At 43.3% G+C, this 95,915-nt stretch carries 85 protein-coding genes; 32 read left to right on the top strand and 53 right to left on the bottom strand.

Going from position 1 to position 95,915, the window contains the following annotated elements:
* The 5 genes from JMY00_RS08640 to JMY00_RS08620 all read right to left on the bottom strand — a co-directional run.
* Positions 1–200: GTP-binding protein (locus JMY00_RS08640; protein WP_240990707.1), on the bottom strand; the 200-nt coding region annotated here is incomplete at its 3' end.
* A gap of 223 nt (positions 201–423) precedes the next feature.
* Positions 424–2,550, bottom strand: coding sequence for an elongation factor G (fusA, locus tag JMY00_RS08635; protein ID WP_101205359.1), 2,127 nt, complete (start codon positions 2,548–2,550; stop codon positions 424–426).
* Positions 2,551–2,893: 343 nt separating this feature from the next.
* Positions 2,894–3,367 carry a 30S ribosomal protein S7 gene (gene rpsG, locus JMY00_RS08630; protein ID WP_057761735.1) on the bottom strand — a complete coding sequence of 158 codons (474 nt, stop codon included), beginning with the start codon at positions 3,365–3,367 and terminating at the stop codon, positions 2,894–2,896.
* A 218-nt stretch (positions 3,368–3,585) separates the two neighbouring features.
* Positions 3,586–3,960: a 30S ribosomal protein S12 gene (rpsL, locus tag JMY00_RS08625; protein WP_011281154.1), complete on the bottom strand. Its 375-nt coding sequence runs from the start codon at positions 3,958–3,960 to the stop codon at positions 3,586–3,588.
* Positions 3,961–4,371: 411 nt separating this feature from the next.
* Complete coding sequence (locus JMY00_RS08620) at positions 4,372–5,508, bottom strand: EcsC family protein (RefSeq protein WP_201579864.1); 1,137 nt, start codon at positions 5,506–5,508, stop codon at positions 4,372–4,374.
* A gap of 499 nt (positions 5,509–6,007) precedes the next feature.
* Here JMY00_RS08620 and JMY00_RS08615 point away from each other — a divergent pair, with 499 nt between their 5' ends.
* The gene (locus tag JMY00_RS08615) at positions 6,008–7,243 is read left to right on the top strand and encodes a beta-ketoacyl-ACP synthase II (RefSeq protein ID WP_201579863.1); all 1,236 of its coding nucleotides are present in this window, start codon (positions 6,008–6,010) and stop codon (positions 7,241–7,243) included.
* Positions 7,244–7,246: 3 nt separating this feature from the next.
* Positions 7,247–8,977 carry an anthranilate synthase component I family protein gene (locus JMY00_RS08610; RefSeq protein ID WP_201579862.1) on the top strand — a complete coding sequence of 577 codons (1,731 nt, stop codon included), beginning with the start codon at positions 7,247–7,249 and terminating at the stop codon, positions 8,975–8,977.
* 153 nt (positions 8,978–9,130) lie between these two features.
* Here JMY00_RS08610 and hisC read toward each other — a convergent pair whose 3' ends face one another.
* The 10 genes from hisC to JMY00_RS08560 all read right to left on the bottom strand — a co-directional run bounded on the left by hisC (position 9,131) and on the right by JMY00_RS08560 (position 18,611).
* Positions 9,131–10,264, bottom strand: coding sequence for a histidinol-phosphate transaminase (gene hisC, locus JMY00_RS08605; RefSeq protein ID WP_201579861.1), 1,134 nt, complete (start codon positions 10,262–10,264; stop codon positions 9,131–9,133).
* 74 nt (positions 10,265–10,338) lie between these two features.
* A complete protein-coding gene (hisD, locus tag JMY00_RS08600) occupies positions 10,339–11,634 on the bottom strand; it encodes a histidinol dehydrogenase (RefSeq protein WP_201579860.1) in 1,296 nt (431 codons plus the stop codon).
* 251 nt (positions 11,635–11,885) lie between these two features.
* Positions 11,886–12,578 (bottom strand): ATP phosphoribosyltransferase, encoded by a 693-nt coding sequence (hisG, locus tag JMY00_RS08595; RefSeq protein WP_101205353.1) that lies wholly within the window; start codon positions 12,576–12,578, stop codon positions 11,886–11,888.
* Between the two features lie 94 nt (positions 12,579–12,672).
* Positions 12,673–13,941 (bottom strand): UDP-N-acetylglucosamine 1-carboxyvinyltransferase, encoded by a 1,269-nt coding sequence (gene murA / locus JMY00_RS08590; RefSeq protein ID WP_201579859.1) that lies wholly within the window; start codon positions 13,939–13,941, stop codon positions 12,673–12,675.
* A gap of 111 nt (positions 13,942–14,052) precedes the next feature.
* The gene (locus tag JMY00_RS08585) at positions 14,053–14,304 is read right to left on the bottom strand and encodes a BolA/IbaG family iron-sulfur metabolism protein (protein WP_102091608.1); all 252 of its coding nucleotides are present in this window, start codon (positions 14,302–14,304) and stop codon (positions 14,053–14,055) included.
* Between the two features lie 268 nt (positions 14,305–14,572).
* On the bottom strand, positions 14,573–15,040 hold the full coding sequence (locus JMY00_RS08580) for a hypothetical protein (protein WP_201579858.1): 468 nt from the start codon (positions 15,038–15,040) through the stop codon (positions 14,573–14,575).
* 88 nt (positions 15,041–15,128) lie between these two features.
* Positions 15,129–15,596 (bottom strand): hypothetical protein, encoded by a 468-nt coding sequence (locus JMY00_RS08575; RefSeq protein WP_201579857.1) that lies wholly within the window; start codon positions 15,594–15,596, stop codon positions 15,129–15,131.
* Positions 15,597–15,878: 282 nt separating this feature from the next.
* Entirely contained in the window at positions 15,879–16,874 is a 996-nt protein-coding gene (locus JMY00_RS08570) for an alpha/beta hydrolase (protein ID WP_201579856.1), read from the bottom strand.
* 237 nt (positions 16,875–17,111) lie between these two features.
* Complete coding sequence (locus JMY00_RS08565; protein ID WP_201579855.1) at positions 17,112–17,912, bottom strand: BON domain-containing protein; 801 nt, start codon at positions 17,910–17,912, stop codon at positions 17,112–17,114.
* A 213-nt stretch (positions 17,913–18,125) separates the two neighbouring features.
* On the bottom strand, positions 18,126–18,611 hold the full coding sequence (locus tag JMY00_RS08560; protein ID WP_201579854.1) for a YraN family protein: 486 nt from the start codon (positions 18,609–18,611) through the stop codon (positions 18,126–18,128).
* A gap of 143 nt (positions 18,612–18,754) precedes the next feature.
* Here JMY00_RS08560 and rsmI point away from each other — a divergent pair, with 143 nt between their 5' ends.
* Both rsmI and JMY00_RS08550 read left to right on the top strand, forming a co-directional pair.
* Positions 18,755–19,711: a 16S rRNA (cytidine(1402)-2'-O)-methyltransferase gene (gene rsmI, locus JMY00_RS08555; protein WP_201579853.1), complete on the top strand. Its 957-nt coding sequence runs from the start codon at positions 18,755–18,757 to the stop codon at positions 19,709–19,711.
* A 53-nt stretch (positions 19,712–19,764) separates the two neighbouring features.
* Positions 19,765–20,784, top strand: a complete 1,020-nt coding sequence (locus JMY00_RS08550; RefSeq protein ID WP_201579852.1) for an adenosine kinase — start codon at positions 19,765–19,767, stop codon at positions 20,782–20,784.
* Positions 20,785–20,899: 115 nt separating this feature from the next.
* On the opposite strand, the gene JMY00_RS08545 is transcribed toward JMY00_RS08550, so the two are convergent.
* Complete coding sequence (locus JMY00_RS08545; RefSeq protein WP_201579851.1) at positions 20,900–22,222, bottom strand: aminotransferase class I/II-fold pyridoxal phosphate-dependent enzyme; 1,323 nt, start codon at positions 22,220–22,222, stop codon at positions 20,900–20,902.
* A 253-nt stretch (positions 22,223–22,475) separates the two neighbouring features.
* A complete protein-coding gene (gene nfuA, locus JMY00_RS08540; protein ID WP_057761762.1) occupies positions 22,476–23,159 on the bottom strand; it encodes a Fe-S biogenesis protein NfuA in 684 nt (227 codons plus the stop codon).
* Positions 23,160–23,742: 583 nt separating this feature from the next.
* Between nfuA and JMY00_RS08535 the strand changes: the two genes are divergently transcribed.
* From JMY00_RS08535 to JMY00_RS08520, 4 genes are all read left to right on the top strand, one after another.
* Entirely contained in the window at positions 23,743–24,744 is a 1,002-nt protein-coding gene (locus JMY00_RS08535) for an alpha/beta fold hydrolase (RefSeq protein ID WP_201579850.1), read from the top strand.
* Positions 24,745–25,154: 410 nt separating this feature from the next.
* Positions 25,155–26,222, top strand: coding sequence for a bifunctional nicotinamide-nucleotide adenylyltransferase/Nudix hydroxylase (locus JMY00_RS08530; RefSeq protein ID WP_201579849.1), 1,068 nt, complete (start codon positions 25,155–25,157; stop codon positions 26,220–26,222).
* Between the two features lie 210 nt (positions 26,223–26,432).
* Positions 26,433–27,830, top strand: coding sequence for a nicotinate phosphoribosyltransferase (locus JMY00_RS08525; RefSeq protein WP_201579848.1), 1,398 nt, complete (start codon positions 26,433–26,435; stop codon positions 27,828–27,830).
* Positions 27,824–28,684, top strand: a complete 861-nt coding sequence (locus JMY00_RS08520; protein ID WP_201579847.1) for an SGNH/GDSL hydrolase family protein — start codon at positions 27,824–27,826, stop codon at positions 28,682–28,684. Before JMY00_RS08525 ends, JMY00_RS08520 begins: the two co-directional genes overlap by 7 nt.
* Positions 28,685–28,796: 112 nt before the next feature.
* Here the strand turns inward: JMY00_RS08520 and JMY00_RS08515 are convergent, their stop codons facing one another.
* Entirely contained in the window at positions 28,797–29,075 is a 279-nt protein-coding gene (locus JMY00_RS08515; protein WP_057761772.1) for a type B 50S ribosomal protein L31, read from the bottom strand.
* A gap of 516 nt (positions 29,076–29,591) precedes the next feature.
* On the opposite strand from JMY00_RS08515, the gene JMY00_RS08510 reads away from it, so the two are divergent.
* Together JMY00_RS08510 and JMY00_RS08505 are read left to right on the top strand one after the other, a co-directional pair.
* Positions 29,592–30,191: a YceI family protein gene (locus JMY00_RS08510; protein ID WP_165597900.1), complete on the top strand. Its 600-nt coding sequence runs from the start codon at positions 29,592–29,594 to the stop codon at positions 30,189–30,191.
* 232 nt (positions 30,192–30,423) lie between these two features.
* Entirely contained in the window at positions 30,424–31,515 is a 1,092-nt protein-coding gene (locus JMY00_RS08505) for a GNAT family N-acetyltransferase (RefSeq protein WP_201579846.1), read from the top strand.
* A 118-nt stretch (positions 31,516–31,633) separates the two neighbouring features.
* Here the strand turns inward: JMY00_RS08505 and JMY00_RS08500 are convergent, their stop codons facing one another.
* Positions 31,634–32,071 carry a hypothetical protein gene (locus JMY00_RS08500; RefSeq protein WP_240990706.1) on the bottom strand — a complete coding sequence of 146 codons (438 nt, stop codon included), beginning with the start codon at positions 32,069–32,071 and terminating at the stop codon, positions 31,634–31,636.
* A 557-nt stretch (positions 32,072–32,628) separates the two neighbouring features.
* On the opposite strand from JMY00_RS08500, the gene JMY00_RS08495 reads away from it, so the two are divergent.
* The gene (locus tag JMY00_RS08495) at positions 32,629–34,248 is read left to right on the top strand and encodes an FAD-dependent oxidoreductase (RefSeq protein WP_201579845.1); all 1,620 of its coding nucleotides are present in this window, start codon (positions 32,629–32,631) and stop codon (positions 34,246–34,248) included.
* Between the two features lie 131 nt (positions 34,249–34,379).
* On the opposite strand, the gene JMY00_RS08490 is transcribed toward JMY00_RS08495, so the two are convergent.
* Positions 34,380–35,063 (bottom strand): TIGR00730 family Rossman fold protein, encoded by a 684-nt coding sequence (locus tag JMY00_RS08490; RefSeq protein WP_057761780.1) that lies wholly within the window; start codon positions 35,061–35,063, stop codon positions 34,380–34,382.
* 303 nt (positions 35,064–35,366) lie between these two features.
* Between JMY00_RS08490 and JMY00_RS08485 the strand changes: the two genes are divergently transcribed.
* Positions 35,367–36,332, top strand: coding sequence for an alpha/beta fold hydrolase (locus JMY00_RS08485; RefSeq protein ID WP_201579844.1), 966 nt, complete (start codon positions 35,367–35,369; stop codon positions 36,330–36,332).
* 48 nt (positions 36,333–36,380) lie between these two features.
* Here JMY00_RS08485 and JMY00_RS08480 read toward each other — a convergent pair whose 3' ends face one another.
* Positions 36,381–37,103 carry a DUF3820 family protein gene (locus JMY00_RS08480; protein WP_201579843.1) on the bottom strand — a complete coding sequence of 241 codons (723 nt, stop codon included), beginning with the start codon at positions 37,101–37,103 and terminating at the stop codon, positions 36,381–36,383.
* 197 nt (positions 37,104–37,300) lie between these two features.
* Here JMY00_RS08480 and JMY00_RS08475 point away from each other — a divergent pair, with 197 nt between their 5' ends.
* Complete coding sequence (locus JMY00_RS08475) at positions 37,301–37,891, top strand: M23 family metallopeptidase (protein WP_201579842.1); 591 nt, start codon at positions 37,301–37,303, stop codon at positions 37,889–37,891.
* Between the two features lie 107 nt (positions 37,892–37,998).
* Here the strand turns inward: JMY00_RS08475 and phoR are convergent, their stop codons facing one another.
* The 3 genes from phoR to dtd all read right to left on the bottom strand — a co-directional run bounded on the left by phoR (position 37,999) and on the right by dtd (position 40,418).
* On the bottom strand, positions 37,999–39,090 hold the full coding sequence (gene phoR, locus JMY00_RS08470; protein WP_102093949.1) for a phosphate regulon sensor histidine kinase PhoR: 1,092 nt from the start codon (positions 39,088–39,090) through the stop codon (positions 37,999–38,001).
* Positions 39,091–39,148: 58 nt separating this feature from the next.
* The gene (gene phoB, locus JMY00_RS08465; protein ID WP_057761786.1) at positions 39,149–39,853 is read right to left on the bottom strand and encodes a phosphate regulon transcriptional regulator PhoB; all 705 of its coding nucleotides are present in this window, start codon (positions 39,851–39,853) and stop codon (positions 39,149–39,151) included.
* 112 nt (positions 39,854–39,965) lie between these two features.
* Positions 39,966–40,418: a D-aminoacyl-tRNA deacylase gene (dtd, locus tag JMY00_RS08460; protein WP_201579841.1), complete on the bottom strand. Its 453-nt coding sequence runs from the start codon at positions 40,416–40,418 to the stop codon at positions 39,966–39,968.
* 274 nt (positions 40,419–40,692) lie between these two features.
* Between dtd and asd the strand changes: the two genes are divergently transcribed.
* Entirely contained in the window at positions 40,693–41,529 is an 837-nt protein-coding gene (gene asd / locus JMY00_RS08455; RefSeq protein WP_102093946.1) for an archaetidylserine decarboxylase, read from the top strand.
* A 94-nt stretch (positions 41,530–41,623) separates the two neighbouring features.
* On the opposite strand, the gene JMY00_RS08450 is transcribed toward asd, so the two are convergent.
* The 4 genes from JMY00_RS08450 to fadB form a co-directional block, all read right to left on the bottom strand.
* Positions 41,624–42,235 carry an HD domain-containing protein gene (locus JMY00_RS08450; protein ID WP_240990705.1) on the bottom strand — a complete coding sequence of 204 codons (612 nt, stop codon included), beginning with the start codon at positions 42,233–42,235 and terminating at the stop codon, positions 41,624–41,626.
* 255 nt (positions 42,236–42,490) lie between these two features.
* Positions 42,491–43,066, bottom strand: a complete 576-nt coding sequence (locus JMY00_RS08445; RefSeq protein ID WP_101205330.1) for an isochorismatase family protein — start codon at positions 43,064–43,066, stop codon at positions 42,491–42,493.
* A 285-nt stretch (positions 43,067–43,351) separates the two neighbouring features.
* Positions 43,352–44,524 carry an acetyl-CoA C-acyltransferase FadA gene (gene fadA / locus JMY00_RS08440; RefSeq protein WP_057761795.1) on the bottom strand — a complete coding sequence of 391 codons (1,173 nt, stop codon included), beginning with the start codon at positions 44,522–44,524 and terminating at the stop codon, positions 43,352–43,354.
* 230 nt (positions 44,525–44,754) lie between these two features.
* Positions 44,755–46,914, bottom strand: coding sequence for a fatty acid oxidation complex subunit alpha FadB (gene fadB / locus JMY00_RS08435; protein WP_201579839.1), 2,160 nt, complete (start codon positions 46,912–46,914; stop codon positions 44,755–44,757).
* A gap of 866 nt (positions 46,915–47,780) precedes the next feature.
* On the opposite strand from fadB, the gene JMY00_RS08430 reads away from it, so the two are divergent.
* The 4 genes from JMY00_RS08430 (at position 47,781) to JMY00_RS08415 (ending at position 51,567) form a co-directional block, all read left to right on the top strand.
* Positions 47,781–48,866 carry a polyprenyl synthetase family protein gene (locus tag JMY00_RS08430; protein ID WP_201579838.1) on the top strand — a complete coding sequence of 362 codons (1,086 nt, stop codon included), beginning with the start codon at positions 47,781–47,783 and terminating at the stop codon, positions 48,864–48,866.
* Between the two features lie 71 nt (positions 48,867–48,937).
* A complete protein-coding gene (locus JMY00_RS08425) occupies positions 48,938–49,756 on the top strand; it encodes a DUF72 domain-containing protein (RefSeq protein ID WP_201579837.1) in 819 nt (272 codons plus the stop codon).
* A gap of 18 nt (positions 49,757–49,774) precedes the next feature.
* Positions 49,775–50,803, top strand: a complete 1,029-nt coding sequence (locus tag JMY00_RS08420; RefSeq protein ID WP_201579836.1) for a hypothetical protein — start codon at positions 49,775–49,777, stop codon at positions 50,801–50,803.
* Positions 50,804–50,826: 23 nt separating this feature from the next.
* The gene (locus JMY00_RS08415; protein WP_201579835.1) at positions 50,827–51,567 is read left to right on the top strand and encodes an SDR family oxidoreductase; all 741 of its coding nucleotides are present in this window, start codon (positions 50,827–50,829) and stop codon (positions 51,565–51,567) included.
* A 153-nt stretch (positions 51,568–51,720) separates the two neighbouring features.
* Here JMY00_RS08415 and JMY00_RS08410 read toward each other — a convergent pair whose 3' ends face one another.
* Complete coding sequence (locus JMY00_RS08410; RefSeq protein ID WP_101205324.1) at positions 51,721–52,350, bottom strand: superoxide dismutase; 630 nt, start codon at positions 52,348–52,350, stop codon at positions 51,721–51,723.
* Positions 52,351–52,902: 552 nt separating this feature from the next.
* On the opposite strand from JMY00_RS08410, the gene rdgB reads away from it, so the two are divergent.
* A complete protein-coding gene (gene rdgB / locus JMY00_RS08405; RefSeq protein WP_201579834.1) occupies positions 52,903–53,556 on the top strand; it encodes an RdgB/HAM1 family non-canonical purine NTP pyrophosphatase in 654 nt (217 codons plus the stop codon).
* Between the two features lie 534 nt (positions 53,557–54,090).
* Positions 54,091–55,434, top strand: a complete 1,344-nt coding sequence (tig, locus tag JMY00_RS08400) for a trigger factor (RefSeq protein ID WP_201579833.1) — start codon at positions 54,091–54,093, stop codon at positions 55,432–55,434.
* A 183-nt stretch (positions 55,435–55,617) separates the two neighbouring features.
* On the opposite strand, the gene JMY00_RS08395 is transcribed toward tig, so the two are convergent.
* The 7 genes from JMY00_RS08395 to JMY00_RS08365 all read right to left on the bottom strand — a co-directional run bounded on the left by JMY00_RS08395 (position 55,618) and on the right by JMY00_RS08365 (position 62,448).
* Positions 55,618–56,370: a HupE/UreJ family protein gene (locus tag JMY00_RS08395; RefSeq protein WP_201579832.1), complete on the bottom strand. Its 753-nt coding sequence runs from the start codon at positions 56,368–56,370 to the stop codon at positions 55,618–55,620.
* A gap of 50 nt (positions 56,371–56,420) precedes the next feature.
* Entirely contained in the window at positions 56,421–57,110 is a 690-nt protein-coding gene (gene ureG, locus JMY00_RS08390; RefSeq protein ID WP_201579831.1) for an urease accessory protein UreG, read from the bottom strand.
* A gap of 57 nt (positions 57,111–57,167) precedes the next feature.
* The gene (locus JMY00_RS08385) at positions 57,168–57,962 is read right to left on the bottom strand and encodes an urease accessory UreF family protein (RefSeq protein ID WP_201579830.1); all 795 of its coding nucleotides are present in this window, start codon (positions 57,960–57,962) and stop codon (positions 57,168–57,170) included.
* Complete coding sequence (gene ureE / locus JMY00_RS08380) at positions 57,952–58,590, bottom strand: urease accessory protein UreE (RefSeq protein ID WP_201579829.1); 639 nt, start codon at positions 58,588–58,590, stop codon at positions 57,952–57,954. Before ureE ends, JMY00_RS08385 begins: the two co-directional genes overlap by 11 nt.
* Positions 58,591–58,752: 162 nt before the next feature.
* Entirely contained in the window at positions 58,753–60,942 is a 2,190-nt protein-coding gene (gene ureC / locus JMY00_RS08375) for an urease subunit alpha (protein ID WP_201579828.1), read from the bottom strand.
* 56 nt (positions 60,943–60,998) lie between these two features.
* Positions 60,999–61,301, bottom strand: coding sequence for an urease subunit gamma (gene ureA / locus JMY00_RS08370; protein ID WP_057761815.1), 303 nt, complete (start codon positions 61,299–61,301; stop codon positions 60,999–61,001).
* Between the two features lie 118 nt (positions 61,302–61,419).
* Positions 61,420–62,448, bottom strand: coding sequence for an urease accessory protein UreD (locus tag JMY00_RS08365; protein WP_201579827.1), 1,029 nt, complete (start codon positions 62,446–62,448; stop codon positions 61,420–61,422).
* A gap of 925 nt (positions 62,449–63,373) precedes the next feature.
* Here JMY00_RS08365 and clpP point away from each other — a divergent pair.
* The 3 genes from clpP (at position 63,374) to JMY00_RS08350 (ending at position 66,790) form a co-directional block, all read left to right on the top strand.
* Complete coding sequence (gene clpP, locus JMY00_RS08360; RefSeq protein ID WP_197411852.1) at positions 63,374–64,000, top strand: ATP-dependent Clp endopeptidase proteolytic subunit ClpP; 627 nt, start codon at positions 63,374–63,376, stop codon at positions 63,998–64,000.
* 186 nt (positions 64,001–64,186) lie between these two features.
* On the top strand, positions 64,187–65,461 hold the full coding sequence (clpX, locus tag JMY00_RS08355; RefSeq protein ID WP_201579826.1) for an ATP-dependent protease ATP-binding subunit ClpX: 1,275 nt from the start codon (positions 64,187–64,189) through the stop codon (positions 65,459–65,461).
* Positions 65,462–65,803: 342 nt separating this feature from the next.
* Complete coding sequence (locus JMY00_RS08350) at positions 65,804–66,790, top strand: SDR family NAD(P)-dependent oxidoreductase (RefSeq protein ID WP_277350416.1); 987 nt, start codon at positions 65,804–65,806, stop codon at positions 66,788–66,790.
* A 161-nt stretch (positions 66,791–66,951) separates the two neighbouring features.
* Here JMY00_RS08350 and JMY00_RS08345 read toward each other — a convergent pair whose 3' ends face one another.
* The 3 genes from JMY00_RS08345 to argS all read right to left on the bottom strand — a co-directional run bounded on the left by JMY00_RS08345 (position 66,952) and on the right by argS (position 70,889).
* Entirely contained in the window at positions 66,952–68,046 is a 1,095-nt protein-coding gene (locus tag JMY00_RS08345) for a PTS sugar transporter subunit IIC (RefSeq protein WP_240990704.1), read from the bottom strand.
* A gap of 125 nt (positions 68,047–68,171) precedes the next feature.
* A complete protein-coding gene (locus JMY00_RS08340; protein ID WP_201579824.1) occupies positions 68,172–68,972 on the bottom strand; it encodes an SPOR domain-containing protein in 801 nt (266 codons plus the stop codon).
* 87 nt (positions 68,973–69,059) lie between these two features.
* Positions 69,060–70,889 carry an arginine--tRNA ligase gene (gene argS / locus JMY00_RS08335; RefSeq protein ID WP_201579823.1) on the bottom strand — a complete coding sequence of 610 codons (1,830 nt, stop codon included), beginning with the start codon at positions 70,887–70,889 and terminating at the stop codon, positions 69,060–69,062.
* A gap of 378 nt (positions 70,890–71,267) precedes the next feature.
* Between argS and JMY00_RS08330 the strand changes: the two genes are divergently transcribed.
* Positions 71,268–71,486: a DUF2788 domain-containing protein gene (locus JMY00_RS08330; protein ID WP_101205310.1), complete on the top strand. Its 219-nt coding sequence runs from the start codon at positions 71,268–71,270 to the stop codon at positions 71,484–71,486.
* Between the two features lie 165 nt (positions 71,487–71,651).
* Here JMY00_RS08330 and JMY00_RS08325 read toward each other — a convergent pair whose 3' ends face one another.
* From JMY00_RS08325 to cmoA, 3 genes are read right to left on the bottom strand one after another with little or no spacing between them, the layout of a single operon-like run.
* A complete protein-coding gene (locus JMY00_RS08325) occupies positions 71,652–72,779 on the bottom strand; it encodes a DUF1176 domain-containing protein (RefSeq protein ID WP_201579822.1) in 1,128 nt (375 codons plus the stop codon).
* A gap of 34 nt (positions 72,780–72,813) precedes the next feature.
* Positions 72,814–73,860: a tRNA 5-methoxyuridine(34)/uridine 5-oxyacetic acid(34) synthase CmoB gene (gene cmoB / locus JMY00_RS08320; RefSeq protein WP_201579821.1), complete on the bottom strand. Its 1,047-nt coding sequence runs from the start codon at positions 73,858–73,860 to the stop codon at positions 72,814–72,816.
* A 50-nt stretch (positions 73,861–73,910) separates the two neighbouring features.
* Positions 73,911–74,696, bottom strand: coding sequence for a carboxy-S-adenosyl-L-methionine synthase CmoA (gene cmoA, locus JMY00_RS08315; protein ID WP_201579820.1), 786 nt, complete (start codon positions 74,694–74,696; stop codon positions 73,911–73,913).
* A 269-nt stretch (positions 74,697–74,965) separates the two neighbouring features.
* On the opposite strand from cmoA, the gene msrA reads away from it, so the two are divergent.
* From msrA to JMY00_RS08295, 4 genes are all read left to right on the top strand, one after another.
* Entirely contained in the window at positions 74,966–75,487 is a 522-nt protein-coding gene (gene msrA, locus JMY00_RS08310) for a peptide-methionine (S)-S-oxide reductase MsrA (RefSeq protein WP_201579819.1), read from the top strand.
* A gap of 185 nt (positions 75,488–75,672) precedes the next feature.
* Positions 75,673–76,365, top strand: coding sequence for a thiopurine S-methyltransferase (tmpT, locus tag JMY00_RS08305; RefSeq protein WP_201579818.1), 693 nt, complete (start codon positions 75,673–75,675; stop codon positions 76,363–76,365).
* 52 nt (positions 76,366–76,417) lie between these two features.
* Positions 76,418–77,131 carry a DUF1499 domain-containing protein gene (locus tag JMY00_RS08300; protein ID WP_201579817.1) on the top strand — a complete coding sequence of 238 codons (714 nt, stop codon included), beginning with the start codon at positions 76,418–76,420 and terminating at the stop codon, positions 77,129–77,131.
* A gap of 227 nt (positions 77,132–77,358) precedes the next feature.
* The gene (locus JMY00_RS08295; protein WP_201579816.1) at positions 77,359–78,819 is read left to right on the top strand and encodes a lytic murein transglycosylase; all 1,461 of its coding nucleotides are present in this window, start codon (positions 77,359–77,361) and stop codon (positions 78,817–78,819) included.
* A gap of 117 nt (positions 78,820–78,936) precedes the next feature.
* Here JMY00_RS08295 and JMY00_RS08290 read toward each other — a convergent pair whose 3' ends face one another.
* From JMY00_RS08290 to JMY00_RS08275, 4 genes are all read right to left on the bottom strand, one after another.
* Complete coding sequence (locus JMY00_RS08290) at positions 78,937–79,236, bottom strand: hypothetical protein (RefSeq protein ID WP_057761845.1); 300 nt, start codon at positions 79,234–79,236, stop codon at positions 78,937–78,939.
* Positions 79,237–79,440: 204 nt separating this feature from the next.
* Entirely contained in the window at positions 79,441–80,448 is a 1,008-nt protein-coding gene (locus JMY00_RS08285; RefSeq protein WP_201579815.1) for a DUF4062 domain-containing protein, read from the bottom strand.
* 171 nt (positions 80,449–80,619) lie between these two features.
* Positions 80,620–81,609, bottom strand: a complete 990-nt coding sequence (gene murI / locus JMY00_RS08280) for a glutamate racemase (protein WP_201579814.1) — start codon at positions 81,607–81,609, stop codon at positions 80,620–80,622.
* A gap of 209 nt (positions 81,610–81,818) precedes the next feature.
* Positions 81,819–82,616 carry a DUF1285 domain-containing protein gene (locus tag JMY00_RS08275; RefSeq protein WP_201579813.1) on the bottom strand — a complete coding sequence of 266 codons (798 nt, stop codon included), beginning with the start codon at positions 82,614–82,616 and terminating at the stop codon, positions 81,819–81,821.
* Positions 82,617–83,167: 551 nt separating this feature from the next.
* Here JMY00_RS08275 and JMY00_RS08270 point away from each other — a divergent pair.
* Positions 83,168–84,805 (top strand): electron transfer flavoprotein-ubiquinone oxidoreductase, encoded by a 1,638-nt coding sequence (locus JMY00_RS08270; protein WP_201579865.1) that lies wholly within the window; start codon positions 83,168–83,170, stop codon positions 84,803–84,805.
* Positions 84,806–84,941: 136 nt separating this feature from the next.
* Here JMY00_RS08270 and JMY00_RS08265 read toward each other — a convergent pair whose 3' ends face one another.
* Complete coding sequence (locus JMY00_RS08265) at positions 84,942–86,438, bottom strand: alanine/glycine:cation symporter family protein (protein ID WP_102093499.1); 1,497 nt, start codon at positions 86,436–86,438, stop codon at positions 84,942–84,944.
* 762 nt (positions 86,439–87,200) lie between these two features.
* On the opposite strand from JMY00_RS08265, the gene JMY00_RS08260 reads away from it, so the two are divergent.
* The 3 genes from JMY00_RS08260 to JMY00_RS08250 all read left to right on the top strand — a co-directional run bounded on the left by JMY00_RS08260 (position 87,201) and on the right by JMY00_RS08250 (position 90,051).
* Positions 87,201–87,461 carry a DUF4212 domain-containing protein gene (locus tag JMY00_RS08260; protein ID WP_057761855.1) on the top strand — a complete coding sequence of 87 codons (261 nt, stop codon included), beginning with the start codon at positions 87,201–87,203 and terminating at the stop codon, positions 87,459–87,461.
* A 3-nt stretch (positions 87,462–87,464) separates the two neighbouring features.
* Positions 87,465–89,333, top strand: coding sequence for a sodium:solute symporter family protein (locus tag JMY00_RS08255; RefSeq protein ID WP_057761858.1), 1,869 nt, complete (start codon positions 87,465–87,467; stop codon positions 89,331–89,333).
* A 169-nt stretch (positions 89,334–89,502) separates the two neighbouring features.
* Positions 89,503–90,051, top strand: a complete 549-nt coding sequence (locus JMY00_RS08250) for a hypothetical protein (RefSeq protein WP_201579812.1) — start codon at positions 89,503–89,505, stop codon at positions 90,049–90,051.
* 57 nt (positions 90,052–90,108) lie between these two features.
* On the opposite strand, the gene JMY00_RS08245 is transcribed toward JMY00_RS08250, so the two are convergent.
* The 6 genes from JMY00_RS08245 to JMY00_RS08220 all read right to left on the bottom strand — a co-directional run bounded on the left by JMY00_RS08245 (position 90,109) and on the right by JMY00_RS08220 (position 95,660).
* The gene (locus JMY00_RS08245) at positions 90,109–90,714 is read right to left on the bottom strand and encodes a rhomboid family intramembrane serine protease (protein ID WP_114701886.1); all 606 of its coding nucleotides are present in this window, start codon (positions 90,712–90,714) and stop codon (positions 90,109–90,111) included.
* Between the two features lie 40 nt (positions 90,715–90,754).
* Positions 90,755–91,807 carry a 5'-nucleotidase gene (locus tag JMY00_RS08240; RefSeq protein WP_201579811.1) on the bottom strand — a complete coding sequence of 351 codons (1,053 nt, stop codon included), beginning with the start codon at positions 91,805–91,807 and terminating at the stop codon, positions 90,755–90,757.
* Between the two features lie 234 nt (positions 91,808–92,041).
* A complete protein-coding gene (locus JMY00_RS08235; RefSeq protein ID WP_201579810.1) occupies positions 92,042–93,331 on the bottom strand; it encodes a TRAP transporter large permease in 1,290 nt (429 codons plus the stop codon).
* Positions 93,328–93,855 carry a TRAP transporter small permease subunit gene (locus JMY00_RS08230; RefSeq protein ID WP_102093491.1) on the bottom strand — a complete coding sequence of 176 codons (528 nt, stop codon included), beginning with the start codon at positions 93,853–93,855 and terminating at the stop codon, positions 93,328–93,330. Before JMY00_RS08230 ends, JMY00_RS08235 begins: the two co-directional genes overlap by 4 nt.
* Before the next feature lie 18 nt (positions 93,856–93,873).
* Positions 93,874–94,932 (bottom strand): TRAP transporter substrate-binding protein, encoded by a 1,059-nt coding sequence (locus JMY00_RS08225; protein WP_201579809.1) that lies wholly within the window; start codon positions 94,930–94,932, stop codon positions 93,874–93,876.
* Between the two features lie 380 nt (positions 94,933–95,312).
* Positions 95,313–95,660 carry a hypothetical protein gene (locus JMY00_RS08220; RefSeq protein WP_201579808.1) on the bottom strand — a complete coding sequence of 116 codons (348 nt, stop codon included), beginning with the start codon at positions 95,658–95,660 and terminating at the stop codon, positions 95,313–95,315.
* Between the last annotated feature and the right edge of the window lie 255 nt (positions 95,661–95,915).

Below are 95,915 nucleotides of genomic sequence, written 5' to 3'. Positions count from 1 at the left end.
TGTGAGGTGTTGATGGTGATACCACGTGCTTTTTCTTCTGGTGCTGAGTCAATAGACGCGTAGTCTTTGGCTTCGCCGCCAGAGGTGATTGCAGCTACGGTTGCGATTGCAGCGGTAAGGGTTGTTTTACCATGGTCAACGTGTCCGATTGTACCGACGTTGACGTGTGGCTTGTTACGTTCAAACTTGGCCTTTGCCATGGGTATTTCCTCTTTTTTTGGGGTTCAAGACTTAACTCATATAAATATGATTATTAAGACGATTTTGACCACATTAAGATAATTGTTAAAAGGTTGCACATACTAATGTGCAGATATTATAAGAAAATCGCGGCCAATAACAAGTCTTTTAACAAGTTATTGGCGTATTCTTCGGTGACAATACACAGACATACTCTATATTGTCACTTTCAGTAAGTTTTATTTACTCGTCATCATCTTTAGAGTTGAACTTAGAGATGATTTCAGCAGCAACTGATTTTGGAATTTCAGCGTACTTTTGGAATTCCATTGAGTAAGTTGCACGGCCTTGTGACATAGAGCGCATTTGAGTGGCATAACCAAACATTTCCGCTAATGGTACTTCAGCACGAATCTGTTTAGTACCGCCAGGTAGATCTTCCATACCCTGTACCAAACCACGACGACGGTTAAGATCGCCCATGATGTCGCCCATGTAGTCTTCAGGTGTTTCAACTTCTACTTTCATTACTGGCTCAAGTAGCGCTGGATCAGCTGCTAAGAAACCTTTTCTGAAGGCCATAGAACCAGCCATCTTAAATGACAATTCATCAGAGTCAACGTCATGATAAGAACCATCATACAAGGTCGCTTTTACGCCAACTACTGGGTAGCCTGCAAGTACGCCGTTTTTCATGCGCTCTTGGATACCTTTGTCAACAGCACCGTGGAATTCTTTTGGTACAGTACCACCAACAACTTCTTCAGCGAATTCATATTCAGTGTCGCCAGCTGGATCAAGTGGCTCAAGACGTAACCAAACGTGACCAAACTTACCACGACCACCTGTTTGACGTACGAATTTGCCTTCTTGTTCAACAGTGTTACGAATCGTCTCACGATAAGCAACCTGAGGTGCACCGATGTTTGCTTCAACGTTGAATTCACGCTTCATACGGTCAACAAGAATCTCTAGATGTAGCTCACCCATACCACTGATGATCGTCTGACCAGACTCTTCGTCAGTGTGTACACGGAACGATGGATCTTCTTTTGCCAAACGGCCAAGAGCGATTGACATTTTTTCTTGGTCAGCTTTAGTCTTTGGCTCAACAGCTAGAGAGATAACTGGATCTGGGAATTCCATACGCTCAAGAGTGATCACGTTGTCTTCATCACATAGCGTATCACCAGTAGTCACATCTTTCATGCCGACTAGAGCTGCGATATCACCAGTACGAATCTCTGCAAGCTCTTCTTGAGAGTTTGCCATCATCTGTACGATACGGCCAACACGCTCACGCTTCATCTTAACTGGGTTATAAACACTGCTACCCTGTTTCATTACACCAGAATAAACACGTACGAAGGTCAAGTTACCCACGAATTTGTCATTCATGATTTTGAACGCTAGTGCTGAGAAAGGTGCTTCATCTGATGCTTCACGGCTGCCTTCGCTTTCGTCTTTGTCATCAAGAATACCTTTAATAGCAGGTACGTCGATTGGTGCAGGTAGATACTGAATAACGGCATCTAGCATCTTCTGTACACCTTTGTTCTTAAAGGCAGTACCACAAAGAAGCGGGATGATTTCGTTATCGATAGTTAACTGACGAATAGCACCGTGAATTTGTTCTACAGTCAATTCACCGTTTTCTAGGTATTCGTTCATCAACTCTTCGTTTGCTTCAGCAGCGTTTTCTACAAGATGCTCGCGGTATTCTGCTGCTTTTTCTTGTAGTTCAGTTGGGATTTCGCGCTCATCATACTGCATACCTTGAGACGCTTCGTCCCAATAGATAGCTTTCATGGTCACTAGATCAACAACGCCTTCGAAGTCATCTTCTTTACCGATTGGGATAACCAATGGTACAGGGTTACCACCCAAACGAGTTTTGATCTGTTCGATAACACGATAGAAATCAGCACCAACACGGTCCATTTTGTTTACAAATGCAAGACGTGGTACTTTATATTTGTTCGCCTGACGCCATACGGTCTCAGACTGTGGCTGAACGCCGCCTACTGCACAGTAAACCATGCAAGCGCCATCAAGTACACGCATAGAACGTTCAACTTCGATCGTGAAGTCAACGTGACCTGGGGTATCGATGATGTTGATACGGTGTTCGTCAAACTGTTTAGCCATACCTGACCAAAAACAAGTTGTTGCCGCTGAGGTAATAGTAATACCACGCTCTTGTTCTTGCTCCATCCAGTCCATAGTGGCTGCGCCATCATGTACTTCGCCAATTTTGTGGCTAACACCGGTATAGAATAAAACACGCTCTGTAGTGGTTGTCTTACCAGCATCGATGTGCGCTGAGATACCAATATTGCGATAGCGTTTTAGGGGAGTTTTACGAGCCATAGTGTTTTCCTAGGAAAAGTCGTGTATATAATAATGTATTGTGTCTCTACCTCATACTCTATGACAAAGCGTTCAGCTTCGTAATATTACTTACTGATTATTGAGCCTAATACGGACAAAAAAAGAGCAAATACTAAGAATAGTGCGGCATCAAATTTGGGATGCTCTCCAGCAAAAACTGTATTTGTTAAGAGAGACATCTGGATAGATGTCCGCCACCTCAGTCATCAATAAATAACATTTATATATGACCGAATGATGATGGCGGCATTCAATAGAATAAACAACAATGTAAGATTAAATGGCATGAGCCTCTAATCTCAAGCTACTATTAAAAAGTAGCTTAGAAACGGTAATGAGAGAATGCTTTGTTAGCATCTGCCATGCGGTGAACTTCGTCACGCTTTTTCATAGCAGCGCCTTTGCCATCAGCAGCATCATTCAATTCGCCAGCCAAACGCAAAGCCATTGATTTTTCAGAACGCTTAGCAGCAGCTTCAGCTAACCAACGCATAGCCAATGCAGTACGACGGGAGGGGCGTACTTCCATTGGTACTTGATAGGTTGCACCGCCAACGCGGCGAGCTTTTACTTCTACCATTGGGCGTACATTTTCTAGCACTTCTTCGAAGAAAGATACTGGATCTTCAACTTTACGCTTCTCACTTACTGTCTCAAGTGCACCGTAAACGATACGCTCAGCAGTAGATTTTTTACCATCACTCATTACATGGTTGATGAATTTTGCAACAGTTTGGCTACCAAACTTAGGATCCGGTAGGATCTCACGGGCAGCAACGACGCGACGTCTTGGCATAATAAATTTCCTTATCTTCAGGAGTGTCTAACATTCACAACATCGACTACTTACCATTAGGATACAGCAGTGAGTTATCAGTTAGCCTTACTGCATGGTGGTATGTTTTAAGAGCAAATCCCAGATATATGTTTATATAAAAGCGATATTACTACTGACACCAAACCCATGCACAGTTATTGGGTAGTGCAAGAAGCTTATCTAATAACGTTTAGTTATTAAACTTTAGGCTTCTTAGCACCGTACTTAGAGCGACCTTGCTTACGGTCTTTAACGCCTGCGCAATCTAATGCACCGCGAACAGTGTGATAACGTACACCTGGTAGATCTTTTACACGACCACCACGGATTAGAACAACACTGTGCTCTTGTAGGTTATGACCTTCGCCACCGATGTAGCTTGATACTTCATAGCCTGAAGTCAAACGTACACGACATACTTTACGCATGGCAGAGTTTGGTTTTTTTGGCGTGGTAGTATATACACGAGTACATACACCGCGACGCTGTGGGCACGCTTCCAACGCAGGAACTTTTGACTTTTCCTTGATGGTTTTGCGACCTTTACGAATCAATTGGTTAGTTGTTGCCATAAGGCATCCTTCTCCCGTTTGGTATAAAACAAAAAAATGGGCCAATGCACCATCTATCTGACAATAATTGCAGATTTCGGGGCACCCATTTTTAGGACAGTGTATTATAAAGAGTTGTTGCTGCTATTTCAACCACTTATGAATGGTTTCGCTTTACAACATTTGATAGATATGCATTCAGCCTCTCATTGTATCACTTTATAGATTTTTCGCCGAAAAATAGCGTAATAAATAAAGCAAACAAAGTGAGCTCAAGCATCATTAAGAAAAGATGTTTAACATTGAAATGGTACTTGATAGTAACTAAGTGGTGGTATTTATCCTAATTTTCAAGTCGTGTTGCTCAATCAAACTAAGATAAATACCATCGTGCTTATAAATATATAACCCAACTAGCAAATAATATGTTTATTACTTGGCTTTTTTATCAGACGTTTGCTTGTCTGCGTCTTTTTTACTGCTAGTTTCTTCTTTACTAGCTTCTTCTTTACTAGCTTCTTCTTTATCAGTGACTTTTTCTGAATCACTGCTTTTTTCTTGGCGCTCTGTGTCTTTTTTCGCCTCATCAGTATCAGCCTTTTCTACTTTAGCCTCACTGCTGCTGTCATCAGTAATAGCACGATTGGCCAATTTTGCTTCTGGTGCAAAGGTCGCTTGAGCAACGCCAATAACTTCGTCAATCAACTGACTGTTGTAGTGCATACCGATCGCTACTGCGGTGACAGGAATAAAACGACGAACCCATGATAAATTAATCTGATCTAAATCTATACCTACTTGGCTTGCGACTTTGTCTATTTGCTCAGCATAGAAATTTACATTTTTATTTTTCAGACCGAGATTTTTAAGTTCACTATGCAGTCCATTGCTCTGAGCATTATCGAGCAAACCTTTACCAATACCTAGACCAGCTAGTAGCGCTTGTTTTTCTTGCATCTTGCTCAAATCAGCGTTTGATAGTAGTTCGTACGCCATCTTGACGCCTTGCTTACCTGTCAGCGGCTTATTATATACAGCAGCAATCTGATAAACCGTACGTAATGAAACCAGTAATAGCCATAGTGTATCAGCGAGCAAACCTGGTAGACCTACCAAACCCGTCAAACCACCCATCATTGCAAGCGCGCGGTTTTGATTAGCAATATCAGTAGCTAGCGCATAACGCTCTTCGTCATCTAAAGTAGCAATATTGGCAAAGCGATGCTCATTAGGTAAGTCGAGTTGACTCCAGTTGGCAGCGAGGTTGGCCACTTGGGCAAATGCACCATCAACTGTCGATTGAAAAAAGCTATTCGGCACGACTTTCTTGGCATATTTACCATAAGTAGCAAAACGTGGTCCTAAAAGTTGCTGCGTCGCCTTCAACGTTTGCTCACGAAACAAGTCTTGTTGGTAGTCTTCGTCGCCTAGGTCGACGGCTTTATATTGACGCGGTTTGCCGGTTTTAGCGTTTACGCTGTCAATCATAGCCCCTACACGCTCTAGGTTGTTTCGAGTAAAAGAGCCAATGGTATTGATGCTTTTAGAAAGAGTACTACGCTTTGCCATCGTGATGTCCTTAATATGATGAGTTGGTTTTTTAATATAGTTGTATTTTAATATGATAGTTAATTATTAATAATAACGAATCTATTATTTTAGCCAGTTATCGTAACTAGTGTCAGTGCGAACAATGTTATTAGAATCACAAATTTTGTATCTAAAGTATAATTCCGTCCATAATCAGTAGTTAGTCTTACTTCTCATCTCTTTGCTCAAAACTTAGTCATAAGTGTTATTTTGTCATTATTTTACACTTGTCCAAAGATTTCCAGTGCTTGATACGTTATCATGTGCCATAACTGAGAGCATAATTGTACACTGAATTTATATTGCCTCTGATAGACCGTTAACAGAATTTCGTTACCTAAATTCATGCTATCGTTATCTACATAGACTATTTTTTCATTATAATGCTCGAATTAACTCATAGTTAAACATCATATATAGATTTACCACGATTATTGCAACCAACTGCTAGCAAGTCGTTACTTATAAGGAATAGCATATGCGCCGCGTCGTTATTACTGGAGCAGGGATTGTCTCTTGTATTGGACATGATTTAGATACTGTCACCACTGCCCTCAAAGAAGGTCAGTCTGGCATCACATTTAACGATTCTTATGCTGAGCACGAGTTTAAATCACACGTGAGCGGTAGTATCAATCAATCAGAACTGGATACCAGTGGTATCGATCGTAAGCTGAAACGGTTCTTTAGTGACGCTAGCCTATACGCTTATGTTAGTGCGCTAAATGCGATTGAGCACTCTGGCCTGTCACTTGATACCATCAATAACAACCCACGAGTGGGTGTAGTGGCAAGTTCGGGCGGCGCATCAACAGAAAACATTGTTAATGCTATCGATGCTATGCGCGAAAAAGGTCTACGCGGTGTCGGCGCAATGGCAGTACCAAAGACAATGGGCAGCTCGGTATCAGCCGCTTTAGCAACCGGTCTAAAAATACAAGGCGTCTCCTACTCGCTCGCCTCTGCTTGCGCGACTTCAACACACTGTATCGGTCATGCTGCTGAGCTTATCCAATTGGGTAAAGCCGATGTGATATTGGCTGGTGGTAGTGAAGCTGAGCATTGGACTCAATCTTGTATGTTTGATGCCATGGGCGCAGTTAGTACTCAGTATAACGACACACCAAAACTTGCTTCAAGAGCCTATGACAAAGACCGTGACGGTTTTGTGATTGCTGCTGGTGGCGCGATGGTGGTTGTAGAGAGTCTAGAGCATGCTCAAGCACGAGGTGCCAATATTTTGGCTGAAATCGTTGGCTATGGTGCCAGCTCTGATGGTGCGGAAATGGTTGCGCCAAGCGGTGAAGGTGCAGTTCGCTGTATGCAACAAGCCTTGGCCGAAGCGGGTCTAGAAAGTGTTGATTATATTAACAGCCATGGTACTAGTACACCACTGGGCGATATTACTGAGCTTAAAGCGATTGCTAAAGTATTTAATAATGACGTCAGTAAAGTACCTGCTATCAGCTCAACCAAATCAATGACAGGCCATAGCTTGGGTGCTGTTGGTGCACAAGAGCTGATTTATTGTCTGCTAATGCTACAGGACGGCTTCATCGCTCCAAGTATCAATGTTGACAACCTAGATCCTGCTGCTGAAGGTTTCGATATCGTCACCGAAATGCGTGAAGCAAATCTTGAAACCTTGATGAGTAATAGCTTTGGCTTTGGTGGTACTAACGCTACGCTAATTATCAAAAAGTTTGACGCTTAACCCATGCTTGTATCAAATCACAATACAACTGAACAGACAGGTTCTGCGCCATCGCCAGCTAGCAAACCTAGCTGGCGTTTTGGTGATTTGTCTACTGCAGAGCTGATGCCGCAGCTACAGCGTCACTTGCTCGCTCAAGATATTAAAGCAAACTGGCAGCTTGTTTGGCTTAATAATGATGGTCGACCAGTAATCGGCTTACTCCCAAAAGTCAGCTGGTCTGTTTATCCCAATGAGAAGCAAGCTTCTAGTGATTTACACAATATTTACAAGGTGATTAAGAGTTGTCGCAGTACTGGCGTGCGTCGCGATACTGATGTAAATAGCGATAACAATAGTTATGCTAGTACGACAGCTTATATAAGCTATCTAGAGTGGCAAGAGGAGCTGATCGCTTATAGCAATGCCCAAGAAGTTAATCACGACACCTCATATATCAATAACGAAGAAATCTCGAAACCCAGTTATTATCATGGGCTCATCGGTTTTATTGGTTATGATATTGCGGCTCATGAGCTAAGCCCTGCCGATAGAATTGAATTGGCATTGCAGCCGTGTGCTTCGTTGGGACATTATGATATTTATCTAACGCCTACAGCACATGTTGATACAGGTTGGGCATTAAAGACTCATCTGACTAACGATGACTCTTCTGAGAATATTGGTCATAAGACAAACGATAATCTTATAAATACTCTTACCTCTTACCTCGACGAACTGGATCAAAAACTGTCTGATAACTATCTCAATCAACCACAGTTTAAAGATGCATCAAACATTACTCCCCTAGTTTTAAGTCCGCGATGGAGCAAGTTTGATTATCAACAAGCATTTAATCGCACACAAGATTATCTACAGCAAGGTGACTGCTATCAGATAAACCTGACACAGAAATGGTCTGGCAGTCTAGCGCGTGAAAATAATGATGTTCAATCAGCCTTTTCGCTTATTGACTATTTGCCTGCGCTATATCGCAATACAAAAGCGCCTTTTGCAGGATATATGAGCGTTGATAGAAATGATGGTGATTACCTAAATAGAAGCAGCTTTGTCGCAGACAGCAATCCTTTTGAATTGTTAAGCTGCTCACCTGAGTTGTTTTTTACATTCACTAGAGAAGACGATACTGGTAAACACTCTATTCGCACGAAGCCTATCAAGGGAACCATGCCGCGAGGCAGTACTAACGAGCAAGATGATCTGTATAAGCAGCAACTGGTCGATAGCGAAAAAGACCGTGCCGAAAATGTCATGATTGTCGATTTACTGCGTAATGATTTGGGTAAATACGCCAAAACTGGCAGTGTGAAAGTACCACAATTATTTGCGATTGAGAGCTTTAGCAACGTGCATCATATGGTCAGCACTATTACCGCTGAGCTAAAAGTTGATACTCATCCGTTGGCTGTATTATTTGGTAGTCTGCCTGCTGGTTCTATCACTGGCACACCAAAAAAACGCGCTGTCGAGATTATCGCTGAACTGGAATCTACGCCACGCGGTGCTTATTGTGGCACTATGGGTTATATGAACTTTGACGGTAGTGGTCAATGGAACGTTTTGATTCGCACTTTGCAAGCCAATACTTCGTCAAATGACAGCCTTAATAAAGAAAGGCACATCAACCTGTGGGCAGGTGGCGGTATTACGGTCGCGTCTGATTGTGATGCTGAATACCAAGAATGCTTAGATAAAGTAGGTAATTTATTATCAGTACTGGCTCAAAATATGTAGCCTTACAAAGTTAAATGTCATCACTAATTTGAAATTAAAAAAGCCTGCCAACGTTACGTTAGCAGGCTTTTTTTAAGACTTAGCGATAGTGTTTTACGTGATGAGTAAAAAGACTTACCTACCAATATCCTATATTAAGCTATCAATCTAGTATTATTCAGCAGCAACGCTAGCATCGACCTGCAAGGCTTTTAGCGCATCAATCAAACGGTTGTTCTGCTCTGCCGTACCGATCGTAATACGCAAGTACTCTGCAATACGCGGTTTGTCAAAATGACGAACAATAATGCCCTGCTCACGTAACGCACTCGCGACAACGCTAGCATTGCCATCTTTTGGACGAGCAAATACGAAGTTAGCATGTGACGGTAGAACGTTATAGCCCAATGTAGTCAACTCTGCTGTTAGCGACGTACGTAAATCAATGACTTGCTGACGGGTCTGCTCAAAATACTCAGTGTCTAATACACTCGCAGTCGCCCCAGCCTGAGCCAACTTATCCAATGGATAGCTGTTAAAGCTATTTTTCATACGTGTTAGTGCTTCAATCAATGATGCATTGCCAAAGGCCATACCAACGCGTAATCCAGCAAGCGAGCGTGATTTTGAAAAGGTTTGGGTCACGATAACGTTATCACACTCATTGATTAGGCTAACTGCTGAGACTGGAGCATCTGCATTGCTTTCATCTATCTGAGCAAAATCGATATACGCTTCATCAATCACAATGACCGCATTAGAATGCTCACTCGCAAGTTTGCGAATATCAGCAAGTGACAGCAGTAAGCCCGTTGGTGCATTAGGGTTGGCGATGATAATACCGCTACAAGGCTGACGATAAGCATCAGGGTCAATGCTAAAGTCTTCCTCTAGAGGAATCTGTACGAGCTCTACACCAAACGTCTGTGCATATACAGGATAAAAACTGTAACCAATATCAGGTGATAGTAGCGGACGCTCTTTTAGAAAGAAGCTCGCAAAGACTAATGCCAAGACTTCATCTGAACCATTACCGACAAATACTTGATTGATATCAAGATTGTATGACTGTGCCAATGCAGCACGTAGGTCATTAGATTCAGGAGCAGGATACAAACGTAACTCATCAGCTTGCTGCTCCAAAACCTTGGCAATAGCCTCCCCTACTTTTGGCGAGGGTGGAAACGGGTTTTCATTGGTATTTAGTTTGCATAGATTGTCGTGTTGCGGCTGCTCACCTGGAACATAAGGTGACAAGTTGCGCGCTTTAGACGACCATAGTCTGGTGTCTATCTTTGACTCACTCATAAATTATCCTACTATTAGCCACAAAGACTATCAAAAATAAATATCAAAAGTAAAAGCTAAAAATTCAAAATCAATTACTGATAACGATAACGAGCTGAACGCGCATGGGCTTCTAAGTCCTCACGCTGCGCTAAAATATCTGCCGTCTCAGCCAAAGGCTTACTGCCGGATTCACTGCAATAGATAATAGAGGATTTCTTTTGAAAATCGTAAACACCTAACGGCGAAGAAAAGCGCGCCGTACCTGATGTTGGCAGTACATGGTTCGGTCCTGCACAGTAATCTCCAATAGCTTCAGGTGTATGACGACCCATAAAGATAGCGCCCGCATGACGAATATCGTTTAACAGTGCGTCAGGATTATCAACAGATAACTCTAAATGCTCAGGAGCGATACGATTGATAAGTGTCATACCTTCGCTACGATCTTTTACCAAAATCAGTGCACCGCGGTTCTGTAATGAGTCACGCGCGATATCTGCTTTTGGCAGTTCAGCCAGTGCTTTTTCTATTTCTAGCGCTACTTCGTTGAGTTGCTCTTCGCTAGTCGTCACAAAGATAGCTTGTGCAATACGATCATGCTCAGCTTGAGACAATAGATCCATCGCTAGCCAGTCCGCTCTATCTTGTGCTTCGCCTTCTGCATACACCAATACTTCTGAAGGTCCAGCAATCATATCGATACCAACTTGACCAAATACTGCGCGTTTGGCGGCGGCGACATATTTGTTGCCTGGTCCTGTGATTTTGTCCACGGCTGGAATCGTTTCAGTGCCGTAAGCTAAAGCTGCTACTGCTTGAGCGCCACCAATAGTGAAGACACGATCGACTTGGGCCAAATGAGCCGCTGCCAATACTAAAGGATTGAGCACGCCTTTAGGCGCTGGTACGACCATGATAACTTCATTGACGCCAGCCACCTTAGCAGGAATAGCATTCATCAATACTGAAGAAGGATAAGAGGCCAGACCGCCCGGTACATAAATCCCAACGCGATCAAGTGGTGTAACTTTTTGACCCAATCGGTTGCCTAGCTCGTCTTCATACTGCCATGTTTCTTGTACTTGGCGCTCATGGAATGTCTGTACCCGAGTCGCTGCTGTGGTCAACGCTGTCTTTACTTTTTCATCAAGATTGGCAAATGCTTCAGCAAGTGCTTCTTTAGACAACTCTAACTCTTGCATCGACGTTGCTGGATGTTGGTCAAACTGCTGAGTCAATGCCAATACGACGCTATCACCATCAGCACGTACTTGGGCGATGATATCGTCGACGGTATGTAATAGTTCAGCATCATTGACTGTTTCAAAGGCAAGCAACTGTGTCAATTGACTATCGAAATCGGCATTTTGGGTACTTAACTGGCGCATGACCTAATCCTATATCTGAGCATAAAGTAGTGCTAAAAATGAACGGTTTGGAACTGAGTAAAGTAGATTTGTACGGTAAGAGTATTGCGACTTATTCGCTGTCTTCTTGTCTGAATTTTATGGTGATTTTATATTTTCGCAAGCTAAGACAACAAAACCAGTTTAGCACGCTACGTCACTCATAGCCTGCTAAACTGGTTTAAAAATTTGTATAACCGTGCTTTATTTTACCAATGACTTGCACTGGATCATTAGCTGTTGGCGATACTATTTTTAAAGCTATCTAAAATTGGTTCTAGTAGTGCAAATTTGCGCTTATAGCTGACCTGATTGACGATCAGACGTGATGAAACATCACAAATATGATCGCGGGCTTCAAGTCCATTGGCGCGTAGTGTGTTACCGGTGTCGACCACATCGACAATCAGATCGCCCAAGCCGACCAATGGCGCAAGCTCCATCGAACCGTAAAGCTTGATGACATCAACCTGCTGACCTTGACTTGCAAAATAAGCACGAGCGACATTGACATATTTGGTCGCGATACGCAGACGACGATTTGGCAGCGGTGCATCTTTCACACCCGCAGTCATCAGTTTGCACTGGGCAATCTGCAAATCGAGCAATTCATAAACATGATTGGCACCATGCTCAAGCAGCACATCTTTACCTGCCACCCCAAAATCAGCAGCGCCATGTTCGACATAGGTCGGCACGTCGCTGGCACGCAAAATCAATACACGCACATTTGGATTTGAGGTTGGAAAAATAAGTTTACGTGACGCTTCAGGATCTTCTAAAAGATCAACGCCAGCTGCACGTAGCAGTGGCATGGTCTCTTCTAGAATGCGGCCTTTTGATAAAGCCAAGGTTAGACCTGAAAACTCATCGTTTACTTCGTTTAATAAACCGCTGGCTGGTAAAGATTTGCTTGTCTCAGTCATAATGACATCGTGTCCATGTGCAGTCCCCTATTGAAAGGAGAGTTTTTAATTTATAACGTAATATGGGTAACAGCCGATATTGAATCAATCAATATTAAGCGTTGGTATTAATACGCTCGATGTTCACGCCTAAGCTACGCAGCTTATCTTCAACATGCTCATAACCACGATCGATGTGGTAAATACGGTCAATCAGGCTCTCGCCTTCAGCAGTCGCCGCTGCCATTACCAATGACATAGACGCACGCAAATCCGTCGCCATTACTGGTGCTGCAGTAAAGTTTTCGACACCTCGTACTACGGCAGTATGACCGTCAACCTGAATAGACGCGCCCAAACGATTGAGCTCTGGTACATGCATATAGCGGTTTTCGAAGATGTTTTCAATAAAGGTACTTGTACCGTCTGCTAAGCAAGCAATCGCCATGAGCTGAGCTTGCATATCCGTTGGGAAACCAGGATGTGGCTGAGTACGGATATCAACCGCCTTTGGACGGCCTTTCATTTGCGCGCGAATCCAGTCATCACCGCTCGTGATAGTTGCACCCATGTCTTCGAACTTCTCTAGCACTGGTGTCAGCAATAGAGAAGATGTTTTTTTGGTCAATACATCACCACGTGTCATCAAGGCACCAGCAAGGTATGAACCTGTCTCAATACGGTCAGGGACAACTGAGTACTCACAGCCGTGTAAACGCTCTACCCCTTCGATGGTCATCGTTGACGTACCGATACCGCTTATTTTGGCACCCATCGCAACCAACATATTGGCCAAATCAACCACTTCTGGCTCTAACGCACAATTGCCTAAGACAGTGGTGCCTTTAGCCAATGCTGCTGCCATGATGACGTTTTCAGTACCGCCGACGGTAATCATATCAAATGAGAAATTACAGCCTAATAGCTTGCCACCTTTTGGCGCTTGGGCCTTTACATAGCCATTTTCCACACTTATTTCGGCACCCATCGCTTCAAAAGCTTTTAGATGCTGATCAACAGGGCGTGAACCAATCGCACAACCACCTGGCAATGAGACTTCAGCTTCGCCAAAACGTGCCAGTAACGGCCCTAGCACCAATATTGACGCGCGCATGGTTTTTACCAAATCATACGGAGCATAGAAGTTATCGATACTCTTGGTATCGCACGTGACCGTATCGTCTTGCTTTTGGATTTTGATACCCATGCCACCGATCAATTCAATCAACGTTCGCACGTCTTGTAGTGACGGCACGTTATGCAGTGTCGTTGGAGTCTCAGCCAATATCATAGCTGCGAGTAACGGCAAAGCGGCATTTTTGGCGCCTGAGATGGTGACTTCCCCTGCGATACGACTACTACCAGTGATTAAAAATTGATCCATAAAGGTGACAACCTAGCGATGAGTATAAAAAATTATGAAAACTAGAACTATAACTCTCAACCATGCATATGGCCGATTCAGTAATATCTAGTCATATAGACAGCTATTTAATTAGCCTTTTGATTGAACGTCCCACTCAGCAGGCGTCAGCGCTTGGATATTGAGTGCGTGAATATCGCCACTCGCAATCTTATCATTGACTAACGCATATACTGCTTGCTGACGTTGAACCGCGCGTTTGCCTTCAAAGCTGGCATCGACCACGCGTACGTCAAACTTATTACCTTGGTTGGCAGCTTGAATAAAAGCGTCTGGGAAGTGAGTCTGTAAAAATGCGATCAAATCGTCAGCGTTCATGCTCATAGAATGGTCTGCCTTAAAGTTTAGAATAGGGTATAGATTTAAAGTGATGACATTATAACAAGAGTTTGCATATCTTACAGCACTGTCTGTGTATAAGCGCACATGACATATACATATCATCAATTTTACATAAACGGGATACAATATCAGGCGCTTTTAAACTGCTATAGCGCATCGACTATAAGCACTGACTATAAATAGCACCGACCAAACAGTCACTGTAATGGTTGCTTGGACGATGAAAGACTCTAAATAACATGCCAAAATTTTAACGTCTTTCCATTTGAACAACTCGTCTTATGGTACGTCTTTCAATCACGGCATCTGATTGACTGGCTAAAGTAAACTTTACCTCAGACTCCCGTAAGCTCTCTGGAATCTCAAGCTGCATCACCACCGTGGTTTTGGCATCGCAAGGTACAGTGATACACCATTGCTGCTCGATGCCTTTTTCGATGATTGGATTCCACTTAATATCATAATTGTACTTTTTAGTTACGCGCTCAAGCTTCGGGACGATGACTTTATTGAGATAAGCAGGCCGATCATTCTCTCTTAGCTCGTTATATTGATTTATCTCTGAATCAGTGAAGGGTATATTGGCGATAGGCTGTGAGCTAGGATCTTTGAGTATGATAATATCAATCCCTAATATAGGATCATTACCTCCTGCTGCCAATGCTAATGACGGCAAGGCTAAAGTTAGGCTTAATAGGGATAGCTTAAGTAGTTTCACGAGGATAGTCCTTTTATTATAATGAGAGGCTAAATTCCGTTTTCTTGTATGACCTTAAGTGTTGATAAATCAGCTTTTCGTTGCCCTTTTAACGCATTCTCATCTGAGCAACACGCTTTATAGTGCGTCTTTCAATCACGGCGTCTGGCTTACTGGCTAAGCTAAATTTAACATCAGACTGACGCATACTCTCAGGAATGGTGAGCTGAATGATCATGTTGCTCTTGGCATCACAGGGCACAGTGATACACCATTGCTGCTCGATGCCTTTTTCGATGATTGGATTCCATTTAATATCATAATTGTACTTTTGATTGACGCGCTCAAGTTTCGGGACGATGACTTTGTTGAGATAAGCAAGGCGATCATTTTCCCTTAGCTCATTATATTGGCTTATCTCTGAGTCAGTAAAAAGTATATTAGCGATAGGCTGCGAGCCAGGGTCTTTTTTGATAATAATATCAATCCCTGTAATAGGATCACTGCCTCCCGCGGCAAATGTCAACGAAGGTATGGTTAAAGTTAGGCTTAATAGTGACAGTTTGAGTAGGTTCATGGTGGTAGTCCTTTTATTTGAGTTGGCTTTCCTTAACTTATGGTCTTATATATTTTAATAGCGACCTTTCTATAATAGAGATAGACGGCATTGAATGAACAGTCTTTTTTTGTATTTATACTTCTAAATATACAGATATAGCGAAACATAAAAAGCCCCAGCAGGCGCTAGGCCAAACTGGGGATTTAGTATGAGAGATTACTTAACAGTGCTGAAGACCTATCAAAAATCTATTTTAGGGCTGTCTGAGGCGCTATCAAAAAACACCCTAAACTATTTTAGTTATTGCAGCTGTTTATTGAGATAAGTCAGCACTTGCGCCCGTACATCATTGACCCAGCGCAAGGGTTTTGCCATCGCACCAATACTAGTGGCGTGGCTTGCGCCTTTGATCTCACCCGTCTCAACCGTTGCGCCAAAATCCTTTAGTGCTTGGGTCATCTTGATGGTATTAGTATCATAAACGATCTTGTCATTCTCTGCGGTTAATAGTAGATACGGCGGCTGAGCGCCCTTTAGCTGACGATCGGGCATCACCTCATCAGGCGTTGCATCGCTAGGAAAAGCACTCGCACTATCGAACTTACGAAAATCATAGCTATAAGGCCCTGCGATACCGACGACCGCACTAATATCACTAGGCTTAACCCCATAAGGTGCCAAAAAGTCCGCATTGGATACGGCTGCTACTGCATTAAACGCGCCAGCAGAATGCCCCATCACTGCTAGGCGTGACGGATCTGCATGGAGACTGGTCGCATTTTCAATACTCCAAGCAATTGCTTGAGCCGCATCTTTGACATAATCAGGATAGACGTGTTCAGGCGCTTTACGGTAATTAATCACTGCGGTGACATACCCTGCTTTGGCTAAGCTCTGACCGACAAAGGCATATTGTTCTTTATTACCGCTCTCCCATGAACCACCATGGACAAATACCACCATAGGATATCTAGTGTTGATAGTACTTTGAGATTTCATAGCTTGTGCTAGCGGTTTTGGATAATAGATATCTAGGTCTTGTGAAGGCTGATCACCATATAGGATATCCTTACTCACCCCAACGCCACCACTAGAAGTAATCCCATTGACGATAGCTAACGGTGATAGTGCCTGTGCGTTTTGCGTGGCTAGCGCGATACAGCCCAATGCCAATATTGCCGCACCACCAAATCTCAATGTGCGTGTTTTCTTATGAGCAGGTTTATTGTTTATGCCTATATTACCAATGACGCTTGTCTCTTCATTTGGTTGTATATTTGCCTGTGAATCCTTCATGACCAGTATCCTATTATATTTATTTATCAATCAGTAGTAACAGGCTAACAGCGATAATGTGTTATCCACTTGCCAATGATATTTTTGATATTATCATCGTTGGCTAATGCGCTGACTCTGCTACCTTTTACTATTGATATAGTACTCACTGGCTGAAGATTTCTCGTGCCTTTACTGTTATCACTATTTAGGCTTATTGTGATTAACGTCCTTTATTGCATGGCGAACTAAGGATGCTTACTGATTCTGATAAAGGTCGATATAAGGGCTTGAAGACGGCTGAGCAGTATTAGCGTCTTCCTCTGTTATGACAATAGGCGTTGCCGTGCTGATAGTAGTATCTTGAGCAGCTGGCGCTACTGCAGGATTGGCCAAATTACTCTCGTACATGATGTCATCATTATTTATTTTGACCCCTCTATCGTCGACGACAGTTGTCAACAATACCAACTCGGTGACTCCAACAGTACCATTGGCGATATCAATCAGATGACTCTGCTGAGTAGGTGTCATACGACCCATAATGTAGACCACACCATTATTGGTAACGGCTTTAATCTGTGACGCACTCACACCATCGCTGGCGGCTATTTTCGCCAGTAGCTTTGAAGTGATATAACCATCATGAACCGTTGAGCTATACCCTTTTGACGCACTCACTTCCATCTCATTGTAGACACGGCGTACATCTGGCATAGAGCTAACGACTTTTTCTACTTCTGCTTTGAGCGTTTCAGTTGGCACTTCACCTGTGAGCAGTACTTCGCTGTTGAAGCTATCGATACCCATACGGCTGGTTTGCTGCAGGTCTTCTTTTAACCCGTATATATTGATTTTGGCAGTATGTTCAATACTACGATCGAGCAGACGCTGCGGAATCGTGCGCTCAGTCATTGGCACACCATAAGTCCCTTCTGTACTGTTGGTCAGATAGTTGGTGGCACAACCTGTACTGACAACGCAGGCAGCAATCATAATGCCAGTCGTAATACGGCGTGATGAACCAAAAATAGCAGTGCGCAAATGCATCCGTGTCATTATTTACCTCTTAGAACATGGTTGTGACAATTTTATAAGTAGTGACGAGCTAAACGTAGCGGTAAGATAATACTGTATCTGATTTATAGAGAGTTGACTATAACCGCTACTTTACTTAATTTTGGCCATCAGCGGTTAGCTTTTTAGTAACGAACCTTACTTGTCAGATATGGTTAGATGCTTCATTTGGCAGCATCTATCTTACTTATTCTATTACCAAGCACTGGCTATAAAAGCATTTTGAATCCATTCTGGTTGATTGTCTAACGGCTCATTTTTCAGACTCAACTCATTCATCGTGTTGTAAGCAATGACATCAAACCGGCAATCATAATGAGCATACTCAGGATGCTGCTGCAAAAAGGACTGCGCTGTCTTAATCACTTTGCGCTGTTTGCTTGCTGTCACGCTGAGTGCCGCATCGCCATAATTCGAGGACTTGCGCTGGCGAACTTCGATAAATACCAATGTTGACCATGCTGAACCTGTCTCAATCATGACCAGATCCAGCTCACCTATCTTTGGCTGTTGCCAATTTTGTACGACCAACCTCAACCCTTGCGCTTGTAAATACTCACATGCCTGCTGCTCAAACCGACTACCTTGGCGTTGTTTTGGTGAGGTTAAGATTAAGGGATTATGATTAGGCATAAGGTTAATTGGTCTGATTAACATTTGAGAATTATCATAGCACAACATGCTAAACTAGCCACTTCTGCGCATTCTACTCTCAAAATCTATCGATTGCCTCATTCGTTATTTGACTGAAAAACCATAGATAACGACTGTACATACTAGCGCACTATTATTTTCTAACGTCTTTTTAACGACCCGAGGTTTTCATGTCTACCCCTACTGCGATGCCAGCTTGTCTCTATATCGTTGCCACGCCGATTGGCAATATGTCCGACATGACTTCGCACGCAATTGATGTCTTAAAGCAGGTCGCCATCATTGCCTGCGAAGACACCCGCACCTCCGGTAAACTACTGTCACATTTTGGTATCGATACCAAAGGCAGTAAGGCTGACGAGACAAAAGACTCAGAGACTCGTCCTGCCAAAAGTAGTATCGAAAATGATGATACGGCTACCAAGCAAAAAGGTCACAATAAACTATGGGCCTACCATGAACATAATAGCGCCATTCAAACGCCCAAAATTATCGAAATGATTGAGCAAGGTCATTCGGTTGCCTTGATTAGTGATGCGGGTACACCTCTGGTCAGCGATCCAGGTTATCAATTGGTACAAGCCGCGCATGAAGCTGGCGTGACCGTATCACCTATCGTTGGGGCTTCTGCTGCAATTGGCGCATTGTCAGTAGCAGGGTTACCCTCTGATCGATTTAGCTTTATTGGGTTTTTGCCCGCCAAAACGCATGGTCGTCAAAAACAGCTGAGCGATCTAATCGCACGTACCGAAACTTTAATCTTTTATGAAGCGCCGCATCGCATCGTAGCTAGTCTAGAAGACATGGCAGCGATATTTGGTGCAGACCGTGCGGTGACTTTTTGCCGGGAATTGACCAAGACGTTTGAAACGGTACATAAGAGCACCCTTGGCGAGTTGGTTGAATTTGTCAAAGCAGATGACAATCAGCAACGCGGCGAGATAGTCGTGGTCGTCGCTGGTATCGGTGTGGCAAAAGATACTGACGACATCAGCACTCATGATAAATTGCTACAGCGTTTGCTAGAGGATTTGTCAGTCAAAAAAGCAGCCGCACTGGCCTCTGATATCACTGGTGTAAAGAAAAATGCGCTTTATCAGCGTCTACTAGAGTTGCAAGCTGACTAGTTTTTAATAATAAAAAGATAACCATTTATAAATGAATTGAGGAGAGACAAGCAATGTACGATGTAATGGCAATAGGTAATGCGTTGGTTGATCACGAGTATGTGCTGTCAGATGCGGCACTAGAAGAGACCGAGCTGACCAAAGGTAATATGACGCTGGCTGGTATTGAAGAGCAGCAGCAACTACTGGCTTATTTTAAACTGGCTGAGATTGAGCCATCAAAACAAGCAGGCGGTGGATCTGCAGCCAATACTATGTTTACCTTTGCAAGCTTAGGCGGTAAGCCTTTTTATGCTTGCCGCGTCGGTGATGATGATCAAGGGGCGTTTTATCTCAGAGACTTGCATGAAGCAGGTGTCGCGACCTCAGACAAATCTATTCATGAAGGCGGTGTGACCGGCTCATGTGTGGTTGCCGTCACCGAAGATGGCGAACGCACCATGCAGACCTATCTTGGTACTTCAAGTGAGATTGTCGCTGACAATGTTGATTTTGACGCATTGACGCAAGCAGATTGGCTATATATCGAAGGCTATTTGGCGATGTCTGAGAGCATCCAACCAGCGATGACTCAATTACGTCAACAAGCCGGCATTCATAATGCAAAAATCGCGGTGAGCTTTGCTGACCCTGCGGTAGTAAAATTTGCCAAAGATGGTTTGCTTAATATGCTCGGCAACAAAGTCGCAGTGATATTCTGTAATAGCGAAGAAGCCAAGCTATTCACTGATAAAAAACAAGTCAAAGCAGCGGCGCGTGCCCTGCTTGAATATTGCCAAATTGCCGTCGTCACTGATGGTGCCAATGGTGCGGTAATCGCCCACCAGCCTAATGACGAGGCAGAAGTTGAAGTCTATGACGTTGCAACGCCAGCAGTGGCCAACGTCATCGATACCAACGGTGCAGGCGATAACTACGCTGGTGCTTTCTTATATGCACTATCGCAGCAGTATAGTCTGCCAGAATGTGGTCGTCTTGCTAGCGAAATATCAGCACAAGTTATTCAGCAGTTTGGACCGCGTCTTGCCTCGCAGGATTATCGAGATATCGCGCAGCGTGTACTGTCTTCTTAATTGTTAAACACATCTGTTGGACGCAAAACAAAAAGCCCATATCAAATCGATATGGGCTTTTTTTATATCATTCAGACTTGTTCAAACAGTTTGCTCAATTAATAAGCGCTTGTTATTAAGCAGAAGCTAATGCTTGGGCAAGATCGGCTTTGATGTCTTCGATATGTTCGATACCAATCGACAGTCGTACCATGTCCGTACTGACGCCTGCATTTTCTAGCTCTTGCTCATTTAACTGACGATGGGTCGTCGTCGCTGGATGACAGGCCAATGATTTCGCATCACCGATGTTTACCAAACGAGTTATCAGTTGCAGCGCATCGATAAAGCGCGCACCAGCTTCTAGTCCACCTTTAACACCAAAGGTCAAAATGGCAGAAGGCGTGCCTTTCATGTATTTTTTGGCAAGCTCGTGCTCAGGATGGTCAGACAGACCTGCGTATTTAACCCAAGCAACTTTATCATGGTCACGCAGATATTCTGCAACGGCTTGTGCATTTTGCACGTGACGCTCCATACGTAGACTTAGCGTCTCCATACCTTGCAAGATACCGAAAGCATTGAGCGGGCTGAGGGCTGCGCCAGTATTACGTAATGGCGCAACGCGGGCACGAGCAATAAAGGCTGGCGCGCCTACATCTTTGACGAAGTTCACACCGTGATAGCTGTGATCTGGCGTGTTCAACAGTGGGAAACGCTCAGGATAATCACCCCAAGCAAACTTGCCACTATCGACAATTGCACCACCGATTGACGTCCCCGTACCACTCATGTACTTGGTCAATGAGTGAATCACAATATCTGCACCAAACTCAAACGGACGACATATCGCTGGCGTCGCCACGGTATTATCAATCACGACAGGTACACCGTATTCATGGGCGACATCACTGAGCGCTTGAATATCCACGATATTACCGAGTGGGTTACCGATACTCTCTGCAAACACCATTTTGGTCTTGTCATCGATTAGATCACGAATGGCTTCAGGGTCTTTATGATCGAAGAAGCGCACTTCGATACCTTGACGCGGCAAAGCATGGGCAAATAAATTATAAGTACCGCCATATAGCGTTGATACAGCGACGATATTGTCGCCTGCTTCACAAATGGTCTGAATTGCATAGGTGATGGCAGCCATACCAGAGGCTACGGCAAGCGCACCAATACCGCCTTCTAACGCAGCCACACGCTCCTCTAGCACTGCGTTGGTTGGATTCATGATACGAGTATAGATATTGCCTGCGACTTTTAAATCAAACAGATCTGCACCATGCTGAGTATTATCAAACGCATATGAACTGGTATGATAAATAGGCACGGCGACTGCTTTGGTCGTTGGCTCTACACTATAGCCGGCATGAATCGCTAAGGTCTCAAGACGTTGAGGAGTTTCTGATTGTTGGGCTGTCTGCTGGTCTGCTGATCCATCACTCATAGTACATTCCTTTATTTTGATAAAAGATGATTTATTGACGACATATCGCCTAAAGTCACCTTAAAAAACTGTCTGCTAAATCATAGCAATAAAAAAAGCTGAGTTCATCATAACTCAGCTTCTTTATTAAAAGAATAGCAAAATACTCATCTCTTCATGACAAATATTCATAAGCAGCAAACCAAACAGGCATATCTATACTAGAGATATGGCCACCTTTATAGCAGCCAATTGCTTTTAACTATTTTTCATTTTATTTATAGTAAGCATTCTCTGTACGAGTATGATCAGTCTCGTCAACCACTTGGGTCAATTCTGGAATTTGCTGTTTCAGCTGTACTTCAACGCCTTGACGTAAAGTCATATCAACCGCTGAACACCCTTGGCAACCACCGCCAAATTTCAATACAGCGGTTAGACCAATGCCTTCTTCATCAATCAGTTCAAGCAACTGTACGTCACCGCCATGTGCTGCCAAGCCAGGGTTAATCTCTGACTGCAATACATAGTTGATGCGCTCTTCGACACTGGCATCAGCGCCTACTTTAGGTACTTTAGAGTTTGGCGCGCGGAAAGTCAGCTGACCACCAAAACGGTCTTTATTATAGTCGATGACCGCGTCTTCTAGATAAGGTACTGACGCCGCCTCAATAAATGCAGAGAAGTTTTCATACGTAAAACGCAAGTCAGCGCTGTCCTCTTCGCCCGGCTGGTTATAAGCCATGCAACACTCTGCGCGCGGTGTACCAGGATGCTCAACGAAAATACGCACACCGATACCATCGGTATCTTGCTTAGATAACAAATCTGCCAAGTAGCCTTGAGCTGACTCAGTGATAGTGATGTTGCTTTTCGCTTCGACTTGCTCGGTATCTAGGGCTGATTCATAGCCAGCAGTTTGGTCTAGTTGGTTATCAGCTTGGTTTTGCTCACTCATAATGTTTCCTATGCGTTATGACACAAACGCTATATCTATTATGGCTACTGTGTCGTGAATTTGGATTTTTAAAATATTTACGATTTATATAAGGCTTGCAGACTGGCAATATTTTCGATTTATTATTGTATGACATTGGCCGACATGAGTATAAAGTTTAATCCGTCTATAGCAGTCATTATACCTGAATCACACATCAATTCCGACCACGCTACTGTGAATTGAAGTGAGGCTATGGCAAATGGTCGTCATTGGTTTTTTTAATGATGCTAACAGGTCGCAAAGTAATTCAATATTTAAACCATGACAAATAAACACGCTGAATGATTGTGTAGGCTGCCAAGTTATTCTCTATATAAAGACAGCGATACCATTTATCAAGCGCACTCAGCGTTTTCGATATGCCATACCGTTCACATCTAGTCCGAGCAAGTCATCTGGTTTTGACGTAGTATTGTTAATTTGAATGATTGTGCGCAGTAGCGTTATGAGCATGGTGGCTTTTAATTGTCTTGTATAAATATCAGCTTGTATAAATATCGACTTGTATAAAGATTACGTATTTTTTGGATAGGATCATTTTATGATGACACGGACGTTGCACCTAGTAACTACCAAGGACGATGAGAAAATTGCCGTTTGGAAAGTAGTTGATAATTCAGAAGAAGATACGATAGCTAACACATCAGAAAACAGCCTACCTAACATCACACCGCAAAACATATTTTTGACGCATGGTACGTTTTCTGACAAGCAAACTTGCCTCAAAATCGCCGAATATTTTACAGGGCTTGGTCATCACTGCTACATCATGGAATGGCGTGGACATGGTGATAGCTCACTACCGAAAGAAAAGTTCAACTTTGAGACTGTCGCCACTTACGACTATGAGGCGACTTTTCGCTATTTCTTTGAAGAATTAAAGCTCAATAACCTGCACTGCGTTACTCATAGTGGTGGCGGTGTTGGTTTGACCATGTTTCTTGTCCAAAACCCAAGCTATATCGATAAGGTCAATAGCATCTGTATGTTTGCCTGCCAAGCTTTTGGTGCGGCGCAAGACTCGACCAGCTACACGAAAATCCTTATAGCCAAGGTACTTACGCGGTTAGTCGGCTTCATACCCGCTAAGCAGTTCAAAGTCGGCCCGTTTAACGAAAGCTACTATACGATGACCCAGTGGTACGATTGGAATTTGCGTAAAAACTTTAAAAGTAGTTTTTTGAAAAAGGCTCATTTTGATAAAGGCAGGACGAATACAGAAGAAATGAACGAAAGCATTAATCAGCAGAAAAGTACTGGCGATGACTTTGTCGACTATCGACATCATATGGCTCAAATCACGATCCCCGTTTATTCTATTAGCGCAAAAGGCGATACCTTCATCTCCCCTACTCGCGGCTGTCGTTTGTTTTTTGAAGGCTTTAATAATTTAACTAATGTCTTTCGAGAGTATTCGCTCAGTAATGGCGATTTAGATGACTATACGCACAGTCGCATCATGATCAGTCGTAACGCAGCCACAGAGATTTGGCCAACGGTAACGGCATGGATAGAGAAGCATGCCAGAACTCAGGGTAAATAATGACCACTTTAATACTGATTACCTTTGCTGTTTTAACTATTGCTATGGCAATTGTTTATCAGTACTACTTTACTATAACCAAGCAAATAATGAATCGTTATGACAAAGCGCCCTATGTGCTCGTCCTGTTTTATAATCCCTCATATCACATAATCTTTTATGCGGATCACAAAAGTGACCTAACCCCCAAAGAAGCAAATGCTTTTAAGTGCTACTTCTCAATATATACTGTCATGATTATTTTATTTATTACCCTGTTCCTTATAGGAAATACACTCATCTATCTACATACAACCTAACTAACAGGTTCAACAAAACATCTTTATACTTGTCAGAAAGTCATAGGCTGTGTCAGTATTAGCGTCATCAATTTTTAATCAATAAAAATAAGTCGTAGGAAGTTGGCGTCTATGAGTGAATTATCAGAGCAACAGTCAGATAAGCAAAACCTAGATCAGAAAAGCAGTAAACACTATCGTTATCTGGTCTTTATCGGTCGCTTTCAGCCGTTTCATGCTGGCCACAAAGCCGTCATTGATGAGGCGCTAAAACGCTCAGACGAAGTGATTATGCTGATCGGCTCAGCCAACTTGCCACGTAGCTTACGCAATCCATTTAGCGTCGCTGAGCGTGCCGCAATGATTAAAGGTGCCTACTCTGAAGAAGCCGCCGCACGCATTCACTGTGTTGGCTTAGATGACGCACTTTATAATGACACCCGCTGGCTACAGTATGTGCAAGCAGGCGTAAAATCTGTCACTGGCGACTTGCAGACGGATATTGGCCTGATTGGTCATTCAAAAGACAGCTCATCGTACTATCTGTCACTGTTCCCCAACTGGGACTCTGTGTCAGTGCCCAATTATCATAACTTATCAGCCACGCCTATTCGTGATAGCTATCTAATGGGTGCCACGCCGACGCCCGAGCGTACGCCTGAGTCGACGCGTAACGTCCTCGATGCATTCAAACAAACTGAAGACTATCACCAACTGCATGAAGAAGCAGACTTTATCGATAAATATAAAAGACAGTGGGAATCAGCACCATACCCGCCTACATTTATGACTGCCGATGCATTGATTGTACAGTCGGGGCACATCCTACTGGTTGAGCGCCGCAGTATGCCAGGACGTGGACTGTGGGCGCTACCTGGTGGATTTTTGAATCCAAAAGAGACATTGTTTGATGCTTGTATCCGTGAGCTGCGTGAAGAAACTCGCCTCAAAGTGCCTGAGCCAGTACTGCGCGGCTCTTGCCATAGCCAACATACCTTTGACGACCCATATCGCTCAGCGCGTGGTCGCACCATTACTCAAGCGTTTTATTTTCAACTCAAAAACGATCCGAAAGGGTTGCCAAAAGTAAAAGGCGGCGATGATGCGACCAAGGCATTTTGGCTACCCTTGGCAGAGCTTGATGCAAAAATGATGTTTGAAGATCACTATGCAATTATTACTAAGATGGTGGGCTTGTAGTTCGCTGCTAATCGTTTTTTCTAGTAGCTTTCTTTAGTAGCATTTTCTAGCAGCTTTTTATAATAGCTACTTGAGCAAATTATCATCAAAACAGCTATCCCTAAATATCGTATTAATAATTTGATACCAATGCCGATAGACGGCAATCAACCGCCGCCACTGTTCTTTTATTAAGACAGCTGCGGCATTTCAAAGCAGAGGAGTTCTGTGATGTATACCAGTAACCTAAACAATTTAATCTTAAATAGCGACAGCTATAAGACCTCACATTGGGTGCAATACCCGAGCGGTAGTGAGTATCTGTCAAGCTACATTGAGGCCCGCAAAGGTGACTACGATGTGGTGTTCTTTGGTCTACAAGCCTTTATCAAAGAGTACTTAAGTACGCCTATTACTCATCAAGATATCGATGAAGCCGAAAAGGTCATTCAGGCGCATGGCCTAACCTTCAATCGTGCTGGTTGGGAGCATTTGATTGAAAAACACGACGGCTACTTGCCACTACGTATCCAAGCCGTACCAGAAGGCAGTATCGTGCCTGTGTCCAATGTAGTCTGCCAAGTGATCAATACCGATCCTGAGTTTTACTGGCTACCCAGCTATATCGAAACGGCTCTATTGCGTGCGATTTGGTATCCATCTACGGTCGCTAGTGTTTCTCACTATTGCAAAGACATTATCCGTCAAGCGTTAGAAAAATCAGCGGACAATACAGAGTCCCTGCCTTTTCGCTTGCATGATTTTGGCTCGCGCGGTGCTTCTAGCCAAGAATCCGTCGCGCTCGGTAGCTTAGCGCACTTGGTGAATTTTGCAGGTACTGATTCGATGACGGCATTGGTCGCTGCCAGTCGTTGGTATCAAATGGATAAAGACATGCCTGCATTTTCTATCCCTGCAGCTGAGCACAGCACCATGACCGCCTGGGGCCGCGATGGTGAGACAGAGGCCTTTGCCAATATGATTGAGCAGTTCGGTGGCACAGGCAAAAGCTTTTCAGTGGTGTCTGACAGCTATGATTTGTGGAATGCCATTGATAATATTTGGGGTGGCAGCCTAAAAGACGATGTCAAAAATATGGGTGGCACCTTGGTCATCAGACCTGACAGCGGCGACCCTGCTAAAGTGGTTCGTGAGGCATTAGAGCGCTTAGCAGTGAAGTTTGGCACAACCACTAATAGTAAAGGCTATAAGGTCTTGCCAGATTATGTGCGTGTCATTCAAGGCGATGGCATCAGTCCGCAGAGCTTGAGTAAGATTATTGATGTGATACTAAAAGCAGGATTTAGCGCAGACAATGTCACCTTCGGTATGGGTGGCGGGCTATTACAGCAAGTCAATCGTGACACCATGAGTTGGGCAATGAAAGCCAGTGCTATCTCTATAAATGGGACATGGAAAGATATCTACAAAGACCCTGTGACCAGCCGCTCTAAGCGCTCGAAAAAAGGACGATTGGCACTGGTAAAAGACAACAGCGGCCAGCTAACAACTGTCAAAGAAAATGAGATGAGCGATCCAGCTGACAATCTATTACGTGATGTCTACGTCGATGGTAAATTGTTAATTGAAGACAGTCTCACGACTATCAGGGAACGTGCAGGATGGTAGATACTAGTAAACTAACATCGGTCGCAAGAGACGTCTTACTTGCCCCTGTCTACCTCTATCAAGGTCGCAAAATCAAGCGTGATACAGTCCGCTTGCCTGAACCACATGGCGAAAGGCACGGCGTGATTGACCTGCCTCAAGCAAATAATAAGGTATTAGCGCAAGATGCTAAGACATTTAACCTTATGGTCGTCGGTGATTCAGCAGCAGCAGGTGTGGGTAGTCAAACGCAGCAAGAAGCATTGGTCGGTAAGCTCATTCCAATACTGGAACAAAACAAAGCTATCCAATCGAACTTTGCTCGACTTAATTGGTCATTGCAAGCGACAACAGGTCATACTAGCTTTGATATTCTACGCAGGTTATATGTCTTACCTGCTCCTGAACAGCCTATTGATGTGATGTTGCTGAGCGTAGGGGTCAACGATACGACGTCCAACGTGTCTGTGCATAAATGGCAACAGCAAATTGAAGATATTATCAATATCGCACAGCGCAAATTTGGCGTACGAGAATTGGTTTTTTTAAGTTTGCCGCCGATGGCACAAATGCCTGCAATCCCTGCTCCGCTCAATAACTTTGTGGGTGCAAAAGCATCGGTACTTGATGGGATATTACAGCAGGTCTGTGCGGCTCATGCTGGTGTTACGTATATGGCAACCGACTTTACACGGATGCTAGAAGAGCATGCAAATGGCTCGGCTATCGATATCAATGTGATGTTTGCCAGTGATGGATTTCATCCTAGCAGTCTGATGTACGGCTATTGGGCGCAGCAGATCGTAGAAACTATTATTCAGTTACTAGATTCTGTTCAGTTATTGGACTCATCTACTACTGAGTTTGAGCGCTAAACAGCCTGTTAGCTTTATTTTTAGATAGTAGAAAATTAAACCGAAAAAAAACCGCTGAATAATCAGCGGTTTTTTATTGCTTAGCGGAATATATTTACACCATGAGTGTAAATTATTCAGCAGCGTCTGCAGCTTTCTTGCTACGGCCACCAAATGCGCCAAAGCGTTTGTTGAAGCTTGCAACACGACCTTCAGTAGAAGTTTTACGTTGCTCACCAGTATAGAATGGATGCGACGCACTTGAGATATCAAGTGGGTAGTATGGGTATTCTTTACCTTCGTATTCACGAGTCGCTTTAGTCTTAGCAGTTGAGCGAGTCAAAAAGAACACGTCAGCGTTAGTGTCGTGGAACAAAACTTCTTGGTAATTAGGATGGATATCTTTACGCATAATATACTCTCTAGGTCCGATGTATGTACGACGTCTAAATACAGCATCATCGATGATGTATCAAACAAATAATGACATACGTAACTGAGGCACTAAGGACATTACAAGTATGGCAACTGCGTCACTGGCTTATTCCAGCACCCAACACCACCCTTCTGTTCGCTTAGCCTTTCCCCAGCGGGAAAATTAAACCGCGATTTTAACGGTTTTTGACGTAAGACGCAAGGAGCAGTTGTGATAGAGATATGTGATAAGTTGTCAATGATAAAGTAATGGTATTGAGATAAGCGATGTAATTCAGTACAATAATTTGGTTAGTAAAATTAATCTATGGTATAAATTACTGTAGTTAACCTAAATAAATATACTGCGTATGAATCATTTATATTTAGTATATTAAACGGTACAGCTACGCGATATTGATCAGTTTTACAGGAAGTATCGCTTTACTTATTTATAGACAAACATAGATTTATAATCAAGCATGGAAAACCAATACTCAATAAGGACTATTCAATGATAAACATGACAATGAAGACCACTGCTAAAGCGCTATTCATCAGCTCAGCACTTGCTATCACTACTATGGCAAGTGCGGCACTACCAACTCAGTGGGAGTTAGATGATTCACATACTCGCGTCGGATTTTCTGTGAGCCATATGGGATTCTCAACCACAATGGGTCATTTTAGTGATGTTGAGGGCGTGGTGAATTATGATATGAAAGCACCAAACCAAACCAGCATGGAATTTACTATAGCCACCGACAGCATCGATACCAATTGGGATGCTCGTGATAAACATCTAAAAACTGATGAATTTTTCAATGTCGAAAAGTACCCAACCATGACTTTTAAATCGACCCAAGTTAAATTTATCAACCCACAGCAAGCTAAAGTAACCGGTGACTTTACCTTACTCGGTCAGACCAAGCCACTGACATTGGATGTTACATTAAATAAAATCGATAACAGCCCACTGACTAAAGAGCCCGTTGCTGGTTTCCGTGCTACTGGTACGATCGATCGTGCCGCTTATGGTATGACCGCTTATGCTAGCGGTATTACGACCAACGTCCCTATCCAAATCGACGGTGAGCTAGTAGAAAAGAAATAACAGTAAGTTTATAGCTCTCTAATAGCTTTCGACAAAAACGAGAAAAGCAGCCTACCCTCATTTATAGAGGCAGGCTGCTTTTTTATTTCCTATAGATTCTTCTACGCTCTAATCATATATATTCAATATTTTACATAAAAGGTTTTTATATACTTGAAGGCTTCATATTTTGTTGTTATATTCGTATATACGGATTTACGAATATCTAACGCAACACTGAGGGAGCAGCAACGTGGATACAGTACAAGTTGATTACATAGCGATAGATGCTGAGTGGGATAAGAAGGTATCAAATCATCATTTTGATATATACCACTTATCTGGTTGGATTGCGGCCTCAGCTGTCATCGATAAGGGCAAACCTCAAGGCATCATCGCTCACTATAAAAACAAGGAAGTATTGTTACCTATTATAGTTAGAGACATTGACTCAGAGCACTGGGATGCTACTTCCACTTATGGTTACGGTGGTCCGTTGATGGACAAAACCCTCACCGATGCTGAGTTAGACATCATACTGGATGAGATAAGAGCTTTTCTTTGCGAAAGAGGCTGCGTGTCTTTGTTTATGCGGTTGCACCCGATTATTAATAAAGAATGGATACCCACAGTTGGCAAAGCACTGACTCACGGACTGACCTTGATGTCTGATTTAAGTAAGTCTGAAGAAGAGCATTGGAGCGAAACACAAAATCGACATCGCCGCGGTATCAAAAAAGCCATGAAAATGGATGTCGTGACAAAAACAGAATTATTAACTCGGCAAAACGCGATGGTGTTCTCAGACATTTATAAAGAGACAATGCGAAACGTCAATGCCAGTGATTACTACTTCTTTGATGATGATTATTTTTTTAATTTGCTTGAGAACCTTCAAGAAAAAATACTGTTAATAACCGCCTATCAAGACGATAAACCAATCGGGTCCTCTATATATACGCTCTGCCAAGAGTCTGGCATTATGCAGTTCCACCTTGGCGGCACGCTGAACGCCTATACGCATCTGCAACCTTCTAAACTTATCACTCATGTCGCTCGCAATTGGGGACGAGAGAACCGTTATGAAGTGCTACATCTTGGTGGCGGCGTTGGCTCCAATTTAGATTCTTTATATGAGTATAAGAAAGGCTTTAGCTCGCAAGAGTTACTATTTAAGACTTATAGACTCGTTGTTAATGCAGTGAAATATACAGAATTAGTAGCTGATATCTGGTTTACGGAAAGTGATCTGCTCTCAGACTTTTTTCCTTTATATAGAAAAGAGCCTAGCAAAGAAGAAGTGTTAGAGAACATTCAGGTTGAGCCTTTAGCAAATGTGACATAGTACAGATTGCATCTAATACTAGAGAATAACACCAAACAAAAAGCAGCCTGCCTCTATAATTTAGGACAGGCTGCTTTTTTATCTTAATATTTTCGATTCAGTTTATATCTAATGCATACTATTTACTTGGAATAACATGCCAAACGCCAAGTTTATCATCACCGTCTTTGTCACCAACTTTTGTATCGTTAGCATAGAAGTATAAAGGCTTACCGTTCATTGCCCACTGATATTTGCCATCTTCACGCTTAAATGCAGCGAACTGACCTGAGGCTTTAGCATCACTAGGCGCTTTGAAAATTGGCCACACAACTTGGCAGGCTGCACCGCAATCTGACTGGTTCATAGAGTCTTTATCAAACGTATATAACGTCATATGGTTGGTAGCATCTACCAGCACCCCATTCTTGCTAGTGACTGGTGCTGTATTATTGCTTGTTGCCTGTACTTCATGCGTACCTGACATATCGTTACCGACTACGTTTTTTAAAGTAGTACAGCCAGTTAGTGTTAATACACCTGTTAGTACCGATAACATCATTATATTTTTCATCATAACTTCCTTGTAATTTTAGTCGTATTTTTTATAGCGATAAGCCTGTGGTTGTTTACTTTGTCGACTGTCCCTATTGTTCATTTTGATATTTGTAGTTTTGAACAGTCCTCAAAACAGAACCTACGCTTCTTGTTAAGCAAAATAAATATAGCATACGGCTTTAGATTATCTCGTTAATCAATATACACGCTTACAAAAGTGGTCGAATTTTACAAAATAATAAAACGAGCTTATTTTCGATTTCACAAGTTTGCCACTTCTCTCGTTTACTCTATTTTTAGACAGGCTCGTTTGTCTGAAAAAATTCACACATATAGCGACTCGTTGACAAAACTCATGCATCTTCTTACGTATTTCCCATCATATTGTCTGTAGTTCTTCGTAAAATAAACCTATAGAGATGAAGAATGGCTAAACAATAGAAAAGATGATTATTGAAGTTCAGATTTGTGTGTTGAACTTAATTACCTTCGCACTCATATCAAGAAATATAGAACATTTGATACATATACCGAGCACGGCCTAATACAGATGCTATTAAGGATACAACGACGACAATGACTCAGTCTTTTGATAAAAAATACGCTCAATCCTTTAATCGTGACGCTCATTCTGGGGTGTTATCTTATGGGGCACAAAACACTCAACCTAAAAAGCGTGTTGGCATTTTGGGCGGCGGTACTGCGGGATCGACGATTGCGATTCGACTTGCTGCGTTAGGATTAGAGACCTATTTGTTTGAAAAGAAAAAATCTCTCATTGATGGACCACCTATGTGTCATTTGCATGCAGGTGGTAACTTGTACCGTGAAATACCGGACGAGGATTGCGTAGCACTGCTCAAGCAATGTATCGATATTTTGCGTTTATATCCGCACACTATTGACGTTCGTCCTACTGTGTTTGCCGTACCGACACGTGACGAAGGCCTGCCTGAAGACTTACTACCGCGTTTAGATATTTTGACCGATGCTTATCAAGAACTGATCGAGCAAGATGCTAATAATAAAGTATTGGGCGAGCCTGAAGATTACTACCAATTATACAGCCATGAGCAATTGATTGAGCTGGCTGAACGTGAGCAAGTCGCTGTACCAAGTACGGTTGATGAATGGATGATTCCAGTCGCTAGATACTTGGATTTGAACAAAGTTAAATTTCCGTTAATTGTTGTTCAAGAATATGGCTGGAATATTTTTCGTTTAGCCGCTTCTGCCAAGCTTGCGCTCGAAGAGTACGACAATGCGCATGTATTTACCGAAACTGCTGTGCAAAAAGTCGTACCGGTAGATTGTGAGAACTGTACCAATGCTGACCATCATGTCACCAAATGGCGTATCGACTATCAACAAATCCATAGTCAAGAACATGACTCTCAGCCTGAGTCTATCGAAGTTGATTATCTAGTCAATGCTTGCGGATTCCGTACAGGTGTTATTGACGATATGGTCGGTGTCGAAGTTACGCGTATGGTCGAGTTCAAATCGTCTTATGTGACCCATTGGGGCGATGCTGGTGGACAGATACCAGAGATCATCGTTTATGGTCAACGAGGTACACCAGAAGGCATGGCGCAGCTTACTCCCTACCCTGGCGGATATTTTCAGATTCACGGTATGAGTAAAGCCATTACTCTGTTTGATGATGGTCTTGTCGCATCAAGTGAAGACAGTGCGCAGCCCAAACTGCCACAGCAATACGTGCATTATATTGAAGATGGTTGGGATAAAGCACCCTTACAGGCACGTAGTCAGCAAGCGATTGAGTATGTGGCGGAGTTTGTACCGACATTTAACAGCGCGCGTACTGTTGGTAACGCGCTATACGGTGGGCAGCAGATTCCCGGACAGGATGATACTCTGCGAGTCGCTGATGTGAGTTTATATTCTAATATACGCTATGCCCGTGCAGAAAACGTCAAAGCATCTTCGACCTTGATTGCCGCTGACCAAATAGTTAATGAGCTGACAGATCTAGGCTTGATAGAGAACGATACACCTCTGAATCGTAGTCGCTATGCTCATGAATGGTCGTACCTTGTCCATAACGATAGTGTGGCCGTGGATGAGGTTGCACGTGAGCTCGCTGAACAGCGTGGATTCCCAATCGCTATGGCTCATGTTAATCATAGTATTCGTGAAGTAGCATTGGACGATCTCACGCCTGCTGATGCCTAATAGACATGATTCGCTGATAGGTTGTTAATACATATAACAAAGGAGCAGATAACCGAGATTTGGTTATCTGCTCCTTTTTTGCAATAGCTTTTCATATTTAAGCATTTGCTGTGTATGAATAGCTATACGGCTTAACTATTACTACCAGCCATCTTCTCCGTATCCACAGCATCATCTATGGTCACTACTGTCTGTAGCATATCAATCGCTTCGCTGATGGTATTACACACTACTAGACGATCTAAATCTTCCTGCTTCATAAAGCCTTGCTCAGTGGTATATTTCAAATGCTCAATCATACGGTCATAAAAACCATTGATGTTCAAAATAATCATTGGTTTTTCGTGCTGGTACAATTGACGCCACGTGGCGATTTCCATAATCTCTTCTAATGTTCCTAGCCCGCCCGGTAGCGTGATAAAGGCATCGGCATACTCTGCCATGACGGTCTTACGCGTGTGCATAGTGTCAGTCAAATGCAAGCGAGTCAGCTGCTCATGAGCGATTTCGTGCTTGAGCATAAAGGTTGGAATCACGCCCACTGCTTGCGCGCCGCCATTGATTACTTCATCCGCAACTGCGCCCATCAGACCGATACTAGCGCCACCATATACTAGCCCCATGCCATTATTTGCTAATGCACTGCCAAGCTCGCGTGCCGCCTGTTCATAAACGTCACCATTGCCCAAGCGTGAACCGCAATACACAGCCACGAGCGGCATTGATAAGGCAGACTTGTCGACTGCTTTTTCGATATTAGTAATGTCTTTGCTTGTGATTACGTCATAAGTATCATCGTTGATTTTCATTTGCATATAGCTTCCTTAATTACCTGTCAGTTTTTATTGAGTGCTTGTTATTAGTGAGGGCTGCATACCGACACCTATCATTTATATTGTCATGCACATGATTCATAAGACAAACTCAACCAAGCTATATAAAACTTGGAAGTCATATTTGAGCAACTGTCTTGCCAGCATTTATCTTAACATAAGCAATGCTACCACATAGTCACAACGATTTATCACTACGCAACGACTACACTTTCAAGATGCGCATTTATTGTTCATCATAGTTCAATATTCATTATCTACTAATAAAAATACTAAGGTATACCCATGGATAATCACAACGCCTCTCCTACTACCGAGCCATCAAGCTCTGTGGTTAATAGCAATCTCACTATTAAAAGTAATGTGCAGGATGCGAGCAATATTGATATTTACTCATTAAGCATCATGACCGATCGCAACCAAGCATTGGCAGCCACTGTCTATCGCCCTAAAGATGCGACAAAAAAAGCTATCATGATGGCACCAGCCACAGGTATTAAGCGTCACTTTTATCATAATTTTGCGACCTACCTAGCAGAAAGCGGCTTTGGGGTACTGACCTTTGATAATGAAGGAATCGGTGAGTCACTATCGACCGATTTGGCAAAATGTAGCGCTACCTTGATCAGTTGGGGTCGCCACGATATGCCAGCTGTACTTGATGCCTTACAAGATGAGTTTCCTGATGCGACTTATCATCTCATCGGTCATAGCGCAGGTGGTCAGCTCATCGGCTTGATGCCCAACTATCAGGCGATTGGCTCAGTGTTCAACGTCGCTTGCTCGTCAGGACGTATCAAAAATATGGGCATGCCATATAAGCTCAAAGCCATGGGTTTTATGGATGCGTTTATTCCATTCACTAATTTAACACTAGGCTATACGCCGTCAGATAAAATCGGTATGGGTGAGCCACTGCCACGCGGCGTGGCTCGTCAATGGCGTGAATGGTGCAATGGGGCGGGCTATATCAAAACCGCATTTGGCAAAAGCATACATACGCATTTCTATGATGAGCTCAGCATGCCAGCACTATGGCTTGGCTTTAGCGATGATGATATCGCCAACAGTGAAAACATGGACGATATGATAAGGGTATTTACAAAGATGCCCGTAGAAAAGCGATTCTTAGATCCTGAGGATTTTGGACTAAATCATATCGGTCATATGCGCTATTTTAGCAGTAAGACCAATATAAAAGCGCCGCAGCTATGGCAGATGGCGGTGACATGGTTGCACGACCAACCATAATTTTATCGTCACGTAGCCCCTTATATATTGGCTACGTAATAACTCAGGTTACTTTTTTGCGTTTTCTGCCTCTTCCATTTGTAAGCGTTTAGTCAGTGCTGAATACAGCGACGGCTGCATATTATGAATATTGCCTATCATCCATTTAACATAGCTGATAGGCACATCTTTGATAGGTTTGCCTTTATGCTTACCAAACGGCATTTTGCTCACAGGAGTCGCTTTGTTGGAAATAGCATGTGCTGCTGCAAAATCTGTCGGCGCAATTTCTAGACGCTCGCAGCATGCTTGATACAGCAAATAGCACATTCGAGCATCGCCAAGCGCATCATGAGCGGCAATCGTCATTGCACTCGCCTCACCCTTGCCCAACAGTTGCTCGATACACTTAGACTGACCGTAAGCACACCATTCTGGAAAGGCTGCCCGCGCAAGCCTCACCGTACAAATCAGCTTAGCAGAAGGACTGCCAATCACTCGCCAATCAAAACGTACGTTATGACCAATCAAGTACTCTGGTAATTCAAACTGTTCTAGCTCAAAACGCTCAAGTCCAGCCACATCATCATCGGTAATACCATGCACCTTTATGACAATGGGTGAAATAGATCGACCACTGTTAAAGTATTTCATCCATTCAAAGCCAGTTGCTACATTGATAGTAGCAACTTGGATGGGTCTGGGATCACTGCCCTGATCTGTTTCGGTATCGATAACCAACGCTGTTTCGCGCGTGGCAGAAATATCAGCAGGCTTAAAAGCATCATTCATAAAGTATTAACCATCAGTAGCAACTGTCTATGCTCAGCAGAAATGTTAAGTAGATAAAACTGTATTTGCTGTCTATATCCTTAACCATAAGAATAACTATGGGGGTAAAAACGATAGATAACAATGCGATACATACGTTGTTAGACGAAGCTTTTATAATAAAATCTCAAATGACATCGAATATATATGAGACATCAATGCTAGCAGATGAAAATAACCAGCCTCCCAGACCTTCTTTTTTCAGTCGTTTACTAAGCCTATTGATTAAGGCTACCGTATTGCTGGCACTATTATTTATCTTCGATAAGCTACTACCCAGTATCAGTCAACAAACGCAATCATTTGTGGTTGCCAAATGGCAGCAATTGAGTCTATTGCAACAAGAGCTACCGACAGAAAACAGCTTGCCCAGTCCACTACCAGAACGAAACCTGACAGACACTTGGGGCGCAGCACGTAGTCAAAGCCGCTCCCACGAGGGTATCGATATCTTTGCGCCGCGCAATACTCCCGTGCAGTCGACCACACAAGGCGTAGTAAGCAAAGTTGGTGAGAACACCTTGGGTGGGCGCGTAGTCGTGGTAGTAGGACCTGGTGGCGCAGGACATTACTACGCTCATCTAGAGGACTATGCTGATATCTCCCCCAATGACTGGGTCAATCAGGGCGACGTTATAGGTTATGTGGGTGATAGCGGTAATGCAAAAGGAACACCGACACATGTACACTATGGTATCTATATTAATGGCAGTGCGGTCAACCCTTATCCACTTTTGCAAAAGGATTAACGAATACAGAAAAGTATATCGTTGTCCCGAGCTGAAGTAGTCCTAAGTTTGCATTAATCACAAAACTGAAGCCGAAAAACCAACGCTAATACAGACTAGAAATCGTATTAATTGGCAGTAACGGATCTGACGTAATTTGAGGGAAATACCACACTAAATGTCGATCCTTCCCCTTCTACTGAATCGATTTGCAATTGCGCTTCGTGCTGGTGCAATACGTGCTTTACAATTGCTAATCCCAATCCTGTACCACCTGTTGCACGGCTGCGACCTTTGTCAATACGATAGAAACGCTCTGTCAAACGGGCGATATGCTCTGACGCAATACCGATCCCATCATCTTCGACCGCGAAACGGCAGCCATCAGACGTCCTTGTCCAACTGATAGTGATATTCCCACCCTTTGGCGTATATTTGATTGCATTGATTACCAAATTTGATAGCGCACTATTCAAGTACATCTCTGACCCGTACAGCCCATCGTACGTATCTATATGCAAATGAATGATGTGTTTATATGCTTGGTTGTAGGCCTGTGCATCATCGTAGATATTGGTCAGTAGCTTAGTCATATCTATATAATGCAGCTCGTGTGACTCTTCGATTTCAATCTTAGACAGTAGCAGTAAGTCGTTCACAATTCTGTTCATACGGGCAGTTTGCTGCGTCATCAGCTCAAAACCGCGACGCCATTGCGGCGGCATATCTGGCTGATCGGAGAAATTTTCCAGATAGCCCATCATCACAGTTAATGGTGTTCTAAGCTCATGCGAGACATTCGCCACAAAATCCTGACGCATTTGCTCTAAGTGCCGCAGGCGGGTCACATCATATACAAACAGCAATTTTTCATCACCGAAAGGCGTTAGTTCGCACTTTAAGTAGCGACTAGGATCTCGCCATGATTCTATATGGACGCCGTCGTTAGGTATCGTTGTACCTTCATAATACTGGCGGAACTCAGGTACAGTGATAAAGTCAAAGATGTTCTGACCTTTATCTTCTGGCTGTAGCAGCAATAAATCTTGTGCCGCCTGATTCCACCATTCTAGTCCATCATGATTGTTGAGCAAAATCACTGCATCGCGCAAGGCTCGTAGTGCACTGCCGATTTTTTTGAGTTGCTCCGCTGTGCTTTGAGTAGATATTTGCTCTAGTAGAGCTGATTGCTCACTTTGTGCTGGCGCTATCTTGTCCATTTTTTATCCTTACCACTATGCGCGGCCTTTATATCGCTGCGGCATTATTTGTACAAGATTAACTTGGCTCAATCAGGCTAGAAAATCGGTAGCCTGTTCCACGTACCGTCTGTATCAATGTATCACAGTCATAAGGTCGCAGTAATTTACGTAGACGTTTGATATGCACATCGATGGTTCGGTCTTCGATATATACATTGCCGCCCCATACCTGATCGAGTAGCTGCGTTCGTGTATAGGCGCGCTCAGGATGACTCATGAAAAATGCCAATAGGCGATACTCTGTAGGCCCAACATCAACGATTTTACCTGCAGCTGTCACGCGCTGACTCTTGGTATCTAAACTTAACTGTCCAATTTCGATAGGTTTATCGCTACTCATAGCACTACTGCGGCGTAGTACGGCTTTGATTCTAGAAATCAGCTCACGCGTCGAAAAAGGCTTAGTCATATAATCATCTGCGCCTGCATCTAAACCATGCACCTTACTGTCTTCTTCACTTTTTGCTGTTAGCATAATGACTGGTATTTCAGAGAGTAGCTCATCGTTTTTTAGCATACGACAAAAATCCACACCACTCTTGTCACCCGGCAACATCCAATCTAACAGTATCAGTGACGGTCTATGATCGACCACTTGCTGATGCGCCTCTGACACGTCAGCCGCTTGCAAGCTATCAAACCCAGCCATCTCTAGCGTCATGACAACCATTTCACGAATCGCAGGCTCATCTTCAACAATCAAAATTTGCTCATTATACATAGGACATTCTCGGTGTTAGAGGACAAAATCTAGCATGTAAAAAGGCGATATATACTCACCAGTCTCTACCTATTAAACGGATTAATTATGACAGCTTGATGACACTCTAAAATCAGATTTCTAGTAAAAAATTGAGCGGCCCATCATTGACGCTCGACACTTGCATATCAGCACCAAACTGACCAGTTGCCACGTTCGGGTGCTTAGTTTTGGCATAGTCGACCAGTTGTTCAAATAACGCTTGCGCCACAGCAGGTGCCATCGCACCACCAAAGTCTGGTCGGCGACCTTTGTCTGTTTTTGCCATCAAGGTAAATTGCGAGACCAATAATAGCCCACCACCAATCTGTTGGACGTTTTTATCCAGTTTACCAAATTTGGCCGGATCATCGTCATTTTCAAAAATGCGATAAGTCAGTATTTTGTCAATCATACGCTGGGCAGCGGCGAAATCGTCTTCATGCCCTAAGCCAATATATGCCAATACCCCATGCTCAATCTCGCCAATACACTGCTGATCGACGACCACACTAGCGTGTTTCACCCGTTGTATGAGTGCTTTCATTTACTAATTCCTTAACAGATTATGGCCATACAATAATATGCTGTCCATGATAAAATACCGTCATTAACTTAACTATTATTAGGGCGTGTTTGATATTCACAAATAGGTACTGCGGATCGCTAAAACTGTTCCAGACAAGGCGTAAAACGACGATAATGCTCATGCCTTATCTAGATTTACAACGTAGTATGGCGCAATTTTAGCCACTGTCAGTGCCATGGTCGAATTTCCAACACGCCCCTATTACATTACACCTTATTTTGGTAGCCTTATTATGAATGTATTTACCACCTTACAACAGCTTGTGCCGCAGCAAAAGCTCAGTAAAGTCGCTGGACGTTTGGCCGCCAGTCGTCATCCTTATGTCAAACGCACCTTTATCCGTAGCTTCGCCAAAGCTTATAATATCAGCTTAGACGAGTACGAACGCCAAAGCCTCAACGCTTATGAAAGTTTTAATGACTTTTTTACCCGCGAGTTAAAAGAAGATGCTCGTACTATCGACGCCACTGCAAATGGTATCGTGAGCCCTGCAGACGGTATTATCTCTCAGCTAGGACAAATCGAAGACCATAAACTACTACAAGCCAAAGGGCGTCACTATGATGTCGGCCAATTGCTTGCTGACAGTGAAGACGGCAGTTATTTCGCTGATGGTAGTTTTGCAACTATCTACTTAGCACCTAGCAATTATCACCGTGTGCATATGCCGTTTACTGGCACATTGACCAAGACTCGCTATGTGCCTGGTACACTGTTCTCGGTAAATAATACTACGGCGGCTAACGTGCCAGACTTGTTTGCGCGTAATGAGCGTCTAGTCTGTATGTTTGATACCAAGTATGGCAAAGCAGCTGTCGTAATGGTTGGTGCTATGATCGTCGCTGGTATTGAAACCGTCGCCACTGGCAAAATCACCCGCACGGATGATATACAGGAAGCGGATCACGATATGCAGTTTGCTGCAGGCGAAGAGCTTGGACGCTTCTATCTAGGCTCAACGGCTATTGTAGTATTACCAAAAGCAGCGAAGGCTGACTGGCTAGATAGTATGCAAGCCAACAGCGTCGTGCAAATGGGTCAATTGCTAGGAATGGCAAACGCTCAATAGCATACCTGTATAAAAACACTTAAAATATCAGCCCAGTTAAGCGTAGATCATAGTGCTTAATTGGGCTTTTTTTATGCCTGTTACTTATACAGACTTACGCGTCAATTAACCAGCCTTGCTGAGTTGCGTATGCAATATTACGTGAGAGCCAATCATGGATAGGAGGAAAGCTATCTTTGATAAATGCATGCGCACCCGCCACTTGCGAGCGCGTAACGCCAAGCTCAACCCACGTTTTACCGTTGGTATTTAGATTGAGTAAAAACGGCAATAAGCGGTCGACCACTCTGAGCAGCTGACTCTCTTTGCTACTTCCTGTTTCCTGCGCTTCCCAAACCTCGCTTAAATCACTAATGCCATTGCCTCGCTCACGTTGCAATCTGGCAATGCCTGCGCGCTCTTCGACGTGTGCATCAATACGCGTATCGGCATACAAGAAAGTATCGCCGGCATCAATCTCACCTAAATCATGGACCAGTGCCATCTTCAGTAATTTTTCATGATTGACATCTAGCGCAAATAATTCAGCAATCGACCAACAGGCCATCGCTAAATGCCAAGAGTGTTCGGCAGAGTTTTCTTTGCGAGTAGTCTGTGTCACATAGCTGCGGCGATTCACGCGTTTGAGCGCATCTAACTCTAATAAGAAATGAGTGACATCATCGATATCGATATGTGAAGTAGATTCGGAATGAGTGAGTGACATAGAGCTGGCTTGCGACATTGATTTTCTCTGGCTTTCTCTAGTTATTGGTTTAATGCTTATAAGTTCTGGCAATTTTAAGTTTCATTGCTCAAGATATTATAGTTAGTTTGATATCAAACAATGGTTAAAAGACTATTACCGTTATCAAAAAAATAGCGCTTATTTTACCAAGCGCTATCTATTATAAATCAGAAGATAAATAGTTGAATTGATTCCCTATTTATCCAAGTCTTTAAGCAACTAAAGCTTAACCACCTATTTAATCAAATTAATAATGGTTTTGAACGCAGGATCTTCACTGCTACGGCATAGCTCAAACAAGATTGATTCGACAGTACTAATCACCCCACCTGCACGGCGAATACGGCGTATGGCTTGCTTTTTGTCATAAGGAAAACGGGAACCCACCGCATCCCCAATGATGACAGGCTGCATACCATTATCCAATAAATCTAGTGCCGTTTGCATGATACAGACATGAGCTTCAGCACCAAAAAGCAATACGGTACTACGGTTCTGCTGCGCTAAATGGTGCCATGAATCATTGTTGTCGCAAGCACTAAAGGTAACCTTTTCAAAGCTCTTGGCATTATCTCCTTCGAGTACGTCGCGCAGCTCTGGCAAGGTATCGCCCAAGCCTTTTTTATATTGTTCATTGAGCATGATTGGAATATTGAGCGCTTGCAGCCCTTTAATCAAGGTAACGGTTTTTTTGACAATGTTTTCGTGGTCATAGATATGCGGCGTTAAGCGCTCTTGCACATCGACAATCATTGCTTGGGTATTCTCACGAGCGATTCGATAGGTGCGATCATTAATCATAGTAGACATAGTACACTCCTTGTACGGCTGACAGTTGCAACTAAAAACTATTTTAGAATTATCATAAACAGTGCCATGGTTCATCTTTCTCTTATTTAGTCATAGTTTCATGAATGCGTCAATGGAGATAATTTTTAATCGCCGTAATACTGTGTTTTTCGACTCTGTGATCTATTAATTGGCTAACTATTAATTTTACCCATAAAAAAACCTCTAGCCGTTATGACTAGAGGTTTTTCGTTAGCGAGTAGCTACTTATTAAGTGTTCAAATAATCTTGTTTATATAAATAAGATTAAACACGCTCAATAATAGTAGCGATACCTTGGCCAAGACCGATACACATTGTCGCTAGACCGATTTCAGTATCTGACTGCTCCATTGCGTTTAGCAATGTTACCGTGATACGAGCACCTGAACATCCTAATGGATGACCTAGAGCAATGGCACCACCGTTGATGTTAACGATGTCTTGCTTGTCAGATAGGTTCAGACCTTTTAATACCGATAGACCTTGAGCAGCAAATGCTTCGTTTAGCTCGATGGTTTGCATGTCATCGATGCTCATGCCAGCACGCTTCAATGCTTTTTGGGTAGCAGGTACAGGACCATAACCCATGATAGCAGCATCACAACCAGCAACAGCCATACTACGGATACGGGCACGTGGCTTCAGACCTAGATCTTTGGCTTTTTGTGCGCTCATTACTAGCATCGCTGACGCACCGTCAGATAATGCAGATGAGGTTGCCGCTGTTACTGTACCGCCTTTTGGATCAAACGCTGGACGTAGCTTTTGCATTTGCTCCATGGTCGCATCTGGACGAATTACTTCATCAACCGTACATAGTTGCAGACGACCAGCAGCATCATGACCTTCGATACCGATGATTTCATTGTCAAAACGACCTTCAGTAGTTGCAGCCCATGCACGACGATGTGACTCAAGACCAAACGCGTCTTGCTCTTCGCGCGTGATGTTGTTCATACGACCTAGCATTTCAGCAGTCAAGCCCATCATGTTTGACGCTTTTGCATAATGCTTAGAAGCAGCAGGGTTCAAATCAACACCGTGCATCATGCCTACGTGACCCATGTGCTCAACACCACCGATGATGAATACATCACCTTGGTTGGTCATGATTTGTGCAGCAGCAGTATGTAGCGCCTGCATAGAAGAACCACATAGACGGTTAACCGTTTGGCCACCAGCAGTCTTTGGGATACCAGCTAGCAAACCGATGTTACGACCGATGTTCAGGCCTTGCTCTAGCGTCTGGTTGACACAACCCCAGATAATGTCTTCGATATCATTGGTATCAAAGTCATTACGTTCTACTAGCGCACGTACTAGTTCCGCTGACATACTATCAGCACGTACATGACGGAACATACCATTTTTGGTTTTGCCCATTGCCGAGCGTACGCCATCTACGATGACCACATCTTTTGGACTTAAAGTTGTCATACCATATTCCTTTTCAATTTTTATTGTCAGTGTAGTCAGCCCAATTTACGACTATTACCTTGTCAATCCCGCTCAAAGTACAATAGGTACATTTGCGCTTGATTCCCTCGTACTAGCATTAAACTGAACCAACTATGATCGTACGTTCGCTATTGGAGACGATTCATGTCTCAATTGCTTTTATGCAAAATAGCAAACGTACTGCACTTCATCCTAGTAATGACTGACTATTACGCTGTTGCGTAAAAAGTCTCGCCTGCGGCTGCCATGTCGCGAATCTTTTGTGGCGCTTCATAAGCTTTGCCAAGATGTGCGTATTTTTCACATAGTGCCAAGTAGTTATCTAGACCCATTTGATCAATATAACGGCAAGGACCACCACGGAATGGAGGGAAACCAACGCCCATAATCATAGCCATATCAGCTTCAGATGGCGTACTCACGATGTTGTCTTCTAAGCAGCGTACTGTTTCATTACAGAAGGCTAACATAGTGCGGTCGATGATCGCTTGATCATCAAACTCTTGTTTTTCACTGTCTGTTGTGGTTTTTAGCAGCTCATAAGTGGCTTCATCAGCAACTTTCTTTGGCTTGCCGCGCTTGTCCATTTCATACTTATAGAAACCAACACCGTTTTTCTGACCTAGACGCTCGTTCTCATATAGATACTGAATCGCACCTTTATAATCAGGCTTCATACGATCTGGGAAACCATCTGCCATCACTGCTGCGCCATGTACACCTGTATCTAGACCGACCACGTCGATTAGGTATGCAGGGCCCATTGGCCAGCCGAATTTTTCCATAACTTTATCGACATGAGCAAAGTCAGCACCTTGCTTCAGTAGCAAGTCAAACGCACCAAAGTATGGGAACAATACACGGTTTACCAAGAAACCTGGGCAGTCATTCACAACTACTGGCACTTTACCCATTTTAGAAGCAAGTGCAACGGTAGTCGCGATAGCTTCTTCAGATGATTTCTCACCGCGGATAACTTCTACCAATGGCATACGGTGTACTGGGTTGAAGAAATGCATACCAACGAAGTTTTCTGGACGCTCAAGCGCTTCTGCTAGGAACGTAATAGAGATAGTCGAGGTGTTTGACGCTAGGATACAGTCGTCTTTTACTAGACCTTCTACTTCTTTAAGTACCGCACGCTTCACGTTTGGATTTTCTACAACAGCTTCGATTACGATATCAGTCTCAGCAAAGTCGCCGTAGTTCAAAGTAGGACGGATACGGCTTAAGGTTTCACCCATTTTTGCTGGGGTCATCTTGCCGCGTTCTACCATTTTGCCAAGCAGTTTGCTCGCTTCGCCCATACCAAGGTCTAATTGCTCAGACTTGATATCTTTCATGATGATTGGCAAGCCTTTGCTGGCTGCTTGATAAGCAATACCGCCACCCATGATACCAGCGCCTAGTACAGCGGCTTCGCTGATGTCGTGTGCTTGCTTGCTGTGTTTTTTGGCCAGTTTTTTGACTAGCTGATCGTTTAAGAATAGACCAACCAAGCTTTCTGCTTGTGGTGTCTTAGCGGCTTTTGCAAAACCAGCCGCTTCTACTTCGATTGCTTTGTCACGTGATAAATTAACGTGCTTTTCAATCGTTTCGATAGCGATTGCTGGTGCTGGGTATTGCTTAGGATTGGCTTTAGCGAAAATAGCACCTTTGGCACTGTTGAAGGCCATCGCTTGCTCAAGCTGGTTTAGCTTAACTGGAGCCAGCTTTTCTTCACGTTTTGCTTTCCAATCAAGCTCACCTGAGATACATTTTTTGACTAGATCAATCGCTGCATCTTGCAAGTCATCAGCAGGTACAGTCGCATCAACCAAGCCTAGCTTCAATGCTGCTAATGCTTTCTTTGGGCTACCAGTCGCGATCAGCTCAAGTGCGTTATCGATACCGATGATACGCGTACTACGAACCGTACCGCCGAAACCTGGGAAGATACCTAGCTGAGTTTCTGGCAAACCGATGATGGCTTTGTCACTCATGACACGGTATTCACAAACCAAAGTCATTTCACAACCGCCGCCCATTGCCGCGCCATTGATAGCCGCAACTTTAGGGAATGGTAGGTCTTCAAAACGATTGAACGCGTCATTAACATGAACGACCCAATCTTTGATCTCGCTTTCTGATTTTTTGAAAGAACCGACGAATTCTGTGATATCAGCACCAGCGATAAATACGCCTTTGGCTGAAGTAACGATAAGACCTTTTACGTTGTCGGCTTTTTCTAACGCACTAACTGCTTCACCAAACTGTTTGTTGGTTTCGGCATCAAATTTGTTCACGCTCTCATTTTCGGCGTTGTACTGCATATTGGCGATGCCATCCTCTAGCATTGTCACCGTGATGCGATTTCCTTGGTATACCATTTGAAACTCCTTTCTATATAACGAAAGCTACGTTTTGAATTAAAATAAATAGCCAGTTACTGTTAGTAAAATGGGTAATAGCACTGTGCGCTTGTCATGTTATAAAGACAAACATATAACCAGCTCACAAGTGAAGATGTCTTTATTATCCAGCGTTCATCATGATGCACGTATTTTGCGTCTCTTGCATGACATCATATGACGCTTCATTTATATACTGCTGTTGCAGGTACTGATGTTCAAAATATTGACTGAGATTTGGTCTAACACTCGGTATCGACGATTGAACATCCTGAGAAAAAACCCAGTAGGGTCACCATCAGACCATTTTCACGTCAATTAGTGTAGGGGATTATGCCCCTAACTGTCACAAGCTAATACCATACTCGCAAGTCACTCTTAAATCACTTGCAGGCATTTACCTTACGCTAAAAGTGTTTTAGTGAATAAATGTATACTGAATTGTTAATTTAGATTTATTTCGTGTTGTTGACTTCATGCATACCATCTTTGGAACGACAGTCCGTTAGCGCTACTTAATAAGTGCCAATTGATCGATGCTACTTGGTCAGTGCTAGTATTCAGTACCATTTTTCTACGGTAATAAGATTAACGTGCCAGCCTAGCTTGCTCTTTTATCAGAACATATTCAACCAGAGAGTGACATCATCCATCGGTAACGAAATCTTGTCGTTATATTGCAGCTAAGATTGCACTGTTTTTAAATAAACTTCGGTAGAAAAACGCAAAAAACAATCAATTGATACCGTGTGTCACATAAGCGATAAGACCTATCATGCTACACTAATAGCGTTTTTTCCTTATCCCTAATAAGTTTTACTGTATCTCTGATAAATGGTTGGATTATGACTGTTTCCCTTACTTCTAGCACTACCTCTACTGGCTTCATCCCTTTTAACTTTGTCTCTTTTCAAAGCACTGAGCAATTCCATGGTGCTGTGCGTGCCCAATTAGCGCAAGATATCGAGGTCTTGTTTGCTTATGCCAAGCTGCCTAGCCCACTGGTTGATGCTTGCCGTTATGTCATGACTGGGCAAGGTAAGCTCGTTCGTCCACTGATGGTGGCTAGCGCTTTTGCCAGTGTTAATAGCAGCAATAATGAACGTACAGACGAGCCTAATGACGACATTGATGACATCGATACTCTCGATGCTGATCTGGACGCGCTACTAGAAAATGACTCAGACTATGATATGTCGCGCCGTGCTGCATTGGCGGTGGAACTGCTACATACCTACTCATTGGTGCATGATGATTTGCCCTGTATGGATGACGACGAGCTGCGCCGTGGGCAGCCGACTGCGCATATCGCCTTTGATGAAGCGACGGCTCTGCTGGCAGGAGATGTATTGCAGACACTAGCGTTTGAAGTGTTAACTGCAGAGATGCCAACCTTTGCGCCATTCGATGCAAATATCGCAAGTCAGCTTATGGCAATATTTGCGCCGCGCGCCAGACGCATGGTATCAGGTCAAATGCTAGACCTCAATGCCGAAGCCAGTGCCAATATCGCGCAGGATGATTTAGAAGCCATTCACCGTGATAAGACAGGGGCGTTGATAGAAGCGGCGATGCTCATGGGCGGCGTCTGTGCTGGTGCAACGGCTCCACAGCGCATGGCACTACAAGAGTGCGCGCAACATATCGGTCTGGCCTTTCAGGTCCAAGACGATGTGCTAGACGTCACCATGACGACTGATACGCTTGGTAAGCCTGCGGGTAGCGATGAAAAACTAGACAAATCTACCTACGTAAAACTGATGGGTGTCGATAATGCCACCAGTTATGCGCAATCTCTATTTAATGACGGACGTGCAGCCATTTCTCATGGACTAAGTAATCGTGAGCTCAGCGACAATGAAAATACCATTGGTACAGATAATGATGCGCTACTGGCACTGATTGAATGGCTCTGGTCGCGTAAAAAGTAGCTTGTCGAATAGCAGTCGAAAGTAGATATCTTAGTAAATTTCATTATTCAAAACGGCAGTGAGTGGTCAACATGGACAGTTCCCCTACCCCGCGCATTTACCTCGGCACTGGTGGCTATAGCGATACCGATTTGCTCGGTACGCTGTATCCCACCGGCACCAAAAAGACCGATTTCTTACGTGAATATGCCAAGCAATATGGCGCAGTCGAAATCAACAGCACGTTTTATGCGCCCATCGGGCAAAAAGCCTTTGCTGGGATGGTTGATAAAGCTTATGTACAAACTGAAAGCGAGTTGAAGTTCGCCGTCAAATTGCATCAAGACTTTACTCATGCACGTAAAGGCACTGCTGAGCATGCACAAGCATTTCTAAATGCCTTATCACCGCTTATCGAAGCGAATGCTTTAGCGCCATTATTGCTTCAGTTCCCGCATGGCTTTGATCGTACTCGTGAGCATCGTCTCTATCTGGCTAATCTCGTCAGTTGGTTTAAAGACTATCCACTCGCCATTGAATTTCGTCATAACGGCTGGCATACCCCGCAAGTGGTCGATAGCTTTCGGCAGCAAGGACTCATTTGGTGTAGTGTTGATTACCCCAAGGTTAGCGGATTACCGCCGTCACGGTTGATATTCACTGAACGCACTGGCTATCTACGTATGCATGGCAATAATCTAAACTGGTGGGATGCGATGAGCGCGGCTGATCGCCATGATTATCGCTATAGTGAGTCGGAGATGCAGGACTGGGCACAAGCGATTGCCAACCAGCGTCAGCATTTTGATACGCTCTATATTTTCTTTCAAAATACCGTCAATGCGCATGCTTATTATAATATTGCGATGCTGCGAGAAGCGTTGAGTAAGTTTGGGTTTGAGGTTTTGTAACTAAGAGAGTAACCAATCATGCAAAAGTATCAAGAAACAACGAACGACATCGTATCAGCTATCAAGCAGTTCACTCGCTCGATCGATTCTAGCAACGATTATAGAGGAGATATGTCCTCACTGATTCAAGTAACTTCAAATCTGAAGTTGATAAATTTAGATTATTGGGAGCGGCTCATTCGTAGCGAACTTGATACCAATTTGCACTTTGCTACTCGTTCAAAATGGCAGCTTTGGTTTAAACCAAACGTGAAATTAACTTGGTTAGGTATCGTTAATGGAGATGGATATAAGCGAGAAAAGAGTTTACTCGCGCTATCAGGTGGCGCACCAAATGCTTTCTTTTTTGCTTTAGTTGTGCGCAGGTTAAATGACTGGGTACCACAAGTTCGTAAAGCTGCAATTAAGATACTTCCGTCATTGCTCAGAAGTACGAAACCTGAATACGTTGCTGAAGTACTGTGCATGCTTCTACTTAATTGGCATTCGTGGGGCAAAATTGAAGAAGCTGACAATCAAATGTTTTTAGATATGATTGCCACAGAGGAAATGGCCCTACTGCTTAAATCTCATTTAATATCCTCTACATCAGGACCAATGCCATCGTTACTTTCACAAATTGGTCGTACAGATATTCTCGATAACTATCTCGACGAAGTTGCTAGCGATGCTGTCCAACCTTACGTTAGATCAAAAGCGTATCGCAGCCTATTTGAAAGTCGTATGACGTGGGTTAAAGGACGAGAATGGCAATGGATTGATAAAGCATATGGTAAAAGAAAGCTGATACCCATTATTGCTGAAAGGAAAATTGACGTGCAACCGCCTTTTCTGGAACTATTAAATAGAGCAGCTACTGATCGCTCTCCTATTGTAAGACAAGTTTCAGCAGAATTTCTTATAAGAAATATTGAGAAACTAGGCATTCAATCTAGAATTTTTGCAGAAAAATTTGCAGCTGACAAATCTGCTAACGTAGCAGAGCAAGGTAAATTTATCCTAAGAAAGCTGGATGAAAAAGCTTTAGACAATAATATAAATAATTAATCAAACCAAAAAGGCTAGTACCCATGACAACACTAAATAATAAAGTCGCGATTGTAACTGGTTCATCAAAAGGCATCGGTGCACAGATAGCTATATTACTTGCGGCAGCAGGTGCCAAAACAATTATTAACTATGCAAATGATGACGCAGCAGCCAATGATATCGTAAGCCAGATTAAATCAGCAGGCGGTGAAGCTATCGCTGTGCAAGCCGATGTCAGTAATGCCAAACAAGTCGAAGCAATGTTTGATGCCACTATCAGCGCGTTTGGTAAGCCAGATATTCTGGTCAATAGCGCAGGTATAATGATTAATAAACCCATTGCCGAGACTACCGATGAAGACTTTGACCGTATATTTGCTATCAATGTAAAAGGCACGTTCAATACATTGCGTGAAGCTGCGACTAAACTCAATGACGGTGGTCGTGTCGTAAATCTCTCAAGCACAACCACTCGCATGCTGCTACCTAGTTACGGCACCTACTGTGCGACCAAAGGCGCGGTCGATCAGCTGACCCGTATATTTGCCAAAGAAGTCGGCGCGCGTAACATCACGGTCAATGCAGTATCTCCCGGCCCTACTGACACTGAACTATTTCATCAAGGTAAATCGGATGACACGGTAGAGAGACTTGCTAGCATGTCACCGTTTAACCGTATCGGTGAGCCAGTCGATATCGCTCGTGTGGTAGCATTTTTAGTCAGTGAAGAAGCAGCTTGGGTTACTGGACAAAATATCGGCGCAAACGGCGGTATCGCCTAATAGCGTAATAGCGTAATGGCGTAATGACGATACTCTATCAGAAATATGTTTTAATCAAATATCGAAATAGAAAGCTATTATAGAAAGTTATCACACAAAAAAAGGACACCTCGCGGTGTCCTCTTTTTTAATCAAATACTTGGTCGTTAAAGATTACTCTTCAACGCCAGCATCTTGACCTTTATATTTTGCGTTTGCGTAGTCCCAGTTCACTAGCTTGTCTAGGAACGTATCAACATAGTCAGGACGACGGTTACGGTAATCTACATAGTACGCGTGTTCCCATACATCACAAGTCAATACCGCTACTTGGTCATGTGCAAGTGGGGTGTCAGCGTTAGCAGTTTTGGCGATTGACAATTTGCCACCGACTTTATCAGCAACTAGCCATGCCCAACCTGAACCAAACTGAGTCAACGCTGCATTTTTGAACTCTTCACGGAACTTGTCGTAGCTACCGAAATCTTCTTCGATTTTTGCTTTTAGATCGCCAGTAGGTTCGCCGCCGCCGTTCGTTGGCGTCATGCAGTTCCAGTAGAACGTGTGGTTCCATACTTGAGCTGCTTGGTTGAACATACCTTGCTTGCTGTCATCTTTAGCAGTCGCTACGATGATTTCTGGCAATGTTTTGTCTTCTAGACCAGAACCTGGCAACATGTCTTTTAGCTTGTTTACATAAGCAGCATGATGCTTGTCATGATGATACTCTAGCGTTTCGGCACTGATATGTGGCTCTAGTGCGTCTTTTGCATATGGTAGGTCTGGTAAAGTAATGTTTGACATAATTATTTTATCCTTGCTGTTTAGCCGTTAGTTTATAAAAACTTGCTTATAGAAACTGAATTTTACGCTATTTTTACACCGCAAAAAACACTATAAAATAGCGGACTAAATTGGCTGAGTTTATTGTTTGAAATGAACTTTATCGCTTGATACACGGTACTGCTCAATACAATATCACGTATCATTATGAATCCAAAATTAACCTAGCGGTTACTTATTGCTATTATTCTTCGCCAAAAAGCCAAGTCTCTGACTTTATAGACTTTTATTAACTTAATATTCACAAGCTATAAGATATAATTCATTGTAGCTTGGTATCTATTATAGCAATAGTGACCAATAATATCAGTTACCAAATGTTATAGCCCGTACAATCTGTATAGCGATTGGTTATTTATTAAGCAGTAACCGCACTCCTTCCAAACTCATGCGTTATCATGATTAGTATAACTACTTCAATCGACAAACAATTTATCGGTTAACGCTATAAAAGATAAGTAAAACCTACTCAAATAATAACTCTTCATCATTTTCACATAACGGACTGACTCTATGAGCACCACTGATACCTCGTTAACTGCTACCCATCCGACATCTAGCAACCAATGGGTACTGGCTAGCAACAATAAAGGCAAATTGGCTGAGTTTAAACGGCTATTCGCTGAGGCAAATTTGGATGTGACGATCATCCCGCAAGGTCAGCTCGATATCGAAGATGCGATCGAGGATGGTTTAAGCTTTGTAGAAAACGCCATTATCAAAGCCCGTCATGCGAGCCGTATCAGTGGACTGCTTGCGATTGCTGATGATTCAGGACTGTGCGTGCCTGCACTAGGTAATGCGCCAGGTATCTACTCTGCTCGCTACGCTGGTGAGCACGGCAACGATAGTAAAAACAATGCCAAGCTCGTCGCTGACTTGCAACCTATCCGCGCAGCGAGTCCAGATGCTCCGATCAAAGGTATGTTTGTTTGCGTACTGGCAATGGTACGTCATGCTGATGATCCGTTACCAATCATCGCCCAAGGATTATGGCATGGCGAGATTTCAGAGACAGCGCATGGTGATGGTGGCTTTGGTTATGATCCACTGTTTTGGTTACCTGATTTACAAGCCAGTGCGGCTAGTCTAAGCGCTGCTGATAAAAACAGCATCAGCCATCGTAGTCAGGCAATCCAGCAGCTATTGGCGCAGCTACCTTTATAAGTACCTTATAGCTATTCTATCTATAGCTATCCGTAAGTGCGCTTAATGCTCATAATGCGCTTACAACCTTATCGCTGTTTTTTATCCGTTATCTTATTTATTGAATACGAATATGGTCAAATTTTTATATAAAATTAAGTCATACAAGAGCAAGCAACATAAGGAAACATGCCATCAAAGAGATAATTTTTACTTTAATAAACAGATAGATTATACTGTTCTACTTTTAAAATTTTGTTGAAATCCGTTATTTGGCTGTATAATTCACCAAAAAGCGTTATTATGCGGTGCATTAACGGTTTATTATCGATATTTGATAGCATGGACAACCTCAGCAGATTCACCTTTTGGTATCAGCGGCGATTGCTACTGGCACTGAATTTGACGTTGTGCGCTATCGCTATCCCCTATTTATTTCAACGGCAGCCCGTCGTACATGCCCGTAATTTGAGGCGCGGTCTGTCTATTACCATTTAACCCTAAGTACTATTTCATTAATCAAACGTACTACTTAATCCTAAAGGTGTAATTAACATGGCTACAGATTTACAAGTCACAACCAACAAGCTATCTAATAAAGAAACCCAGCTAACGGTTAAAGTGCCCGTTGAAAAAATTCAAAACAAAGTTGAAGGCCGTATTCGCCAAGTTGCGAAAACCGCCAAGATTGACGGTTTCCGTAAAGGTAACGTCCCTATGTCACACATCCGCTCTCAGTACGGTGCTGGCATTCAACAAGAAGTTATCAACGATGTAATCCGTGATACTGTATTTGAAGCGATCAAATCTGAAGACATCCGTGCTGTTGGCATGCCTAACATCGACGACGTAAAACTTGAAGACGATTTCTTGGTATATCAAGCCACTGTTGAAATCTTCCCAGAAGTTGACGTACAAGGTATCGATGAGATCGAAGTTGAGCGTCACACTGCACAAGTGAGTGAAGAAGACGTTGACACCATGATCGAAAACCTACAAAAGCAACGTGAAGAGTTCGTTGAGAAAAAGGGCATGGCTGCGAAAGACAACCAAGTGACTTTTGACTTTGAAGGCTCTATCGACGGCGAAAAATTCGAAGGCGGCTCTGCTGAAGACTTTAAACTAGTTATCGGTAGCAACCAAATGATTCCAGGTTTTGAAGCTGGTATCAAAGGCATGAAAGCTGGCGAAGAAAAAATCATCGACGTAACTTTCCCAGAAGATTACCAAGCTGAGAACCTAGCTGGTAAAGAAGCTCAGTTCAAAATCAACGTAAAATTGGTTGAAAAATCTAAGCTACCTGAAATCAACGAAGAGTTCCTTGAGCTATTCGGCGTAAAAGAAGGCGGCGTTGAGAAGTTGAAAGAAGACGTACGCAAAAACATGGAACGCGAAATCAAAAACGCTGCGCGTAGCCAAGTTAAACAAGCAACTTTTGACGCATTGCTAGAAAAGAACGAGTTTGACGTACCAAACGCTATGCTAGAGCAAGAAATCGAGCGTCAACGCAACATGATGATGCAACGTTTTTCTCAGCAGTTCGGCGCGAATGCTGATAGCTTCGATAAAGACATGCTGCCAAATGAGCTATTTGAAGAGCAAGCGCTACGTGCTGCCCGTCTTGGCATCATCGTTGCCCGTGTTATCGATACCAAAGGCTTAGAAGTAGATCAAGAGCGTGTAGAAACCTTCATCAAAGAAGCCGCTGAAAACTACGAAGATCCAGCAGAAGTAATCGAGTACTACACCAATGACAAGCAGCAGCGCGCTAACATTGAGTCTGTTGTACTAGAAGACCAAGTAGTAGATTACTTGATCGCTCAAGGTAAAGTAACTGACAAAGAAGTTAGCTACCAAGACTTGCTAGCGGCTCAGCAACAACAGCAGCAAGCAATGTAATTGATACGACAAGCTGTCTTTTTAGATATGCTGTAGTCAGTTATCAAAACTAAAATGCGCCCCCGACCTTTTGATCGGGGGCGCATTTTTTATGGCGTTCGTTAACTAGATAAAATCAGTCACAACTATCAACTTTACAAACATCGAATCTATAAACATCGTACTCGTACTATAAAGCGCGCCTTACACCAAAACAGGCGCAAATACGGCGCTCAATCCTAGCAACACTAGCCCGCGCTGTAACCATAAGCTATCACTAAAGCGTTGCTGCAACTGCTGACTAACCAGCGTACCAACTGCATATAATGCTAGCATCGTGACCATCATCCCTGCATAAAATCCCAGCTGACCACTCACGCCAGCATTTGCTGGTACTTCCAGCGCATGTGCCATGCCATGAAAGACGGCCAAACCACCAAAACCAAACAATGACACCTGCTGAATGCTTGGCGTGCGTGCTGTATGAGTCTGCGCAGAGAATGCTTCTTGTCTGCTTTTCTGGCTCATCAAGACCATAGCCAATACAACCACCGACAGTGATATCGCCACTTCAATCAGCCCAGATGATGTAGCAAATGCGATACCGCCAATCAGCACGCCAGCCGTGCCCAATATCGCACCTAATGACAACCCTGCCGTCAATGACATCATGCCTAAGCGCTGCTTTTGTAGACCATAAAACAACATGCCCATGCCTACTGCCAAAAACAGATGATCAAGGCCAGTGACTGGATGCATCAGTCCTGCTTGCAACGTACCCAAAAACAATGGCGCTTGCGTGGTAGTGGAGTGAATATGACCTGAATGCGCCTGCGCCAATGACGGCAGCATTAGCGATGTCATCATCACAGCCGAACCAGACACGATATGACGAGCTGAGAGCACTTGTGAGAAGCGAGAGTTTTCGATATGAAGACCTTTTGTATACTGTGTCATGCGGGTTTTCCTTATTCTTTATATTTTAATGGTAAAAGCTCATCTGCTCTTTAGGCAAGCATGCCATGTTCTTTAATAAAGGCGATAATCTCATTTAACCCATCGCCTGTTTTCATATTGCTAAATACAAAAGGTTTGTCGCCACGCATTTTTTTGGCATCGCGTTCCATCACTTCCAGCGAAGCACCAACCATTGGTGCAAGGTCGGTCTTATTGATAATCAACAAATCAGACTTGGTAATACCGGGGCCACCTTTACGAGGTATCTTATCGCCTGCAGAGACATCAATGACGTACAAGGTCAAATCAGACAACTCTGGGCTAAATGTCGCAGCTAGATTGTCGCCACCTGACTCAATGATAATCAACTCCAACCCTTCAAAAGTTGCTTGTAGCTCAGCAATCGCAGTCAGATTAATAGAAGCATCTTCGCGGATAGCCGTATGTGGACAGCCGCCCGTCTCTACACCGCGGATACGCTCAGCAGGCATGGCATCATTGCGGGTCAAAAACTCTGAATCTTCTTTGGTATAGATATCATTGGTCACCACTGCCATATTGACCGTATCACGCAGGTTTTGGCATAGCCTTAATGTCAAAGCAGTCTTACCACTACCAACTGGCCCACCAATACCAAGGCGTAAGCACGATAAGGCAGAAGACGGTTTCTGGCTATCGCTATCAGTCTGTACGTCTGATGCAGCGTGAGAGTTTTTTGGTTTGAGCGGAGTTAGAGACATATTGATTTCCTAAAACAGTTTGTATATTAATAAGTATAAATAGAAATAAAAGTACAGTTATGAGCGGAACAACCGACTGTATTGCTCCTCATGCATGCTTGAGAGAATAGCCAAATTGGGCAAGTTATTAGAGATATTAAGCGATTCATAGAGGTCTTGGCATAGCTGCTGACAGTCCGACTCTTCACTATTACCTACAGTATTGGCCGTGTTTGTCGACATAACTAGAGCATCAAAGACATGCTGTACATCATCGCTTAAAGCATCAACCTGAGCACCCAAATCGCTTTGTAATTGCCACAGAATACGCTGACCTGCCATCTGTCCTAGCGGCACTGTCTTCACAGCAGCGAGCACCATGTTCTCTAATTGCGCAAATCCATAAGTAGTCATTGACTGCGCTAGTGGCAGCTGCCAATGCTGAGCAATATGAGCAAATAGCGGCAAAAATCCATCTTCAGGTATTTCGACCGGTATGCCAAGACTCAGGACTTCGTTGAGCCAAGACACCATGGCTTGTGCCAACTGCTGCGACTCCAGTACAAACTCTTTACTCTCTAGGCCAGCGTGATAATCATGTGCTAAATTTGCTGCTAGCGCTTCATGACCTTGGCTGAGTGCGCACATTATCAGCCCTAATACAGGCAGCTCGTAGCCAACCACTGCAAGCGCTAGATAGTCCTGCATAAATGTAAGCGTACTGGCTTCATCAGAGACAACCCCAGACTCAATCGCTGACTCCACACCTTGCGAATAGGTATAGCTACCAATCGGCAAATTGCTCGATGCCAGCATCAGTAGCTGTCCAAGTTGGGCAGACTGAGTAGGCTGAGCACTGGTATTAATCATCATTTGAACGACCTACAGGCGCATCATGATGACTATGGCTATGTTGATGTCCGTGGCTGTGGCTTTCATCATGGCTATGACTTTCCTTATGACTATGAGAGTCACTATGCGAATGTGCATGGGAGTGAGAGTGGCCATGCGAATGCCCTTGACCCTTTTGATAAGCGCCTGTTTCGGGTTCGAATGGCACTGAGGTAGACTCGATATGTAGACCGAGGTTTTCTAACATTTGTGCAAGTACATGATCGTTTTCAAAGTACAGCGCATAGCCTGCCTCACCCTGATCAAAACTGTGGTCAAACATCAATGGCACATGACGATTGCCCAAATGATAAGCCCCTTTCATTAGTAGAAAGTCATTGTCAGCAGTCACCTTAGTCACCGCTTGCGGCTTGGCGATGACTTGCATCAACTCCCCTGATGCATTGATAAGGACGTCATCTCCTTTTAAGACGCCTGTACGAGGTAGGTCAACACCAACTGCCTCACCTGAAACAGTAATGGCTCTAAAGCGGGAATGCTGACGAGTATCAAAATCTAATAGCAGGTAATCATCGGCTTTATACTGTTCTACCAATTGTGCTTTTTGGACATCGCTAGGCGCACTTAGACGGGTATTAAATATTTTCATTATTATTCTCTGGCTGTTGTTGCTCAAACTATTGGTCAATAGTATTGATGATAAAAGTGTTGGGAATAAAGATATGATCTCACTCAAGAAACCAACTGATCATTGGCATACATGGTTTATGGCTCACTGTCCTAGAGAACCTATAAACGTGCATCATAAGCTCTAAAATAAAAAGTAACGCTGTGCCATGGGTAATACATCAGCTGGCTCACAGGTGAGTGTCTTACCATCAGCGCGTACTTCATAGGTCTCAGGATTGATATCCATATCTGGGCAGTAGCTGTTAAAGCGCATATCGCTTTTACGAATTTTACGGATGCCATGTACGGGCTGAATGACTTTGGTCAATTCAAGCTGCTTATCTACTTGTTTGTCGATCGCCGCTTGCGACATAAAGGTAATGCTGGTTTGGGCAACCGATTTTGGATATGTCGCAAACATAGGACGATAATGCACAGGCTGAGGAGTAGGAATAGAGGCATTAATATCGCCCATCGGTACCGCAGCGATGAGTCCACCTTTGATAATGCATTCAGGCTTTACCCCAAAAAACTTGGGCGACCATAGCACCATATCTGCCCATTTTCCCACTTCGATTGAGCCGACCATATCGCTAATACCGTGAGTAATCGCAGGGTTTATTGTATATTTTGCGATATAGCGTTTGATACGGAAGTTATCGTTGCCCGCGCTTTGGTCATAGTCTGTCAAAGTGATGTACTGCTTCTCATCTTCAATGATGGCCGTTGCATCTGGCGCTAGATGGCCACGTTGAACTTTCATTTTGTGCGCGGTTTGCCATGTACGGATGACTACTTCACCCACCCGTCCCATCGCTTGTGAATCGCTACTCATCATCGAGATGGCACCCAAATCATGCAAGATATCTTCTGCGGCAATGGTTTCTTGACGAATACGGCTTTCAGCAAAGGCCACATCTTCAGCAATAGCAGGACTTAGGTGATGACAAACCATCAGCATATCGAGATGCTCATCAATAGTATTGACGGTGTATGGGCGCGTTGGGTTGGTTGAAGATGGCAGCACATGCGACTCGCTAATAGCCTTTAGAATATCAGGCGCATGGCCACCACCTGCCCCTTCAGTATGAAAAGTATGGATACAGCGGTTTTTAAAAGCAGCGAGCGTACTTTCGAGATAGCCACTTTCATTTAAAGTATCGGTATGAATAGCTACTTGCACATCATAGTCGTCAGCGACACTCAAGCAGTTATCGATGGCTTGCGGGGTTGTACCCCAATCTTCATGTAGCTTTAGCCCTACGGCACCTGCTTCGATTTGTTCAGCGATGGGTTCTGGTACACTCACATTTCCTTTGCCCAGTAATCCGATATTCATGGGAATACTGTCCGTAGACTTTAGCATTGAGGCAATATGATAAGCCCCTGGCGTACAAGTAGTCGCGAGAGTTCCTTGAGCTGGCCCTGTGCCGCCGCCCAGCATCGTCGTAACTCCTGACATAAGCGCTGTCTCGCATTGCTGAGGTGCGATAAAGTGGATATGACTATCGACGCCACCTGCTGTCAGAATTTTACCTTCACCAGCTATAATCTCAGTAGCACCGCCAATCGCAATATCGATGGCAGGCTGGATATCAGGATTGCCCGCTTTTCCAATAGCACTGATACGACCATCTTTGATACCGATATCCGCTTTATAGATGCCTGTATAGTCAACGACCAATGCATTGGTAATAACCGTATCGGCAACTTCCGCACCCAGCAATTGTCCTTGTCCCATACCATCACGGATGACTTTACCACCGCCAAATTTAACTTCTTCACCTTTAATTTCAACAGGCTTGCTACTACTCTCACCACTTTGCGACGTATCTGCTTGATCAACAGCAGTATCTTTATGACTGGTTAAATCTGCTTCAACCTGTAGCCAAAGCTCGGTATCGGCAAGACGGACTTTATCGCCTGTTGTAGGACCAAAATGCTCAGCATAAATACGACGACTGACTCGCTTTTGCGAAGTAGTGGTTACCTTTTTATCAGTGACGCTCTCTGATGCTTTGTCTGGATGAGCTGCGCCCATGACACGCCCAGCAAAACCATATACATCTTGCTTGCCAGCGTATGCCACCAATTCCACTTCCCGCGATTGACCAGGCTCAAAACGTACAGCGGTGCCAGAGATAATATTTAGGCGAAACCCCCGAGTTTGCTCTCTGTCAAAACTCAAGGCATCATTGACTTCATAAAAGTGATAATGCGAGCCAATTTGGATAGGTCTATCACCAGTATTACTCACACTGATAGTCTGCACCTGTCGCCCTTGGTTTAAGATAATATCGCCATCTTGGATATGGTATTCGCCTGCTTGCATGGTAGCCGCCTTATTTTATAGTGAGCATTTCAGTGCTACAATAATGGTATACAGCGTTACACAATGGGATTATGTACTGTGACCAGTTTGGTGCCATCAGGAAAGGTCGCCTCGATTTGCACTTCATCTACCATCTCTGCGACACCTTCCATGACATCATCAGCAGACAAATACGTAGCACCCTCACTCATCAGCTCGGCAACTCTTTTACCATCTCGTGCGCCTTCCATCAGTAGCATACTGATATAAGCGATCGCTTCGGGATAATTGAGTTTAACACCGCGATTTTTGCGACGCTCAGCCACCATACCAGCGGTAAATAGCATGAGTTTATCTTTTTCTGTTGGGGTCAGGTGCATGATAATTCCTTGTTGTACTTATCATTATATTTATAGCAGATTAGAGATTTTCACAGCATTAAATATCGATTAAAAACAGTCGCAATATATCTTAGTGTCATTATTTAAAGTGGCCATATTAAGTGTCCCAAATACGTGGGCGACAGGGCTCAAGTTGCCACCAATATTCGCGTAAGACCTCTCTCAGCTGATAAAAAGCTTCAAAACAACCACGTACATCTGAGCCAATATAGCGGATATTAATCGCTTGGCAATTATGAGTGCAGTAGACAGGCAGTTGTGCTCGAGCAATAACTTGACGTAATGCTGCTACGGTGTTGTCTAGATAGCGGGTTAATGACTGCTTGATAGTCGCTTGGGCTGTTTCGGTCGATTGCGTGGTTTGTGACGCGGAGAGTGCAAGATTGTCATGGACATCGCTTAAGCTTGGTACTGCCCAAAACGATCCATAAATATGCTGGTTCGCTAGTCCTAAATTTGAGGTAAACCAGCGATTTTGTGCTGCCTGCGCCACTCGCTCAGCAACGATAACCTTACCATCTCGGTAGATGTTCAATCCAGTATGATAACGCCCTTGCAAAAACTGCTCGTCGTAAGCTTGCCGCCCAAATACGCTAATCTCCCATGTCAGTAGACTAGATGAATCCGTCAAATCGAAACGGCTCACTGCATGCATATTGGCTTCGTTATAAATGATACTCTCTTGCGGCAGCCATTCTAATCGGGTATGTGCTGCGAGGTTGGCCTGTACATGTTGGCTTGCATAGGCAGCTATTTCATTTTGATCCATACTTTGGTGAGTGTCGTTGTCGCTCAACGGAGCTTTATGTTTTTGACTAACACTGTCCTTACCGTACCACTTACCTGCCCCTGGTGTGGTGATAACAGCGTGGCTGCCACTATCTAAGTTTAGGTCTATGGTCAGCGTATCACCGCCTGCGATACCGGCTGGCGGGTACAACATCAGTATGTGACAAATACCCTGCTGTACGCTTGGCTCAGGATACAGAGCACGCTGTACCATCAAGGCACCCGTATGCTTACGATGATAAAGCCGCGTTTTTGAGTTATCAGCCGTACCCTCTTTGGCCGTACTTGTACTGCTAACAGTGTCAAAGCTTAATGCTAAAGAAGAGGCCCAACTCATTTTGTATACTCATTTACCAATTAAATATGTTTCAGTATTTTATGTGACAACTCTCATTTACTATCCGTTAAAAACTCTATTGCTAATCGTTAATTACAGTTCATTAACTACAGTAATGTCAGAATAACAGCGAAGAAATACAGCCTACACCATTTATCGTGCCTAGCGCACCACTATAAATAAAAGCGTCAATGTTTTTATTGATACAAGCACTGTGCCAACTCTTGATAGCAGATAATCAAATAGACAACCTTACCGACTCAAAACTTTGATTTGTCTGCGCTTTTTTCTATTTAACTTAAATGATAAAAATAACCGTATATTTCCAGCTATTTTCTAAACGTTTTTTGAGCCTCAGTCATTTATAAAATCAGCAGATATTTGCACCAAAACGGTACATTTTGTCCATAACGGTGCATTTTTTAGCGTTATTGTTAGCGCAATACTCTCTGAGGACATTAGATAAGCAAAAATACTAAACGCATAACTATTTGCAGGCTTAGTCAGTAAGATAGGTGGATTATAGGGCTATTAATCAGGTATTCTATGTTAAAAAGTCAGGTCAGACATGATTTACGCTATTTGTATCGATACAGATACTGTCGATACAGGTACTATCAATATCTGTATGACTTGATAATAGATAAGATAGTATTTATCTACTTTTAGACGTATTTTTAGTATAAGTTTCAATATAAGCAATGAGTCCTAGCAATATCGTAGGGTCAGTTTTTCACCTATTTTATGTACAAACCCATTTTATAGGCTTGAATAGTGAGCGCAGCCCCCTTATAAACAACCCATTAGTCAAAAACTACTAGACAATAAAATCATTCAATCCATTTTTATTTTATACATTTATCGATAGGACTTTTCTATGACAGATTATGATCGCATCACTGCCAACCCGCATTTTGATATGCTGATGAGTGCGCACAAAGAAGTACAGACCACACAAGCGGCTTTAGTACCTATGGTGGTTGAACAGTCCTCACGCGGTGAACGCTCGTTTGATATTTTTTCACGTCTATTACGTGAGCGCGTTATCTTTTTGACCGGTCAGGTCGAAGACAACATGGCTAACCTTATCGTTGCCCAGTTGCTATTCTTAGAAGCTGAAAACCCTGACAAAGATATCCATTTGTATATCAACTCACCAGGCGGCTCAGTAAGCGCTGGCTTGGCTATTTTCGATACCATGAACTTCATCAAACCTGAAGTATCTACTATCTGTATGGGCGGTGCTTACAGCATGGGTTCATTCCTATTGGCCGCTGGTCAAAAAGGCAAGCGCTACTCACTTGCTAATGCTCGTGTCATGATTCACCAGCCTTCAGGCGGCGCGCAGGGTCAAGCAACTGATATCGAAATTAACGCTCGTGAAATCCTTAAAACTCGTGCACGTCTAAATAGTATCTTAGCTGAGCGCACTGGTCAGCCAGTAGAGAAAATCGAAAAAGACGTTGAGCGTGATTATTGGTTAGATGCACAAGAAGCCAAAGAGTATGGTTTGGTTGACGAAGTATTAGAGCGTCGTCCTGAATCTTTGTAATCTAAGCATTAACGTGATGCCTCTTCATTGAGAGTGCAATCATAAGACCTTTTATAGTTTATTTGCCGTACAGTAAACCGTTATCAATGTCATACCTGACCATTAGAAGGTATGACCATTGAATGAATACGATAATCGATATACTACAAATAAACTAACCAGTTTTAAATTTTAGGAGCGCCTTTTATGGCAGAAGATAATACCCCGCAGTGTTCGTTTTGCGGTAAAGCCAAAAGCGATGTACAGCAATTGATTGCTGCTGACGATGCCAATATCTGCAATGAATGTATCGAGCTATGTACTGACTTAATCGCAGACAGCGCAGAGCACGGTGATGATGATAGCGAAGTAGACACTTCTTGGGTCAATAAAAAACTACCAACGCCAAAAGAGCTGCGTGCCAAGCTTGATGAATATGTCATCGGTCAGGACGCTGCCAAAAAAGCATTGGCTGTGGCCGTCTATAACCATTACAAACGTCTAAAAGTTAGCCAGACGCTAGCCAACGACAGCAAAAAAGCCAAGATCGGCGCTGACGATGCAATGGTAGAATTGGCTAAGAGTAATATCCTGCTAATCGGTCCAACTGGTTCTGGTAAGACGCTACTTGCGCAAACCTTAGCTCGTCTATTAGATGTGCCTTTTGCGATGGCTGATGCCACGACATTGACCGAAGCTGGTTATGTTGGTGAAGACGTTGAAAACATCGTACAAAAGCTCCTTCAAGCTTCTGACTATGATGTGGCCAAAGCTGAGCAAGGTATCATCTATATTGATGAAATCGACAAAATCAGTAAAAAAGGCGACAACCCATCTATCACTCGTGATGTATCAGGTGAAGGTGTACAGCAAGCGTTGCTAAAGCTAATCGAAGGTACTGTGGCTGCTATCCCGCCGCACGGTGGTCGTAAGCACCCGCAGCAAGAGCTGATCCAAGTTGATACCAGCAACATCCTAATCATCGTCGGTGGTGCATTTGCTGGACTTGATAAAGTCATTCAGCAACGTACCGAAAAAGGCGGTATTGGTTTTAACGCTGATGTCAGCTCAAAAGATGACAGCCGTCGCAGCTCAGACTTGCTACAAGAAGTCGAGCCAGAAGATTTGATCAAGTTTGGTCTGATTCCTGAGCTAATCGGTCGTCTGCCAGTACTTGCAGCGCTAAAAGAGCTTGATGAAGAAGCACTGGTACAAATCTTGACGGAACCTAAGAACGCACTGGTAAAACAGTACAAGTACTTGTTCGATATGGAAGGTGCTGAGATTAGCTTCACGCAAGAAGCACTTGATGCCATTGCCAAAAAAGCTATGGAGCGTAAAACTGGTGCACGTGGTCTACGTTCTATCGTAGAAAACGCTCTGCTTGAGACCATGTACGAGCTGCCCTCTATGGAAAATGCCAAGACCGTTATGGTTGATGCAGAAGTCATCAATGAAGGCAAAATTCCTAAAATTGCTTAATACATAGTGGGACTAAGATGACTCGTTATTAGTAATGAGTTATTCAAAAAAGCGTCTGGCCTTATAAGCCACGGCGCTTTTTTTATGTCTATGGATGGCTTAAATTATTTATCAAAAATTCGATTAACCTTTATATTCTAGTAGCACTTAACAGCATAGAGCTCTAGAAATAATTGACGCTCCTTATCACAAAATGACAGCAGCGTTTATCAATCGCAAGCAGACCTCATCACTAATCATGCTAATGTAGATAGTCTATTGCGACCTTTATTCTACTGCTATGTTCCAACGTCTATGGCACCTATGAATATCCACTCTTAATAATACAAAGGATTGTTTATTATGCTCAACCATGTGACTGCTATGGCGACTTCATTGCGCCAACATCTACCGTTTTCCTCTAACCGTACTTCATTGGATGACTCGGACGTTGCATCCTACTACCGAAACCATGTCGCTGCTATCACAGGCGCAGGTTCGGGTATGGGACGTGAGCTGGCCATTCATTTAGCAAAAATGGGCTGTCATGTTGCACTATCGGACATCAATCCTGAACAGCTAGCAGCGACCAAACAGTTACTTGCCAATTATGATGTCAACGTCACTATAACCGTACTCGATGTGTCAGACAATACAGCGGTGGAAGCATGGGCTGATAGCGTGATGGCAGAACATGGCAAAGTAAATTTCGTCTTTAACAATGCAGGTGTCGCACTCTACTCTACCGTCGAAGGCAGTAGTATTAGTGAGCTTGAATGGGTAATGAACATTAATTTTTGGGGCGTGGTTTACGGCACTAAGGCATTTTTACCGTTAATCAAAAACAGCGTTAAACAGAGCCAATTTGGCGAACATGGACATATTATTAATATCTCAAGTCTGTTTGGTTTGACCGCTCAGCCATCACAGTCAGCCTACAACTCTAGCAAATTTGCCGTACGCGGCTTTACAGAGAGTTTACGCCAAGAGCTAAATATCCAGAACTGCGGGGTATCAGCGACTTGTATCCATCCGGGCGGGATCAAAACCAATATCGCCAACAGCGCGCGCGGTAATGAGAGCATCCATGATATTGGGATGAGTACTGGGCCCAAAGCCATCAGAAGTTTTAATAAGTTTTTAAAGTTCGATGCCAATGAAGCGGCTTGGATTATCCTACAGGCAGCAGCGACTAATCAGCAGCGCTGCTTAATTGGTAACGATGCCAAGATGATTGATGCCATCCAACGTGTATTTCCATCACACTATAGTCAAGTGCTGAACGACTTCCATCAACTGTCCCGCAAACTAAAACCACGTCGTCATAAGAAGCTAAAGACCGTTAAATAGTATGCTGTAAACATTTCCTATTTCATGAGAAATTGATGAATTTATATATAAAAAGCCTAGCTATAGTCGTAGCTGGGCTTTTTTAAGCATTGTTATTGCTGATTAAGGATAAGACTAAGTTTTAAGATTGTTGATGATATTTTAGTTCAACCTTCCAAGCATTAAGGCAGCTTCATATCACCAGCGACCAACCAGCCCATACGGCGCATGATGTAAGCCACTAACCCTGCAATCACCGCAGGTAATATAAACATCAATAGAATAATCGCTGTCCATAGTTGACCGGTGCTCATGATTTCTTGTGATGCCTCAATAACCCCAAACACACCGACCAAACCAGCAGTACCCATACCCGCCCCTGTCGCGGTACAAGCTAATCCAAAACCAACGGTCGCGATAGGCCCAACGATAGCGCTAGCAATGACAGCAGGTAGCAGAACGATAGGTTTTCTGAGCACATTAGGGATTTGCAGCATACTGGTACCCAAGCCCTGAGAGATGACGCCACTAACGCCATTGTCTTTAAAACTGGCAACAGCAAAGCCAATCATGTGCGCAGCACAGCCAACTACTGCAGCCCCGCCAGCCAAACCACCGAGTCCAATAGCAATACAAATGGCCGCACTTGAAGTTGGCAATGTCAATAAAACACCAACTACGACGGCAATAATGATACCCATTAGAAGTGGCTGTAATTCAGTAGCGGCTTGAATACCCTTACCGATAGCAGCGACCCCTGCTACGATAGGCGGATTAAGCAAGGCGCAAACTAGAAGAGCAATACCGCATACAACCAAAGGCACTAATAAAATATCTAGCTTAGTCTTACCCGCGATCCAAGTGCCAGCGCGATAAGCAAACACAGAAGTCAGATAAGCACCGATTGGATTACCCGGCAGTGCTACAAAGGTTGCAGGCCCACCCACTTGCGGCGTAAAAAGCGTGCCTGCCATTAGTGCTTCAGAATGGGCACCAAGCATACCTGCTACAAGGCAGCTAAGCATCACTAGCGTTGGCGCTTTGAGATAGTAAGCGATACCTACGCCGATACCAGCACCCATTAATATCGAGGCAAGTTTCCCGACCGCGACCAATGCCGGCAAACCTAACCAACCACCGATTTGCGAGATAATCAGACCTGCGATCAACGTGACAAATAGCCCTAAAGCCATACCAGTAAAAGCATCGATAAAGTATTTTTGAAAGAACGCTTTAATGATGCTTGCTTGCGGTGTTACTGAGTTAGATACGGTCATAACCATACTCTTAATGGACGTTTAATAGGATAAAATAGCTAGAAAGCTTTTGATAAAATAAAGAGATAAAAAAAGCGTCATTACGACGCTTTTTTAATAAATACAATAACTGTAAACGACTGAACCTAGCGACGCTGTTCAACGATAATAGAGTCTATACCATTGTTTTGTAGGCGCTGCTGTGCTGTCGTTACTGCTTGACGGTTATTCAGTGGACGCGAGATGACTTGATAAATTGGCAAGCCATTGCCCGTCGTGTTTTTAACCACGCGAGCATCGACACCCGCCATCAGTACTTGCGCACGGCGACGATCCGCTTCATCTGCATCACTAAAGCTATTGATCTGCAAGATGTAGGTCGCCGCAGGTTTGGCAGCTTGGATGCTTGCCGTAGCTGCTGCATTGTTATTGCGGGTTGTAGCGTTGCTAGTAGCAGGCGGCGTACCATCATAGGTTGCATCTTCTTCAACGACAACGATATCCTCACTCGACCCAGCATTATTACTACCAGCAGGTTCGACAGTCGCATTTTCCGAACCACCGAAGCTGCCCGTTGCTGTACTGCCTGCATCGCTATCTGGTTGAGTCACGACGACGTCTGGTTCAAACACACCGATATCGCCTATTTGATCATTATCAATGTCAGCGATATCTTCGTCAGGGATGGTTGCCATCTCTTGATTTGGCAAGATATCGTAGAACTCATAATCGCCATTATCGGTATCAGTATCCACACGTGGTTGTACTTGGCGATCAGAATCGTTCTCAGCACTACCATCAGCGGGACTGAAATTGAATAATGGTGAGAGGTAGATAAATACCCCAATCATAAGGGTCAATATGGCCCCAACAAACATCCACAATAAGCCTGATACGCTACTTGATTTGCGCTTTTCTGTTGCGCCTTTAGGTTTTTTGGCTAGCATGGATCTCGTTCTCCCTACTGGATTTAACTATCATCATCGAATTAATGCTATCAGCTGTCTATACTCATGTCACATATTAGAAAAGCACTACATGCTAGACGGTGCAGACAAGCCAAGCAGACTAAGCCCATTCGCTAATACCTGTCTAACGGCTTTAGATAAACGTAAACGTGCTTGCATTAAGTCTAGCTCATCTTGACTTGGCGTTTCACCTGATGTCAGGCTCATAGGCAAGATACGATTGGTGTCATACCAACCATGGAACAATGCCGCTAGCTCTTTTAGGTAGTTGGTCAAGACATGTGGCTCGTAACCAGTCGCTGCACGAAGTAACGTCGCCGGATAGCCTGCTAACAGTTTAATCAGCTCGTCTTCGTTTGGTGCGCTTAGCAAATCTTGATGTGCCAAACCAACGGCATCATCTACGGTTAAATCGTAAGTTGCCAGTTTTTCTAGCACACGGCAAACGCGCGCATGAGCATACTGGATATAATAAACTTGATTGTCTTTGCTTTGTGATTTGGCAAGTTCTAAATCAAAATCAACATGCACTTCAGGCTTACGCGCTACATAGTAGAATCGTGCAGCATCGTTGCCGACTTCTGCACGTAGCTCACGCAAGGTCACAAACTGACCAGAACGCGAAGACATTTGTACCTTTTCACTACCGCGCCATAACGCGACAAACTGTACAAGTACCACATCAAGGCGTTCAGCATCAATACCAAGAGCCAATAGAGCGGCTTTTACGCGTGGGACATAACCATGGTGGTCTGCGCCCCAAACATTAATGACTTTATCAAAGCCGCGATCAAACTTGTTCTTATGATAAGCGATGTCAGAAGCGAAATACGTTGATTGACCATTAGCACGGCGTACAACACGGTCTTTTTCATCGCCGAAATCAGTCGACTTAAACCAGATGTTGCCATCTTTTTCATATAGGTAGCCTTTGTCATCTAGTATCTGTAGAACTGGCTCAATCTCGCTATCGATAGATCTTTCGCTAAACCAGCACTCGTAGCTCACGCCAAAGTCGTTTAAGTCGTCTTTGATATCCGCCAAAATACTGCTCAATGCTGCGTTTAAAAATAGCGCGTAGCTATCACCTAGCAGAGACTTACTATTGGCAATCAAACCATCGATGTGTGCTTCTTTATCGCCTGAGATGACGGTTTTTTCGCCATCAGCATTAATCTCAAACTTGGCATCTTCTGGCACATCTTTGGCAACGTCTGCAAAACTATGTACGTAGCTATCGCCATGCTGTGTTTTTAGCGTCTGTGCGATGTCACTGACATAGTCACCTTGATAGGCGTTAACTGGGAAAGTTATCTCTTCACCATTTAGCTGTAGATAGCGCAAATATGTACTGGTGGCTAAGATGTCCATTTGACGACCAGCGTCATTGACATAATATTCACGCGTGACGTCATAGCCGATCGCTTCTAGCAGGTTAGCGACACTCATGCCAAATGCAGCACCGCGACCGTGACCGACGTGCAGACTGGACGTTGGGTTAGCAGAAACGAATTCAACTTGGACTTTTTGACCATCGAACTGATTGCTCAAGCCAAAGCGATCTTGCAATGTAAAGATATCGTCCAATACAGAAAATTTAGCTTCCGAGTTTAAGAATACGTTGATAAACCCTGGTCCTGCGATTTCTACTTGGCGAATATCTTGATTGTCAGGCAATGCGCTGACGATTTTTTCAGCAAGTTGACGCGGGTTAGCCTTGGCCGCTTTCGCTGCCGTTAGCGCGATATTACTGGCAAAATCACCGTGACTTAAATCTTTTGTACGGGTGATTTGACTATTATTTTGCCAATCGCTTGGTAGCGTACCATCTGCTTGTAGGGTTTGAATTGCATCGTTAAATAGGGATGCAAGCGTATCAATTTGGGCTTGTGACATAGGAATTTGAACTCAATTAAATAAACAACAAAAACGGTGCGAATGCGAGCAATCGATAACTGCTTATTATAATAGCGACCGACATTGCAGGGATAGAATAATGTAAAAAGATAAGTAACCTGTAAATATAACAATCTTTGCGCTTTATTGCACCATTTGCGCCAAAATTAGCACTAAAATCTTACCGTTATCAGGATTTGGGCTGACTAATATCAATGATGCAAAACTGATAAATAACCCATAACGTGAATTGTAGCGTTACTGTTGCTCAATACTGGGCAGTCGTTTATACCTGACTGCTTCCACGTTATAATAATGGTTTGTACGGCTCTTCTAAAATATAGAAGACACGTTACTACTCTATTATAGGATTACGCCATGTTTGCTATTGCCGCCAGTACTGTCACCAGTTGGGGACTGTACGTCTTGTTGCCGATATTCATCGCTTTCTTGTTTTTTATTATGTGGGATATCTCTAAAACGTCTGAAGCTGGGCGCGCTGGTACTTTTTGGATATTCTTAGCACTAGGCGCAGGTTCTGTTGGTTTTATCCTTAAGATAGTCATGGAAGTCGCTTTCAAAAAATGGTTAATCTAATTAGCCATTTTTATCACTATTCTTTGATATCGCTTAAAACATGAGTAGCAAAACTAAAAACGTAATATACAGCCTATGACTGCTGCGCTTGATAAGGTGTCAGTCATTTGAATCAGGGCCTTTTAAATCAAGGCTTCTTAGATCAAAGTCTTCTAAATCAAAAAGCTACTGAGCCCTAGCATCATTTCTTATAACCTGACTCACATACGTTGGTAGGTCCCACGCTCCACCAGCAAAACCTCGGCACATGCCCGTACTAGACTCTTCACTCTTAGCAAATGTCTCACCATTCCATATCCATGCAGTACGGCTCCAGCAATCACCAATGCCTCGGTCTTTGTGAGTGGCGGAAATCTCACCATCAAAATAATCATTCCCTGCTGTCGTGATAAGTATAGGCTTGCTAGGTTTTGTATTATCAATGAGCCAATAGCCGTTACTGGAATTGTAAGCACCTAGCCAGCAAGTATGCGCGGCTAACGTATAGCTATCATCAACTGGTATAAATTCCCAACCAAGCATCGTAGAGCCATACTCTGACATTCGCTGATATGTTTCAGTTTTTGGGTTAATCAGCTCACAGTCGCCCATCTCGTCCTTGGACCCTATAAGCTGCTCATCGTTAATATCGACCCAGTTATCAATATTTTTCTGAAAATACGCCAGCTTTGATGGAGCAAGTGTTTTGTTGTCTTTTGCTGAATACGCAAATGCTTTTTGAATGATTGGTTTTGGTAGAGCTGCTTTAGGACGTTGACGATTTGGATTATTCTTACTGATCAATGCTATCGGCGTCCCTACCCGACCTTGCACATCGTCTAGTTTGAGCAATACTGCTGATACACCTTTATCGCTGATCTGCCAGTGGTTATCGCCCGCTCTAATTTCTATCTTGGTCGCGATACGAGCATGATCAAGCAGCGCCTGCGTCTGCTTGGCTGACAAGTCGTATAGTAGACTGTCTTCTTTATTGGGCTGTATCACACCATAGTTTTTGTTATTCAGCCAAAGCTCAGCACGCTTCAGCTCACCTATCGGCACTTCTGAGACAAACTGAATTTGCGCTTTTGGTAGAGCTACTTTTGGCAATGCTGTGAACAATATTGAAGCAGGCTCATCTATTAATGCTTCACTGGCGTAACCAGCAGCTCGACAAGTCCGCGTATTATCACAAACCACCTGCCAGTCATCTTGTACAAAGCCCCAGCCTTCCGATACAGTTCCATAACCTGCCATAGCAGGTAGCGATAGCAAGCTGATGGTAGCTACAATAAAAGTCTTCAATGTCTTCATAATGCTTTCCTTATGTTAGCTACCACCATCAATGCTATTTTTTGGCAATCAAAGTCGCACGCATGGGAGCAGGATATCCTTCGACGGTCTTAGTAAAATCATTAGGATCTAAAAAATCTGCTAACGAATGATAGGTCATCCATTCGGTTTGTCGTTGTTCCTTAGTCGAGGTTACTGCTACATCGGCGCAGCGCACGTCTGAAAATCCTGCTTTCTCTAACCAGCCAATTAATGCCGCCACCGATGGTAAGAAATAGACGTTATTCATCTGCGCATAGCGATCGTGCGGTACCAGTACAGTATTAGCATCACCTTCAATGACCAGCGTCTCAAGTACCAGCTCACCACCTTTGACTAACTGTCCTTTAAGCTGTTGTAAATGCTCAAACGGTGATTGACGATGATAAAGTACGCCCATGCTAAATACGGTATCAAACAGCTGACTGTGCTCAGGTAAGGCTTCAAGCGGTACAGGAATATAATGCGTACGGTAACGGCCTGTATCACTAGCATCTGCGGCACCAACGAAATGACGAATCGCCATAAACTGATGATAAAACAAACATGACGGATCAATAATAATAACCGTATCTGCGCCAGCCCCTGCCATGCGCCAGCCGTGATAACCAGAGCCACCGCCCACATCCAATACGCGGCGACCGTCCAATCTACTTAAATGCGGCGCAACACGTTTCCATTTCCAATCACTGTGCCACTCGGTATCAATCTTAATACCTGACTCATCCTCGCCGATTTGACCGCCAATCTGAAATGGGCCTTTACGCCATGGCATCAACTGCTTTAATAGTGCCGTCGTTTGTTTGCGCTGAGACTCATTTAGATCTGCCTCAATCGTCAATGTATCGCTGTTTAGATCGACATGATTGACAGTTAAGCTTGGCAAACGAGCGACTGACGCTTGGTAGGCAGGCGCGTGCGCATAGTTGGCTTTGTCTTTTATGTCACCTAGCCATGTTGGTAATTGCTTGAGCCATTCATAAGCGCTCGGCTGCTGCTGTGCCAGCTCCAGTAGGGTTAGATACAATTCGCGTTCGGCGTTGATGATAGTGTCGTTGAGCATAAAAGCAGGTTACCGTATTGATTAAGAAATAACTGTGTTAAAAGTAAGTATTATTTAAACGCCACAATAGAGACAAAATTCAAAAACTGAAACCACGTCAGATGACGCGCAAAACCAACCTGATTTAACCGTGCATGATGCTCATCTAACGTGTCAGTAATGAGGACATTTTCTAACGCATTACGCTTGCCGCTGATTTCCATTTCGGTATAGCCATTGGCACGTTTAAAGTCGTAATAACGCTCTACCAACCACGCATCATACTGCTCATCAAACGCATGGGTTTTTTCAGTCAGTACCAATATACCGCCTTCGCTCAATGCCGCATAAATTTTCTCTAATACCGCGACTCTATCAGCAGCTGGCAAAAATTGTAACGTCAAGTTCAAAATCACCATATCGCACGGCTCAAGCTCAATATCGCGGATATCTGCTGTGATTACTTCGATGTCATGCTCAGGATAATTCTCACTCAGTAGCGTGGTCGCCTCTGTCGTCATCGCAGGCGAGATATCAATTGCTTTAATCTGTAAGTCTTGTGAGTCGAACTCACCCGCTAGCGTCATACTGGCTGCACCCAGTGAACAGCCCAAGTCATAAACACGACTAACGCGTTGACCGCTATCGCTCTGCTGACGATACTTGCAATGACGACGGGCGAATATAGGCAGCATCGCCAGTACCTGTCCATAACCGGGTACACTGCGGCGAATCATATCTGGGAAACAAGCCACCACTTGCTCATCAAATGAAAAGCGTGCGGCCTTATCCAGTGGCGTAGTAAACGGTTTATCAAATAGGGTGTCATGTTTGATAGCAGGCTGGGATTGGCTCATGGGACGACTCGTTTTTAGAATAGAACTGAAATTAAGAATTACTTGGTGTTTTGCTTGGTAGTTTCGCTTGTCATTGTCAGTTGAAAACTAAGCAACGTAGCAAAAGCCCATTATAACATTACTGTTTGTTACTTATCGCCTTTGGCTTGCCTGCTAAGCTGAATAAATAGTGTTAAAGGTAATGAGGCGTTTGAAAGAAGCATTGAAAAACGAGAGTATCACTACCAAATATAGCGCTTGACCCATATTTATAATAATAGGAAAAAATTATGCAAACGATCGTATTAGGTGGCGGCTGCTTCTGGTGCACCGAGTCTGTATTTTTATCGGTAAAAGGTGTGCAATCTGTCGTCTCAGGCTACATGGGCGGCGATGCTGTCTCTGCTAATTATGAAGCGGTCTGTAGCGGTACGACTGGCCATGTCGAAGTCATCAAAGTCGAATTTGATGAGGCTATTGTCCCGTTAGAAGTAATACTCGATGTCTTCTTTGCCACGCACGATCCCACCACGATGGATCGTCAAGGCAATGACGTCGGTAGTCAGTATCGCAGCGTGGTCTTTTACACCGAAGACAGTCAAAAACCGACTGTTGACCGTACTATTAACAAATTACGTGATATGGGTGTCAATGTGGTGACGGAAGTACATCCTGCCGTTGAGTTCTATCAAGCAGAAGACTCACATCAAGATTTCTTCAACAGAAATCCAGGACAGGCTTATTGCAACTTTGCCATTCCACCAAAGCTTGCCAAACTGCGTAAAGAATTTAGCAAATATATGGTTAGTTAAATGAGGGTTCGCTAAGTTGAATAAAACGTTATTTATTCGAAAAGTTTCTTAGCCCAATGTTAGATATCAGCCAAACACTTATACTATAGGTGTTTGGCTTTTTACTATTTATACATTTGACATAACCAATAAATATTATTAAAGCTAAATCTATATATAAAAACTTGCAAATAGAGGATCACAGCATGAACCCTGAGTTTTGGCACAAACGTTGGCAAGAAGGTCGCATTGGATTCAATCAATCTACGGTCAATCCATTGCTGATTGAGTATTTCAACTGTCTCAATCTAACTGTTGGTAGCCGTATCTTCGTGCCGCTTTGTGGTAAATCTATCGATATGGTTTGGCTAGCGACGCAAGGCTATGACGTGGTGGGCGTTGAATTATTCGAAACAGCCGTACAAGAATTCTTTGCTGAGCAAAATATTGAACCTGCTGTCTATCAACAGGCAGACAACCCAATGATTAAATACTATCAGAGCCAATTATCGGAACAAACCATCACTTTATGGGTCGCTGATATCTTTGCACTGACCGCTAAAGATATTGGTTCTATTAATGCAGTGTATGATAAAGCGGCATTAATCGTCCTGCCAGCCGATATGCGTGTGAGATATAGTGAGGAAGTGCGGAAACTTAGTAGCGATACCAGTAAAGTTGATGGTGCTAACAATAAAATAACACCGCAGCTTTTACTCACGCTAAATTACGATCAGCGTAAAAAGAATGGACCACCTTTCTCTATTAATGCCGACCAACTAGAGCAGTATTATAGCGCTCACTACCAAATCTATGAGCTAGCAAGCGTGCCTTCTTCTATAGGTTCTGCACCTGATATCACCGTCACAGAACACGTTTGGCTATTGAGCAGTAAATAAACCAAACTCATGTAACTTTTAAAAAGCTGCTAAATCGCAACGGAGAAAATGAATGAAAATAATAGTCGGTCTAATGAGTGTAACTGCTATTCTGCTGGTTGCTCTGGCAGGCCCATTGTATAAGTTTGGCGTTGTAGAGTTAGGCACTGCATTTACGGGGTTTAAATTTGGGTTATTTGCTGGTATAGCAGCATTGATATTGTTAGCTATTCAGCTATTATTTAAACGCAATACAGCCAGTATTGGGAGCGCACTAGCCTCAGCCGTACTTGCTCTCGCTGCAATCGCTGTCCCGCTCGGCATGATGAATACGGCCAAAAATGTACCACCTATTCACGATATTTCTACCGATTTGGTAAATCCGCCTGAGTTTGTTGCGATTGCGCCACTACGTGCAGATGCGCCAAATCCCGTAGAGTACGCAGGTGCAGAAGTGGCTGCACAACAACGTACTGCCTACCCTGATTTGCAGACATTGACCTATGCTCAATCAAAGTCTGAACTGATCAAAGCAGCCAAACAAGCCATGGAAAATTTAGGGTGGGAGCTTGTAAATACTGATGCAGATAAAGGTATCGTTGAAGCAACAGAGACGACTGCTTGGTTTGGTTTTAAAGACGATGTGATCATTCGTGTGGCTGACAACGATAGCGAGCGCTTGGTTGATATTCGCAGTAAGTCACGAGTTGGACAAAGTGATTTGGGCAAAAATGCGGCGCGTATTCATAGCTTTATAGAAGAACTAGATAGTGTGCTAGCCAAATAAACAGGTTCTACCTTCTAAGGAATAGTCCTTGCGATAAAGTACTGTTTAACGCTTTGTATTTTCAGCTCTATGAAATCCTCTTCTAATCTCACGGCAGCGTCAATTTATCGTAACCATTTATAACCTTGGTACTTCGACAGCTTTTCTTTACTGTTTAGATTGGTTACTCTACGTTAATATCATTTTTTGCCTTTCGATAACTATTTTAACGTTTATAGGATATTTTCATGCGTTTGACTCCTTTTTCTACTTTGTCGCTGCTTAGTGTTGCTGTCGGCATCAGCCTTGCTACCACTGCTCAAGCCGCGCAGCCGCCAGCACCTGATTTATCCAATAGCGAGTTTCAGCAGTGCTTGGACAATCTAAAAAACTCTAGCAAGTTTAGCGGTGTTGATGGTTATACCTTTAATAACTATCGCCCAAGCCAGCCTGATCCTAGTGTCATTCAGTCACTGAATTATCAACCAGAGTTTCAAAAAGACGTCTGGGACTATTTATCAGCATTGGTAGACAAAGAGCGTGTCGAGGACGGTATCCGAGCCAAGCGTCAATGGGGCTCGACGCTACGTCAAATCGAGTCACGTTATGGCGTAAAAGCTGAGCATGTGCTCGGTGTCTGGGGCGTAGAATCTAACTTTGGTCAAACGCTAGGTAAAAAACCATTATTTGAGTCTTTAGCAACCTTATCTTGTTTTGATCGTCGTCAAAGCTATTTCCAAGGTGAGTACGCCAATGCGCTAAAAATCGTGCAAAACGGTGATATCGCACCTAATGATATGACAGGATCATGGGCAGGTGCCTTTGGGCAGACGCAGTTTATGCCGAGTACCTTTTTAGAATTGGCAGTAGATTTCGATGGAGACGGTCGTCGTGATTTGGTCAATAGCGTCCCTGATGCACTCGCTTCTACCGCAAACTTCTTGGACAATCGCGGCTATCGTACTGGCGAGCCTTGGGGCTATGAAGTCAAACTACCTGATGGGTTCTGGGCCGCATCTAACCGCAAAGACAAAAAATCGATAAGCCACTGGCGCGACCAAGGTCTAACGTTGGCTAATGGCAGTCCGCTACCGTATGACTTGAGCAGTGCAGGCTTATTATTACCCGCTGGTATGGAAGGCCCTGCTTTCTTGGTCGGTAAAAACTTCGACACTTTCTACTCTTATAACGCATCAGAAAACTACGCACTAGCGATTGCACACTTATCAGATCTAATCACTCGCGAAGACAGCAGCAAAACAGACTTTATCACTGCGTGGCCGACCGAAGATCCTGGTATCAGCCGCCAGCAGGCCAAAGATATTCAGCAAGCGTTGCTAAACGCAGGTTATGACATTGGCGGTGTAGATGGCATCATCGGAGACAATACTCGTACTGCTATCAAGCAATACCAGACTAGTCGCGGTATTTTCCCAGCTGACGGACGCGCAGGTCAAAAATTCTATCGCGCCATCGTTGGTAATGCAGCACCGAGTCAAACTCAATACGGCCAGCCTGCAAACAGCCAACCCCTGAATCCTGCACCCGCCGATCGCATGGGACAATTAATTCAGCAGCAAACGACTGCTCCTAGTAGCTACTCATCTCAACCATCAGTGAACTCATCAACTTCTGGCAATACACGTTATCGCCGCGTTACTGATGCCGATGGCACTATCAAGCTTGTTCGTATAGACCAAGGTTCGTAGTAGCAAGATAGGTAATGCTATTTAGACGCATCAAAAAAGCCACGCTAACGATAGTGTGGCTTTTTTATTTATAGGTAGTTATTAATAGAACTTATCTCATTTTCTCAAAATACCTGTCTAGACAATAGGTGGTGGCTTAGGTTGACCATTGTCACCATTCCAATTTTCACGAGCTTTGTCATCTAAATCGGCTGCTGTTTTTGGCTCCCACTTACCATTTTCTTTCCAAGTCGCATCGCCCCAATCTTCATCTTCTGCTTTGCTGTCTAAATCTTTGTAGGCTTTGCTAGGATCTATACCGCGACGTTTCATATCTGCTACTTGCTCTTCTAACGTATGAAACTGATCAGCATCATGCATAGACTTTTCTAGACCATCAATCTCTCTTTTTAGTTCGTCATTTTTAGCATTGCTCATCGTACGCTCTCCCTAACTATTAATATTATATTTGTCATTCTCAAGCAGCCAATGTTGTTAACATAGCTAACTGACTGACTTCATTATTACGGGTCTGAGGAAGATTCACAAGCATTGCACGTATGCTTTGTATTACAAAACGTAGTCGTGATACCAGAGTGGACGTTTTAGATGGCTATTATTGAACACGCTAGCGAATAATTACTAGTCTTGTTTATTCGTATTTGAGGTATGATTTTGCAGTAGGTTTTTTGCGTAGAAGGTAAGTTTCCATAGCTCTTGTGATACCCGCGTGCCATAAGTCATTAGTTGTATCCAATTTGCACCGACTAGCTTACGTTGCAAATTATTGATATCAGCTTGAGAGATTTGGCAGCGTGAGACAGCATGAACGTTTGGCATCTCTTTTTTGATGTCTATTTCCGCTTTAGCAGTAATCAAACGATTAATGGCATTTTGCAAGCCATAGCTCGAAAAAGTAGATGGTATTCTCATGAGTGTCATGAGTATCTCGTGCCACGAGAGTGTTAGTGATCGGGTCACGTCCGTTAGATTGCCACCCTCATAAGCCTGAGCACTATATTGAATCTCAAAAAACTCTGTTAACTCAATTGGCTCACTAACCTTATCCGAGATAAAATCTTCGTCATCAGGACTATTGTTCTCTACCTCGGTAGTACTAGGTAATATATCGACTGGCTTCTCATACACGACCTTTTTACTAGTCGTATTCTCTTCGTCATTCGCTCTGACCCAGCCACCTATCATTTTATTATTGGCGACTGCATTATAATGAGCCTGTACCAGTAGTGGCTCAATATCTTCTTCCGTATCATAGTAATGTAGCTGGTTATCTTGCTTGGTGACTAACTTAATAAACTCTTGAAGTTGTCGGCTGATAACAGCGTCTGGAGAATGGTTTTTGACCAGCACAATTAGCGGCTTAAGCTTCGCTTTGGCATTTAGATAACTCAAATGCATCTGGCTGACACCGTTTTTTTGCACAGTCCCGTAGCTGTCGCCAACGATCATGACTGCGTAATCACAAGAGTCAATACACTGACGCCCATAAAAAGAGGCTTTAGATAATTTACTAGAAACATCATAGGTCAGAAATGCGCGCGCCTGAAAAAATATCGCTAAGCTGTCTAGAACCAACAACTGGTCGTTGTCAGCGCATATAATATGAATATGATAGCGACGATTCGGCACAATTACCTCTAAGCGTAGGTCGTGACATAAAAAGGATAGGATGTAAAATAGAACACAAAAATCTTGTCTTGCTCAGCCTAGCATACTCTTGGCTTGAAAAGATGCACTCAATTTATTTCAACTGAGTCAGCGTTGCATACAGCGTATTGTTATCACTAGCTTTGATAATAACTAGTGATAGTAGTATTGCAATGCCATTTCTGTACCGAGTAAGCGCTCAACTAAAGCGCATAGTCTATCACTATATTTAGTGGCGTGAAAAGTTAATGGCGGTCTAGTAATGGTATTTTTATTACTGGTGTTTTGTGACAGATTTTCTCGTTTTTCACTCATCAATGATGCAGACAAGTTGTTTGCAATCAATAGCTGTCTAACCCGTTCAGCAATCGCTTGACCAGAATCAATGACTTGTATTGATAACTGCTGCTGTGCAATCTCATCTAACAAGAATGTCTTAAAAAACGGATAATGTGTACATCCCAGCACTAACTGATCGACACCTTCATTAGCAAATATTCGTACCTGTTGACGTAATCTTTGGGCTGTCTCGTCTTGTTCTGACATACCTGCTTCTACCCAAGGCACCAATTGCGGATCAAAATACTTAGTGACTATTGTATTGTTGGGTTTAGCAAAATTGATGATAACATCATTTAATAAGGTGCCATTCAACGTCGCTTTGGTTGCTAACACCGCTACATGAGCACTCTTACTGGCCAATACCGCAGGCTTTAATGCAGGGACAAGACCCACAATAGGTATATGTGGATAGCAGCGTCGGGCAGTATCTAGCGCATATGCTGAAGCACTGTTGCAAGCAATAACTATTAGCTTACAGCCTTGCTGATGTAACCACTCTACGGCTTTTAGCGTTAGCGTTTCAATATCTTCGCTGTCGCGATTACCATAAGGTACATTTAGCGTATCGGCATAATATACATAACGCTCAGTAGGCAGCTGCTGTGCTAAATGCAAATAAACAGACAAACCGCCAACACCAGAGTCAAACACGCCAATGGGCGCGCTACGTTTTTTATCGCTTACAACTGTGTTACTAGCATGTTTATTGACATCTACTAGATCAATAGCTTTGGGACTTTGGTCAACAGATATATCGACACACGGTCTGAGCTTTCCGACTGTCTGGTTTTTGATATCCATCTTTATGCTAATGCCATTATTATATTACTCATTAATCTCATTACCCAGTTAAATGCGCTATATGTATATTGCGTGTGTGGCGTTACTCTACGTCAGCTATCTATCAACTACCTTTATACGATAGGAATTTTTCAGACCAATAGAATCAGGCGACATTATAAAATTATAGCACTCATCGGCATACAGCAATTAAGAGATAAACATAATACCTAATCAGTAGGCATCGATAATGAATAAGACTGGCCACCACTCTGTAGCGTCAATATCGTCTTGCCATTTTCTTCTGATAATGCTCCAATTTCAGTCAGGTGATAAAAAGTATTGCGACCGATAAGTGCGGTTAAGCCGTTTCTAACCATCATGTAAGGGCGTACCTGTTCTGTAGACGCTAATTCCTGAGAATCTGCAACATCGTCAGCTGTACTCATTTGATTCGCTTGATCGCTTTCACTAAAGTCACTGTTATTAAAGTCGCTTTCACTAAAGTCGCTCTTATTAGAATCGCTCTTATTAGAATTATACGCCTTTAATACAATCGAATGCTCATCGTCTAAGCGAACCACATCCCCTGTCGTCGTTGTAAACTCTAACCAACTCATATCATCTTCATGGACAATACCAACATCGTTTATCAGAAGTGGTGCATCTTCAACTTGGATACGGATTTTCTGTACAGGGGTCTTCAGAAAGTACTCAGTAGTGCCATTATTTTCTTCTTTCCATAGTATCGTGGCAAACAAGCTTACCAATGACTCACGGGTCATTTGCCCGCCTTCATGCCACCATTCTCCGTTTGCTTTGATAATCAAATCCATATCAGCAATATCTTCAGGATGCCATTTTTCAAGTGGTGGTATCGCACGCCCTTCGCGAGTCCCTTTAGCAGACTTAATATACTGGCTTAGTGCATCCAAATTATCTAAGTCATCTAGGCTAGAAGGCTTACTGGTTGGGGCTTTAGTCAGTTTTTCATGGCTGTCTTCAACACTATTATTATCGTTATTCATTATTAATCCCTTTATTTAGTATTCAAAGTTTGGCTTATCTATTATTACTATAAATTTTAGTTTCAGGTATGATGAAACTTTATCGTTATAACAACCTCATTTTCTTAACATTACCTTAGCATCGATACTCATAAATGCGTATCGTGTTTGTAGGACTTTTCTTTTATAATGAGTAACGATTTTTTATTGAAATGGTCAAGTGGGTGTTGTATTGATGACACATCTTACGTTATGCGTTGATATCCTTGGATAAATTGGTATTAACCCTGACGGGTCAATTGATGCCGCAAAGACAGTTTTATCGGGCAGCCATATGTCTGAGTGACGTTAGCGCCGCAAGTCTATTATTCAGTTGTTAAGCTAATGATGCCCTGAGATAAGCCACTAAAAGTTTAGGAGTAGGTATGCAAGAGCAAGACAATCAAACGCCAGTTATCGATGGTAATACTGTGAATGCTGACGCACCAGTAGCGACAGAGACCGCAACGCTAGATAAAGTAGAACCAGTCGTAGAGCCAGTTGCCGCAGAACCTGAAGTCGAACGCGAATCAATGGAGTTCGATGTCATCATCGTTGGTGGTGGACCTGCAGGTCTGTCTGCTGCCATCCGTTTGCGCCAGCTCGCTATTGAAGCTGGTAATGATGAGTTTATGGTTTGTGTGGTCGAAAAAGGCTCTGAGTTTGGTGCCCATACGTTGTCTGGTGCAGTCATCGAGCCGCGCGCTCTAAATGAGCTGATTCCTGACTGGAAAGAAAAAGGTGCGCCGCTTAACGTGCCAGCGACAGAAGATCGTTTCTATTATTTAAACTCTGCCACACGCTCAACTAAAGTGCCTGACTCTTTGATTCCAGGTCCGATGCACAACGATGGCAACTATATTGTTTCGCTAGGTAACGTTGTTCGTTGGTTGGCCGTACAGGCAGAAGAGCTTGAAGTCATGATGTTCCCAGGCTTCCCTGCCGATGACATCTTATACAACGACGATGGTTCGGTCAGAGGTGTATTAACGGGTGATATGGGTGTGGCGGCCAATGGTGAAGCCAAGCCAAGTTTTGAGCCTGGTTATGAGCTCCTTGCCAAATACACTATTTTTGCCGAAGGTAGCCGTGGACATTTAGGCAAACGCTTAATCAGCCGTTTTGATCTAGATAAAGACTCTGATCCTCAGCATTATGGTATCGGTCTAAAAGAGCTATGGGAAGTTGAGCCTGAAAAGCATGAGCAAGGCGTAGTCATGCATGGTCTTGGTTGGCCATTGACTGAAACTGGCTCTACTGGCGGCTGGTGGTTATACTTTGATGAAAACAACCAAGTAAGCTTTGGTCTTGTGGCTGATTTGTCTTACCACAACCCTTACGTGTCTCCATTTGATGAAATGCAGCGCTTAAAAACACATCCTGTTATCAAAAACGTTTTAGAAGGCGGTAAGCGCATTTCTTACGGCGCACGTGCGTTGACCAAAGGTGGTCTAAACTCATTACCGAAGTTCACCTTCCCAGGTGGCGTGTTGGTAGGTGATGACGCTGGTTTCTTGAACCCAGCAAAAATCAAAGGCACACATACTTCGATGAAGTCAGGCATGCTCGCAGCCGAAGCTATTTTTGAGGCGCTGCAAGCTGAACGTCAGCATGATGAAGTGGTTGCTTATAGCACAATGTATAAAGAGTCATGGTTGTATCAAGATAACTATGAGTCGCGCAACTTCTCACCTGCGATTCACCGTATGGGTCTGTTCATGGGCGGCGCTTTCACCTTTATCGAGCACAACTTGCTAAAAGGTAAAATGCCATTCACTTTGCATGACAATATCCCAGATTACGATCAGTTGGAGCGTGCTAATCATGCTTATCAACCAACCTATCTTAAGCCTGATGGTAAGCTAGTATTTGATAAATTGTCGTCAGTATTTATCTCTAACACCAACCATGCAGAAGATCAGCCAACGCATCTAAAACTTACTGATCCAACGGTACCTATTTCAATCAACTTACCGTTGTACGCTGAGCCTGCACGTTTATACTGCCCAGCGGGTGTATACGAAGTGGTTAAAGATGCTGAGGGTGCTAAGTTTGTCATCAATGCGCAGAACTGTGTGCATTGTAAGACCTGTGATATCAAAGACCCTTCACAGAACATCACTTGGGTAACGCCAGAAGGTGGCGGTGGTCCTAACTACCCAAACATGTAAATCAGGATAATTCTGATTTGAGCTGGTACAGTTAATATCATTAAAACTGTACTCCAATAAAAACCGCCCTTCTCTGCATAAGAGTCGGGCGGTTTTTTAATGCTTAGAACAAGCTATTTTTACCAATCAATGCGGCTTAGTCCGTCCAAGCGTCACGGTTGGCTTCATCTCTGAGTTTTACAAAGTTATCAGGATCAAACTTAATCTGATCGCCTGTTTTACCCTCTTTTACCTGACGCTCATAGTCACGTAGTATTCTTAACGCTACAGGAGACAAGAGCAAAATAGCCACTAAGTTGACCAAGGCCATCAGACCCATAGACAAGTCAGCGAAGTTCCATATAGCAGGTAGGCTAGCAACAGACCCAATAAATACCATACCTAACACTAGGAAGCGGAAAACCATAATCATCACTTTGGCGTTTTTGGCACCAGAGATAAATTCAAGATTTGACTCACCGTAGCTGTAGTTGGCGATGATAGACGTAAATGAGAAGAAGAAAATCGCAATCGCCACAAACACCACACCTAGGTCACCAACATACTGTGATAAGGCTAGCTGGGTTAACTGAATACCTTCTTGCTCGACATTAGGATCAACCACGCCAGACAAGATAATAATCGATGCCGTCGCGGTACAAATGATAAGGGTATCCATAAATACGCCTAGCATCTGCATAAAACCTTGCACTGCTGGATGATCAGGATGACTCTTTGCCGTTGCTGCAGCATTCGGCGCTGAACCCATACCTGCTTCGTTAGAAAACAAGCCACGTTTGATACCGTTAATCATTGCCTGCGCAATACCATAACCGATGACACCGCCTGCTGCCTGCTCAAAGCCAAATGCTGATTTTACAATCAACGCGATCGCTGCTGGGAATTGACTGAAATTAGTCACGATAATGAATAGCGCTAGCAAGATGTACAAGATAGCCATCACTGGTACGATTTTACCTGCGATACGAGCTACTGAGCGTAAACCACCGAATACCACTGGCGCTACCAGTACTACCAGTACCAAACCTGTCATCCACGTTGGCACACCAAAGGCTTCGTTGGTCGCTTGAGCGATGGTATTGGATTGTACGCCATTAAATGCCAAACCAAAGGCCACTAACAAACATAATGAGAAAAACACGGCAAGCCAGCGCTTGCCTAGACCTTTTTCGATGTAATAAGCAGGGCCACCGCGGTACACATTATCGTTGTGCGGTACTTTATATGCCTGTGCTAAGGTTGACTCAATAAAGCTGGTCGACATACCGACCAGTGCCGTCATCCACATCCAGAATACAGCACCTGGTCCACCCAAATAGATGGCAATTGCCACACCTGCCAAGTTACCAGTACCAACACGCGCGGCCAGCGACGTCATCAATGCTTCAAATGAGCTAATACCACCATCTTTGCGTCCTTGGTTGGACACGCGTAGCAACTTCCACATATGACCAAAATGACGAAACTGAATAAAACGTGTCACGACGGTGAAGTAAAGACCCGCACCAATTAGTAAGAACATCAGTAATCCATACCAAGGGTTACTAGCAATCAGCCAATCGTTGTTACCCCAGATAATACCGACACCATAATTTACGATGTTATTAAACCAACCTACTATCCCTTCGTTCATATGGGCTCCTTATTCATTCTTTATACGCGTTACTTAAATTTCATATCGATATCATATTTTGATTGCCATGGACTATATAAGCCTCTGTGCAAAATACCTGATACCAAAAAGACACCTGCATGATATAGATATTGAGCGACATGCGACCATCACGTTTACTTATCGACTTTATATAGTTATTTTTAAAATAAATAATGCTTATGTTTCATCTTATATAGAATAGATTAAGTGATAATTTAATCGTATAAATTACTCGGTTGCCGTACCATTTCCGTAACGTCGGGTTTTTCAATGAAGGTTAAGCAAACTAATTTTTAGTAATTTACTTATTATTTATGCGCAGTAGTTTGCAATTATCTTTATTAAACCGTGCTAATATAAATTCTATATCCGTTTAGACTGTTTTATGGTTATCGAAGCTATTAATCAGTACAAGAAGCACAACAGGTTAGCGTGTTAAAAAGATTAAAACTCTTGTCAGGAAGACGAGATTGTTAAAAAGACACTGGATAGTCCACCCTTCTGTCTTCCTCAAGAAACGTTATTTTTGCCATTCGATGGTTTAGGTCAATGCGATGCTTAAATAGTTAACTACTTTTATTTGAAGTAAAGAACTACCGAGCATTAAACGTACTATCACGCATCATCGTTTTCACTATATAAAGCAGTACCTGATTATTTTTTATACTTTTATGGTAAGAAATAATCGCAGTTCTTTTTATATTGTTGGTATTTTTTAGGGAAGACAAAAGGAGTTGTCCTATGAAAGATCATAACGATCCATCCGGTTATTGGCGTGCCAATGTCCGTCTCATCTTAGGTAGCCTAGTAGTTTGGGCACTATGTTCTTATGGTTTTGCTATTTTATTGCGTCCTCTTTTGGCCGGCATCAAAGTCGGCGGCACTGACTTGGGCTTTTGGTTTGCTCAGCAAGGCTCTATAGGGGTGTTTATCATTTTAATTTTCTTCTACGCATGGCGTATGAATAAGTTAGATAAACAATATGGCGTAGATGAGGAATAGACCATGAGTCAGTATTTAGTTAATATTATTTTCGTAGGCCTATCTTTCGCTCTGTATTTTGGTATTGCGATTTGGGCTCGGGCTGGGACAACCAGTGAATTCTATGTGGCGGGCGGCGGTGTACATCCAGTAGTCAACGGTATGGCGACAGCTGCTGACTGGATGAGTGCAGCATCTTTTATTTCTATGGCAGGTTTGCTTGCTGCTGGCGGTTATGGTGCATCAACCTATTTGATGGGTTGGACAGGCGGTTATGTACTACTAGCCATGCTACTGGCTCCTTACTTACGTAAATTTGGTAAGTTCACTGTGCCTGATTTTATTGGAGATCGCTTTTATTCAAAAACGGCTGCAATGATTGCCGTGGTTTGTTTGATTATTGCCTCTACCACATACGTTATCGGTCAGATGACAGGTGCTGGTGTCGCATTTTCACGCTTCTTAGAAGTAGATAACAACACAGGTCTTATTATTGCTGCGGTTGTTGTATTCTTTTACGCAGTTCTTGGCGGTATGAAAGGGATTACCTACACGCAGGTTGCGCAGTATGTGGTTCTGATGATTGCTTATACCATTCCTGCTGTCTTTATCTCACTTGAATTAACCGGCAATCCAATTCCAGGTTTGGGCTTATTTTCAAACCATATCGAATCTGGTGTCCCTATCCTAACCAAGCTTGATCAAGTCGTGACCGATTTGGGATTCACAGCGTATACGGCTGACGTACCTAACAAACTAAACATGGTACTGTTCACCTTATCACTCATGATTGGTACCGCTGGTCTACCTCACGTTATTATTCGCTTTTTCACCGTTCCTAAAGTTGCCGATGCACGTTGGACCGCTGGTTGGACATTAGTATTTATCTCGTTATTGTACTTTACAGCACCTGCTGTTGGCGCAATGGCACGTCTAAACCTGATCGATACTATCTATCCACAAGGTGTTGCAGAGCCTGCTATCGACTATGACCAACGTCCAGACTGGATGAGGACTTGGGAAGATACTGGCCTGATTAAATATACTGACCTTAACAATGATGGTCGTATTCAGATGTACAACGATAGTGGACTGGGCGCTGCAGAAGTTGCACTAACCAATGCACAGACTGAAGGTGGTGACGTAGGCGCTGCGACGACTGCCGTTGAAACAGCACGTGCTGCACATGATCTAGAACTTGATGGCCGCTTTGCAGATGCAGGTTGGGCTGGTAACGAGCTCGACGTCAATGCTGATATCTTGGTATTGGCTAACCCAGAGATTGCACAACTGCCATCTTGGGTAATTGGTTTGATCGCCGCAGGTGGTCTCGCTGCTGCACTATCAACTGCTGCTGGCCTATTGCTCGCTATCTCGTCAGCGATTAGTCATGATTTAATCAAACGAAACCTAAATCCAAACATTACTGACAAAGGAGAGCTCAAGGTCGCACGTATCACGATGGGTATTGCGATTGTGGTTGCTACTTATTTAGGTATGAATCCACCAGGGTTTGCGGCACAGGTAGTTGCATTGGCATTTGGTATTGCTGGTGCGTCCCTCTTCCCTGCACTAATGATGGGTATCTTCTCAAAACGTATTAACAACCTTGGCGCAATCGCCGGTATGTTGACAGGTTTGATCAGTATCTTAGTTTACATCTTTGTCTTCAAAGGTTGGTTCTTCATCAGTGGTACTGCTAACTTCCCTGATACAGCAGAGTACTGGCTATTTGGTATCTCACCACTATCATTCGGTGTGATTGGTGCCCTGCTTAACTTTATCGTTGCATTCATTGTTTCTTATGCAACCAAAGCGCCACCGCTACACATTCAAGAGTTGGTTGAAAGCGTTCGCTCACCACGCGGTGCAGGCGGTGCGGTCGACCATTAATCTGACGAATGATGATATGTCTTCTGTTACTATATATCACTCACTGGCAGCCACTGCTGGTGAGTGATTTTTTATCTAACACTTATTAAAATAATAGTTAGATGATGGTTTTGCTTTGTCCAATTGAACATACCTGACTAAAAGTGCCTAGCGCATTAAGGAATATTTTATGCTTTTTGAGTTTATCGCTACCATAGCTGCCGCATTTGGCATGGCTGGATTGGCACTGATCATAACTCACCTCTGTAAACTGTCAGGTAAGCGCGCGCCAAAGTGGCTGATTCCCTTATTTGCTGCAATTGGTATTTTTGGGTTTCAGGTACATCAAGAATATAACTGGTACGGTCAGCAAGTCCGTCAGCTGCCGGATGGTGTTGAGGTCGTGAAAACTGCAGAGAGTACAGAATGGTTTCGCCCGTGGTCTTATATCAAACCACAAGTCTTGCGCTTTATTGCTGCAGATACGGGCAATGCTAGCATGCATGCGAACAATCCAGACATGCACTTAGTTAATTTGTATTTGTTTGAAAGACGCAGAAGCGTGCAAAAGATTTTACAGGTAATAGACTGTACTACACCTGCACGAGCGGACTACGTAATACCAGAAAAAGGTAGCACACTGACGGTGGATGAACATGTTAAACAGACCACTGCATGGCGAGAGCTAACTACAGATGACCCTTTATTTATCAAAATCTGTACTGATACAAGCGTCTAATACAGTAACACTTGGTATGATAATTCTGGTTCATTAAATACTGATATCCAGTTGCATTTAATAGCGTTGAGAAGCGGCTGAATAAGTATGCTTTGAATTAGCTCCTAGCAATAGCCCAGCGCACAAGCCACCAAAATGTGCCGCAAATGAGATACCTTGTTGCGGCATCAATCCTTGCTTAATGGTCAGCCAATAACCAGTCCCCATAACAATACAAGCAATCAGATAACCCCAACGCCGCGCAAATATAGCCCCGCCTATCATATAACCTAACATTGCAAAACAAAGCCCTGATGCGCCGATATGGATAGAAGATGGCGACCCGATAACCCAAGTGACCAGTCCTGAGGCGACCACCAGTTTAATTACCGTGCGATAAGCATTTTTCTCAAACAGTCCAAACAAAAACAAAATCTGTAATAGCGTCACCGTATTGCCAGTCAAATGTGACAAATTGCCATGCATGGTCCATGAAGCAAACACCCCTATCATACTACCCACATCTAAAGCACGCGGCACGATACCAAAGATATTCCACATACCAAATAAGGCCACTTCATTTAGAAAAAACATGCCCCACATCGGTATAAGCACAAAAGCATACAGTCCAATGACCTGCTTTATCCGCACGACAATTAAGTTGAGCAACTGCTGCCAATTCATATACCATCCTATCCTTATTACCTAAATTTTTTATACCTACTTAATGGTTTACAGCAAATAGTGGGTGCACAGCAGGTTTGAATGATAACAATGATGCATCCTCATCAGCAGTGAGATAGTTGTCACCATGCAATAATGACGTCGAATGATACGGAACCAAGGCTGTAGGAATAAAGCGACGTGCCGCATCGATATGCTTGATTGAATCATCAAAGAAGATATGCGGCGCAAATGTTCTGAGTACCGCTGTTTTCTCTAGTCCTCCCAAAAAAAACGCCATATCAACATTAACGCCCCACTCTCGTAGTGTCTTAATAGCACGCAAGTCAGCTGGTGCATTGCGCGCGGTCACCAGCGCAATTTTTATTGGTGAGTATTTTAGACCAGCAGGTAGGCGCTCCTGCAGATTTGATAATTTAATCAACAATTCAGCATAAGGGCCTTTTTCAATCGGCAAATCACGCATTTGTACTTCACGATCATGAAAAGCTCGTAGCCCTTTTTGTTTGTATAGCAGTTCACCGGAATCATCAAAAAGCACCGCATCCCCATCAAAGGCAATACGCAGCTGCTCAGTATCCAGCTCATAAGTATTCACAGGCGTCGCGTCTAGTATGGCACAGGCGCAGATATTGGCATCCGCAACTTGCTGGGCATCCTCGCGATTGGTGGTCAAGAACAGATCAACGTTGAAGTCTTTGATATAAGGCGCAACAGGGCTACCTGAAACAAAAGCAGAACGGGAGATATTAATACCATGTTCTAAAATTGCATTAAGTACCTGAATACCAGTGTCTGGACTACTTTTTGAGACGATAACGACTTCGACCAATGGTGTTTCAATGTCTGAATCTTGTTCATCGCTATTATCAGAATACTTATTTAGGTTTAGTAACGCTTTGATCAACGGATAACCTGCACCAATATTCAAGGGATCATTTTCACGCTCGGTCATGTACTCCCTAAACTCTTTTATAGCACTTGTAGGTCGTTGCTCTAGCAGCTCTAGCAAATAGTTTTCTGACTCAGTCAAATCAAAAAGTGCCGTCGCAGAAATTGCGACGATAAGCGTATTACTAAAATCGACAGCCATGACTATCTCTACTTATAAAATTATATAGGAAAATGAATGAAAACCAGTTTACTACATTCACAAGCCTTTATAACACTAAGAAAAGTTATCATCATGCAGCATCGCAGATTGTGAGTTTGTAAAATGTTCCTCTCTTAATTCTTAGTCAAAATATCAGCCAATAAAAAAGCCACACTGCTTTATTAGCAATATGGCTTCATGCAATAGCTATATAAGCTATGGTTTAGATTCAGCCTACCCCAATAGCACAAGTGAAATCGCAGGGAACATCACCAAAATAACCAAACGAATCACATCAGAGACAATGAATGGTGCCACCCCTCGGAACATATCGCTCAGCTTAATGTGCGGTGCCATCGCCTTAATCACAAAGATATTCATGCCCATCGGCGGCGTAATCAAACCCAGCTCCACCGTCAATACCGCAATGATGCCAAACCAGACCGGATCAAACCCTAACGCTAGAATGATGGGATATACCACAGGAATGGTGATTACTAGCATCGCTAAGGCATCCATAAACAGTCCTAATAGGAAGTACATGAACAGGATACAGATCAGCACAATCATTGGACTGACCGCTAGCCCACCGATCCAAGATGCCAAGGTATAAGACAAGCGTGAGACTGAGATAAAATATCCCAATGCCTCTGCACCCAATAGCATAAAGAACACCACGGCAGAGAGCGCTAGTGTCTCAATCAATGACTGTTTAAGACCATCTAAGCGCATGCCTTTAGCAAAGGCATAAGCCCATGAGACAAACGCTCCTACTGCGGCGCCTTCTGTTGGGGTAAATAGCCCAAAGAAGATACCAGCAATAATCACGATAAAGATAAAGCTAAATGGGATCAGACCAGTCAGTGACAATAGCTTTGCTTTCCACGTGGTTTTCTCACCACGTTTTGCCAGATGCGGTTTCCAGCGTACCATCACCATGACGGTGATTGAGTACATCACCATGCCAAGCATACCCGGTAAGAAACCAGCGATGAACATATCACCTACTGACTGCTGGGTTAAGATGGCATAGACCAGTAGAGCGATACTGGGCGGAATCATAATACCAAGCGTACCACCAGCGGCTAAGATACCGCAGGCAAAGCCTGGCTGATAACCGTACTTCTCCATTTGCGGTAGCGCGACTTTGGTCATGGTAGAGGCAGTAGCAAGTGATGATCCTGAGATAGAGGCAAAGATACCGGATGAACCAATACCGGCAATACCAAGACTCCCCCTTACCCCGCCAAATATGGTTCGGGTAGCTTCAAAGAGTTTACCTGCCATACCAGAGTGAGTGGCAAACACGCCCATGAGAATAAATAAGGGAATGGCACTAAAGTCATACTTTGCTAAGACATCGACTGGGATGTCTTTGAGCATTTGCAGAGCACCACTAGGCGCAGTCACCGCACCGAAACCGACTAAGCCTACCCCTAACATGGCAAGTGCGACGGGTACGCGTAGGACGACAAGCAGGATCATGACCACTAGGCCAATCGCACCGATAATTTCTGGACTCATGCGCCTGTCTCCTCGGCGTCAAAGAATTCGCCTGTCTTAAAGATGTTGATGGATTCGATCAATGAGCGAATGGCGAGCAGGATGCTTAAGAATGCACTAACCATATAGATAGGCATCATAGATATGCGAAGATCTTGGGTGACTTTGCCATACTCTAAGGCGTCAATGGCGCTCTCGTAGAGTCCCCATGAGAAGACGATGCCGATAATAAAGAAGCCCATCATAAAGATACCCATAAGGTAGCCTTTGATAGACTGTGGCATTTTCTGGGTAAAGACGTCGACGATGATTTGTGAGCGTTCGACAAACGCGGCAAAGGCAGCGAGTAATGCAAATAGCATGAAGTAGGAGACAATCTCTACACTGCCTTTGACGGTAAAGCCAAACTCACCGCCGGTGAGTTTGAATATGTAGCGTGCGACGACGTCGAGCATGGTGGTTAGGACGATGATGATGAGACTTACCCCACCGATAAACTGGCATAATCTAGAGATTAGGACGCTGAGCTTGACTAAAAATGCCATGTGACACCTCCAATTAGGTTAGACCTTACAGGCAGCACTAGCAGCTTTTGCTTTTTCATAGACACTATCAGCATCCAAACCCAAAGCATTAACATCCTTTAGATATTTTTGTGTTCCTCTTTCAAGTGGCCCTTTCCAGTCTGGATCATTTAATGGATCAGGAATGTCGATAATTTCATCACCTTTATCTTTAGCAGCTTGAATTGCCATTTGGTCATGTTTATCAAACACTTCACCGACCTTATTAGCTAATGCCATCCCTGAGTTTTTATCCAAAACTTGTTTTAGATCATCAGGTAAGTTGTCATATTTGTCCTTATTCATCGTGACCATAAGCGCTGAACTATAGAAAGGAATATTGGTATGATACTTGGTAATCTCATCAATTTTAAACGCTGTTACTGCTTCCCAAGGGAAACTCAAACCATCAACAACGCCGCGCTGTAACGAGGTATACATATCATTAGCAGGTAAACCTACTGGCGAAGCACCAGCGCTTTCAATAATATCACCAGCAACAGCTGAAGGACGGCGAATACGCATACCTTTCATGTCTTCAGGTGTTCGAATTAGCTTATCAGTTGTATGAAGCGCCCCAGGTCCAGCCCCGTACATAAATAATAAATGTGAGTCTTCGTATTCACCTGCTAAAGTACCGTCATCATATAAGGTCTGTAGCATACAGCCCATTTGGGTTGCTGAATTTGATAAACCTGGAAGTTCAGTAATTTGAGTCAAAGGAAAGCGACCGTTGGTATAACCATGCGCTTGTGAACCGATATCGATCGTACCTTTAGCAGCAGATTCATAAGTAACGTCTGCTTTAGCAAGACCCGCTGATGGATAAAGCTCCACTTTTAGACGACCATTAGAATCTGTTTCTATCTGTTTTGCCCAAGGCTCGAAGACTTCTTTACTGATAGATGAGGTTGCTGGCCAAAAATGTGAAAACCGTAGTACGGTAGTTTCTTGAGAAGTCGCTGATGAGCCATCAGTCGTATCAGCAGATTGGTTAGAACAGCCAAGAAGACTAATAGCGGCTAAAGCACCAATTGAAAAAAGAGGAGCTAACTTCATTATCAATTCCTTTTGATAATTATGAGAATAGGAGTAAGGTATTACGAGCAGACAATCTGATTCATCCTAGATTAAATTGTCTACAAGGTTTAGATATATTTTTTACATACCTGTAATAAAAGTACTGTTTAAAATTAGCAGCTATAATGATAGAAGTCAAATCATTTTGAGCAGATTATGAAGGATATATTCATATTATAAATATAATCTTAATACTTGAATTGTCTATATAGATAATAGTAAAAAGTAAGCAGAATAAAATAATTCCTCATAAAAAAGCTCTCAGCCTGCTACGCAGTTGAGAGCTTTTTTTGTAAATATCATATGAATATATAGAAACTGATATAAGCATTTAGATAAATAATAATAGCGATGAAGCGCTACTTTTCCATTTGCCACTTATCATCTACCCATACAGCATCGTTATCATCTAGATGTACATGCCATTCTGCATCAGTTACCACAAGGCGAATCTCGGTTAGACACTGTAGCCAATGCTCTAGGGTATACATAAGATCTTCTACATCCATATTAGCAGGTAGCTTTGTAGCTCCTGCTAATATGACCTCAGACTCACTATCATCATATGCATAGAGATCGAAAGTCTCTGCATCATCTGCATGCTCGAAATTTACATTATATTCATCAACTATTGACGCAATCTTTTCTTGCTCCTGTTGAGTCAAGAGAGTAGAACGTTCAGCAGTATAGTAGATTGAAACGCCCATAACATGCTCCAAAATAAATGACAAATAGTAGAGTCTAGAAGTGAATAAATAGTATCACATCAAATTGGTACGTAGGAAAGTTTGAATTTTTGACCGAAGCATCTAGCGCTAAACTTTCTTACAGCAAGCACCGCCACCAAACCGCGCGCAAAGAAAATCCCCCGACAAGCTAATGTCAGGGGATATTTCAGAATAGAGAGCTGACGATGACCTACTCTCACATGGGCGAACCACACTACCATTGGCGCTACGATG

Source organism: Psychrobacter sp. Pi2-52, assembly GCF_904846705.1.
GTDB lineage: Bacteria > Pseudomonadota > Gammaproteobacteria > Pseudomonadales > Moraxellaceae > Psychrobacter.
This window is presented reverse-complemented; position numbering and strand designations above follow the sequence as displayed.

Coding starts and splice junctions, on each gene's coding strand:
- fusA (WP_101205359.1), bottom strand. CDS start 2,550: ATGGCTCGTAAAACTCCCCTAAAACGCTATCGCAATATTGGTATCTCA.
- rpsG (WP_057761735.1), bottom strand. CDS start 3,367: ATGCCAAGACGTCGCGTCGTTGCTGCCCGTGAGATCCTACCGGATCCT.
- rpsL (WP_011281154.1), bottom strand. CDS start 3,960: ATGGCAACAACTAACCAATTGATTCGTAAAGGTCGCAAAACCATCAAG.
- JMY00_RS08620 (WP_201579864.1), bottom strand. CDS start 5,508: ATGGCAAAGCGTAGTACTCTTTCTAAAAGCATCAATACCATTGGCTCT.
- JMY00_RS08615 (WP_201579863.1), top strand. CDS start 6,008: ATGCGCCGCGTCGTTATTACTGGAGCAGGGATTGTCTCTTGTATTGGA.
- JMY00_RS08610 (WP_201579862.1), top strand. CDS start 7,247: ATGCTTGTATCAAATCACAATACAACTGAACAGACAGGTTCTGCGCCA.
- hisC (WP_201579861.1), bottom strand. CDS start 10,264: ATGAGTGAGTCAAAGATAGACACCAGACTATGGTCGTCTAAAGCGCGC.
- hisD (WP_201579860.1), bottom strand. CDS start 11,634: ATGCGCCAGTTAAGTACCCAAAATGCCGATTTCGATAGTCAATTGACA.
- hisG (WP_101205353.1), bottom strand. CDS start 12,578: ATGACTGAGACAAGCAAATCTTTACCAGCCAGCGGTTTATTAAACGAA.
- murA (WP_201579859.1), bottom strand. CDS start 13,941: ATGGATCAATTTTTAATCACTGGTAGTAGTCGTATCGCAGGGGAAGTC.
- JMY00_RS08585 (WP_102091608.1), bottom strand. CDS start 14,304: ATGAGCATGAACGCTGACGATTTGATCGCATTTTTACAGACTCACTTC.
- JMY00_RS08575 (WP_201579857.1), bottom strand. CDS start 15,596: ATGAACCTACTCAAACTGTCACTATTAAGCCTAACTTTAACCATACCT.
- JMY00_RS08570 (WP_201579856.1), bottom strand. CDS start 16,874: ATGAAGGATTCACAGGCAAATATACAACCAAATGAAGAGACAAGCGTC.
- JMY00_RS08565 (WP_201579855.1), bottom strand. CDS start 17,912: ATGACACGGATGCATTTGCGCACTGCTATTTTTGGTTCATCACGCCGT.
- JMY00_RS08560 (WP_201579854.1), bottom strand. CDS start 18,611: ATGTTGTGCTATGATAATTCTCAAATGTTAATCAGACCAATTAACCTT.
- rsmI (WP_201579853.1), top strand. CDS start 18,755: ATGTCTACCCCTACTGCGATGCCAGCTTGTCTCTATATCGTTGCCACG.
- JMY00_RS08550 (WP_201579852.1), top strand. CDS start 19,765: ATGTACGATGTAATGGCAATAGGTAATGCGTTGGTTGATCACGAGTAT.
- JMY00_RS08545 (WP_201579851.1), bottom strand. CDS start 22,222: ATGAGTGATGGATCAGCAGACCAGCAGACAGCCCAACAATCAGAAACT.
- nfuA (WP_057761762.1), bottom strand. CDS start 23,159: ATGAGTGAGCAAAACCAAGCTGATAACCAACTAGACCAAACTGCTGGC.
- JMY00_RS08535 (WP_201579850.1), top strand. CDS start 23,743: ATGATGACACGGACGTTGCACCTAGTAACTACCAAGGACGATGAGAAA.
- JMY00_RS08530 (WP_201579849.1), top strand. CDS start 25,155: ATGAGTGAATTATCAGAGCAACAGTCAGATAAGCAAAACCTAGATCAG.
- JMY00_RS08525 (WP_201579848.1), top strand. CDS start 26,433: ATGTATACCAGTAACCTAAACAATTTAATCTTAAATAGCGACAGCTAT.
- JMY00_RS08520 (WP_201579847.1), top strand. CDS start 27,824: ATGGTAGATACTAGTAAACTAACATCGGTCGCAAGAGACGTCTTACTT.
- JMY00_RS08515 (WP_057761772.1), bottom strand. CDS start 29,075: ATGCGTAAAGATATCCATCCTAATTACCAAGAAGTTTTGTTCCACGAC.
- JMY00_RS08510 (WP_165597900.1), top strand. CDS start 29,592: ATGATAAACATGACAATGAAGACCACTGCTAAAGCGCTATTCATCAGC.
- JMY00_RS08500 (WP_240990706.1), bottom strand. CDS start 32,071: ATGATGAAAAATATAATGATGTTATCGGTACTAACAGGTGTATTAACA.
- JMY00_RS08495 (WP_201579845.1), top strand. CDS start 32,629: ATGACTCAGTCTTTTGATAAAAAATACGCTCAATCCTTTAATCGTGAC.
- JMY00_RS08490 (WP_057761780.1), bottom strand. CDS start 35,063: ATGCAAATGAAAATCAACGATGATACTTATGACGTAATCACAAGCAAA.
- JMY00_RS08485 (WP_201579844.1), top strand. CDS start 35,367: ATGGATAATCACAACGCCTCTCCTACTACCGAGCCATCAAGCTCTGTG.
- JMY00_RS08480 (WP_201579843.1), bottom strand. CDS start 37,103: ATGAATGATGCTTTTAAGCCTGCTGATATTTCTGCCACGCGCGAAACA.
- JMY00_RS08475 (WP_201579842.1), top strand. CDS start 37,301: ATGCTAGCAGATGAAAATAACCAGCCTCCCAGACCTTCTTTTTTCAGT.
- phoR (WP_102093949.1), bottom strand. CDS start 39,090: ATGGACAAGATAGCGCCAGCACAAAGTGAGCAATCAGCTCTACTAGAG.
- phoB (WP_057761786.1), bottom strand. CDS start 39,853: ATGTATAATGAGCAAATTTTGATTGTTGAAGATGAGCCTGCGATTCGT.
- dtd (WP_201579841.1), bottom strand. CDS start 40,418: ATGAAAGCACTCATACAACGGGTGAAACACGCTAGTGTGGTCGTCGAT.
- asd (WP_102093946.1), top strand. CDS start 40,693: ATGAATGTATTTACCACCTTACAACAGCTTGTGCCGCAGCAAAAGCTC.
- JMY00_RS08450 (WP_240990705.1), bottom strand. CDS start 42,235: ATGTCACTCACTCATTCCGAATCTACTTCACATATCGATATCGATGAT.
- JMY00_RS08445 (WP_101205330.1), bottom strand. CDS start 43,066: ATGTCTACTATGATTAATGATCGCACCTATCGAATCGCTCGTGAGAAT.
- fadA (WP_057761795.1), bottom strand. CDS start 44,524: ATGACAACTTTAAGTCCAAAAGATGTGGTCATCGTAGATGGCGTACGC.
- fadB (WP_201579839.1), bottom strand. CDS start 46,914: ATGGTATACCAAGGAAATCGCATCACGGTGACAATGCTAGAGGATGGC.
- JMY00_RS08430 (WP_201579838.1), top strand. CDS start 47,781: ATGACTGTTTCCCTTACTTCTAGCACTACCTCTACTGGCTTCATCCCT.
- JMY00_RS08425 (WP_201579837.1), top strand. CDS start 48,938: ATGGACAGTTCCCCTACCCCGCGCATTTACCTCGGCACTGGTGGCTAT.
- JMY00_RS08420 (WP_201579836.1), top strand. CDS start 49,775: ATGCAAAAGTATCAAGAAACAACGAACGACATCGTATCAGCTATCAAG.
- JMY00_RS08415 (WP_201579835.1), top strand. CDS start 50,827: ATGACAACACTAAATAATAAAGTCGCGATTGTAACTGGTTCATCAAAA.
- JMY00_RS08410 (WP_101205324.1), bottom strand. CDS start 52,350: ATGTCAAACATTACTTTACCAGACCTACCATATGCAAAAGACGCACTA.
- rdgB (WP_201579834.1), top strand. CDS start 52,903: ATGAGCACCACTGATACCTCGTTAACTGCTACCCATCCGACATCTAGC.
- tig (WP_201579833.1), top strand. CDS start 54,091: ATGGCTACAGATTTACAAGTCACAACCAACAAGCTATCTAATAAAGAA.
- JMY00_RS08395 (WP_201579832.1), bottom strand. CDS start 56,370: ATGACACAGTATACAAAAGGTCTTCATATCGAAAACTCTCGCTTCTCA.
- ureG (WP_201579831.1), bottom strand. CDS start 57,110: ATGTCTCTAACTCCGCTCAAACCAAAAAACTCTCACGCTGCATCAGAC.
- JMY00_RS08385 (WP_201579830.1), bottom strand. CDS start 57,962: ATGATGATTAATACCAGTGCTCAGCCTACTCAGTCTGCCCAACTTGGA.
- ureE (WP_201579829.1), bottom strand. CDS start 58,590: ATGAAAATATTTAATACCCGTCTAAGTGCGCCTAGCGATGTCCAAAAA.
- ureC (WP_201579828.1), bottom strand. CDS start 60,942: ATGCAAGCAGGCGAATACCATATCCAAGATGGCGATATTATCTTAAAC.
- ureA (WP_057761815.1), bottom strand. CDS start 61,301: ATGCACCTGACCCCAACAGAAAAAGATAAACTCATGCTATTTACCGCT.
- JMY00_RS08365 (WP_201579827.1), bottom strand. CDS start 62,448: ATGAGTTGGGCCTCTTCTTTAGCATTAAGCTTTGACACTGTTAGCAGT.
- clpP (WP_197411852.1), top strand. CDS start 63,374: ATGAGTGCGCACAAAGAAGTACAGACCACACAAGCGGCTTTAGTACCT.
- clpX (WP_201579826.1), top strand. CDS start 64,187: ATGGCAGAAGATAATACCCCGCAGTGTTCGTTTTGCGGTAAAGCCAAA.
- JMY00_RS08350 (WP_277350416.1), top strand. CDS start 65,804: ATGCTCAACCATGTGACTGCTATGGCGACTTCATTGCGCCAACATCTA.
- JMY00_RS08345 (WP_240990704.1), bottom strand. CDS start 68,046: ATGACCGTATCTAACTCAGTAACACCGCAAGCAAGCATCATTAAAGCG.
- JMY00_RS08340 (WP_201579824.1), bottom strand. CDS start 68,972: ATGCTAGCCAAAAAACCTAAAGGCGCAACAGAAAAGCGCAAATCAAGT.
- argS (WP_201579823.1), bottom strand. CDS start 70,889: ATGTCACAAGCCCAAATTGATACGCTTGCATCCCTATTTAACGATGCA.
- JMY00_RS08330 (WP_101205310.1), top strand. CDS start 71,268: ATGTTTGCTATTGCCGCCAGTACTGTCACCAGTTGGGGACTGTACGTC.
- JMY00_RS08325 (WP_201579822.1), bottom strand. CDS start 72,779: ATGAAGACATTGAAGACTTTTATTGTAGCTACCATCAGCTTGCTATCG.
- cmoB (WP_201579821.1), bottom strand. CDS start 73,860: ATGCTCAACGACACTATCATCAACGCCGAACGCGAATTGTATCTAACC.
- cmoA (WP_201579820.1), bottom strand. CDS start 74,696: ATGAGCCAATCCCAGCCTGCTATCAAACATGACACCCTATTTGATAAA.
- msrA (WP_201579819.1), top strand. CDS start 74,966: ATGCAAACGATCGTATTAGGTGGCGGCTGCTTCTGGTGCACCGAGTCT.
- tmpT (WP_201579818.1), top strand. CDS start 75,673: ATGAACCCTGAGTTTTGGCACAAACGTTGGCAAGAAGGTCGCATTGGA.
- JMY00_RS08300 (WP_201579817.1), top strand. CDS start 76,418: ATGAAAATAATAGTCGGTCTAATGAGTGTAACTGCTATTCTGCTGGTT.
- JMY00_RS08295 (WP_201579816.1), top strand. CDS start 77,359: ATGCGTTTGACTCCTTTTTCTACTTTGTCGCTGCTTAGTGTTGCTGTC.
- JMY00_RS08290 (WP_057761845.1), bottom strand. CDS start 79,236: ATGAGCAATGCTAAAAATGACGAACTAAAAAGAGAGATTGATGGTCTA.
- murI (WP_201579814.1), bottom strand. CDS start 81,609: ATGGATATCAAAAACCAGACAGTCGGAAAGCTCAGACCGTGTGTCGAT.
- JMY00_RS08275 (WP_201579813.1), bottom strand. CDS start 82,616: ATGAATAACGATAATAATAGTGTTGAAGACAGCCATGAAAAACTGACT.
- JMY00_RS08270 (WP_201579865.1), top strand. CDS start 83,168: ATGGAGTTCGATGTCATCATCGTTGGTGGTGGACCTGCAGGTCTGTCT.
- JMY00_RS08265 (WP_102093499.1), bottom strand. CDS start 86,438: ATGAACGAAGGGATAGTAGGTTGGTTTAATAACATCGTAAATTATGGT.
- JMY00_RS08260 (WP_057761855.1), top strand. CDS start 87,201: ATGAAAGATCATAACGATCCATCCGGTTATTGGCGTGCCAATGTCCGT.
- JMY00_RS08255 (WP_057761858.1), top strand. CDS start 87,465: ATGAGTCAGTATTTAGTTAATATTATTTTCGTAGGCCTATCTTTCGCT.
- JMY00_RS08250 (WP_201579812.1), top strand. CDS start 89,503: ATGCTTTTTGAGTTTATCGCTACCATAGCTGCCGCATTTGGCATGGCT.
- JMY00_RS08245 (WP_114701886.1), bottom strand. CDS start 90,714: ATGAATTGGCAGCAGTTGCTCAACTTAATTGTCGTGCGGATAAAGCAG.
- JMY00_RS08240 (WP_201579811.1), bottom strand. CDS start 91,807: ATGGCTGTCGATTTTAGTAATACGCTTATCGTCGCAATTTCTGCGACG.
- JMY00_RS08235 (WP_201579810.1), bottom strand. CDS start 93,331: ATGAGTCCAGAAATTATCGGTGCGATTGGCCTAGTGGTCATGATCCTG.
- JMY00_RS08230 (WP_102093491.1), bottom strand. CDS start 93,855: ATGGCATTTTTAGTCAAGCTCAGCGTCCTAATCTCTAGATTATGCCAG.
- JMY00_RS08225 (WP_201579809.1), bottom strand. CDS start 94,932: ATGAAGTTAGCTCCTCTTTTTTCAATTGGTGCTTTAGCCGCTATTAGT.
- JMY00_RS08220 (WP_201579808.1), bottom strand. CDS start 95,660: ATGGGCGTTTCAATCTACTATACTGCTGAACGTTCTACTCTCTTGACT.